The 115,343-nt window shown below is 29.1% G+C and carries 98 protein-coding genes (2 of these 98 running past the window's edge); 56 read left to right on the top strand and 42 right to left on the bottom strand.

The genetic code is table 11. From position 1 onward, the window contains the following. From BTO07_RS06450 to BTO07_RS06425, 6 genes are all read right to left on the bottom strand, one after another. A protein-coding gene (locus BTO07_RS06450) for an SOS response-associated peptidase (protein ID WP_087520451.1) crosses the window boundary here: on the bottom strand, positions 1–707 show its 5' portion. The gene continues 4 nt to the left of window position 1, outside the view; only the first 707 of its 711 coding nucleotides appear in the window; the start codon lies at positions 705–707; its stop codon lies off the left edge, out of view. A gap of 228 nt (positions 708–935) precedes the next feature. After that, positions 936–2,129: a primase-helicase family protein gene (locus tag BTO07_RS06445; protein ID WP_087520450.1), complete on the bottom strand. Its 1,194-nt coding sequence runs from the start codon at positions 2,127–2,129 to the stop codon at positions 936–938. Between the two features lie 2 nt (positions 2,130–2,131). Further along, positions 2,132–2,458, bottom strand: a complete 327-nt coding sequence (locus BTO07_RS06440; RefSeq protein ID WP_087520449.1) for a hypothetical protein — start codon at positions 2,456–2,458, stop codon at positions 2,132–2,134. Between the two features lies 1 nt (position 2,459). Further along, on the bottom strand, positions 2,460–2,753 hold the full coding sequence (locus tag BTO07_RS06435; RefSeq protein WP_087520448.1) for a helix-turn-helix domain-containing protein: 294 nt from the start codon (positions 2,751–2,753) through the stop codon (positions 2,460–2,462). A gap of 226 nt (positions 2,754–2,979) precedes the next feature. Next, on the bottom strand, positions 2,980–3,849 hold the full coding sequence (locus BTO07_RS06430) for a hypothetical protein (protein ID WP_087520447.1): 870 nt from the start codon (positions 3,847–3,849) through the stop codon (positions 2,980–2,982). 7 nt (positions 3,850–3,856) lie between these two features. After that, on the bottom strand, positions 3,857–5,101 hold the full coding sequence (locus tag BTO07_RS06425) for a tyrosine-type recombinase/integrase (protein WP_087520446.1): 1,245 nt from the start codon (positions 5,099–5,101) through the stop codon (positions 3,857–3,859). A 789-nt stretch (positions 5,102–5,890) separates the two neighbouring features. Here BTO07_RS06425 and BTO07_RS06420 point away from each other — a divergent pair. From BTO07_RS06420 to BTO07_RS06385, 8 genes are all read left to right on the top strand, one after another. Next, positions 5,891–8,587, top strand: a complete 2,697-nt coding sequence (locus BTO07_RS06420) for a hybrid sensor histidine kinase/response regulator transcription factor (protein WP_087520445.1) — start codon at positions 5,891–5,893, stop codon at positions 8,585–8,587. Positions 8,588–8,823: 236 nt separating this feature from the next. Continuing rightward, complete coding sequence (locus BTO07_RS06415) at positions 8,824–10,152, top strand: sugar porter family MFS transporter (protein WP_087520444.1); 1,329 nt, start codon at positions 8,824–8,826, stop codon at positions 10,150–10,152. Positions 10,153–10,154: 2 nt separating this feature from the next. Continuing rightward, positions 10,155–11,747 (top strand): glycoside hydrolase family 32 protein, encoded by a 1,593-nt coding sequence (locus BTO07_RS06410; protein WP_087520443.1) that lies wholly within the window; start codon positions 10,155–10,157, stop codon positions 11,745–11,747. A 14-nt stretch (positions 11,748–11,761) separates the two neighbouring features. Then, a complete protein-coding gene (locus tag BTO07_RS06405) occupies positions 11,762–14,923 on the top strand; it encodes a SusC/RagA family TonB-linked outer membrane protein (protein WP_087520442.1) in 3,162 nt (1,053 codons plus the stop codon). 11 nt (positions 14,924–14,934) lie between these two features. Further along, positions 14,935–16,680 carry a RagB/SusD family nutrient uptake outer membrane protein gene (locus BTO07_RS06400; RefSeq protein ID WP_087520441.1) on the top strand — a complete coding sequence of 582 codons (1,746 nt, stop codon included), beginning with the start codon at positions 14,935–14,937 and terminating at the stop codon, positions 16,678–16,680. Between the two features lie 101 nt (positions 16,681–16,781). Continuing rightward, complete coding sequence (locus BTO07_RS06395) at positions 16,782–17,669, top strand: carbohydrate kinase family protein (RefSeq protein ID WP_087520440.1); 888 nt, start codon at positions 16,782–16,784, stop codon at positions 17,667–17,669. 539 nt (positions 17,670–18,208) lie between these two features. After that, entirely contained in the window at positions 18,209–18,682 is a 474-nt protein-coding gene (locus tag BTO07_RS06390) for an Hsp20/alpha crystallin family protein (RefSeq protein ID WP_087520439.1), read from the top strand. 123 nt (positions 18,683–18,805) lie between these two features. Further along, the gene (locus BTO07_RS06385; protein ID WP_087520438.1) at positions 18,806–21,460 is read left to right on the top strand and encodes a cation-translocating P-type ATPase; all 2,655 of its coding nucleotides are present in this window, start codon (positions 18,806–18,808) and stop codon (positions 21,458–21,460) included. Between the two features lie 24 nt (positions 21,461–21,484). Here BTO07_RS06385 and BTO07_RS06380 read toward each other — a convergent pair whose 3' ends face one another. Beyond that, the gene (locus BTO07_RS06380; RefSeq protein WP_087522571.1) at positions 21,485–23,785 is read right to left on the bottom strand and encodes a glycosyltransferase; all 2,301 of its coding nucleotides are present in this window, start codon (positions 23,783–23,785) and stop codon (positions 21,485–21,487) included. Beyond that, on the bottom strand, positions 23,763–24,824 hold the full coding sequence (locus tag BTO07_RS06375; protein ID WP_087520437.1) for a pesticidal protein Cry7Aa: 1,062 nt from the start codon (positions 24,822–24,824) through the stop codon (positions 23,763–23,765). The genes BTO07_RS06380 and BTO07_RS06375 overlap by 23 nt, the downstream gene beginning before the upstream one ends. Before the next feature lie 203 nt (positions 24,825–25,027). Between BTO07_RS06375 and BTO07_RS06370 the strand changes: the two genes are divergently transcribed. After that, on the top strand, positions 25,028–26,971 hold the full coding sequence (locus BTO07_RS06370) for an erythromycin esterase family protein (RefSeq protein WP_087520436.1): 1,944 nt from the start codon (positions 25,028–25,030) through the stop codon (positions 26,969–26,971). A gap of 8 nt (positions 26,972–26,979) precedes the next feature. Here BTO07_RS06370 and BTO07_RS06365 read toward each other — a convergent pair whose 3' ends face one another. The 4 genes from BTO07_RS06365 to BTO07_RS06350 all read right to left on the bottom strand — a co-directional run bounded on the left by BTO07_RS06365 (position 26,980) and on the right by BTO07_RS06350 (position 31,723). After that, a complete protein-coding gene (locus BTO07_RS06365; RefSeq protein ID WP_087520435.1) occupies positions 26,980–27,612 on the bottom strand; it encodes a phosphoribosyltransferase in 633 nt (210 codons plus the stop codon). Between the two features lie 6 nt (positions 27,613–27,618). Further along, a complete protein-coding gene (locus tag BTO07_RS06360) occupies positions 27,619–28,272 on the bottom strand; it encodes a dienelactone hydrolase family protein (protein ID WP_087520434.1) in 654 nt (217 codons plus the stop codon). A 124-nt stretch (positions 28,273–28,396) separates the two neighbouring features. Continuing rightward, positions 28,397–29,422: a S1C family serine protease gene (locus BTO07_RS06355; protein ID WP_087520433.1), complete on the bottom strand. Its 1,026-nt coding sequence runs from the start codon at positions 29,420–29,422 to the stop codon at positions 28,397–28,399. 1,632 nt (positions 29,423–31,054) lie between these two features. Further along, positions 31,055–31,723, bottom strand: coding sequence for a BON domain-containing protein (locus tag BTO07_RS06350; RefSeq protein WP_087520432.1), 669 nt, complete (start codon positions 31,721–31,723; stop codon positions 31,055–31,057). 264 nt (positions 31,724–31,987) lie between these two features. On the opposite strand from BTO07_RS06350, the gene BTO07_RS06345 reads away from it, so the two are divergent. Then, the gene (locus tag BTO07_RS06345) at positions 31,988–32,395 is read left to right on the top strand and encodes a hypothetical protein (RefSeq protein ID WP_087520431.1); all 408 of its coding nucleotides are present in this window, start codon (positions 31,988–31,990) and stop codon (positions 32,393–32,395) included. 38 nt (positions 32,396–32,433) lie between these two features. Here BTO07_RS06345 and BTO07_RS06340 read toward each other — a convergent pair whose 3' ends face one another. Together BTO07_RS06340 and BTO07_RS06335 are read right to left on the bottom strand one after the other, a co-directional pair. Next, positions 32,434–34,158 (bottom strand): sensor histidine kinase, encoded by a 1,725-nt coding sequence (locus BTO07_RS06340; protein ID WP_087520430.1) that lies wholly within the window; start codon positions 34,156–34,158, stop codon positions 32,434–32,436. Further along, the gene (locus BTO07_RS06335; protein WP_087520429.1) at positions 34,148–37,135 is read right to left on the bottom strand and encodes a CheR family methyltransferase; all 2,988 of its coding nucleotides are present in this window, start codon (positions 37,133–37,135) and stop codon (positions 34,148–34,150) included. Before BTO07_RS06335 ends, BTO07_RS06340 begins: the two co-directional genes overlap by 11 nt. A 281-nt stretch (positions 37,136–37,416) precedes the next feature. Between BTO07_RS06335 and BTO07_RS06330 the strand changes: the two genes are divergently transcribed. Further along, positions 37,417–37,809 (top strand): hypothetical protein, encoded by a 393-nt coding sequence (locus BTO07_RS06330; protein WP_198342517.1) that lies wholly within the window; start codon positions 37,417–37,419, stop codon positions 37,807–37,809. Positions 37,810–37,857: 48 nt separating this feature from the next. Further along, positions 37,858–38,346, top strand: coding sequence for a hypothetical protein (locus BTO07_RS06325; protein WP_087520428.1), 489 nt, complete (start codon positions 37,858–37,860; stop codon positions 38,344–38,346). Positions 38,347–38,453: 107 nt separating this feature from the next. Here BTO07_RS06325 and BTO07_RS06320 read toward each other — a convergent pair whose 3' ends face one another. After that, positions 38,454–39,332: a sugar phosphate nucleotidyltransferase gene (locus BTO07_RS06320; RefSeq protein ID WP_087520427.1), complete on the bottom strand. Its 879-nt coding sequence runs from the start codon at positions 39,330–39,332 to the stop codon at positions 38,454–38,456. Positions 39,333–39,393: 61 nt separating this feature from the next. Between BTO07_RS06320 and BTO07_RS06315 the strand changes: the two genes are divergently transcribed. Continuing rightward, entirely contained in the window at positions 39,394–39,996 is a 603-nt protein-coding gene (locus tag BTO07_RS06315; RefSeq protein WP_087520426.1) for an alpha-ketoglutarate-dependent dioxygenase AlkB family protein, read from the top strand. Positions 39,997–39,998: 2 nt separating this feature from the next. Here the strand turns inward: BTO07_RS06315 and BTO07_RS06310 are convergent, their stop codons facing one another. From BTO07_RS06310 to BTO07_RS06300, 3 genes are all read right to left on the bottom strand, one after another. Further along, positions 39,999–40,706 (bottom strand): LytR/AlgR family response regulator transcription factor, encoded by a 708-nt coding sequence (locus tag BTO07_RS06310; RefSeq protein ID WP_087520425.1) that lies wholly within the window; start codon positions 40,704–40,706, stop codon positions 39,999–40,001. A 3-nt stretch (positions 40,707–40,709) separates the two neighbouring features. Next, positions 40,710–41,741, bottom strand: coding sequence for a sensor histidine kinase (locus BTO07_RS06305; protein WP_157663297.1), 1,032 nt, complete (start codon positions 41,739–41,741; stop codon positions 40,710–40,712). 156 nt (positions 41,742–41,897) lie between these two features. Next, complete coding sequence (locus tag BTO07_RS06300; RefSeq protein ID WP_087520423.1) at positions 41,898–42,908, bottom strand: Kelch repeat-containing protein; 1,011 nt, start codon at positions 42,906–42,908, stop codon at positions 41,898–41,900. Between the two features lie 244 nt (positions 42,909–43,152). On the opposite strand from BTO07_RS06300, the gene BTO07_RS06295 reads away from it, so the two are divergent. From BTO07_RS06295 to BTO07_RS06265, 7 genes are all read left to right on the top strand, one after another. After that, positions 43,153–44,472 carry a DUF4270 family protein gene (locus BTO07_RS06295; protein WP_087520422.1) on the top strand — a complete coding sequence of 440 codons (1,320 nt, stop codon included), beginning with the start codon at positions 43,153–43,155 and terminating at the stop codon, positions 44,470–44,472. A gap of 1 nt (position 44,473) precedes the next feature. Continuing rightward, positions 44,474–45,718: a hypothetical protein gene (locus tag BTO07_RS06290; protein WP_087520421.1), complete on the top strand. Its 1,245-nt coding sequence runs from the start codon at positions 44,474–44,476 to the stop codon at positions 45,716–45,718. A 45-nt stretch (positions 45,719–45,763) separates the two neighbouring features. Then, a complete protein-coding gene (rluF, locus tag BTO07_RS06285; protein ID WP_087520420.1) occupies positions 45,764–46,651 on the top strand; it encodes a 23S rRNA pseudouridine(2604) synthase RluF in 888 nt (295 codons plus the stop codon). Positions 46,652–46,840: 189 nt separating this feature from the next. Beyond that, the gene (gene tgt / locus BTO07_RS06280) at positions 46,841–47,971 is read left to right on the top strand and encodes a tRNA guanosine(34) transglycosylase Tgt (protein WP_087520419.1); all 1,131 of its coding nucleotides are present in this window, start codon (positions 46,841–46,843) and stop codon (positions 47,969–47,971) included. Between the two features lie 97 nt (positions 47,972–48,068). Continuing rightward, positions 48,069–49,160 (top strand): LptF/LptG family permease, encoded by a 1,092-nt coding sequence (locus tag BTO07_RS06275; protein ID WP_232457099.1) that lies wholly within the window; start codon positions 48,069–48,071, stop codon positions 49,158–49,160. After that, a complete protein-coding gene (locus BTO07_RS06270; protein ID WP_087520418.1) occupies positions 49,147–50,061 on the top strand; it encodes a DMT family transporter in 915 nt (304 codons plus the stop codon). The genes BTO07_RS06275 and BTO07_RS06270 overlap by 14 nt, the downstream gene beginning before the upstream one ends. Positions 50,062–50,135: 74 nt before the next feature. Continuing rightward, on the top strand, positions 50,136–51,089 hold the full coding sequence (locus BTO07_RS06265; RefSeq protein WP_087520417.1) for an acetyl-CoA carboxylase carboxyltransferase subunit alpha: 954 nt from the start codon (positions 50,136–50,138) through the stop codon (positions 51,087–51,089). A 73-nt stretch (positions 51,090–51,162) separates the two neighbouring features. On the opposite strand, the gene BTO07_RS06260 is transcribed toward BTO07_RS06265, so the two are convergent. Further along, positions 51,163–52,191, bottom strand: a complete 1,029-nt coding sequence (locus tag BTO07_RS06260; protein WP_087520416.1) for a TlpA family protein disulfide reductase — start codon at positions 52,189–52,191, stop codon at positions 51,163–51,165. Positions 52,192–52,307: 116 nt separating this feature from the next. Here BTO07_RS06260 and hutH point away from each other — a divergent pair, with 116 nt between their 5' ends. Beyond that, positions 52,308–53,816, top strand: coding sequence for a histidine ammonia-lyase (gene hutH / locus BTO07_RS06255; protein WP_087520415.1), 1,509 nt, complete (start codon positions 52,308–52,310; stop codon positions 53,814–53,816). 199 nt (positions 53,817–54,015) lie between these two features. Here hutH and BTO07_RS06250 read toward each other — a convergent pair whose 3' ends face one another. The 6 genes from BTO07_RS06250 to BTO07_RS06225 all read right to left on the bottom strand — a co-directional run bounded on the left by BTO07_RS06250 (position 54,016) and on the right by BTO07_RS06225 (position 62,315). Beyond that, complete coding sequence (locus BTO07_RS06250) at positions 54,016–55,542, bottom strand: formylglycine-generating enzyme family protein (protein ID WP_087520414.1); 1,527 nt, start codon at positions 55,540–55,542, stop codon at positions 54,016–54,018. Between the two features lie 27 nt (positions 55,543–55,569). Further along, on the bottom strand, positions 55,570–57,405 hold the full coding sequence (locus tag BTO07_RS06245; RefSeq protein ID WP_087520413.1) for a hypothetical protein: 1,836 nt from the start codon (positions 57,403–57,405) through the stop codon (positions 55,570–55,572). 199 nt (positions 57,406–57,604) lie between these two features. Beyond that, on the bottom strand, positions 57,605–58,285 hold the full coding sequence (locus BTO07_RS06240) for an NAD(P)H-binding protein (protein WP_087520412.1): 681 nt from the start codon (positions 58,283–58,285) through the stop codon (positions 57,605–57,607). A 444-nt stretch (positions 58,286–58,729) separates the two neighbouring features. Beyond that, positions 58,730–59,050: an EthD family reductase gene (locus tag BTO07_RS06235; protein ID WP_232457098.1), complete on the bottom strand. Its 321-nt coding sequence runs from the start codon at positions 59,048–59,050 to the stop codon at positions 58,730–58,732. Positions 59,051–59,310: 260 nt separating this feature from the next. Next, entirely contained in the window at positions 59,311–61,155 is a 1,845-nt protein-coding gene (locus BTO07_RS06230; RefSeq protein ID WP_087520411.1) for a PLP-dependent transferase, read from the bottom strand. Positions 61,156–61,385: 230 nt separating this feature from the next. Further along, entirely contained in the window at positions 61,386–62,315 is a 930-nt protein-coding gene (locus BTO07_RS06225; protein ID WP_087520410.1) for a DUF2911 domain-containing protein, read from the bottom strand. A gap of 110 nt (positions 62,316–62,425) precedes the next feature. On the opposite strand from BTO07_RS06225, the gene BTO07_RS06220 reads away from it, so the two are divergent. Both BTO07_RS06220 and BTO07_RS06215 read left to right on the top strand, forming a co-directional pair. After that, on the top strand, positions 62,426–63,094 hold the full coding sequence (locus BTO07_RS06220) for an MIP/aquaporin family protein (protein ID WP_087520409.1): 669 nt from the start codon (positions 62,426–62,428) through the stop codon (positions 63,092–63,094). A gap of 49 nt (positions 63,095–63,143) precedes the next feature. Continuing rightward, entirely contained in the window at positions 63,144–63,908 is a 765-nt protein-coding gene (locus BTO07_RS06215) for an NAD(P)H-binding protein (protein ID WP_087520408.1), read from the top strand. Positions 63,909–64,228: 320 nt separating this feature from the next. Here the strand turns inward: BTO07_RS06215 and gldG are convergent, their stop codons facing one another. The 5 genes from gldG to BTO07_RS06190 all read right to left on the bottom strand — a co-directional run bounded on the left by gldG (position 64,229) and on the right by BTO07_RS06190 (position 68,366). Further along, positions 64,229–65,869 carry a gliding motility-associated ABC transporter substrate-binding protein GldG gene (gene gldG, locus BTO07_RS06210; RefSeq protein WP_087520407.1) on the bottom strand — a complete coding sequence of 547 codons (1,641 nt, stop codon included), beginning with the start codon at positions 65,867–65,869 and terminating at the stop codon, positions 64,229–64,231. Further along, positions 65,862–66,578, bottom strand: a complete 717-nt coding sequence (gene gldF / locus BTO07_RS06205; RefSeq protein ID WP_087520406.1) for a gliding motility-associated ABC transporter permease subunit GldF — start codon at positions 66,576–66,578, stop codon at positions 65,862–65,864. The genes gldG and gldF overlap by 8 nt, the downstream gene beginning before the upstream one ends. Positions 66,579–66,657: 79 nt before the next feature. After that, complete coding sequence (locus BTO07_RS06200) at positions 66,658–67,185, bottom strand: GNAT family N-acetyltransferase (protein ID WP_087520405.1); 528 nt, start codon at positions 67,183–67,185, stop codon at positions 66,658–66,660. A 17-nt stretch (positions 67,186–67,202) separates the two neighbouring features. After that, entirely contained in the window at positions 67,203–67,499 is a 297-nt protein-coding gene (locus tag BTO07_RS06195; RefSeq protein ID WP_087520404.1) for a putative quinol monooxygenase, read from the bottom strand. A gap of 6 nt (positions 67,500–67,505) precedes the next feature. Then, positions 67,506–68,366, bottom strand: a complete 861-nt coding sequence (locus BTO07_RS06190; RefSeq protein WP_087520403.1) for an SAM hydrolase/SAM-dependent halogenase family protein — start codon at positions 68,364–68,366, stop codon at positions 67,506–67,508. 128 nt (positions 68,367–68,494) lie between these two features. Here BTO07_RS06190 and BTO07_RS06185 point away from each other — a divergent pair, with 128 nt between their 5' ends. The 6 genes from BTO07_RS06185 (at position 68,495) to BTO07_RS06160 (ending at position 72,983) form a co-directional block, all read left to right on the top strand. Beyond that, positions 68,495–69,448 (top strand): PhoH family protein, encoded by a 954-nt coding sequence (locus BTO07_RS06185; RefSeq protein WP_087520402.1) that lies wholly within the window; start codon positions 68,495–68,497, stop codon positions 69,446–69,448. Positions 69,449–69,461: 13 nt separating this feature from the next. Next, positions 69,462–69,863, top strand: a complete 402-nt coding sequence (locus BTO07_RS06180) for a hypothetical protein (protein ID WP_087520401.1) — start codon at positions 69,462–69,464, stop codon at positions 69,861–69,863. 36 nt (positions 69,864–69,899) lie between these two features. Further along, complete coding sequence (locus tag BTO07_RS06175) at positions 69,900–70,847, top strand: phosphoribosylaminoimidazolesuccinocarboxamide synthase (protein WP_087520400.1); 948 nt, start codon at positions 69,900–69,902, stop codon at positions 70,845–70,847. A gap of 10 nt (positions 70,848–70,857) precedes the next feature. Then, positions 70,858–72,045 (top strand): enoyl-ACP reductase FabV, encoded by a 1,188-nt coding sequence (gene fabV, locus BTO07_RS06170; protein ID WP_087520399.1) that lies wholly within the window; start codon positions 70,858–70,860, stop codon positions 72,043–72,045. Between the two features lie 94 nt (positions 72,046–72,139). Continuing rightward, positions 72,140–72,619, top strand: coding sequence for a hypothetical protein (locus BTO07_RS06165; protein WP_087520398.1), 480 nt, complete (start codon positions 72,140–72,142; stop codon positions 72,617–72,619). Next, on the top strand, positions 72,612–72,983 hold the full coding sequence (locus tag BTO07_RS06160; protein WP_087520397.1) for a glyoxalase: 372 nt from the start codon (positions 72,612–72,614) through the stop codon (positions 72,981–72,983). The genes BTO07_RS06165 and BTO07_RS06160 overlap by 8 nt, the downstream gene beginning before the upstream one ends. A gap of 57 nt (positions 72,984–73,040) precedes the next feature. On the opposite strand, the gene BTO07_RS06155 is transcribed toward BTO07_RS06160, so the two are convergent. Then, positions 73,041–73,838: a TerC family protein gene (locus tag BTO07_RS06155; RefSeq protein WP_087520396.1), complete on the bottom strand. Its 798-nt coding sequence runs from the start codon at positions 73,836–73,838 to the stop codon at positions 73,041–73,043. Between the two features lie 78 nt (positions 73,839–73,916). Then, entirely contained in the window at positions 73,917–74,696 is a 780-nt protein-coding gene (locus BTO07_RS06150) for a sulfite exporter TauE/SafE family protein (RefSeq protein WP_087520395.1), read from the bottom strand. 152 nt (positions 74,697–74,848) lie between these two features. Between BTO07_RS06150 and BTO07_RS06145 the strand changes: the two genes are divergently transcribed. The 8 genes from BTO07_RS06145 (at position 74,849) to acs (ending at position 84,244) form a co-directional block, all read left to right on the top strand. Beyond that, the gene (locus BTO07_RS06145; RefSeq protein ID WP_087520394.1) at positions 74,849–75,268 is read left to right on the top strand and encodes a transposase-like zinc-binding domain-containing protein; all 420 of its coding nucleotides are present in this window, start codon (positions 74,849–74,851) and stop codon (positions 75,266–75,268) included. A 109-nt stretch (positions 75,269–75,377) separates the two neighbouring features. Continuing rightward, positions 75,378–76,598, top strand: a complete 1,221-nt coding sequence (locus tag BTO07_RS06140; protein WP_232457097.1) for a hypothetical protein — start codon at positions 75,378–75,380, stop codon at positions 76,596–76,598. A gap of 16 nt (positions 76,599–76,614) precedes the next feature. After that, the gene (locus tag BTO07_RS06135) at positions 76,615–76,872 is read left to right on the top strand and encodes a DUF4212 domain-containing protein (RefSeq protein WP_087520393.1); all 258 of its coding nucleotides are present in this window, start codon (positions 76,615–76,617) and stop codon (positions 76,870–76,872) included. A gap of 34 nt (positions 76,873–76,906) precedes the next feature. Continuing rightward, complete coding sequence (locus tag BTO07_RS06130) at positions 76,907–78,598, top strand: sodium:solute symporter family protein (RefSeq protein WP_087520392.1); 1,692 nt, start codon at positions 76,907–76,909, stop codon at positions 78,596–78,598. A 284-nt stretch (positions 78,599–78,882) separates the two neighbouring features. After that, positions 78,883–81,570 (top strand): ATP-binding protein, encoded by a 2,688-nt coding sequence (locus tag BTO07_RS06120; protein WP_087520390.1) that lies wholly within the window; start codon positions 78,883–78,885, stop codon positions 81,568–81,570. A gap of 19 nt (positions 81,571–81,589) precedes the next feature. After that, positions 81,590–81,952 (top strand): response regulator, encoded by a 363-nt coding sequence (locus BTO07_RS06115; RefSeq protein WP_087520389.1) that lies wholly within the window; start codon positions 81,590–81,592, stop codon positions 81,950–81,952. Positions 81,953–81,999: 47 nt separating this feature from the next. Next, positions 82,000–82,218: a hypothetical protein gene (locus BTO07_RS06110; protein ID WP_087520388.1), complete on the top strand. Its 219-nt coding sequence runs from the start codon at positions 82,000–82,002 to the stop codon at positions 82,216–82,218. 118 nt (positions 82,219–82,336) lie between these two features. After that, entirely contained in the window at positions 82,337–84,244 is a 1,908-nt protein-coding gene (acs, locus tag BTO07_RS06105) for an acetate--CoA ligase (RefSeq protein WP_087520387.1), read from the top strand. A 183-nt stretch (positions 84,245–84,427) separates the two neighbouring features. Here the strand turns inward: acs and BTO07_RS06100 are convergent, their stop codons facing one another. Then, entirely contained in the window at positions 84,428–85,093 is a 666-nt protein-coding gene (locus tag BTO07_RS06100; protein ID WP_087522567.1) for a 3'-5' exonuclease, read from the bottom strand. Between the two features lies 1 nt (position 85,094). Further along, a complete protein-coding gene (locus BTO07_RS06095) occupies positions 85,095–86,987 on the bottom strand; it encodes a DUF294 nucleotidyltransferase-like domain-containing protein (RefSeq protein WP_087520386.1) in 1,893 nt (630 codons plus the stop codon). Positions 86,988–87,200: 213 nt separating this feature from the next. Here BTO07_RS06095 and BTO07_RS06090 point away from each other — a divergent pair, with 213 nt between their 5' ends. From BTO07_RS06090 to BTO07_RS06075, 4 genes are all read left to right on the top strand, one after another. Next, complete coding sequence (locus tag BTO07_RS06090; protein ID WP_087520385.1) at positions 87,201–88,967, top strand: ABC transporter ATP-binding protein; 1,767 nt, start codon at positions 87,201–87,203, stop codon at positions 88,965–88,967. Between the two features lie 187 nt (positions 88,968–89,154). Continuing rightward, positions 89,155–89,922, top strand: a complete 768-nt coding sequence (locus tag BTO07_RS06085) for a DUF6503 family protein (protein WP_087520384.1) — start codon at positions 89,155–89,157, stop codon at positions 89,920–89,922. Between the two features lie 497 nt (positions 89,923–90,419). Continuing rightward, positions 90,420–91,211, top strand: coding sequence for a DUF6973 domain-containing protein (locus BTO07_RS06080; protein ID WP_087520383.1), 792 nt, complete (start codon positions 90,420–90,422; stop codon positions 91,209–91,211). Further along, complete coding sequence (locus tag BTO07_RS06075) at positions 91,201–91,692, top strand: hypothetical protein (RefSeq protein ID WP_087520382.1); 492 nt, start codon at positions 91,201–91,203, stop codon at positions 91,690–91,692. Before BTO07_RS06080 ends, BTO07_RS06075 begins: the two co-directional genes overlap by 11 nt. On the opposite strand, the gene BTO07_RS17295 is transcribed toward BTO07_RS06075, so the two are convergent. After that, complete coding sequence (locus BTO07_RS17295) at positions 91,684–91,854, bottom strand: hypothetical protein (RefSeq protein WP_232457096.1); 171 nt, start codon at positions 91,852–91,854, stop codon at positions 91,684–91,686. The genes BTO07_RS06075 and BTO07_RS17295 overlap by 9 nt on opposite strands. Positions 91,855–91,943: 89 nt before the next feature. Between BTO07_RS17295 and BTO07_RS06070 the strand changes: the two genes are divergently transcribed. Beyond that, entirely contained in the window at positions 91,944–92,492 is a 549-nt protein-coding gene (locus BTO07_RS06070) for a DUF6503 family protein (RefSeq protein WP_198342516.1), read from the top strand. On the opposite strand, the gene BTO07_RS06065 is transcribed toward BTO07_RS06070, so the two are convergent. The 7 genes from BTO07_RS06065 to BTO07_RS06035 are packed head-to-tail and all read right to left on the bottom strand — an operon-like array spanning position 92,489 to position 99,080. Then, positions 92,489–93,154, bottom strand: coding sequence for a 3'-5' exonuclease (locus BTO07_RS06065; RefSeq protein ID WP_087520381.1), 666 nt, complete (start codon positions 93,152–93,154; stop codon positions 92,489–92,491). The genes BTO07_RS06070 and BTO07_RS06065 overlap by 4 nt on opposite strands. A 2-nt stretch (positions 93,155–93,156) precedes the next feature. Beyond that, positions 93,157–95,073, bottom strand: a complete 1,917-nt coding sequence (locus BTO07_RS06060; RefSeq protein ID WP_087520380.1) for a DUF294 nucleotidyltransferase-like domain-containing protein — start codon at positions 95,071–95,073, stop codon at positions 93,157–93,159. 23 nt (positions 95,074–95,096) lie between these two features. Beyond that, on the bottom strand, positions 95,097–95,870 hold the full coding sequence (locus BTO07_RS06055) for a hypothetical protein (protein WP_087520379.1): 774 nt from the start codon (positions 95,868–95,870) through the stop codon (positions 95,097–95,099). Further along, positions 95,867–96,412, bottom strand: coding sequence for an NUDIX hydrolase (locus tag BTO07_RS06050; RefSeq protein ID WP_087520378.1), 546 nt, complete (start codon positions 96,410–96,412; stop codon positions 95,867–95,869). Before BTO07_RS06050 ends, BTO07_RS06055 begins: the two co-directional genes overlap by 4 nt. Beyond that, on the bottom strand, positions 96,413–97,570 hold the full coding sequence (locus tag BTO07_RS06045; RefSeq protein WP_087520377.1) for an aminotransferase class V-fold PLP-dependent enzyme: 1,158 nt from the start codon (positions 97,568–97,570) through the stop codon (positions 96,413–96,415). It lies immediately after the preceding gene. A 3-nt stretch (positions 97,571–97,573) separates the two neighbouring features. Next, a complete protein-coding gene (locus tag BTO07_RS06040) occupies positions 97,574–97,999 on the bottom strand; it encodes a hypothetical protein (protein ID WP_087520376.1) in 426 nt (141 codons plus the stop codon). Next, the gene (locus BTO07_RS06035; RefSeq protein WP_087520375.1) at positions 97,992–99,080 is read right to left on the bottom strand and encodes a M42 family metallopeptidase; all 1,089 of its coding nucleotides are present in this window, start codon (positions 99,078–99,080) and stop codon (positions 97,992–97,994) included. Before BTO07_RS06035 ends, BTO07_RS06040 begins: the two co-directional genes overlap by 8 nt. A gap of 129 nt (positions 99,081–99,209) precedes the next feature. On the opposite strand from BTO07_RS06035, the gene BTO07_RS06030 reads away from it, so the two are divergent. The 14 genes from BTO07_RS06030 to BTO07_RS05960 form a co-directional block, all read left to right on the top strand. Beyond that, positions 99,210–100,097: an ABC transporter ATP-binding protein gene (locus tag BTO07_RS06030; RefSeq protein ID WP_087522566.1), complete on the top strand. Its 888-nt coding sequence runs from the start codon at positions 99,210–99,212 to the stop codon at positions 100,095–100,097. A 48-nt stretch (positions 100,098–100,145) separates the two neighbouring features. Continuing rightward, complete coding sequence (locus BTO07_RS06025) at positions 100,146–103,796, top strand: M1 family aminopeptidase (protein ID WP_087520374.1); 3,651 nt, start codon at positions 100,146–100,148, stop codon at positions 103,794–103,796. Positions 103,797–103,799: 3 nt separating this feature from the next. Next, positions 103,800–104,447, top strand: coding sequence for a lysoplasmalogenase (locus tag BTO07_RS06020; protein WP_087520373.1), 648 nt, complete (start codon positions 103,800–103,802; stop codon positions 104,445–104,447). A 1,275-nt stretch (positions 104,448–105,722) separates the two neighbouring features. Next, a complete protein-coding gene (locus BTO07_RS06010) occupies positions 105,723–106,811 on the top strand; it encodes an esterase-like activity of phytase family protein (RefSeq protein ID WP_087520372.1) in 1,089 nt (362 codons plus the stop codon). Continuing rightward, on the top strand, positions 106,812–107,333 hold the full coding sequence (locus tag BTO07_RS06005) for a DUF6913 domain-containing protein (protein ID WP_087520371.1): 522 nt from the start codon (positions 106,812–106,814) through the stop codon (positions 107,331–107,333). A gap of 98 nt (positions 107,334–107,431) precedes the next feature. Continuing rightward, positions 107,432–108,310, top strand: a complete 879-nt coding sequence (gene dapA / locus BTO07_RS06000; RefSeq protein ID WP_087520370.1) for a 4-hydroxy-tetrahydrodipicolinate synthase — start codon at positions 107,432–107,434, stop codon at positions 108,308–108,310. A 5-nt stretch (positions 108,311–108,315) separates the two neighbouring features. Next, positions 108,316–108,825, top strand: coding sequence for a ferritin (locus tag BTO07_RS05995; protein WP_087520369.1), 510 nt, complete (start codon positions 108,316–108,318; stop codon positions 108,823–108,825). Positions 108,826–108,948: 123 nt separating this feature from the next. After that, entirely contained in the window at positions 108,949–109,809 is an 861-nt protein-coding gene (locus BTO07_RS05990; protein ID WP_087520368.1) for an outer membrane protein assembly factor BamD, read from the top strand. 9 nt (positions 109,810–109,818) lie between these two features. Continuing rightward, the gene (locus BTO07_RS05985; RefSeq protein ID WP_087520367.1) at positions 109,819–110,139 is read left to right on the top strand and encodes a DNA-directed RNA polymerase subunit omega; all 321 of its coding nucleotides are present in this window, start codon (positions 109,819–109,821) and stop codon (positions 110,137–110,139) included. After that, positions 110,139–111,353 (top strand): bifunctional phosphopantothenoylcysteine decarboxylase/phosphopantothenate--cysteine ligase CoaBC, encoded by a 1,215-nt coding sequence (gene coaBC, locus BTO07_RS05980; RefSeq protein WP_087520366.1) that lies wholly within the window; start codon positions 110,139–110,141, stop codon positions 111,351–111,353. Before BTO07_RS05985 ends, coaBC begins: the two co-directional genes overlap by 1 nt. 40 nt (positions 111,354–111,393) lie before the next feature. Then, complete coding sequence (locus BTO07_RS05975) at positions 111,394–112,236, top strand: type IX secretion system protein PorD (protein ID WP_232457095.1); 843 nt, start codon at positions 111,394–111,396, stop codon at positions 112,234–112,236. Positions 112,237–112,308: 72 nt separating this feature from the next. Beyond that, complete coding sequence (gene recN, locus BTO07_RS05970) at positions 112,309–113,961, top strand: DNA repair protein RecN (protein WP_087520364.1); 1,653 nt, start codon at positions 112,309–112,311, stop codon at positions 113,959–113,961. Positions 113,962–114,144: 183 nt separating this feature from the next. Further along, complete coding sequence (locus BTO07_RS05965) at positions 114,145–114,591, top strand: hypothetical protein (protein WP_087520363.1); 447 nt, start codon at positions 114,145–114,147, stop codon at positions 114,589–114,591. Further along, positions 114,588–115,343: the 5' portion of a glycosyltransferase gene (locus tag BTO07_RS05960; RefSeq protein WP_087520362.1), read on the top strand. It continues 207 nt past the right edge of the window; the window shows 756 of its 963 coding nt (coding positions 1–756); it begins with the start codon at positions 114,588–114,590; its stop codon lies off the right edge, out of view. The genes BTO07_RS05965 and BTO07_RS05960 overlap by 4 nt, the downstream gene beginning before the upstream one ends.

Genomic DNA, 115,343 nt, shown 5'->3' with positions numbered 1-115,343 from the left:
AACAACGTGTTTAATTCTGGGTAATAATAAGGTTTTAAAATATCTATAGTATTACTATCTATTCTACTATTGGTTACTTTTTTAGATACAGTATAAGCCTCAAATTCTTTAGTGGTAAAACCTGTATTTATAATTTCGTTAATACTGCTTTTAGAAAAGGATGGATTTAACCATTTTTTTTCAAATGATTTATCTAATATTATTGGCATTCGTTCTTTAGAATTATGAATTTCAGCCATAAAAGGATTTGCTTTTTTAGTAATAATAGAACAAGAAAAAGTACCGTTATTATGTTGATTATAGATACCTGCAAAAACAAAAGGTTCTTGGTCTTTAAGTCGGATATAATGAGGGTATTTGTTCTTACCAATATGTTTACTTTCAAAAAAACCATCAGCCAAAATCAAACACCTTCTATTTGCAATTGGTTCTTTCCAAAGATTACTAGTAAACAAAGTTTCACTTTTAGCATTTAAAGTATTGAATCGCTTTTTAAAACTATCTGAGTTTTCTAGGTTTTCTGGAAGTAATCCCCATTTTGAAGATTTGATTACATAATTTTCTTGTTGAGGTATTATATAAACAGGACGATTGTCAAATCCATTTAAATGATAGTTAGGTTCATAAACAACATCATTTTTGAATTCTGCATCAAAAAAATCTTCTAGTTTTCTAGCTGATTTAGTATTGGAAATATGATAACACATTTATTCTTTTATATGTAATTACTAACAAACCAAATTTAAGAAATTAAATCTTATAGATTTTTGTTGTGTTGTTGATTTCTGATTAAAAAAGCAGCAAACATAATAGCTTGCAAAGAAAACAAACATTCAACAACCTATCAACAGTCTAATTTATTTAACTGTTGATAGGTTGTTGAACTCTTGTTACTCATCTAAACTCCTTTATTCACTATTATTAACTGCAATACATCAACAGTCAACACTATCTTCAATAAAATCCTTTTTTACAAACTCGAAGTACCTTCCTTTTTTAGTTTCAGAATCTACTATACTTTTTTGATTTATACTTAATGAAAGAAAATATCTTTGATAGCTTCCATTAATTGGTTCTAAATCATAATCAACTTTTAAACTATTTGACACCTTAAATCTTGTTGTTCTAATACTCCCTTTTATTAGTTTATCTAATAAGTCGGTAGCTGTATATTTCAAAACATCAACTTCATAAGTAATAAAATCTTCAATTAAAATCTCTTTAATTTCTTGGCTCAAATAAGTTTTATTTCCTTTGATTACTTTATCTAATGCAGGAGTGTAAATCTGCTGCTTTGTAAACCACATTCTTGTTGTTCTTTTGGTTTTAATTTTCCGTGTGTTTAGAAAATATAAAAACTGTGCAATTTCATTATGTAACTTTTTAAGCATATCAACATCTTCTTTTCCGAAAGAATTCACTTTAATTACCCAATACCTTATTTCTTTTTCATCAATCTGAATAAAGTTCTCTTCATTATTGGAACATAAAATGAATTTTCCAAAGAAGTTTGTTTCAATTTTATCTTTTCCTTTAGATTCAGTTTTATAAGTATTCGCAGTAGAAAGATTTTTTATTCGCTCACTGTCTTCTCTTCGATCTAAAAGTACTTCATCTATAGAAATAATTAATTTTGAAGCCCAGTCACTGTTAAAACGACTTCTAAAATCTTCATTTTTATTGATTGTCATATTCCCTTGAAACATCTGTTTTAACCAATTTAAAAAAGATGTTTTTCCAGTATTTCTAGAATCACTAACCAAACATAAAATAGGTAATATTTGAGTTGGTTTCGTCCAAAGTATGGTTAGGTAGTCTAAGCCTAACTCATACTGTTCTCCAAAAATATGTCTTAAAAACTCTTCCGTTTTAGGGAACTCTCCTTCTGTTAATTGATGTTCTATCTTTTCATACTCATTATAAAAAGAATTAATTTCTTGTTTATAATTTTGATGATCTGGAATTGTTACAAACCCATCATACTTTTTTATGGTTTGTAGAAAATCCTTCCCTTTGTCTGTAATAATTTCTCCTTTAGACCATTTTCTTAAAGTCTTAACACTATCTCCACTTAAAAGTGGCACATTACATACCTTGTAGTAATCTGTAGCAATTCTTAGATAACTCATAATTAAGATGCTTTACCTATTTCACCTTTAATAAAAGCCCAATTTTCGCCTTCTCTCCAATTTAATTTGAGAATAACCCCTGTGAGGTTTTTGTCAATATTAAATAATCTGTCAATTTCATTTTGAATTAAAACCCAATCAAATCGTGGATTTTGATTAATTAAAGTCATAACATTCTCTACTTCTGCAATTAAATTTTCGTAATTCCTTCGTAAAGTAACGTCTGTAATTGTATTAATTTTCAAATTCTCTAACTCAACTAAAACTCTTTCTAGAAGAACTATTGCTTTGTTGTTTAAAGCATTATTATGTAAGTTATAATCTTTCATATTATCTTCTGTATTTTAAAGATTTAACTTCTTTTAGAGTGTTCTCTAAATTTTCTAAATTGATTACAATTCTTCTACCAATCTTTGATGCTTGGATTTTTCCATTCTTGACGTAATTTCGAATGGTAAGTTCGGTAACATTAAGCATTTTTGCAGCTTCTTTTACTGTTACATTCTTTTTTTGAGGATTTAATTTTCTATTTATTATTTCCTGTAATGGATTAATTCTTCTCGCTATGGATAGATCAATCATTTCTGCCAACTCCTCACGAGTTGTAACTATAACTTTGTTCATTTTTGTATGATATATTGTATTAATATTTAAAACATATCATATTCAGTAATTACTAATATCCGGATTGAATATCTATGTTTGCTTATACAAAGAAATGATAAAACTCATTGATGTTATAGAACGTGGGGAAGACACGGGGTGCCTGTGGGTGGTTTTAACTTATTGATAGGTAGTGTTTTGTGTTGTTTTTGTTTAGGGTGGATATAGTTGTTTTGGAGAAGTGAATTTATAATTTGTGTAATTCTGAGGATAAATATTCTGTAAACATTGTAAAAGAATATTGATTAACTTTTTCTATAAGTTCTTCCATTAATTCTTTTTTTTCTTTTGATGTTTTTGTATAATAATTGTAGCCTTTGTGTAATTTTTCATAGTCAGTATCCTTCTTTTTAACTAAATCTTTATTGGAAAAACATTCATTTGTTATCTTTAATATTAAAGTTATTTCATATGTAGATAATTTTTTTGTTTTAGTTCTTTCATGACTAAGCATATAATGAATTAAAATAAATTTTTCATCTTTTGAAAACGGATTAATAGGTGTTATTGATTTATTTTCTTTTTTAGGTGTATTTATAGTTTCTAGTTCTTTTTTAGGTTTTAAGTATGGCTTTGAGTATTCTACCAAATATTCTGCATTCTCTTTTTTCTTTACTTTAAAAACTTTAGAGACATCTTTATTGTCCAATGCTATCTCAATTTCATCAATATCTGTTCTTATTCTTTTTTCAAAATCATTAGCAATTGACAGTTTTGCTAAAGCTTCTATAAAGTTTGGATACTCCAAAATCGCAGGAGAATTTCTTGATAAGTTTTTTTTAAACCTTGCTAATACATTTTTATTAATTGTATTCTTTACCGCGTTTTTATTGTAGTTATTATACCTAAACCAGAAATCATCAGAACATACTGTTAATAAACGATCTTTAGAGTACTGAGCTTCTTGAAGTTTATATAATTTACTAAGATATTTATCTATGATAATTGGAAATGTTTCTTCTGACTCAAAATTATTTTTCAAAAATTTGATAAAATCTTTTTTTAGTATAAGGAATTCTTTGTTGTAAATTTCTAAAACTTTTTCTCCGTAGTTCATTTTTTAATTATTTAAAAACGCTATTCATAAATTCACTTTTATCTTTTGTGCTAGGTTTGTAGTACTTATTGAATACTTCAAGACTTTTATGTCCTGTTATGGACATAATTACTTTATCTGGTACTTTTTCGTTTTTCATTATGGTTATGAAGCTCCTGCGCGCTGTGTGACTTGAAATTCTTTTAAAAAATGGTTTGAATTCTTCTTTCACTTCGCTACCAATTTTATAGGTTTTTTTAATATCATCTTTGAACTCTGCTTCTTCAAAGACTAATTTAATGTATTCATTAAATTTTTGAGTAGATATTCTAGGTAAGTTGTAATTATATTTTTCTAGAATAGCTTTTGAGATTGGATTTAATGGAATTTTAAGTTGCTTATTTGAGTCCTTAACATCAGAAACGCAAATCTCATTATCAATAACGTCTTCTTTTTTAATACTTCCGTAATTACTAATCCTTAATCCAGTAGTGCATCCAATAATAAACAAGTCACGCACTCTTTCCAAACTAGGTTTATTTGATAAGTCTAAATCTGCAATTAGTTTCACTTGTTCAATCGATAGAGCTAATTCATCTGTTGCAAATCCTTGCGGAGATTTAAAGCCTTTAAATTTATCATTATAAGTGTGTTTGTTTTCTATAGCCCAATTTAAGAAAGTTTTAAAAAGACCTATATTTCTCCTCAGTGTATTTGCGGAATGTTTTTTTGTTTGAATACAATAATTTAATATTTTTTGATAAAAGGCTTGGTCTATTTTCGAAAAGTGAATTGTAGTTTTAGTGTCTTTTTGAAATTCTTCTAACAGTTTTTTGTTGTATTCATATCTTTTTATAGTGCTATCTGAATTTCGTTGGTCGCTAAAATCTAGTTTTTTACCGTCAATAAAAATTTGGTACACTTCAAAAAATAAATTCGAAGCTGGTTTTACTTTTTTAAAATGAGTATCAAACTCTGTTTTTAAAGTTTCGCTGTCCAGTATTTCTTGTGTAATCTTTAATCTATTAGAAAGTTCTGTGTAGAAATGTTCGTATCTGTCCAATTGCATTTTAATAGCTCTAGCCTCTATACTTTCGCTAGAACGTCCAGTAAGTTTTTTTGGTTGCCTATTTTCAAAATTCCAACTACTAGGTAGAATTGATTCTCCTGTAGAATAAACAAATTTTTTCCTTTCTTGTTTGATGTATGTTGAGAATACAATTAATGTTTCCTTATCTGATTTAGGCTTTCTCAAGTTAAATGTAAAATTCATACGAGTTGACAGTTGCGTTGACAGTAAAGGTACATTTTATTGTAATTACGCTACTATATTAAGTGATAAAATAACCTCTAATTTTGGTTAAAGTATTGATAATTAGTGTATTTATGTATTGTGAGTAATAATTAGTTCGAATCCCTCTTTCTCCGCTGACAAAGTTGTCAATTGACACTTTAAAAGTCAAAACCCTTTAAACATTACGTTTAAAGGGTTTTTTGTTTTTGGTATACATTCAAAATACACATTGTATATCAAAGTTCAGTTACAGATCAAGTTATAAACTTGTTGGGTTTTAGAATTAAGTAAAAATGTTGGTTAGTTTAAATAGGAAGAAATCTATATTTATATACCTCTAAAATGTGTTCTAAAAGATTTTAGAATAATATAGAGAATGTTCTAGTGTATTAAAAGGCGAATATCTTTTACCTATTTTAGTAATCGAAAAAGGAATGCTTATTTAAAGGAAATAGCTAATTTATGTGTTATTAATAAAAATTCAACTTTCTATCTAGCTCTTCATACCATTGCTACCGCAGTAAAATTCACTAATAGTGTTCTGGTTGAGTTTGTTAATACAATGCTAGGACATAAGTTACTTATAATACCCCATCATTAAGCTAAAATTTTAGATAAAAAAAATGGTGAGGATATTCAATAACTAAAAAAAAGAATCGCAAACTCTTAAATCAAAATACTTTCCTGATATTTACCTTTATTAAAGAAGTATTTTTTTCTTTAAAGATTATTACAAAATATAATATGTTGAAATCGAGTAAAACTATCATGATTAAAATATTAACTTTTTTAAGTTTCCTTTTCTTAATATCATGTAATAATGATAAAGATGAAGTAAAGTACAAAATTGGTTTTTCTCAATGTATCAGTAAAGATGATTGGCGAAAAGCTATGGATCATGAAATGAATATCGAGGCTTCCTTATATTCAGAAATTGATTTTAAAATTTTTCAGGCAAATGAAGATATAGAACTTCAGAAATCTCACATTAGATCTATGATTAAAAATAGATTTGATGTGATTATAATTTCTCCATTAAGACCTGAGCCATTAGTGTCTTTAGTAGAAGAAGCTCATGACAAAGGAATACCTGTTATTATTGTAGATAGAAAGATTAATTCACAAAAATTTACAGCTTATGTAGGTGCTAATAACCTTGATGTTGGTAGAAATGCTGCAAATTACATTGCTTCTTTACATGAAAACAAAATAAATATTTTAGAGATAAAAGGAAGTGATAACTCTTCTCCTGTTATTGAAAGAGAATTGGGTTTTGATCAAATTGTAGATACTAAAGATAATATTTCTATTGTCTATAAAATTAAAGATGAAGATATACATGAAAGAGTAGCTCAAATTCTAGATTCGTTAAATGTAAAGCCAATAGATTATATATATGCGTTTAATGATGCAATAGCCTATGATACATGGAAAATTGCTAAAGGAAAAGGGCTAGAAAAACAAATAAAATTTATTGGTGTTGATGGCTTAAATGGAGATAATAATGGAATTCAATTAGTGAAAAAAGGGGTGCTTACTGCAAGTATTTTATATCCAACTGGTGGTGATCAGGCTATTAAAATTGCAATAAAAATTTTAAAAAATAAAGAAATTTCTAAAAACAATATTCTATCAACTACTGTAATTGATTATAGAAATGCTGATATAATGAAAAATCAGTATGATAGAATTAATAAGCATCAAAAAGATATAGAAAATCAACAAGATAAAATTAAGCAGCAAGAAGAAACTTATACAACACAAAGTAATACTTTAAAATTACTTTTAGCATTATTAATTCTTAGTATTTTATTAGCTACTTTTAGTATATATTCTGGATATAGTTTAAAAAAGAAAAAAAGAGAATTAGAAATCCAAAACGATAAAATTACAGTTCAAAGAAATCAAATTAAAAAAATTAACGAAGCAAAGACTAATTTTTTCACAGGTTTATCCCATGAGTTTAAAACGCCAATAACATTAATATTATCTTCTGTAGACTCACTTTCAAATAATAAAACAATAAGAGATAGTAAATTATTAAGAGAGGTTGGTTTAATTTTTAATAACTCTAAACGATTATTAAGGTTAATAAATCAATTAATAGATTTTAGAAAGATAGAAGATAAAAAATTTATTCTAAAAGCCTCAAAAACCAATCTATATCAATTTTCAAATTCTATTTATAAAGATTTTGAAAGAGAAGCACAAAAGAGAAATATAAATTTTCACTTAACAACTAACAATGAATATTTAGATGTCTATTTAGATAGAAATTTAATGGATAAAGTGTATTTTAATTTACTTTCAAATTCGTTTAAATTTACACCAAACAATGGTACAATTAGCATCACTATAACGGATAATATTGAAAGTAATTTTGTTAAAATTTATTTTAAAGATTCTGGTATTGGAATTCCTGAAAATGAAATAAACAATGTGTTTAAGGCTTTTTATCAAGGGTCAAATAATAATAAATCTAGTTCAGGTATAGGGCTACATCTATCAAAAGAGTTTATAGAATTACATAAAGGAACCATAAATGTAGGTTCTGATAAAATTACCGAGTTTGTGATTAAATTATATAAAGATAATGTTCATTTGAGTTCAGATGAAATTGTTTTTGAGCCCGAAATTATAGATAGTCCTATCTTAAACTTTAATACAGATTATGAGGATGATGCTTTTACTTTAAAAAGCGGATTAAGTAAAGAAAACAGAGACACAATTTTGATAATAGAAGACAATCAAGATTTAATTAAATATTTAAAAAATAAATTAAGTTTAGAATATAATGTAAATACAAGTGATGGTAATGGAGCATTAGATAAAGCGTTTGATTTAATACCAGATATAATTATTTGTGATGTTAATTTACCAGAGAAAAATGGATTTGAAATATGTGATATTTTAAAAAAAGATATAAGAACATCTCACATTCCTTGTATTATTTTAACGGCATATGATAGCAAAGAGTCTTATATAAAAGGTTTAGAATCTGGTGCGGACTTATTTTTAACTAAGCCTTTTAGTTTTGCGATTTTGTATAGATCTGTTAAAAATTTATTATATAATAGAGAAAAACTTCGTAAACATTATATTAAGAATATATATAAAACAGAACCTACAGAAAAAAATAATTTATTTGAGCAAGATTTTATTGATGAAATGAATAAACATATTTATGAAAATTTAGATGATTCTAGTTTTTCAGTGGAACAATTAGCAGTAAAATTAAAAATATCAAGAATTCAATTATATAGAAAAATTAAAGCAATTTTAAATATTAGTATAAGTGATTATATTCAAAATATTCGATTAGAAAAAGCAAAATCATTATTAAAAGAATCTACACTTTCTATTTCAGAAATTGCTTACTCTGTTGGTTTCTCTTCACCTAGTTATTTTTCATCAACTTTTAAAAATAAATTTAAATTATCTCCAAAATCTTATAGAGGAAATTAGATTATTCTAATAAAAGAGTGAACTCATTAACCTTTTTATGCAAGTAATTTAACTTATAATGTAACAAAATTAACATTTATTAAATTTTATATTCATTCTAGTTGTTTTTAGTTTAGGTCTAAATAGCTATAAGTGAGTTAATTGTGTTTTGTTTTCTTTTTTATTTAGAGATGTAACAATCCTTACAATAAACAAGTAGTTGTTTCAATAGTTTTATAGTAGATAAATTGAACACAATGAATAACAAAATTTTAATCTGGTCTATTACAGCTGCACTTGCAGGTTTCTTATTTGGATTTGATACAGTAGTAATATCTGGGGCAGATAAAAAATTACAACTTTTATGGGGGTCTTCAGATGCTTTTCACGGAAGTGTAGTTATGGCAATGGCACTTTGGGGTACTGTAATAGGTGCTCTATTTGGAGGAATACCAACAAACAAATTAGGAAGAAAGAATACATTAATTATAATAGGTATACTTTATACTGTTTCAGCAATTGGTTCTGCACTGGCTAACGATCCTTATACTTTTGCTTTATTTAGATTTATTGGAGGAGTTGGTGTAGGTGCATCTACAATTGCAGCACCTGCATATATTTCTGAAATAGCACCAGCAAAAGATAGAGGAAGATTAGTTGCTCTTTATCAGTTTAATATTGTTTTTGGAATATTGATAGCATTTTTATCCAATTATCTACTAAATGGTATTGGGGAAAATGCATGGCGTTGGATGATAGGTATTGAAGCTCTTCCTGCTGTAATATATACGTTACTAGTTTTAACGGTTCCTAAAAGTCCGAGATGGTTGCTTTCTAAATTTAGAAAAGAAGAGGCTAAAAAAGTTTTAAAAATTATTAATCCAGATCAAGATATTGATGCTTTAATTTTAGATTTATCTAATAATGATGAGGAAGCTTTAAAACATGAAAACATTTTCTTAAAAAAATATAGAATTCCGTTAACTCTAGCTTTTCTAATAGCAATGTTTAACCAATTATCTGGTATTAATGCGCTGTTATACTATGCTCCTAGAATTTTTGAAGAAGCAGGTTTAGGAGAAAATACTGCTCTTTTGAGTAGTATTGGTATTGGAGTAACTAATTTAGTATTTACACTTTTAGGGGTCTTTTTAATAGACAAATTAGGTAGAAAAACTTTAATGTATTTTGGTTCTATAGGTTATATAATTTCTTTAAGTCTTGTTGCTTGTGCCTTCTTTTTTGGATGGTCAGGGATGGCTGTACCAATTTTCTTATTTATGTTTATTGGAGCTCATGCTATTGGGCAAGGTGCTGTAATTTGGGTATTTATCTCAGAAATTTTCCCAAATCACTTAAGAGCATCAGGGCAATCTTTTGGGAGTTCAACACATTGGTTTTTAGCGGCATTAATACCAGCTTTAATCCCCTCGTTATTCGCTACTATAGGAGCTGGTTTTGTCTTCCTATTTTTTGCAGTAATGATGATGTTACAATTGTTATTTGTAGTTTTTATGATGCCAGAAACTAAAGGTATTTCTCTTGAAGAATTAAGTGAAAAATTAATAAAAAAAAGTATTAAATAAATATGAAAAAATTTGAATTAGTATTAATTGTGATCTTGTTAAGTTTTGGCTGTAAAGATATAGCCAAAACTGACAAGAAATCTAAATTGTCAAAAGAGCAAGACAGTACTTTAGTGTTAGAAAAATATCGTCCTAACTTTCATTTTACTCCCAAAAAAGCATGGATGAATGACCCTAATGGAATGTTCTATTATAATGGTTACTATCATTTATACTTTCAATACCACCCAAATAGCAATGTTTGGGGACCAATGCATTGGGGACACGCTATTAGTACAGATATGATTTCTTGGATAGAGCAGCCAATAGCCATTTATCCAGATAAATTAGGTACTATTTTTTCAGGAAGTGCAGTGGTCGATATTAGTAACAGTTCTGGTTTTGGAGAAGTTAGTAATGCAATACCTATTGTAGCTATGTATACAAATCATTTAGATAATGGAGATGGAAAAGTAACGCAAACACAAAGTATTGCTTTTAGTAATGATGAAGGAAAAACCTATACTAAATATGAGGGTAATCCAGTAATAAAAAATCCAAATATAAAAGATTTTAGAGACCCAAAAATTACTTGGGATGAAGATAGACATAAATGGATTATGTCTCTAGCAGCTGGAGATAAAATTATGTTTTACGATTCTAAAAATTTTAAAAACTGGAACTTACTTTCAGAATTTAAAAAAAATAAAAATTCTAAAGATGGAGTTTGGGAATGTCCAGATTTATTTAAACTACCAATTAAAGGTACAGAAGAATTTAAATGGGTATTATTTGTAAGTGTTGGAACTGGTGGTCCAAATGGTGGAAGTGCAACACAATATTTTATTGGAGATTTTGATGGTACAAATTTTAAAATTGATAAAGAATTTGAAAAAAGCTTAAAAGAAAATCATAATTACTGGTTAGATTTTGGTAAAGATAATTATGCGGGTGTTTCTTGGTCTAACGCAAGAACAAAAGATGGTGCTAAATTAATGATTGGCTGGATGTCTAATTGGGATTATGCAGTAAAAGTACCAACAGAAACATGGAGAAGTGCAATGACAATTCCTAGAAAAGTAGAACTTAAAAAAGATGATAATGGTTATCGATTAATTTCTAACCCAGTACAAGATTTAAATAAATATAGAGGCACCAAATTTAAAAAAGAAAATATTTCTGTAAACGGAAACACAAAAATTATTGGTTCAGAATCTATTGATTTAGCTAGTTCTGAAATAAAGTTTAATATAAACAATTTAGATGATAAAAGCTTCACTTTTATACTGTCTAACAAAGTAAATGACTCACTTTTATTTGGCTATGATCATGCTAAGAATTCTTTTTTTATTGATCGTAAAAAATCTGGACAAATAAATTTTTCAGAAAAATTTGCAGGTAAAATTTCTTATGCTGCTAGAACATCATCTAATAAAAATTTATCAGGAACAATATTAATAGATAAAACCTCTATAGAATTATTTTTTGATGAAGGAGAAACTGTTATGACAGAAATATTTTTTCCAAACCAACCCTATTCAACCTTTTCTATAGAAACTAATAATCAAGAATTAATTCTTGATAATATAGAAGTAAATAAATTAAATATTAACTAAATCAAATTTAAATTATGAAATGTAAATTACTTTTTTTACTAACAACATTTGCTCTTTTCAGCATATCCGCCAAAGCTCAAGTAAAAGGCGTTGTTACTGATAAAGATGGAGATATACCATTACCAGGAGTATCTATCAGAGTGTCTGGTACACAAACGGGAACAACAACCGATTTTGATGGAAATTATACTGTAGCCAATGCAAAAGGTGAAGACACATTGGTTTTTAGTTATTTGGGTTACAAAACCGAAACCATAAAAATAAATGGTAGAAGTGTTATAAATGTTGTATTAACAGCAGAAGCAAGTCAACTAGATGAAATAATAATAACAGGTTACTCTAAAGAGAAAAAAGTAGATGTAACTGGCGCAATATCTGTTGTAGAAATGGCTCCTATTAAAGGAGTAGGTTTAAGTACAGGTAGTGCCGTACAAAGTTTACAAGGCCAGGTAGCTGGTTTATTTATTGAGAAAAACGGAGACCCAACAGGTACAAGTAACAATATACTAATTAGAGGAGCAACTACCCTTGGTAACAACAACCCATTGTTTGTTATTGATGGTGTGCCAACACTAAGGCAAGAAGTTTTTGCAAGTTTAAACCCAAGTACAATAGAATCTGTTCAAATTCTTAAAGATGCTTCTGCATCTTCACTTTATGGAGCTCGTGCAGGAAATGGTGTGGTGGTTGTATCTACAAAAAACAGCTCAAAAGCCGGAGGTGCAGAAAAATTTAAAATTAGTATAAATTCAAACGTTTCAGTTTTATCAGAAAAAAAACAACGTTATAAAATGCTAAATGCATTGCAAAGAGGTGAAGCATTATGGCAAGCATCTGTTAATGATGGTGCAGACCCTAATGGTGGTTATGGTGAAATATATAATTTTGATTGGAATGGTGATATTAATAATCCTGTTTTAAACAGTGTTACTGTTAAACCTTTTGTTGGAGGAGATACAAGTGTACCAGTTGGAGATACTGATTGGCAAGATGAAACTTACCAAACTGGATATTTATACAATAATGAAATTTCATTTTCTGGAGGTACAGATAATTCATTTCACTTAATAAATATAGGTCATTTAAGTAATACAGGTATATTAAAAAATACCGGTTACGAAAGAATTACAGCAAAATTAAACTCTAATTTTAATTTATTTGATAATAGATTAAGAGTTGGTGTAAATTCACAAATGTCTACTTCAGATGAAACTTTAGCTTCTAGAGATGTTGGTAGTGCATATACAACCAGTTTAGCTATATCATTAGCACCAACAATTCCTGTATATGATGCAAACGGAGAATTTGCTGGTCCTTTGGGTTCTGGTTATTCAGACAGAAATAATCCTGTTTTAATGCAACAACTTAATAGTTGGGACAATACTAATAGAACCACTTTTTTTGGAAATATTTATGGAGAGTTTGATATCGCAAAAAATCTAACATATAGAACTAGCTTAGGTATAGACTATAATGTAGTGGACAGAAGAGATATTGAAAGAAAAGTTAACAATGGTTTTATAACAAGAGCTACAAATAGATTAATACAAGGTAATCAAAAGTTTACAAGTTTAGTATTTACAAACACCTTAAATTATAATGTAGAATTAGCCGAAAAGCATAAAATTGGAGTGCTTTTAGGAGCAGAATCGATTAAAGACGATCAAGATAGTTCTATTGCTCAAGCAGACGGATTTGCAGTAGAAACAGAATCTTTCTTTCAGTTAGATGCAGCTACAGGTGCAAAAACAAACTTAGGATCTTCTACTGGTAGTAGATTGTTGTCTCAATTTGCTAAGGTAAATTATGGCTTCGAAGATAAGTATTTAGCTTCTATAACTGTACGTAGAGACGGTTCATCAAGATTTGGAGCAGATAATAGATATGGTATTTTCCCTGCAGCAACTGTAGGATGGAGAATTAGTAATGAAGATTTTTGGAAAGAAAATGAAATTGTAAATTCTTTAAAATTTAGAGCGGGTTATGGTGAAGTTGGTAACCAATCTATCGGAGATTTAGCACGTTTTGGTTTATTTCAATCTAATTACGGGCAAAATCAATTACAAGCTACTGGAGACACTTTTTTCTTTAATACGTTTTACAATGTTGGTACCGCTTATGATTTAAACGGGAATAACACAGGTAATTTACCATCTGGTTTTGTATCAATTCAAGCATCAAACCCAGCTTTAAAATGGGAAACTACAAAAGAATTTAATTTTGGTGTAGACTTTTCTTTATTAAACAATAAAGTAATTGGTACTTTCGATTATTTTACTAGAGAAACTAGTGATATTTTAACAACACCACCAATTGCTTCTGTTGTAGGAGAAGGACAACAAAGAGTATTAAATGGAGCAACAACAGAAACTAACGGTTGGGAATTAGCTTTAGCATACGCTAATACTTTTGAAAACGGATTAAAATTAACAGTTTCTACTAATTTCGGAGCATTTAAAGATAAAATTACGGCATTACCAGATGAGGTTATATCTTCTTACCCTGGTACTTTAGATAATTCAATTATTGGGCATTCTCAATTTTCAATTTTCGGATATAAAACAGATGGTTTATTTCAAAGTCAAGCAGATATAGATGCAAGCCCTACTCAAGTTGGAGCTAGACCTGGAGGACTAAAATTTCAAGATTTAGATGGTAATGGTAGTATAGGTGTAGAAGATAGAGATTTTATTGGTACAACTTTACCAGATTTAGAATATGGAATTAGAGTAAACTTAGAATATAAAAACTTCGACTTTTCTGTATTCGGTTCTGGTGTGGCAGGTAGAATAGGTTTAGACCCATATATATACTGGAATAATTTTGTACAAGGAAGAGAAAATGCTGGTTTAGGTGTTTTAAACGCATGGACTCCAACCAATACGGGTTCAAATATTCCAGCGGCATCACTTGTAAATAACGATACAAGAACCTCTGATTATCTTTACAGAAAGAATTCTTATTTCAAAGTAAGAAACATGTCATTTGGATATTCTTTACCAGAAGAAATTGTAAATAAATTCGCAGGTATGTCAAGTTTAAGATTTTACGTTCAAGGAGAAAATTTATTTTGGTTTACACCTAAAGACTATATAGGATCAGATCCTGAAAGAACAAATGTAGATAACATTCCTGTTCCAACAACATTATCACTTGGTCTTAACATTAACTTTTAAAAAATATTAAAATGAAGAATATAAAATTATTATTAGCTGGAATCTTTGCTACATTTTTAATAGCAGGATGTTCTGATGATTTCTTAGAATATGAGCCAGAAGGTGTATTATCTAATGAAAACGTAGCAACAGCAGAAAATGCAGAAGCATTAGTTGTTGCAGCATATGCAGGAATAGCAAATGATGACATGGTAGGTCCACTTACTAACATGTGGGTTTATGGAAGTGTTAGATCTGATGATGCCTACAAAGGTGGTGGTGGTAGAGGTGATGTTGATATTGTAGATAGATATGAACAATACAACTTAACAATTGCAGACGATCCTTTAGATTGGATGGGACCAAGAACTTGGACTAATTATTATAAAGCAATCTCGAGAGCTAATTTTGCTTTAAAAGTAATTAATGATATACCAGATGCAGAATATTCAAACAAAGCTATAAGACAAGGAGAACTTCGTTTTTTAAGAGCGCACTCTCATTTTATGCTTAAACTATTGTTTAAAAAAATTCCATATATCACAGAAGATTTAACGCAAGATGAAATTATTAAAGTTTCTAATGATGTAGATAATGATGCTTTATGGAACACAATTGCAGATGATTTTAAATTTGCTTATGATAACTTACCTCAATCTCAAGATCAAGTTGGTAGAGCAGACAAAAACGCAGCAGCAGCATATTTAGCAAAACTACGTTTATACCAAGCTTATGAGCAAAATGATAATCATGCAGTTACAAATATAAACATGTCTAAATTACAAGAAGTTGTCGATTATGTAAGTGATGTAACTAGTTCATTAGAAGTGGATTATGGTAACAACTTTTTAGATGGTTTTGATAATGGTTCAGAATCTATTTGGGCTGCACAATTTTCTATTAATGACGGTACAACTGTTAGTAGAGTAAGTTTTGTAACTGGATTAAATTCGCCTCATGGAACTGGTTTATATGGTTGTTGTGGTTTTCATTTGGCTAGTCAAAACATGGTAAATGCATTTAAAACTAATGCTTTAGGACTTCCTATGTTAGATACTTTTAATAATAGTAATATTTTTGACGTTGTAGATGCAAATGGAGAAACTGCTTTAGCTGCAGGAATTACTTTAGACCCAAGAATAGACCATACAGTTGGTATTCCTGGGCGTCCTTTTAAATATAGAAATACGGTAAATACTTCTGGCGATATGATTTACAACTTTAGTTGGGCGAGAGATCCTGGAGTCTATGGTTATTTTGGGAATATGAAAGAACAACAAGCTCCGGATTGTGGTTGTTATGTAAAAGAAGGCCCATTTGTTGGAACATCAAAAAATGTAGATTTTATCAGATATGCAGATGTACTTTTATTTAAAGCAGAAGCTTTAATTCAAATGAATCAAGTAGATGCAGGGTTAGCCATAATTAACCAAGTTAGAAGAAGAGCAGCAGCTAGTACGCAAAGACAAATAGATGCAGGAGCAACAGATGTATATAATGTTGGAGAATATCCAATGGGTTTATCTAAATCTGAAGCTTTTAAAGCTTTAATGTTCGAAAGACGTTTAGAGTTTGGTATGGAAGGTCCAAGATTTTTTGACTTAGTAAGATGGGGTATGGCAGAACAAGTTCTAAACGCATATTTAGCAGTTGAAAAAACAAGAAAAGATTTTTTAACAAATGCTAATTTTACTGCGGGTAGAGATGAGTATTATCCAATACCTCAAAGAGAGATTGATTTTACGGGAGGTTTATATAATCAAAACCCGGGTTACTAATAAAGCTGTTTTTTTGTGAATTTAAAAATAGTTTTGAAAGAGGTTAACATTTGTTAATCTCTTTCTTTTTTTAATTAATACAGATAAAAAAAAATTAAAAGATGTCTAAAATAGTATGTTTTGGTGAAGTATTGTGGGATGTTTTTCCTACACATAAAAAAATTGGAGGAGCTCCATTAAACGTAGCCAGTAGAATAAGTTCATTCAACCATAAGGTTGCAATGGTAAGTGCAATAGGTGAAGATGAATATGGTAAAAAATTAATTGAGTATTTAAATCAAAATAAAGTCAATACAGAAAATATTCAAATTAAAAAAGAATTCCAAACAGGTAAGGTAAATGTAATGCTCAATGAAAAAGGTTCTGCGTCTTATGATATAAAATATCCAAGGGCTTGGGATAAAATAAGATTTACAGAAGGAGCAAGAAATTTAGTTCTAAATGCTGATGCCTTTGTTTTTGGAAGTCTTGTTGCAAGAGATGAAACGTCTAGAAATACATTGTATCAATTAATTGAATTTGCAAAATATAAAATCTTCGATTTAAACTTAAGACAACCATATTACACAGTAGAAGTACTATCATATTTAATGGAAAAAGCTGACTTCATTAAGTTTAATGATGATGAGTTGTATGAAGTTTGTAAAACACTGGGCTCAAAATATAATTCCTTAGAGCAGAACATAAAATTTATTGCAGAAAAAACAAATACCAAACACGTTTGTGTTACAAAAGGTCCACATGGAGCTGTTTTATTATACAATGGTAAATTATTTTATAATAGTGGTTTTCAAATAAAGGTAATAGATACAGTAGGCGCTGGCGATTCTTTCTTAGGCTCATTAACAAGTCAATTATTAAATGAAGTTGCCCCTCAAAAAGCAATAGATTTTGCTTGTGCAGTTGGTGCATTAGTAGCACAAAGTGAAGGAGCAAACCCTAAAATTACAATAGAAAATATTAATGATTTTATTAATCCATTGAATTAAATATTTTGTGAGATGTAAAAAAAAGATAAAACCAAAAGGATAAAAAAACTCAAAGTACTTTTCCATTAATACGTACTGCAGAATCAATTTTAGAGAAGTATAAGAAGCTCCAGGTTTTATTAGATAAACAAATTTTATTACAGTGCTATGCAATCAAAAAAGGAATGGCTAATTAAAGGAAATAGCAACTATTTTTGATGTCAATAAAAACCTAACCTTTCGTTTATCGCGTTTTACATTTACAACTATAAGAACGATTTCGAATGGTATTTCAATTGAAAGTATAAGCTAAATATTAGAGCATAAAAATCGTAGTACCACTCAATCTTGTGCTAAATTTTCGTATAAAATAGTAATATTAAGAAATAAACGTACTAGTGTTAAAAAAAACGGACAATCAACATATAAATTTAAAAACACTAAATAGAAAAAAAATATGTTGACTTTTCTATGTGCCTATTGACCTAGGTCATTTCATAAATTACATTATGGTGATAAATTCGTAATAGATAAATTGTTTAATCATAAATTATAAAATTATGTCACTAGTAAAATTTAAAAACAGAAAAAGACCATTTAGAGATTTAATAACAAGAGATTATTTTGATTCCGATGATTTTTCAGGAAATCGATTATGGAATAATGGTCAGTCGTTATTAGAAAATTTTTGGAATGGAAAATCAGAAGAGCCTGCTTTAAACATTAAAGAGGAAGATGATAAATTTGAAATAGAACTTGCAGCTCCTGGTTTTTCAAAGAAAGATTTTGAAGTAACCGTAGATGATGGTTATCTTAATATTTCTGCAGAAAAGTCAGACTCTAAGAAAGAAAAAGAGGATAATTTCACAAGAAAGGAATTCAGCTACAACTCATTTTCGAGATCACTACTATTACCAGAAAATATTAAGGAAGAGGAAATTACGGCTAGTTACCACGATGGAATTCTTAGTTTTGATCTTGCTAAAAAAGAAGAAACTAAAAAGGAAGAACCAAAGAAAATAGAAATAGCTTAGTACAACTAGTTTCTAATATAGCTTTTTTGTTCTTCAAACTGAATCACCCTTTAACCTAAGTAATAGTTTTATTATTTAGGTTAAAGGGTGGTTTAATAATCACCTTTTTTATACGTTACAAAGATGATACATCATTACTTCTCAATTTCTTTTCAGAATGTAGCCAAAAACTTTGAAACAAATATCAATAAAGGTATAAGCTCAAAAGAAGCATCAAAACGCCTTCTTTATTACAAACAAAATGAAATTTTAAAAAAGGAGAAGCAAAGTAAATGGAAAATTTTAGCCAATCAATTTATTGATCCAATTATCTATATTCTGGCTATTGCAACCTTACTTGCATTTCTATTTCAAAATTGGTTAGAGGGGTTTGCAATTCTTATTGTTATTGTTATTACAACAGCAATAGGTTTTTTTATGGAGTTGCAAGCAAGACAATCTCTAGAAGCACTTAGAAAAATGAGTCTAAGCCATCTACTCTCTCAAGTAATTAGAGATGGTAAGATTATAGAAGTGAAAACAACAATGTTGGTTCCTGGAGATATCATTATTCTTAAAAGAGGTGATGTTGTACCAGCAGATGCTCGTTTAATTTCCGTAGAAAACTTAATGATAAAAGAAGCTTCTTTAACAGGAGAAAGTATTCCTGTGGAAAAACAGATAAATGAGTTGACGGATATTAACACTCCCATAGTTTCTCAAATCAATATGATTTTTAAAGGTACTACTGTTTTTTCTGGAAGAGGAAAAGGCATTGTGGTAGCAACGGGAATGAATACTCAACTAGGTAAAATTCAGCAAATGGCTATGAATGCTAAAGAAGAACATACGCCTCTTGAAAAAAAATTAAATCGATTAAGTGGGCGTCTTATTTGGTTAACATTCTTTTTTACCATATTTATTGTGATTTCTGGTATTATTAGAGGAAATGATATTTTGCTAATGTTTCAAACAGGAATTGCATTAGCTGTGGCAACAATACCTGAAGGTTTACCAATTGTAGCTACTATTGCTCTTGCTCACGGAATGGTTCTACTATCAAAAAAGAAGGTGATTATCAAAAAATTAGGAGATGTAGAAACTTTGGGAGCAACCAATATTATTTGCACAGATAAAACAGGAACACTTACTGAAGATGATATGAAAGTACAAACTCTTGTGCTTGGAACGCAATTGATAGAAAACGTACATTCTAATGAATTCCATTTTTTACCAAAATTAAAGCAAAGAAAAGATTTTGATACACTAGTTCTAACGGGCATACTTTGTAATGATGTGCAATTATCGTTACAAGAAAGATATGGAGATACTATAGATTTGTCTTTATTAGATTTTGCAGAGCGAAATGGATTCGATTTGAAATCTATCAGAAATAACAACCCAGAAATTTTAAAAATACCTTTTAATACCAAAAGTAAGATGATGATAACCGCAAATTCTAATACAGATGGTTATAGTGTTTATATGAAAGGTGCTTTTGAAAATGTTGTTACGCAATGTAATATGATTTTAAAAAATGGGGAATCTAAACTTTTTGATACCAAAGAAGAATGGATTCATAAAGTCAATAACTTGGCTTCTAAAGGTTTTAGAACATTAGCTTTTGCATATAAAAAAACAACATCAAAACCAGAAAAGAAAGACCTGTTAGAACATTTTACTTTTATAGGTGTTGTTGGTTTTATTGATCCTGCAAGAAAAGATGTAAAGCCAATAATAGAAAGTTATAAAAAAGCTGGAATAAAGGTGATAATGGTAACTGGAGATCATCCAGGAACTGCAAAAAAAATAGCTACAGATATAGGGTTATTAACCGAAAATAGTTCTGAAGGGAACGTTTTCTTAGGGAATTCCTTTCAAGATATTGATACGCTTACTAAAAATGAAAAAGAACAATTTCTAAATGCTTCTGTTTTTGCAAGAGTTACTCCAGAGCAAAAAATAGCCATTATAACATTCTTTCAGAAAAATAACAATATTGTAGGGATGATAGGAGACGGTATTAACGATATTCCTGCATTAAAGAAAGCAAATGTAGGTATTGCTATGGGAATTAGAGGTACTGATGCTGCAAGAGAAGCAGCAGATATTATCCTTTTAGATGATAGATTTATTGCAACTGAATTGGCTATAAAACAAGGAAGAGTAATTTTTCAAAATATTCGTCAGTTTGTTGTGTATCTTTTATCGAGTAATTTTGCCGAAATACTTTCTGTAGGTGTTGCTGCAATCTTAAACTTACCATCTCCTTTGTTGCCTTTACAAATTCTATTTTTAAATGTTATAACGGATATATTTCCAGCATTAGCTTTAGGATTAGGTAAAGGAGAGGAAGATATAATGCAATTACCTCCAAAAAATGCTCGAGAGCCAATAATGACAAAGCAACATTGGCGAACAACAATAATTTATGGAATAAGTATAAGTTTAGCAGTTTTGGGTATTACCGTATATTCTTATTTTGTATTACATCTTTCTGCAAATCAAATAAATAATATGGGGTTTTATACACTTATTTCTTCTCAGCTACTCAATGTTTTTAATATGCCTGCACGTCATTTATCATTTTTTAAAAATGAAGTTACTACCAATATCTGGATTTGGGTAGCTATTATTTTATGTATATTTTTAACATATTTAGCTTATATCATACCTGTTATATCTAAAGCACTTTCGTTAATGTCTTTATCTTCAGGTCAATTTTTAACAATCCTAATATTTTCTATGAGCTCACTAGTTTTAGCTCAAATAATTAAACGTTTTGGCGGTACACTGTAAGTTTAAAACTATCCGTTTTTCAAATTAATTCTGGGCAATTTTTCTATATTTTTCATCTCTTTTATTTCCCAACAATTGAAGTACAACTTGTTTTTGTCTTTTGATGATTTCTCGTTGTTCTGAAATACTATTTTGTTCCATCACTAAACGAGCAGTGAGATAGCACACAGTAGATTCTGCACCTTGATTGAGATTAACGTGCGTTTTTTCTAAACCATCATAGCATCCACCAGTAATTGGATTGTACATAATTTGACTCAATTGGTTTTTACCTAAGAACCAGCTAAAAGCTATTTCCATTTTAGATCTATAATCATCTCTTTGAAACGTTTTGTAAAAAATATTCAATGTTTGTATTGTATAAGAAACATCAATAGGTTGTTCACCAAACTGATTAGGTTCTATTTCTTTTTGATACCAGCCATTGTTTGAAATAGCCTTAAAATTTCCGTTAATAAATATTTTGGATAATAAAAAATCAAAGGACTCTATAGCTACATTTTTATATTTCTTTTTTCCTGTTAAAAGATAGGTGTACAACATTGCTTCAGGAAGGATACTATTCGCATAAGTCATATAATTTTCAAACCACTTCCAATCCTTTATGGCGTTTATATCGTAATTGGTTATTAAGTTCTTCGCTAGTTTTTCAATAATAGATATTACATATTTGTCCTTAGTTCCTACATAATAAAAATACAGGCCTTTTATAGCAAAACCAATAGCTCTTGGAGATAGTAAGTTAGGAACCCATTGAGAGCATTTGAGTAAGCAAATTGTTGCTTTATTGATAATTGATTTAGGAAGATCCTCTTTTAAAGAAATAACATATCCCAGTGCCCAAACTGCTCGTGCATTTGAATCTTCTAGATTTACATAAGAATTCTGAATATGTTCGTGATTGTTTTCATCTATATAATTAGTGAAATTACCTGATTCTTGTTGGCAGCGTTCTATAAAATTTAAATAAACATTCAAATAAAGCAAATCTTCCTTATTCTTATAAAGTTGATAATTCATACTCATAGCAATTAGAGCACGAGCATTATCATCAAGTGTATATCCAGAAGTAATATCTGGTTTATTTATTTTGCTAAACTGAATGATACCTAGTGTTGTAGTTAACCTCTTAATATGATCTAAGTTTATATATGGATACTTAAATTGAACTTCTTCTAGTTTATCGATATGTTTTTTATATGAATTTAAGTGTTTTACGGCAATGTTTTCCCAAGAAGACTCTCTTGTTTTCTGAAAAGCATTTATAGCCATAGAGTTTCTTAAATCATCATTAGAGAGTATTTTTTCTACAGCTTCAGCGAGTTGTTTCGAATTTTCGATATCTATTAAGATACCAGAATCTGAAGTTAGTACTTCTCTTGTATGAGGAATGGAAGTTGCTACCATAGGACAAGCACAACTCATTGCATACGTAAAAGTGCCACTAACAGCTTGATTTGGGTCTTTTGAAGTAAAAAGATAAATATCTGTAGCTTTTAAGTATTCAAGTAGTTCGTTAATTTCTAAATAACGATCTATAAAGAGAACATGGTTATCTAATTTATTAGATACGACCAAACATTTAAGATAATCTCTATAATTATCAATGTTATTCTCAATAGTATTTGGATGCGTTTTACCTATAATTAAATAGAGAAGGTTAGGAGTATGTTTAATTATTTCAGGCAATGCATTTATCGCAGTTTCAATACATTTTCCAGGTCCTAAAAGACCAAAAGTTGATAATAATGTACGGTTTTCTAAATTAAATTTCTTTTTTATATCTCTAGGTTCTGCATAGTTTACAATATGAGTTCCATGTGGAATATAAGTTATCATATTTTCTTGAATCAAATAATCTTCAATCAAAATATTTTGAGATTTTTTGGTCATTACAAAAATAGAATCTACATATGAAGAAAGCACTTGCACAAAAGATTTTATATCTAAGTCAGGATTTGGAATAACACTATGAAAGGTAAGAACAACAGGTTTTTTAATGGTTTCTAAAAAATAGAGAAGGTAACTTCCATATTTTCCTCCAAACAAACCAAATTCATGTTGAATATGAACTAATTTAATTAAAGGGTCCTTGTTAATTTCTTCCGCAACTTTACTATATTCACTCTTCTCTTTTGGATTCAAATTAAAATGTCCATTATTAGATTTTGGATTGCTGGTTAAATCACATAATAAAGGTTCTATACTATCATTAAAACCCTTTGAAATAGCAGTAACAAGATCTGTAGTAAAAGTAGCAATACCACATTCAGTAGGAGGAATTGTAGATAGGAATACTATCTTAGATTTTGTTTTTTCTTTCATCTTTATTTTTTTTAAGTTCATTTAAAAGAGTATTAATATTTACAGAAGCTACTGCCACACTGCTATCTGCAGCACCATAATAGATATATAGTTCTTCATCAAAAACAGCTGTTCCTGTTGGAAAAACAACATCATCTACATATCCTTCTTTTTCGTAAGATTCGGTTGGCGAAAACAATGGTTCTTTTAATCTAGCAATTATTTTTTTTGGATTTTTAAGATCTAAAAGAGCTGCACAAGCATGATAAGTATATTCTTTATGAGTCAATTGTGCGGAGTGATAAATAAGTAACCAACCATCTTTTGTTTCAATTGGTGGGCATCCTGCACCGATATGCCCATTTTCAAATTTGTATTTTGGAATAAGTACAATATGTTTTTGAAGATTTGATATATAATCTTTCCAAAATTCATGAGTAAGTTCTGATGGAGAATTGAAATACAAAATTTGAATTGAAGGATATAATCGGTGTAAGACTGCAAATTTTCCTTTTATTTTTTTTGGAAAAAACACAATGTTTTTGTCCCATACATATATTTTACTCTTCATTAGTTTTGCCAATCTATATCTATTAAATAGATTGTAAAACATTAAGTGCATAAGACTAATTTTCTTAAAATTTTTCTTAATCAACTCAGAATATTCTTCAAAAGTAAACTTAGGTGTAATGATTTTTACGCGTTCAAATTTTTTCAAGTCTTTTGATGTTGCATACGCACCAAATACATTAATACCATCATAAGCAGCATAAGACAAATAATAAGTATCTTCAATTTTAGTGATTCGAGGATCTTCAACTCCCTGGAATTCTTCTGGAGTTTCAGGATAAAATATTGGCTCTTTAGCTCGTTCAATAATTTTTAAAGGACCCTCTAATTTACAATATCCAATCGTAGAAAAATTACCTTCTCTAACAGCGCGATAAAACATATGAACCGTTTTTCCTTCTTGCATAATAGCAGGATTAAAAACTCCCAAATTCTCAAAACTATTTATTGTTTTTTCTATAATAACACCGTGTTTGGTAACCAATTCCATTTTTCACTTTTTGTTAAATTTAAATTATGCAGTAAGGAACCACAATGACTTGTGTCATTCTGTAATTTCATAAACTGTACTAAATTTATATTTCTTAGTAATGGAGCTGATAAAATAAAATGATTAAAAAAGATAAACAAACAGCGTAATGCTTTTCTAAACATTAAAGGTTTTATCGCTTAGAATATTTAAAAAAAAAGATCATGAAAAAAATAAGCATCAAAGAACAGTTAGAAGACAAGGGAATAAGTAATGAATTACTTTTAGAGGCTTTTCAAGACATACCTGAAGCATTTTTTTTATCAGAAATACTTCATCCTTATTTTTATGAAGATATAAGAATTGAAAAATCATTAGAAAAAACAGAACCAAGAGTTATTGTAGTTGCCCGAATGTTAGAGCAATTAAAGATAAAAAAGCAAGATAAAATTCTAATAACAGGTGTAGACTCTATTTATATTTTAGTGGTGCTTTCAAAAATTTATAAAGAAGTTTATACTATTGAAACGAATGAAACGTATGCAAATTGGACGTTGGAAGTCTTAAAATCGATAGATATTGACAATGTATTTATAAAAACAGGAAATCCAGAAATTGGATGGGAAGAAAAAGGGCCATTCGATGCCATTTTAATTGCTACAGAATTTAAAGAAATAACAAAAACCATAAAAGAGCAACTAAAATTAGGGGCTAAATTATTAGCTCCTGTAGGTCCAGATTGGTCTCATGTAATTCTAGAAATTATAATAAGAATATCTGAAAACGAATATGCTAAAAAAGCAGTAAAGGATAGTTATTTTATACCAAACCCCAAAATACTACCTAAAATAGGAACTGAAACATATTCAGAAAAAGAATGTGTCGATGAAATAGGAATTAATTCTCTTCCCTTTAAAACCATTAAAAAATTTCCTATCGATGGATTGTTGGAAAGAATTGGTGATGCTAAAGTAGTTTTATTGGGAGAAGCTTCTCATGGAACCTCGGAGTTTTATTTAACGAGACAAGAAATTACAAAAGCACTTATAGAAAAAAAAGGATTTAATTTTGTTTGTGCTGAAGCAGATTGGTCTGATGCTGAACAAATTAATAATTACACAAGAAATCAATACAAATCACAAGACTGGATGCCTTTTGCACGTTTTCCACAATGGATGTGGAAAAATAAAGAAGTACTTAATTTTGTTGAGTGGCTAAAAAAACACAATTCCAAGCATAATAATACCATAGGTTTTTATGGTTTAGATTTATATGGATTAGAAAACTCAATAGATTTAGTTATTAAATATCTTACAGATATTGATACAGAGTTAGCAGAATTAGCAAAATCAAAATATGCGTGTATTACACCTTATATGTCAAACCCTGCAGTTTATGGTAGGTTGGTAGCTAATAATAAAATAGCAGGTTGTGAGAAAGAAATTCTTGATATGTTATTTGACTTGTTAAAAAACAAAAACAAATTGAATCATTCTCAAGAGTATTTTTATGCTTATCAAAATGCAACGGTTGTAATTGATGCAGAACGTTATTATAGAGCAATGTATTATGGTAGTGCAGAGTCTTGGAATTTACGAGATTTTCATATGTTTTATACCTTAAAATCATTGTTGTCTTATTTTGGTAAAGATTCTAAAGCCGTTGTTTGGGCACATAATTCTCATATTGGTAATGCCTTAGCAACTGAAATGTACGCTAGAGGTGAAATAAATATTGGACATTTGTGTAAAGAACATTTTGGAACTAAGTCTTATCATATTGGTTTTGGTACTCATACCGGTACTGTTGCAGCAGCCAGAAATTGGGGAGAATCTATGGAGAAAATTAATGTGAATGAGTCTATAGAGAATAGTTATGAAAATCTTTGTCACAAAACTAATGTACCTAATTTTACACTGCCCTTGCGAGAAGAAAATTCAGAAAAAAAATTGAGAGATTTATTAAGTACTCCAAAATTTCAACGTGCTATTGGAGTCGTTTATAAACCAGAAACAGAATTGATGAGTCATTATTTTAAAGCAGTATTACCATCTCAGTTTGATGAATATATTTGGTTTAATAAAACAAAAGCGATTACACCATTAAAAACTAAAACAGCACCAACAAAGCTTACAGACATTCACCCATTTGGATTATTTGATAAATAGATAAACAATTAATTTACAGTTTCCTTATTTAATAAGATTTTAACCTCTGCATCATCAACTTGGTCAAAATTCTGATAAAACTGACCAACAGCTCTAAAATTAACAGGAGTGTTAAGGCAAATAACATCATCTATAAAAGGTGTGTTTCGTAGCTTTTGTATTGCACTTTGAGAAGCCACAGGAATTGCCACTAAAATTTTTTCTGGTTTTTCTTTATGAAGCATCTCTATGGTAGATAAAATGGTATTACCTGTTGCAATTCCATCATCAACAATAATTAATATTTTGTCTTTTAATTTAAGAGGAGTTCTGTTGCTATAATATTCTTGATACCTTTTAGTAAGCAGTGTTCTAATTCTTTTAATTTCTTCTTCTATATAATTCTTCCCAACTTCTGTTGCGGCATCACTTAAAACCTTACTCTTTAATGTTACGGCACCAATTGCATATTCTTTATGAAGTGGATGCCCAATTTTTTTAGAGAGCACAACTTCTAAAGGTAAATGCAACTTTTTGGCAATAATGTAGCCTAAAGGAACTCCTCCTCTTGGTATCGCAAGAATTATAGCATTTTGGCCTCTATAAGCCTCTAATTTGCTAGCCAATAGATTACCTGCTTCAATTCTATCTTTAAATATCATTTTTAATTATTTTAAGTATTTATCAAACCAATTACAAGTTAATTTAGCTACATCTTCTAACTTTCCTGGTTCTGGAAATAAATGTGTTGCACCTGCAATAGTTTCAATTTTTTTGATTCCTTTTAATTGGCTAAAAGCATTTTTATTTAATTCTATGACAACATTATCATTGCCACCAACAATTAAAAGTGTTGGTGTCTTTATTTTATTTAAAATAGATTGTGCTAAATCTGGTCTTCCTCCTCTAGATACGATTGCTTTTATTTTATTACCTAATAATGTTGCTGCAATAAGAGCCGAAGCAGCACCTGTACTTGCACCAAAAAAGCCAATAGGTAGATTCTGTATTTCTTTTTGTTTGTCAACCCATTTAGTTACTATAACTAATCTCTGAGCAAGTAAATCTAAGTTAAACCTGTTTTCATATATTGAATCTTCCTTTTCAGTTAATAGATCGAACAATATTGATGAATAACCTTCTTGTAGAAGCAAGTCTGCAACATAATTATTTCGTCGACTTAATCGACTACTACCACTTCCGTGAGAAAAAATGATAAGCCCTTTTTTACGTTCCGCAATTCGTAAACGCCCTTTTAGTATAATCTCTTTTGTAGGTATATTTATTGCTTGGTAGTTTATAGTTTCAAATGTAGTTTGCATATTTTATTTATTTGAAATGTTATCGTTATAAACAAAAATAGATATAGATACTATTTATCAAAATGACCTAAGTCACTATTTTTATATAAACTAGATTTAATAAATTAGGTTATTTTAAGTAAATCTATTCCCTTTCAAATTCGAGAGAAAGTATGTTACCATTTCTTAAAATAGTTATTGGAATTAAATCTCTTTTACCATACTCTTCTAACTTTTTCTTTATTTTACTTCGGAAATCAAATGTATTAAAACCGATTCCTGCAAAATCTAATATAATATCCCCTCCAATTACGATGTCTGTACCGTCAATAGTGGCATCAATAGTACCAGAACGAAGACCTATTTTATTAGCGACACCTTTAGAGGATAAGTTAAGAATTAATAAACCTGATTCTTTTGGAACATTAAGTGCTTTGGCTATATTTCCACTAACGATTACAAATTTCATACCTGTCCAAATAGTAGGTTTTTCCATCATTAGCTTTTTAGCTGTATTTGATGATATTGCGAAACCAATTCCACTAAATCCACCTGATAAAGTGTACATACTATTAGTTATGCCAACGACTTCTCCTTTCATATTAAACATTGGTCCTCCTGAACTACCATGATTTATAGCTGCATCAGTTTGAAGAAATTCGATGTTATTAAAATCATCACTTAAACCCTTATGAATATGTCTTCCACTTAATATTCCTTTTGTTATGGATTGTTTAAGACCATATGGTGCACCAAGAATAAAAATATCATCGCCTATTCTAAGCTTATCAGAATTTCCAATTTTAGCTACTTTTGCACCTTTTAAAATAAAATCGCCCTTAATTTTTATCAAAGCGATATCAGCTAAAGGATTATTGGATATTACTTCTGCATCATAAACAGCTCCATTTAAAAACTCAACTTTAACCAATTCTGCAGCTTGTACAATATGAGAAGCTGTCCAAATAACTCCTTTTTCGGAAATTAAAACACCAGATCCTTGTAAAGATTTAGCTACTAATGTTAGGTTGTTTTTTGTGGCTTTGGGAGCAACACTTAAAACATTTATGACAACGACAGAAGATTTGACATTTTCATAGCAGTCTGCTAATTTTTGTGCAGTGCCAATAAATGTTATAAAAAAATAAAAAACAAAGAGTATTTCTTTCATGATATGTAGTTATTCTTAATATAAGTAGTTTAAAACAGAAACGGGAAGCCAAGGCTTCCCGTTTCTTATGATGAGATTAATTTCATTTAAACCATTAATTCAATGTGTTTAAACATTCTATTACTAGAATCTAAAACAAATGAATCTTTGACGAAAATTATGTCAATCCCTTCACAACGATCTTACTTAGCTTACAGTAAATAAAGATCAGTACTTTAATTGTTTTTTTTAAGAAAACCCGAACACCAGAATGTTCAGGTTTTCTAAAAGGTATTGTATCGCTTTTTTGCCTGTTACATTATTTATCTATAATCTTATTACTAAGTTATTACAAAATAAGTAAGGTTAAAAAGAGTTTAGATACCTATAAGATTTTGCTATATTACTACATCAAAATCTATATTTATCTTTTTCAAAGAACGCTTTTGTTACTAATTATACAGCTAAGATACATTGGTATTTCAGGTTCTAAAATGACCTATGTCAATTGAGTGTTTTTTATTTAAATATTTAATTAAAACAGAAACGAGAAGCCAAGGCTTCCCGTTTCTTATGATGAGATTAATTTCATTTCAACCATTAATTCAATATGTTTAAACATTCTATTGCTAGAATCTAAAACAAATGAATCTTTGATAAAAATTTATATCAATCCCTTCACAACGATCCTACTCACTTTACAGTAAATAGAGATCTGTACTTTAATTATATTTTAAAAGAAAACCAGAACACCAGAATGTTCTGGCTTTCTAAAAGGTATTGTATCACCTTTTTGCCGATTACATCATTTATGCATACACTTATTTCTAAGTTAACACAAAAACAAGTAAGGTTAAAAAGAGTTTAGATACCCTTAAGATTTTGCTATATTGCTACATCAAAATCTATATTTATATTTTTTTCAAAGAACGCTTTTGTTACTAATTATACAGCTAAGATACAATGGTATTTCAGGTTCTAAAATGACCTATGTCAATTGAGTGTTTTTTATTTAAATATTTAATTAAAACAGAAACGAGAAGCCAAGGCTTCCCGTTTCTTATGATGAGATTAATTTCATTTCAACCATTAATTCAATATGTTTAAACATTCTATTGCTAGAATCTAAAACAAATGAATCTTTGATAAAAATTTATATCAATCCCTTCACAACGATCCTACTCACTTTACAGTAAATAGAGATCTGTACTTTAATTATATTTTAAAAGAAAACCAGAACACCAGAATGTTCTGGCTTTCTAAAAGGTATTGTATCTCTTTTTTGCCAATTACATCATTTATGCATACACTTATTTCTAAGTTAACACAAAAACAAGTATGGTTAAAAAGAGTTTAGACACCCTTAAGATTTTTCTATATTGCTACATCAAAATCTATATTTATATTTTTTCAAAGAACGCTTTTGTTACTAATTATACAGCTAAGATACAATGGTATTTCAGGTTCTAAAATGACCTAGATCAATTGAGTGTTTTTTATTTAAATATTTAATTAAAACAGCAAATAAAGTTTTGGTTATATTATTTTTTTGAGAGTATTCACTATAACTGTTTTTTTATTAAAATGATAACCCTGACTTTAATTAATAAAATCAGGGTTATTATTATAAAATTGTACTTAGTAATAATAATGCTACGCATATTCTGTACTATACTGTACTTTAAGTTCGTTTTTAACATCGTAAACTCCAGGAGCATTATATGCAGCTGTTTCTGCATCTTCTTTTTCTTTAATAGAATGTACTTTTCCTCGTAATGTTACTGTGTGGCCATGAGTTTCAAGAGTAATAGCATTAGAATCTAGCATTGCCATTCTATGAAAAGCTTTTTTAATTCTGTCTTTTACTTCTTTAGGTTCAATATTGTTTTCTAATTTAATAGAATTACTTACACCTTTTACACCCAATAAATTTTTAATTGTATTTTTTGCAGCATTTTTTTGATACATCCATTGTACTTCACCAGATAGGTAAACCCAACCGTTTTCTACTTTTATGGTAATATCATCTTCAGGAACAGAAGAATTCCATTCAAAAGCATTTACAACAGCTTTTGCAATTTCTTTATCTGTTTTTTTGTAATTTACTCCGTAAATAACTTTAATGTCTTCAGCTACTGCCTTTACACCATCAACACTTTTTACTGCTTTTTCTGCAGCTAATTTTTTAGCGTAATTATTAACAACACCACTTAGGGTTACTACTCCGTTTTCAACAATAACTCCAATTTGAGTTTCATCGATATTAGGTTGCCATGCTAATTCATCTAGTACATCTTCTTTAATTTCTGCATCTGTTTTCATAATTTATATAATTTTAATTTAACAATTATTAATGTTTTTCAAATGTATATTAACTGTAAGTTGTTGAAAATGATCAGTATCAGTTGATGTGTTTTTTAACATTTTATTTTTTATTCATTTTGGTCATTAAGTTTATTGTCTTAATGACCTACATCATTTTGTTTTGTATTAATAATTGAAACCTTTGTGTTTCTAATTATCTGTTCTTTTTTGATTAGAATAATAAGATTTTCATTGCTAATAAAAATCAATAAATTTAAAGATATGAATACAGAAGTTTTAAATCCAAAATCAGCATTATTATTAGAAGCAGGACTTAATGTTTTACATTTTGAAAGTCAAGAATGGTTAGGAACCATAGATTTTTGGAAAGATGAGATTAAATTTTTCGATATTTTACTTAAGAAAAAAGAGCCTCAAGAAGATCATCAAAAAGATTTTAGAAAAATTTTGGAAGATTTAGAAGGTATACATGTCAATCTCTTTAAATATATGGAGAATGATATTATTGCACATGAAAAAATATTATCTAGGCTGCAAAAAAATGAAAAAGGAGTATCCGATTCAATTTATAGAGAAAACCATCGTAAGCTCATGGTTAGAATGGATTCTTTTAAAAATGAATTTCTAAAGTTTAAGAAAATTGTCTTTAAATTTGTAAAAAATTTATGATGATTTTCCTTTAAGTTGAAGAGATTATAAATGAAGTCTTAAGTTTTTTGTGGTAATGAAATGTAAAACTTAGAACCTTCTCCTAATTTACTTTCATAAGAAATTTCTCCATTCAATAAATCAACATAATGTTTTACAATACTTAAACCAAGCCCAGTTCCTTGAATATTAGCAGCGTTCTTTGCTCTAAAGAACTTGCTGAATAGATGTTTTTGGTCTTCTTTAGGAATACCAATTCCTTTATCTATAAAACCAATAGAGACAATATTATCCTTTACAGTTGTAGTAACTAATATATCCGTGTCAGAATACTTTATGGCATTCGTAATTAGGTTCATAAATACATTTTTTAAGATTTTTCTATCCAAAACAACCATAGAGTCTCCTTTGTATTCAAAATGTATGAGTTGTTTTTCTTTTAAAGACCATTCTAGTTCTTTTAGTATTTCTTGAGTTAATATCTTTAAATTAAAAGAATCTTTATTTGTCTTTACAATTCCTCGTTCTAATTTATCCATTGATAGAAAATCTTCGAGTATTTCTGTAAGTTGTTTTACGGAAGATTTAATACGATTTATATGTCGTGGTTGTTTATTGTATTGTTGGAGGTTATTATATTTGTTTAATAAGATAGCAGATGACATTACGCTGGTTAATGGTGTGCGAAACTCATGAGATGCCATAGAAACAAATGCCGTTTTCATTTCGTTTACCATTTTTTCGTTATGTAAAGCTTCAGTCAACTTGAGTGTTCTTTGCTCTACTATATCTTCAAGATCTTGTGTGTATTGTTCTTTAATGTTCTCTATTTTTTTTCGTTCGGTAATGTCTTCACCTGCCATTAAAGTACTTGTAAGTTTTCCTTTATCGTCTAACAAACCGACATTTGTCCACGATATAATTTGTGTTTTACCAACAGTATTTATCAATTTACTTTCAAAGTTAGAAGGGATTGATGTGCTATCTTTTTTATAATTTAAAAAGGTTTCTTCAGTAGAATTAGTATCAAAATCCCTTAAAAAAACCTCAAACAAATTTTCCCCAATTATATCTTGAACTTTTCCACCTATTAAATGACATCCTTTTTGGTTAATCATTTGCACCTGATTATCTGTATCTAATAAAAGAAAAATAATAGGAGCTAAATCTAAATATTGCTGTATTATTTCTTTTTCTTTTTTTAAAATCTTATGTCTAAGTATTATGGCTTCAGCTTCTTTGGTACTAGTTATATCTTGAAATGAAATTCTACATAAATAATCTGATTGATTTTTATCTAATGTTATAATACCTTGAAGTGATGCTGTGAAAAAAGTGTTGCTTTTATGTCTCATTTCAAGCTCAAAATGTTCAAGATTACCTGTTTTAAAAGCATCCTGTAATTTTAGGAATAATTTTTGAGATTCACCATTTTCCATATAAGCAGAAAGAGGTTTGCCTTTAATTAATGCGCGTTCAACACCTAGAAGATCACAGGCTGTAAGATTAATGTTTACAATTACTCCTTTTTTATCTAATACTAAGTAACCTATAGGAGCAAAATCAAACAAATCTGTATATTGATCTTTTACCTCTTCAAGACGATGTTGGGTTTCACGTAACTCTTCATTTTGCATTTCCAGTTCTATCTGGTGTACTTCAAGTTCGTGCAGTAAAACCTTGGCATTATCCAAAGTAACATCTTTAAGCAAATCTAGATTTTTATCAACCTTAGTTTCTGCTCTTCTTCTTAATTTATCATTTATGGAATTTTTAGCTGCCATTCATTTTTTTATTGATGTCTTTTAATTTTTTTTCTGCTTGATACAACTCAGTAATATCAGTTGATGTACAAGCAATTCCAGTAATTTCTGAATCGATAATAATTGGTCTTATTGTAAGGTTGTTATATTGAGTTTTTCCTCCAATCTCTAGGGAAACAATATCCCTGTATGCTTTTTTTGTTTTTAGTACTTTATTTTTTAAAATTTCTAATTTTTTTGCATCTTCTTTAGAAAAGAAATCTCGATCTGTTTTACCAACCAATAGTTGCGATTGAAACGCTACACCTTTCTGCAGCATACTTGTGTAAATAAGGTCTTGGTTTTGAGTATATACTGTTGTTTGTGTTAATTCTAAGAGATGTTCGTAGTTGTCATTAATTTCATTTAATTCTACAGCAAGCGATTTTTCTTTAGTTATATCAACAAAAGTAATAACAACACCTTCAATAACATTTAGAGATGTGCGATATGGCATTATTTGCATTTGGTACCAAATACCATCATTACTTTTTACCGCTGCCTGAAAAGGAACAAGCTTTTCTAATACTTTATTAGCGTCTTCAATTATTCCTTCATAAATAAGGTTAGATGATAAGTCTTGTACAGGCCTTCCTACATCACTTTGTATAAGGTTTATAATTTTAGACATTGGTGGTGTAAATCGTTTAATATTTAAATTGGCATCCAGAAAAATAGTGCCAATTTCTGTACTGGCAAGCAAGTTATTCATATCATCATAAGCTTGTGCTAGTTCATCAATTTTACCTTGTAGTTCTGTATTAACCGTTACAATTTCTTCATTTACACTCTGTAGTTCCTCTTTAGAGGTTTCTAGCTCTTCATTAGTGCTCTGCAACTCTTCATTACTAGATTGTAACTCTTCATTAGAAGACTTTAACTCTTCATTTGAAACTTCTAATTGCTCTATTGTAGATCTTAAAAATTCTTTTGTGGCAATTAATTCTTGCTCTAAAGCTTGTAATTCTGAGGTGTCGTCTGTATGGTTTATTTGTACATTTTTATTATCGGTAGCAGGTATGTCTTTATCTTCAAAAGTAAGCATAAAATAATCTTCATTAGGTAAGAGATGTTTTAAAGGTCTTAAACACAAATCTATTATTTGATGATTACCATTTGTTTTTACATTAATGTTTTTTCTAATTTCTATGGCGTTACTTTTCCTTATTTTAGAGATTATTGCACGCAGGTCGGTTTTAAGTCCTTCTCTTGCCATATCTACAATATTAAGCCTTGCTTCTCCAGGTGAAGGTTGCAAGTATTTACCTGTATTTCCAGTAAAATAAACTGCTTCGCCTTTTAAATTAATAATTGCGCTAGCAGGTGCGTAATTGTCTAAAAGTAACTGCTCTGTAATTTTAGACAGATTGCTAAATTGTTCTCGTTTAGGTAGGGTAACATTGGTAGTAGTAGCTTTAAAATTTGTAGGTTCTCTAAATAAATAGCCAATATCTGGTATTTTGTCTTTAGTTACTTTTTTATGTTTGAAAAGTTTGTTTTTTCTATCGATTACTTCATATAAATCGGCATATTCCCCAAGAGATTCCGAACTTCCTAAAAACAATATTCCTTCTGGGTTTAAAGCATAATGGAATATGGCAAACACTTTTTTTTGTGCTTCAATATTTAAATAGATAAGTAAGTTTCTGCAGCTTACCATATCTTGTTTTGAGAAAGGAGGGTCTTTGATTAAGTTATGCTCAGAGAATATAACTTTATCTCTAATTTCTTTATTAATTCTGTAGGTATTAGCTTCACTTTTAAAATAACGCTGCAAACGTTCTGGTGTTACATCTGTAAAAATAGTTTCTGGGTAAACACCTTGCCTTGCAATATTTATTGCACGTTCATCTAAATCAGAAGCAAAAATTTGCAACTTTATTGATTTTGTCTGCTTGTTAATAGCTTCATCAAAAAGTATGGCTAAGGAGTATGCTTCCTCACCTGTAGAGCATCCTGCAACCCAAATACGAATGGTATCTCCTTCTTTTTTTTTGCTAACTATTTGTGAAATAATAGTGTTCTCAATTATATTGTAAGCTTCATTATCTCTAAAAAAACTGGTAACACCAATTAGTAATTCATCAAATAACTTTTTAATTTCTTCTTTATTTTTTTGAAGGTATTTTAAATAGTTTTCTAATTTATTTATTTGGTTTAATGCCATTCGCTTTTCTATTCTGCGTATAACAGTACTGTTTTTATAATCTCCAAAATTACATCCAGTTTCATTACGCAGTAAGATAAAGACTTTTTCAAGCAGGTCATTAATTGATGATGCTATTGTTGGTTTTCTTCCTGTGTTAAGCGTTCTGTTTTTAGCGTACTTAATAAGTACATCTGGTATTTTATTAACTTCAAGAACAAAATCTTCTACTCCAGCATAAATTGCACTTCTTGGCATTCCATCATATTTAGCTGTAATTGGATTTTGAACAATAGTAAGCCCTCCTAAGCCTTTAATGTCTTTTAGCCCAAGTGTACCTTCTGTACCAGTTCCTGATAAAATAATTCCAATGGCTTTTTCCTGTTGATCTTCTGCAAGAGATTTAAAGAAAAAATCTATTGGTTTTCTAAACCCTCTAGCAGCAGATGGATCCATAAGGTGTAATATACCCTTAAAAATAGCCATATCTTTATTAGGAGGAATTATATAAACATTGTTGGGTAAAACGAGTGTATGATCTTTAGCTTCTTGCACTTGCATATCTGTATGGCTTTCTAAAAGATGTACCATAAGGCTTTTATGTGTTGGGTCTAAATGTTGTACGATAACAAAAGCCATACCCATATTTTTTGGTGCCGAAGAGAAGAATTCCTTAAAAGTTTCTAAGCCACCTGCAGATGCACCCATACCCACTACAAGAAAAGGATTGTTTTTATTGTTTGATACAGTCTTTTTTTTTGTAGAAACTGGTTTTGTAATTTCTTCTGTAGTAGCTATTTTCTTTTTTGCCATAGAAATGGTATTGTTATTTAAAAGGTGATTTTTACTAATAGAATAAAGATAATTAATATATAAATAAATTAGGGTTTTTTTTACTTATTAAATATTTAAAAAAGCTTCTTTTATGTAATCAACCACCAAAATGACCTTAATCATTTTGTTTTCTTTCTAGGTATACTTCCTTTGTATATAAATATATTTGATGATGAAATGAGGTGTCGTAATTAGATAAACACCTATCTAAATGATTATTAATGAATTTCGTTTAATCATTTGATAACAAATAAAACCAGATGAAAAAGAGAAAATACCTTCTAATAATTATACTATTTACATCTATGTTTATGATAGAAAGTTGTGGACCTGTAGTTTTTTCTTCTAGATTAGAAATACCCCCACCACCTTGGTTTTATCCAAATAGAATTGAAACTGTTAGATATGTTTATTTTCCTGAGCATAATATTTATTACGACTTATCACTTCGAAGTTATATTTATTTAAAAAATAAGGCTTGGTTAACAGTTAAAGTGTTGCCCTCACAATATAGGTCTATCGACCTTAAACGAAGCAGGTTTGTACGCATAAAAAATTATAGAGGAGATAATATTACTAATTATCACCAAGGAGATAATACAAAGAGAAGAGGAACAAGTTTACAAACTAGTAGAAGAAGTAAAAGGAATTAAAAAGCTTAAATAAAAATGTAGTAATTATTAAATTTAAAAAATATTAAAATGAAAAAAATAATAAATTTGTTAGTCATCTTGATTATTATAAGTTGTAACAGCCCTAAAAAAGAACAACAGCAAGGAGAAAATAATCAACAAGAAAAAGATAAAACGATTGTTAAACCCAAAGAAAAGTGGGATGTGCATAAAGAATATGACGAATTTGGGAATCTCATAAAGTATGATTCTATTTATTTGTGGTCGTATTCAAATGTAAAAGGAGATTCTCTACGAGTAAATTTAGACAGCATTATGAATTCTTTTAAAGTGCATTTTGATGAAAATTCACCATTTAAATGGAATGAAGACTTCTCTTTTTTCCCTAAAAAAGATTCCCTTTTTATGAGTGATTTTTTTAAAGAAGACTACTTTTTAAGAAACTGGAAAACGCAACACGCTGAGTTAGAAAAAATGATTAAAAGAATGGATGCTGAACGAAATGCCTTTTTAAAGAAGTATCATCCAGGATTATTGCAGTCAAGAGATAACAATTAATCGATAACAACCAAATTAAATTAAACGTTATTAAAACCGATTTTTATTGAAACTTTTGAAAGTAACTATAATGGATATATAAAATAGATCGCTAAAAAAATAACTACTTAAATAGAATTCCAATCTAATATTGAATAGTATTTTTTTAAGTATGCTTTTACAATTACAATATCATCTTTAGAAGATAAATCTGAAACGTGTTCAGAAAGTGGAATTCCAACAACTTTATTATTGGTTTCACTAATATAATTTAAAAGAGAAGTTTGCATTTCCTTTTCATTTCTAATAGGATGTACAGGACAATTTTTTAAAAAAGGATAAAACTCTTTTCCATCAAACTTAAAAATATTCATACTAACTCTTAGCTTTCCATCTCTATCATAAAAATTAGGAACATCATTTTCTGAAGGTTTTTCAAGAATATTGATAAGCTCGTTTTCCTCATTTAATTTTGTTAATGCAAACTTAGAAATTCGTTCTAAAGGAAATTCTAAAGCATCTCTATTATAACTGATAAAAGCATTTTTATGTTCAGTCTCTCTTAGTAATTTGAGTGCTTTTGTTGAATATAAATTATCGCTATTACAAACCGTATAAAATTGATTATTCAATTCTGTAAATTGTTCAACAGCTTGTAAAAGTGCATCTGCTGTTCCAAAAGGTTTTTCTCTTTCTTTTGGAATATATTGAATCGGAAAAGAAATATTTAATCCGTGAAAATCATTGTCTCTTTCTTTATTTCCGTAGAATTCTTTAAACAACCCACCTTTTTCATTGATAACAATATAGATGTTTTTGTAACCCGCTTTTTTAGCATTGTACAAAAGATAATCTAAAACGGGTCTTCCTGTATTATCTAAACTAATTAAACTTTTACTTCTGTTATTTGCTTGTGCAGTTTCATCAGAATTTATAGTTTTTGAGGTTGCTGGTTTTTTCATTCTAGAAGAAGCTCCACCTGCTAATATTATTAAGTTATCATGCATACAATATTATTTTAAAGGTATTAAAAGTAATCATTTCAAGTTTAATTTGTACTTTTATTTTATGGATTTATTCTCTACAGAAACAATAAAAAATATTTTACCTTTTGATGGAATTACAAATTATCATGGAATAATTTTGAATAAAAATCAATGTAGTTTTTATTATCAAAAATTGATGGAATCTATTCAGTTTAAAAATGATGAAGCTATTATTTTTGGTAAAAAGATAATTACCAAAAGGAAAGTTGCTTGGTATGGAGAGTCAGCATATTCTTATACCTATTCTAAAGTAACAAAAACCGCAAATATTTTCACAAAAGAATTGTTAGAATTAAAAGAAATAGTAGAAAAGGAAAGTGGAGAAACCTTTAACTCTTGTTTACTAAACTTATATCATTCTGGAGAAGAAGGGATGGCGTATCATTCTGATGGAGAAAAAATGTTAAAGAAAGATGGAGCAATTGGCTCATTATCTTTGGGTGCAGAACGTAAGTTTTCTTTTAAGCATAAGGAGAATAAACAAAGAATAGATATTGTTTTAGAAAACGGTAGTTTATTGGTGATGAGAGAAGGAACACAAACCAATTGGTTACACAGATTACCACCCACTAAAAAAGTAAGATCACCAAGAATTAATTTAACTTTTAGAAGTATAGAATTGTAAAACTAGTTATCTATTCTTTTGATAAAATCATCTCTATAATTTAAACCTATCGGAATCCAATTATCATCAATAATAATTCTATTTCTTTGAACAGAATAGATGTGTTTTAAAGAAACGATATAAGATTTATGCACACGTATAAAGTTTAATTTTCCTAATTTTTTTTCAAAATTCTTAAGACTACTTAAGGTTAAAATTGGTTTTTCTTTATGCGTATGAATTTTAATATAATCTTTTAAAGACTCTATATATTTTATATCTGCTAGGTTTATTTTTAAATTCTCATATTCAGATTTTACAAAAATAAATTGAGGACTCGCTTTTTGATCTACAATAGGAGTTTCTTCTTCAATTTTTAATTTTAATAAATTTTGTGCTCTTGTAGCAGCTTTTAAAAACCGATGAAAAGGAATTGGTTTTACCAGGTAATCTATCGCATTTAAATTAAAACCTTCTACAGCGTAATGTGAGTATGCTGTTGTAAAAATAAACATTGGTTTATTATCTAAAGATTTTATAAAATCGATTCCAGAAAAATCTGGCATTTCTATATCTGTAAAAATTAAATCAATTTTTTGTTCTTGTAAAATAGTCGTTGCTTCAAAACCGCTAGAGCAAGCACCTACCAATTCTAAAAACGGAACTTTAGATATAAAATCTTCTAATAATTCTAATGCTAGAGGCTCATCATCAATAATTATACATTTCATAACCTATTTTTTTAATTTGATTTTTAAATTGACTTCAAATGATTTTTTATCACTTGTAATTTCTAAATTGTGAGAATTCGGGTATAATAAATTCAGTCTGTTTTGTATGTTTTCTAAACCGATACCAGAATTTCTTTTGATGGCGTTTTGTAAGGAAGAAACATTATAAACCTCTAAATGTAATTCATTATTAGTCGTAGATATTTTTATCTGAATATCTGTTTTTCCTTTATAATCAGTTCCATATTTAAAGGCATTTTCAATAAAAGAAATAAGTAATAAAGGCTCTATTTTATAATTTAAATCTCCGTGAACATTTATTTTTACGCCACTAGAATCTTTTAATCGTAACAACTGTAAAGAGATATAGTTTTTTATATATTCTATCTCTTTCTCTAAGGAAATATACTCTTCATTTGCTTCGTAAATCATATAGCGCATTAACTCAGAAAGTGTAACGATAGCAACAGTAGTATCATCAGATTTTTTATTTGCTAAAGAATAAATACTATTCAATGTATTGAATAAAAAATGCGGATTTAATTGAGCTTTTAAAAAAGATAATTCAGAGTTTATTTTTTGAGAAGCAGCAATTGTTCTTTCTTTTTCAGATCGATACCATTCTGAAACTAATTTAACACAAGTACTTAAAGCAAAGAATAATAGCAGTAAAATAGGAGGGTTTAAATTGATGTTGTTTTCCCTAAATTGTTTAGGATTGTTTAACATTTCATCTAATAAACGAGGTCTTATTTTAGGTTTTAATACTGTTTCTAATATAAAAATAAAAATGAAGATTAAAGCTAAAGAAATAACGATATAAAGAATGATTTTTTTATTCAGTAAAAACTTAGGAATTAGAAAAGCATAATTCAAATAAAAGACAGCAATAAAAATGATATTTAAAAAGTAAAACTCATTATGAATTGTATTAAACCTAAAATTTGACTGAATAGCAGTAATTGCTAAAAAGAATGCCCACATTACAATATGAACAATAATGGTTGTGTTTGATTTTTTTAAAAGAGTACTCAAATTATTCATTATTAGAAAGGACAAAATTAGATAGTAAGCCTCTTAAAAGACTCCCAAAAGACTGTTGTAATTTTCATAAAAAAAATAGGTTAAAAATTAAAATGCATTTCTGTAAATTAATTTTTAACCTGTAAATATTATTAACTATTTGTAACGTTAATCATCTTCATTCTCTAATTCATCTGGTCTAAATTCCCAAACATCATCAAAATAATAACTACCACTTCTTCCCATTAAAACAAAAGCTTTATCAGTAAAAGTAAAAGCAGATGCATTTTGTCTTGCAGAACCTTCAAATGCAGGTAATTCATCCCAAGTATCTGTAGATGGATCATAAGACCAACTTTCTGTTGTAATAGAACCAGCAATTCCTGTTGTTACGTAACCCATTCCGTTTAAAGAAAATGCAACTCCACTACTTAGCTGTATCTCAAAATCATCATCATCGTCGTCATCATCATCTAAATCGGTTAACCTTGTCCAGCTAGAACCATTAAAAGAATAAAAATCTTCTTCGTAACCACCATTATGAATACCTAAACCAATATAGGCAACGTCATCAATAGTGAAAACAGAAGCATTTTGGCGTTTTTCTCCACCAAAACCTACAGATTGTTCCCAAGTATTGGTTGCAACATCGTATTTCCAAAAATCTTTTTGTTCACTACCATCATAACCCGTTCCAATATATCCATCATTACCAATAGAAAAACCGATGGCACCATATCTTGCAGTTCCACCAAAATCGGCTTTTTGTTCCCAAGAATCCGTTGTTGGGTCATATTCCCAGAAATCATTTAATTCATTATCTCCATCATAACCAGTTCCTAAATAACCTTTTCCGTTTATAGAAAAACCAACGGCACTACTTCTTGCAACTCCAGGAAAAGAAGCTTTTTGTACCCAGTAATCTCCATCAGAATTATATTCCCAAGTATCAGCTAAATAATCATCACCATCATAACCAGTAACTAAATATCCTTTTGTACCAATGGTAAAACTTACAGAGTTTGCTCTTGAATTTCCATCAAAAGTTGAGCTTTCAACCCAGTTTCCATATTCATCGTCATCATCGTCATCACTAGTACAACTAGCAAAGAATAGAGACATTATTAATGTTGCTAAAAAGAGAATTTTGCTCTTTTGTATAAAATTTGTTTTTCTCATTAGATAAAGTTTATTTTCATAATTATTCAGCAAACCTAAAAGCTATTAAATAGATAATACAACGAAATAGACAAACGAGCTTATTTTATAGATGAACATGTAAACCAAATGTTAATTTTCTTAAAAGGTGTTAATTATTGGGTTTAAAGGTGTTTTTCGATGATAAGTCTATAAAAAAGCACTGTTTATATATTTTATGATTTTTGATGATAATTACTCTAATATTTTTGCTTGAAAAAGTAAAATGAGGTATTTAATTATTGGTTTTATAAGTTTTGTTTTTCTAGCATCTTGTACTACAGACGATACAACTTATGAAGTTGGAAGTGATTTTATAGATAATAATATTCAAGTGAGAGTTATAGATACTTTCTCTATTAAAACAGGTACTATTAAGTTAGATTCTTTATTAACATCAAGTACAAATAGAATTCTATTAGGAAGTGTAATCGATGAGAACTTTGGTCATTTATCATCAAAATCTTATTTGCAATTAATTACATCTAGTTTTACAATAGACTCAGACGCTGTGTATGATTCTATTGGTATGATTTTAAATTATGACAATTACTATTATGGAGATACTACTAAAATACAAACCTATAAACTTCATAGAATAACCGAAACTTTTGAGCCAGAAGAAGGAACTGATTTTTACAATACATCTTCATTAGAATACAGTACTGGTGTTTTAGGAGAAATATCATTTACACCAAAACCAAATAAGGCAACAGATTCTCTTTTTATTAAAATGGATGATGTTTTAGGTGAAGATATATTCAATAAAATTGTAGACAATGATATTAATACTTCAGATGATTTTTTACAGTATTTTAAAGGATTAGCTATTGTTGCAGATACTTCAGAAAGCAACCATGTTTTAGGTTTTAATACACAAACAACTGCAAGTGCATCTGGTAACTCTAGCATGAGATTGTACTATACAATAGAAGATGATGATAGTGAAGACAATAGTTATTATGTAGATTTTGTAATTTCTAGTGCTGCACAACAATTTAATGAAATTGATACAGATTTATCTAATACTACTTTAGGTGATTTTGTAGACGGAGAAGAAATTAAATTAAGTGAAACAACAGACAATTTAATATTTACCCAAGCAGGAACAGGAATTTCAATGAGAATAGAAATTCCGTCAATAAAAAAGCTTTCAGAGCTATCCGAAAATTCAACAACTTTAAGTGCAACGTTAACTTTTAATCCTTTAAAAGGAAGTTATAATGATGATAATCCTTTACCAGAATCATTGATTGTTTATGTTATAGATCATAAAAATAGAATTATAAACCAACTGAGTGATATTGATGGTAATACTGTGTACGCATTGTTAAATGAAGATACTGATGAGTTTGATGATAACACATATTACACAGTAGATTTAAGTGGGTTTGTAGAAGAAATTTTATATACAGAAACCAACCTAAATTATGCATTAATGGTTCAATATTCAGACTTTAGTAACAGGGTAAATACGTTGGTTATTGAAAATGATGCAACTACAAATAACGAAGTGAAATTATCAGTAAAACATTTAAACTATTAAGATGAAAAAGAAAATAATATTAATAGTATTAGTCGCTTCAATAAACGGTTTATTTGCGCAGAGTAACACAAACACACCTTATTCTTTATTTGGTTTAGGAGTAGAGAATAAAACTTCAACAGGTGGTTTAACAGGTTTAGGAAACACAGGTATAGCGCAATCAAATCCATTTGAAATTAACATATTGAATCCTGCTAGTTTAGGAAACATTGTGCAAAAATCTTTTCTGTATGAATTTGGATTAAACGGAACCTATTCAACATTAAAAACCAGTAATTCAAGTGAAACTACTAATAATGGTAATATTTCACATATTGCAATTGCTTTTCCTTTAAGTAAAGATTGGGGTATGAGTATTGGTTTGCTTCCTTACACAAAAACAGGATATAATATTGATATAGAAAATGCAATTGAAGGTTCTACGGATACATACATTACAAGAATAACAGGTTCTGGTGGATTAAATAAATTCTATTTATCGACAGGTTTTAAAGTCGCTAAAAATTTATCTCTTGGTGTAGATGTTTCTTTTTTGTTTGGTTTAATAGAACAAGAAAGTCTAATTTATACAGGTTCGCTGGTTTCTATAAGCGATCAGAATCATTATGGAGGCGTAAAGTTAAAAACAGGTCTTCAGTATAAATTACCAACATTTAAAAAAGTAGAAACTACTATTGGAGCTACATTAGAATTGCCAACATCGTTAAGTGGAAACCAAACAAGATCATCTTATAAAACAACTTCAGATGGAGCACAAATAACAATAGAAGAAGAAGTAAAAAATGATTTAGATAATTTTGATCTTCCGTTTTCTTACGGAGTTGGTATTACAACAGTAATAGATAAACAAATTACAACTAGTTTAGATTATAGAAAATTACTTTGGGGAGAAACTGACCAACAACTAAGTAACGAACAATATGCAAATCAATCTATTTATGCTTTTGGAGTAGAATATGTATCTTCAAAAAATAAATTTAATTATTGGTCTAATATAAAATATAGAGTAGGAGTCAACTATAATACAGGTTTTTTAAAAATATCTAACCAACAGATAGACAGTTATTTTGTGTCATTTGGTTTAGGTTTACCAATGAAAAAATATAGTAATGATAATTTTAACATCTCTTATTCTTATGGTAGAGAAGGTACTCTCGAAAACAAATTAATTGAAGAAAATTTTCATAAAATCACTCTAAATTTAAATTTCGTAGGTAAATGGTTCAATAAAAAGAAAATAGATTAAATAAGATTATAATCTTATACTTACTTTTGCAGAAAATATTTCTCATTGGACAATACAAATCAAAAATCTACAAACCTTAATAAATATATAAGTTCTTCAGGTGTATGCTCTCGTAGAGAAGCAGAAAAATATATTAAAGAAGGCAGAATTACTATAAATGGTAAACCAACTCAATTAGGTAATAGAGTTGGTAAAAAAGATGTTGTAAAGTTCGATGGTCGTCTTGTAACACCAAAAGACGTAACACTATACATTGCTTTAAATAAGCCAGTTGGCATTGTTTCTACAACAGACGATAGAGAACCAAACAATATTGTGCAGCATGTAAATTACCCAGAAAGACTGTTTCCAATTGGACGTTTAGACAAACCATCAGAAGGATTAATTTTCTTAACAAACGATGGCGATATTGTCAATAAAATTCTACGTGCAGGAAATAATCACGAAAAAGAATACATTGTTTCTGTAGATAAATCTATTACAGACGATTTTATCGAAAGTATGGGAAGTGGAATTCCTATTTTGGGAACCATGACTAAAAAATGTTTGGTAGAAAAAATAAGCGATAAAATCTTTAAAATCGTTCTTACACAAGGTTTAAACCGTCAAATTCGTAGAATGTGCGAATACTTAGATTACGAAGTAACTAAGTTAAAACGTACAAGAATTATGAACGTAGAGCTTGGTTATTTACAATCAGGTGATTGGCGAGAATTAACAGATGAAGAAATGAAAGAAATTAATACCATGATTTCTAGTTCATCAAAAACCGAAGAAGCATCTGTAGTTAAAGAGAAGCCAAAACAAGCAAAACCAAAGAGAAAACAAGCACCTACTAAAAACGATTTCAATAAAAAAAGTGCCTCTTTTAGAAAATCATCACCAAAAACTAAAAGAAACGCTATAGCTTCATCCAAAAAGAAACGTTGGTAATATTTTTTGGGCGTTCCCTTTCAGGTCAGGCTTTACGTTGCAATCTTTTTTATTCCAAAAAATAAAAAAGGATTTCCACTTCAATCCTTAACGCACATTTTAGCCAGCAAAACCATTAAAATATTTTTTGGTTTTATATAACAGTTCATTTTATTTTTCAATTCTTAAATAATAGTATCTTTGCCACCAATGAAATTCGACTTAAAAATTACCGACCCAAAAAGCAAGGCAAGAGCAGGATCAATAACTACAGATCATGGAGTTATTGAAACCCCAATTTTTATGCCCGTGGGAACTGTTGGAACCGTAAAAGGAGTGCATCAAACAGAGCTAAAAGACGAAATAAAACCAGATATTATTTTAGGAAATACATATCATTTATTTTTACGTCCAGGTTTAAAAATTCTAGAAAAAGCGGGTGGTTTACACAAGTTTATGAATTGGGATAGTAACGTTCTTACAGATTCTGGAGGTTACCAAGTATATTCTTTATCAGGAAGAAGAAAAATTAACGAAGAAGGTGTAAAGTTTAAAAGTCATATAGATGGTTCTATGCATCATTTTACGCCAGAAAACGTAATGGAAACTCAGCGCACAATTGGTGCTGATATTATTATGGCTTTTGATGAATGTACACCTTATCCTTGTGATTACAATTATGCAAAGCGTTCTATGCACATGACACATAGATGGCTAGATAGATGTATAACTCATTTAGATAAAGTACCCTTTAAATATGGTTTTGAGCAAACATTTATGCCAATTGTACAAGGAAGTACATATAAAGATTTACGAAGACAATCTGCAGAATATATAGCAAATTCTGGTCAACAAGCAAATGCAATTGGAGGTCTTTCAGTTGGTGAGCCAGCAGAAGAAATGTATGCAATGACAGAAGTTGTTACAGAAATTTTACCAGAAGACAAGCCACGTTATTTAATGGGAGTTGGTACGCCAATTAACATTTTAGAAAACATTGCATTGGGTATAGATATGTTCGATTGTGTAATGCCAACAAGAAATGCAAGAAACGGAATGTTGTTTACTGCACATGGTTCTATCAACATTAAAAATAAAAAATGGGAAGATGATTTTTCTCCAATTGACGATATGGATATTACTTGGGTAGATACTATGTACTCAAAAGCATATTTACGTCATTTATTTGCAGCGAAAGAAATGTTAGGAAAACAAATTGCCTCTATTCATAACCTTGGTTTTTACGTTTGGTTAACAAGAGAAGCAAGAAAACATATTTTAGCTGGAGATTTTAGAGAATGGAAAGATAAAATGGTAAAACAAATGGATAAAAGACTTTAAAAGTAGGCTGTTTTTCAGTAGCAGTAAACAGTGAAAAAAGTAAGATTACACAGTTTACAGTTACACAATTAAACATTTACACAATTACACAACATAAGTGAAGATAATTGATTGGTACATATTAAAACGATTTTTGGTAACTTTTTTGTTTACCCTATTAATCTTGATTCCTATTGCCATTGCTATAGATATATCAGAGAAAATAGATAATTTTCTGGAGCATGTAGATTTAGGGTTTTATCAAATTGTAGATGAATATTACAAGAATTTCATTATCTATTATGCCAATACTTTTATGCCTTTGGCATTATTTATTGCTGTAATTTTATTTACATCTAAACTTTCTAACAATACAGAAATTATTGCAATTACAAATGCAAAAGTTTCTTTTACACGATTTTTGTATCCTTATTTTATAGGAGCTACTTTAATAACAATTATTTCTTTAGGGATGAACCATTTTGTGGTGCCTATGAGTAGTAAGGAAAGAAAGCAGTTTGAAAAAGAATACATTAGTAGCGCTAGACAAAAAAATGAATTAAAAAGAGTTACCGATTTTAGTTTACAATTAACAGATAGTACTTACATTTTTATAAGAAGTTTTAATACAGAAACGAAATCTGGTTATGATTTTACGTCAGAACTTTATGATGGCATACAATTAAAATCAAAACTAGTTGCTAACAGAATAAGTTATAACGACAAAGACTCTACATTTAAGCTTTCTACTTGGAAACTACGAAAAATTTATAAGGATAGAGATAGTATCTTTTCTGGAACAAAAATCGATACCGTTTTTAGCTTTACACCTAGAGATTTAATATATAAATCTGCGTTAGCACAAGAAATGCCTTCAGGTGAGTTAAGTGAATTTATAGAGATCTCTAAAAAGAGAGGTATTAAAAACTTAAATGCCTATTTGGTAGAACTTCATAAAAGAACAAGTTTACCAGTAGCTTCTTATATCTTAACAATTATTGCAGTTGCTTTAGGTTTTAGAAAAAGAAGAGGAGGTACAGGAGTTAATTTAGCCATTGGTATTGGTATCATGTTTGTCTATGTTTTCTTAATGAAAATATCAGAAGTTTTAGGAGCAGTTGCAGGTGTAAACTCTCTATTATATGTATGGATGCCAAACCTGTTTTTTGGTTGTCTGGCTATTTATTTATACTTAAATGCAAGAAAGTAAACTCAAAAATTATTTACTATTACATTTAATCGTTTTTATTTGGGGGTTTACTGCTATTTTAGGCGCCTTAATAAGTTTAGATGCTGTTCCATTAGTTTGGTACAGAATGTCTTTAGCTGTTATTTTTATAGTACTGTATTTTATTATAAAAAAGAAATCATTTAAAGTTGATGCCAGAGGAATTCTTAAGTTTTTTGTTACTGGAGTAATCATTGCACTACATTGGATTTTCTTTTTTAAAGCGATAAAAGTCTCTAACGTTTCAGTTGCTTTAGTCACGATGAGTACAGGAGCTTTTTTTGTATCCTTAATAGAACCTATTTTTTTTAGAAGAAGAATTAAACCTTTAGAGATTATATTGGGTTTAATTGTGATTTTTGGTTTGTATATAATTTTTAATTTTGAAAGTCAATATAAATTAGGAATTATCTATGCGTTAATTTCATCATTCTTAAGTGCTTTATTTTCAGTTTTTAATGGTCTTTTTATTAAGAAATATTCTGGAGGTGTAATATCACTTTATCAGTTGTTTTTTGGAGTCCTTTTTATCTCAATTTACCTGCTGTTTACCAATGGTTTTACGATATCATTCTTTGAAGTTGTAAAGTTAGATTGGTTATATCTTGTTATTTTAAGTAGTGTTTGTACAGCTTATGCTTTTATTGCTTCTGTTAATGTGATGAAATATATATCGCCATATACAGTAATGTTAACCATAAATTTAGAACCTATTTATGCCATTATTTTGGCGTTGTTTATTTTTGGAGAGAAAGAAAAAATGAATCCAGAATTTTATTTTGGCGCTTTTATAGTATTGTTTGTCGTTTTACTAAACGGTATTATTAAGAATAAAACGCTTATAAAAAATAAAATTAAAGAAAAAACTGTTAGAAAAAAGTAACTTATTTCTTAATAAAACAACTAATTTTATAGTATGTTTGTTCTTACAAACAACGAAAACCAAATTACTACAATATGGAATATTTAGATTTTGAAATGCCTATTAAAGAGCTTTTAGATCAATTAGATAAGTGCCAGATTATTGGTAAAGAGAGTGAAGTAGATGTAAGCGCTACTTGTAAGAAAATTGAGAAAAAATTAGCAAAAGCTAGAAAGGATATATATAAAAACTTAACGCCTTGGCAAAGAGTTCAATTATCTAGACACCCTAATAGACCTTATACATTAGATTATATTAAAGCACTTTGTGGAGATACTTTTATGGAGCTTCATGGAGACAGAAATGTAAAAGATGATAAAGCCATGATTGGTGGTTTAGGTAAAATTGGTGATCAATCTTTTATGTTTATAGGTCAGCAAAAAGGATATAATACCAAAACACGCCAGTACAGAAACTTTGGAATGGCAAATCCTGAAGGCTATAGAAAAGCTTTACGTTTAATGAAAATGGCAGAGAAATTTAAAATTCCTGTTGTTACTTTATTAGATACTCCAGGTGCATATCCAGGTTTAGAGGCTGAAGAGCGTGGACAAGGTGAAGCAATTGCTAGAAACATTTTAGAAATGACTCGCTTAAAAACACCAATTATAACAATTGTTATTGGTGAAGGAGCTTCTGGTGGTGCTGTAGGTATTGGAGTAGGAGATAGAGTTTATATGATGGAAAATACTTGGTATACCGTTATTTCTCCAGAATCTTGTTCTTCTATTTTATGGAGAAGTTGGGAGTATAAAGAACAAGCTGCTGCTGCGTTAAAATTAACAGGTACAGATATGAAGAGGTTAAAGTTAATTGACGGAATTATACAAGAACCAGTTGGTGGAGCACATACAGACAGACAAGGAGCTTTTAAAGCTGTTGAAGCGCAAATTGTTGCTGCTTTTGATGAGTTAAAAGATTTAAATGATGTAGATCTTGTTTCTCAAAGAATGGATAAATATGCTGCTATGGGAGTTTATAAAGAATAAGTTTCTGTTTATATTATAAAAAAAAAGCGAAATCTAAATTTAGATTTCGCTTTTTTTTATGAGGTTATTTTTATTAAATCTTTAAAGAATTAAATAACGTTTTTAATCTTGGATCAGAAGGTCTTGGTGCATTTGAATCTACAATATTTCCTTGTGGATCAATTAAAATAAACCTTGGAATACCAGTAATTTGATATGCTTGTTGAAGTGCATAATCTTGTCCAGCCCATAATTGAACTCCACCCATTTGTTTTTCCTTCACAAAATCTCTCCATTTTTTTTCTGCTGCTTCCCAAGAACCACCACTTCTTCTAGATTCATCTGTAGAAATACTAACAAATTCAATGTTTTTATTATGGTATTCTTTTTCTAATTTCTGTAAAGAAGGTATCTCTCTAATACAAGGTCCACACCAAGTTGCCCAAACATCTATATACACATATTTTCCTTTAAAAGAATCTAAAGATTTCTTACCACCTTTAAAATCAACATAGTTTTCAAATTTAGGAGAAGGTTTTCCTTTCCCCATCATTTTACTTGTTTTATATGTTTTTTCAAAATAATCAAACATTTGTAAATTTTGCTTAGTAGCCATGTCAACTAAAGAACTATCTAAGTCATTATAAGAATTTAAAATACTATCATATTCTTTTTTTAATAAACTCATTTTTGCTGTAAAAGCTTCTTTCTCTAAAGCCAAAATATCAGCAGGGTTTCCTATTTTTTTACTTTTATCTAATTGAGCAACAATAAATTTAGTGTTTGCAGACCCAGCACCTGAATACTCAAAACTAGTCATAAATTTATCTGCATCACCTTTAATAGAAATGTCAAAACCATTTTTTAAATATATTGGAGCTCTTTTTTCTCTACTTGTTTGAAAAGTATAGATATCTACTTTAGGAACTTCTAAAGTATCTTTAAAAGAACCATCTTCTTTAATAGAAATAGTTTTAATAACACCAGTTCTTCCAGATATAGTAATTATAGAATCTTTGTTATTTTCTAGTTTTCCAGATAAAGAAATGTAATCTTTAGAATGTTCTTTTGTACATGATGCTATTACGAATAAAGCAAAAATGGCAAGACTTAATTTTTTCATTGTTTGTATTCTTAAATTTAATTACAAATATATCATTTATAGGTAAATAAAAATAGTTAAATCACTTGTATATACAGAACTGAATTCGCACATTTGAAGACCAATTAAATTAAGATATGAGTACATTTCATTATATAGATTCACTTCCATTAGATTTATCTAAAATTCAAGAAATTATTTCTTCTGATATAAAATTAGCACTTTCTGATGCTTCAATTCAAAGAATCGAAAAATGCAGATTATACTTAGATGAAAAAACGAAATCGATTTCGAAACCTATTTATGGTATTAATACTGGTTTTGGCGCTTTATATAATGTAAAAATTAATGATCATAATTTACAGAAACTTCAAGAGAATCTAGTAATGAGTCATGCTTGTGGTGCAGGTGATGAGGTTTCTAGTGAAATTGTAAAGCTAATGCTATTATTCAAAGTAAAATCTTTGAGTTATGGGCATTCAGGAGTGCAGTTAGCAACTGTAAATAGATTGATTGAATTTTACAATAATGATATTATTCCTGTAATTTATGAGCAAGGTTCCTTAGGTGCTTCTGGAGATTTATCTCCACTTGCACACATGTCTCTACCTTTAATTGGGTTGGGAGAAGTATATTATAAAGGAGAAAAAATAGCAACAGAAAAATTATTAGAAATTTTCTCTTGGGATAAAATAAACTTGCAATCTAAAGAAGGTTTGGCGTTGTTAAACGGAACACAGTTTATGTCTTCTTACGGAATTTACTGTTTGTTGAAATCTCATAAATTATCTTATTTAGCAGACGTAATTGGTACTGTTTCTTTAGAAGGTTTTGATGGAAGAGTAGAACCTTTTAATGAGTTAATTCATTTTGCGAGACCTCATAATGGTCAAATTAAAACAGCACAAAGAATTAAAGATTTATTAGATGATAGTGCGTTGATTTCTCAAGAAAAACAACACGTGCAAGATCCTTATTCTTTTAGATGTATGCCTCAAGTTCACGGAGCAACAAAAGATACGATTCGTTTTGTAACAAAGACATTTTTAACGGAAATTAATTCGGTAACAGACAATCCTAATATTTTTGTAGATGAAGATGAAATTATTTCTGGTGGAAATTTTCACGGACAACCATTGGCTTTAGGATTAGATTTTTTAGCAATTGCAATTTCAGAATTAGGAAATATTTCAGAAAGAAGAACTTATCAGTTAGTCTCTGGACACAGACATTTACCTCCTTTTTTAGTTGCAAACCCAGGTTTAAATTCGGGTTTTATGATTCCTCAATATACAGCAGCAAGTATTGTAAGTCAGAATAAACAATACGCAACTCCTGCAAGTGTAGATTCTATTGAATCTAGTAACGGACAAGAAGATCATGTTTCTATGGGAGCAAATGCAGCTACAAAATGTAAAAAAGTAGTAGATAATTTACAAACTATTTTAAGTATCGAATTGTTTACTGGTTCGCAAGCTTTAAGTTTTGCAAACGGAAAAAGTTCTCCATTTATCGAAAGTATTGTTAACTCGTTTAGACAAGATGTTTCTATTGTAGAAGAAGATAGAGTTTTACATTATGATATTAAAAACGCTTCTAATTTTATTACTTCTTTAGTAATTGATTCTGATGAATTGTTTGGTTAAACTTGCTTAACGTTACTCTTGCTAAGATCTTGTTTTAATAAAACGAATCAGTAGTAACTGATTTAAAATCAAGTATTTGTAGCTAAATTTTATTAAAAAAAATAAATAAGAAAAATACATGTTGACCAAAAAAGCCTAAACTTTTATTTAGGCTTTTTTTAATTACAATTTATGTGTGAATTTACCTTTTTAAGGTTTTCTAATTTACATCTCTAACCAAGCGAATTCCTAATTTCTTATCTTCTTTATTCTCTCCAACACCAATAATACTTAAATCAAAAACCTTACGTTTACCTAATGATTTTTCTTCGTTATTTACTTTATAGGATTCGGTATAATCATCGCCAGAACTAAAGCGTCTTTTTAAAGTATTAAAAGCACCACCAACAGCATTTGTAGTTGTATATTCAGATAAATTACCCCAAACATCGTACAAGCCTAATTCGTTAGGTTCTTTTAAACCCACTTTTTGACGTCTTTCATTACTGTTTTTCTTATACCAAGCGTATTTGTCTATATTGTCTGCTTTCTCCTCATTAATTCCTCTCTTTTCATCCGTAGTTTTTCTACCTCCAGTTGCAAACCAAAACCATTCTTCTTTGGTTGGTAATCTGTATTTTTTTCCTGATAATTCATTTAATTTTTTGATAAAATTATCAACAAAACTTCTTGTTGAAAATGTTATAGGGCAGGTTTTACATGTAGAAACCTTTAATCTATTGGTTTCTATTATAGACCAATAATCGAGTTGTGTTATTTCGTATTTACTTACATACAAATCTTTAATTGATTCTAACACGGTATTCCCTTCTGGATCTATAGATTCAGAAACAGTTAAGGAACCTTTTACCAAAACCATGTTTTCTTCAATGTTTTTTATACCTTTTTCTTGAGTTTTTATGGATGCTGCTTCTAATTTATTTTTTTCAATAACAGGTTTTAATTTGGTTAAAACTGTTTTGCTATTAATTCCTAGAGCATTTAATTCATTAAATTTAGTGTAAGCAAGTTCGTATTTCTCTTCAGCTAATAAAGACCATGCTTTTGTAATTAAGGTGTTGTTTTCTATAAAAGGACGAATCTCTTTTTTAATTTCATAGACCTGTTTTAGTTTTTCTAAAGGAACTTCATCTTCAAAGTTTTTTAAATACGAACTACTTAAGTTATCTATTTTTTCATTGGATGCTAACCACTCATCAATAGAGTTTTTATTTCCCCTTTTAATCAGATTAGTAGCTTGTTTAAAGCTCTCAAAATTCATTGTATCTGCAATCTTTTTTACATGCTTTACAAAAATCTCATTCTTTAACATACTGTTATCAAACTTTAGATTTTGTTTTTTGTATTGTTCCTTTGTAATGGCTATTATTAATTTATACTTGGCATCTTTATCACCTGAACTCGCTTTATTAATCAGTTTTTCTATATCTAAATCAGTTTTTTCATCAAAAGCACCAACTAAATCTGTGCCTACAGATTGTTGCAAAATTTTATATAAAGAAATGCGTTGATGATTACGAGACATAATTTCTAAATACATTACCAACCCATTTGTTTCGCCACCAAGCAAAGATTTTACTTCTTCTAAATGATTAATTGTTTTAACGTAGTTTTTAGCACGATATGCTTCTTCGGCATAACTATATTCTATTTTTGCTAAAGAACTTTGCGCTGATACTGAAAAAGTAATGAGTAAAAAAAAGCTAATTAGGGTGAATAATTTCATCTGAAAATTGTAGTTTTTGGTTAATATTTAAAATCCTTTTTTTATTTTTTTTGATGTGGAGTCTTTCTTCTTTTCTACTTTAATTGTTTTTTCCCACAAATCTTTTTTCTTCTTTTTTGGTGCTACTTTCTTTTTAGCTAATATAGAGTCTTTCTTTTTTTCTAAGGTAATTGATTTTCCCCAGAAATCATTTTCACTAGCAATTAACACTTTTTTTGTACTCTTTATTGGTTTCTTAGTAGAAACTATTTTTTTCTTTTCTTTACTATCTTCAGAAATTGATTTTCCCCAAAAACCTTTTTTTTCTGAAGAATTGGTCGTTGTAATATTATCTCTTTTTGAAATTATAAAATCTTTTGCAGCGTTTATCAATTTTATTTTCACTCCGTTTTCAGCAAAACCTTTAATTAACTGTTCTAGTTTTTTACTTGCTATACTATAATTGGTAAAAGCACCAATAATGCGCACATCATAACTACCATACTTTGTCAGCTTTTGTTTAAAACTGTTTTCAGAAGGCCAAGTTCCATCAGAATATCTAGAGATTTCAATTAAATCGGTAATCTTTATTTCTGGTAAATCTTCTTTTAACTTTTCTTCATTGGCTAACATTGCAAAGAAAAAAACTGAATTTGACGATTCATTTGTTAAAAAATTAGGGTATTTATATGCAGGCATTCTAGTTAAAGTAAGTTTTCTATTTCTTACTAGTTTTGCAATAAATTTACGCTTTGCAGCTTCTCTTTTTCTTTTTTCAGCTGCAATTGCTGCAAGTCTTGCTTCTTCAGCTCTTTTTCTTTGAGCGTTTTCCATAAGGCCACCAATAATATTAGCGGCAGCACCAACAATTGCAGTTTTATCTGTGTAACCTTGCGAAGCCATCGCTATTGCATAAGTACCTTTCATAATTCCTGCAGCCATTAAATCTCCTTGTGCAGCCTTATCAAATTTAGACATAGCACCTTTACTATAAGCTTCCATCTTTGCGTGAAACTTTTTATTAGATTCAATACGAGCTAATTGCGCTTTGTATTTTTTATTATTTTCTTCAATTTCTTTATTCTTCTTCTCTTGTTTTAAACGAGCTTGTTTTTGTTGATATGTTTCTGTTCTAGTTTGATTACTCGATTTTTGATTTGTCTTATATTTTTGAGTGTAACTCTGTGAGTTGTTATTGTTTTGATTTTGGTTGGAAATGTTTTTAGAACTTGAGTTGGAGTTGTTGGATGGAGTTCTATTAGAAGAATTGGAACTAGTTTTACCAAAAGAAAGAGATATCTTTTTTGTTTTTTTCTTGTTGGTAACTTCTTCTATTTCTTTTTTTAAGTTTTCAACAGCATCTTTAGCATATTTAATAGATTGATCTTTGTAACTAGAAGAGTTATTATAGCTAGGTTTTCTTTCGTTTAAACGAGCGCTTTCTTCTAAATATTTAAGTTGTTGTTGCTTGTATTGTAGAGAACTTTTAAGAGCTCTTAATGTATTTTGTCTATCGCCTTCGTAATTAGAATTGTCATCTACATAAAGTCCTTCCTTATGTTTTTGCGATTCTTTATAGCTACTATCATACTTACTCCTATAACTATTGGCTTGTTCATTTACTTGTTCAATCTTGTTATTTATATCTTCAATTTGCTTTTTAAACTGTGCAAACATCTTTTCTCTAGTACATTGACAACGTACATAAGCTGTCTGTTTTTTCATTTCACACCAAGTTATGTACTTTCCATCTGGAGATGCATAGTTTTCATTTTTTCCACGAAGTTCGCTACAATTTGGGTAATTAGGTTCTTGTATTTTTTGCGCAAAACTATTTGTAGGTAGTATAAATACTAATATAAAAAGAAGCAATAAGTGTTTCATTTGTAAAAAAAAATAGAATCAAATATAATAAATAAATTTTTCTATTAAAAAATGTAATTTCTTATTGGCTTAGAGTTCATGCTTTTAAAAAGAACTATAATCATTTGAGTTTTCTAGGTAATTAAAATTATAAAAGGAAATTACAATAACAGAATTACTTCTTTAGTAATTGATTCTGATGAATTGTTTGGGTAAAGTTTTATTTAAGTATTGAATAAAATTCGTTCCATTGTAGTATTTCGTATGCTTCACCTTTATTAAAAATATTCTTTGCCATTGCTTGCCCAAGAATATTTACAGGAATGCCACGATATTTTTTTAGTCCACCAATTAAAAGCGGTTTAAGAAGTGGCCAAACTTTTAAAGTAATTGCTTGAGAAATTCCATATCTGTTAGTTGGTGTTAAAATCATTGAAGGTTGAAAGATACTTAATCGTTCAAAATTTAATTCTTTTAACGCTTCTACTAATTCGCCTTTTGTTTTTAAATAAAAAGATTTTGATTTAGGACTTACACCAACAGAAGCTAATAATTCAAAATGGGTAATGCCTGCTTTTTTACATGCTATTGCAAAATCTAGTACAGCTGTTTTATCAATCTTTATAAAATCTTCTTTACTTACTTTTGAAGGTTCACCAACTCCTAAAGTACAAATAGCAGTTGTATGATTCTCTAAGTATTTCGAGTAAGAATTGGTGTCGCTTATACTTATTTTGTATTGATTTACAAAATCAACATTTATATTGGTAATTGGGTTTCTACCAAGCAATGTTAGTTGCTTAATGTTCTTTAATTTAAGTAAAGTATTTACAGTTTCTGTACCAACAGCACCACTTGCTCCTAACATTACAATAGATTGTTGATTGGGTTTTAAAGACATGGTTTTTTTGAAATTATTTTATAGTAAAATTAGTTAATGTTTAGCCCCGTTTTTAATATATAATCTTGTTTTATTTCTTTCTCCAATTTTTTCTGAAATAGAAAAAATTAGGTTTAAAATAGTTGGTGTAATTTCATAAGAAAACTTCTATGTAATAGTATCATTTGATACTATTACAGATAACATCTTTTTTTTCTTAATTATAAAGTTTTAAGTTTTTTTTAAAGTTAGCATCTTAAAATATAGTTAGTTGTGTAATTAAGATATATGTTTCTATCCTAGAAGAAGATTGAGTTTTACATTATGAAATTAAAAATACCTTTAATTTATTACTTCTTTAGCAATTGATTGTGATGAATTGTTTGAGTAGATTCGCTAATGGTAAGTATAAAAGGCGTTCTAAAGTCTTTCATACAATGTTATGGTTAGGTTTATTTCATTTTACTACATTACCTCACTTACTTGAATAATAGGTTCAATATTTGTAAAATTAGGTAGATCACCCATTATTTTTTCTGCATTTGGACCGAAAGCTTTTCCAAAATCTTCTACAGAATCAAAATACATATTTCCCATTCCGGCATATGGTGCAGTTGATCCAGGTGTAGCTCCACCTAATCCTTTTTCAACAGTTGCCCCTTTAAGAGAGTCTCCTAATAATTTACGAACCATTGGTAAATGGGTGTTACAATAATAATCCATGTCAAATGTTTTATCTTCTCCATTTGGATACAATACACTCACTTTAGTCATACCTTTTTTCATAATTAACGGGTTTAGTTTTCATACTCATTAGGCTTTTCTGATAACGCCCCGTTTTTATCGTGGTAACTGGACTCCACAAAATGTTGTGTTTTTATTAAGCATAACAGTTTACTGATATAACTTATTTTCAATGACTTATATCAGAAGTAACGAAGTTACTTTTTTTAAAGGACAAAAGCCATAGGTATAAATACTTGTTTAAAACAAAAAAAACATCAAGCTTTCACTTGAGATTTTAAATATTTTTAAGAATCATTCCACTAAATATTTCTGACAAAGTCTAAAAATACTTTTTGATGAAGTTTAAGATTCATATTAGGCGAAAGTGCAACACGAGCAATATAATCTTTGTCACCTTCTTTTGTGGTTCCTTGTGTAGATGTTGCAGGTATTGTCCAATAACATCCGTTTAACTGACCATAACTTACACAGTATTTACTTTCATCAGGAATTTCTGTAATCATTAAATTAATTAATTTATGATTTAAATCCCTCTTATACGCTTCTTTTTCTTCATCTGTATTTCCTTTAGTTGGTAAGTCTAATGAAAAAACAGAAGGTGTAAATCCTTGTTGTGCCAATTCTTCTGACACAAAATTGATTTTAGCTTCTGGTAAAGTCTCTTTAATAAAGTTTACAAATTTACGAGTGTTTGTATACGCGTCATAAATTCTTTGATTCATAGATGGCAACTGTTGGGCTAATATTTCATATTGAAACGCTGTAGCTTCATTGTCACAAAGAGTTAAGTGTGTTTCAATTTTGTCTATTAGTGCAACCGTTTTTGTGTTTCCGATACAATAACCAGAAGTACATTTTCCGCCACTAGGAAACTTTGATCCACTAGCAAATGAAATTGTTCTAACTGTTGAGAGAATTTCACCTTCTCCTAAAAAATGAACATTAGGACAAAAAGTTTGGTCTAAAACAAAAACAGGATCAATAGCAATTTCACCAGTTAACGTTTTACGTTCTTTACTTAAAACAGCCTTTAATTGGATCAAGTTTGGAACTTCAACTCTTGGGTTTGTAGGTATTTCAGCAATTATATAAGGTACAGCATCTTCACTCGCTATTTTAGTTAAAACGGTGTCTATACTTTTAAGCATATCATTATCACCATCAACATGTAAATCTACAATTTCAACATTATTAATGCACGCAGCAACTCGTCTAGCTTGGTCATTTGTACCTCCATAACAATTTGGTGGAACAATAATTTTAATAGCTTTTCCTTTATGATTTTCTAATGCATTGTGAACGAGTCCCATTAAAATTGCATACTGAATAGAAAGTCCACTAGAAGCAACGAGTGGTTTTGTATTTGCTCCTGTAATTTCTTTAATAGCGTTTAAAACAAGCGTTTTATTTGTTTCTACATTATCTTTTTGATGATAAGCAGTAGATTGTTCTGCAATCATTTTTAATGCAATGAGAGAATGTGCAGGTATCATTGCAATTGTTTCTCTTCTTCTTACGTGCTGAATGTCTGATATATAATTTTCGTTTTGTGCTCCATTTACTATTAATATACTTCCAAGATGAGCGTGAAGGTTGATTGAGAAATCAATGTTTTTTGAGAGATCAAAATTAGAAAAATCTTCATTCTGTGCAATTAAAATAGTACTCCCATTAAATTTAGAAATGGATGTATTTTCTACAACTTTCTTTAAGTCAAATTTATAACCATAAATATTTTTTAATATTTCAACATTAAAAAAATCAGGTAATTCACCTGTATAAATTATTTGTGTATTCTTTTTCTTTAATAAGTTTTTTCTTAAGATTGCTAAAATGGGAATAGCTTTAGATGAAAAACTAATTACATTTTGTGATTTTACGCTATTTAATTTTCCAATTAACCATTCTAATAAACAAGATAAAGGATGACCTAATCGAATGTAATCATAAGCAGTTGGTAATTCATTTAATGCAGATAATTTAGAATTATTGTTATTAAATAAGATTTCAAACTGTTCTAAAAATTCAGTTTTAGCTAAATTTTCATTATAAATATCTAGTCGATGCGTTGTTAGATTTAGCCAATCAGTTGGCATATTCTCTAAGACTTCTTTAATATAGTTTCGTATTTTATTGTTTTGCATAATTTAGATCTTTAAACAGGCTGTTAATATACGTTAATTAGACTTTTTAAGCTTTATAGTACGTTTTGTTACATTATGTTTTACCCATTCTAATATAACGTTTGTTTTAAATATTTGTCTAGTAGGTTACTAAAAGATGTTTTGTATCGATAGTAAAGTTCTTTTCTTAGAGCAAAAAAAATCTCAAGCTTTCACTTGAGATTTTAAATATTTTAAAAAAGAAAAACCAATTATTTAGCTCCCCATTCTTTTAAAGATGCTTTGTTCATTTTTACATAACCAGCATTTCCAGCTTTTTCAGCTAAAGCTAAAGATTGTTTTGCAGCTGCAATTGCAGATTCAGTTTTTCCAGCTTTTGCATGAATTAAAGATTGCTGACGTAAGTACCAAAATTTTGGATCTTCTTTTGTCAATTCGATAGCTTTGTCAATCCAAGTTACTGCTTGGTTTACATCTTTATTTGCAGTTTTATAATAAACAGCAGCATCATAATATGCACCAGCATTTGGTTCCCCTTTCATTACTTCAGTAATAGAAGCCATTACATTTTTATCTGTAGGAACATCAAATTGCATACCAACATAAACATCTTCCCAAAGTAAACCTAGAACTCCAGAATTATTTGTTAAATCATCAAAAGTAATTGTAAAAGTTTCAACATCCATTGGCATTTTAATAACCTTGGCAGAAGCTTTAGCAACCACTTTCGTTTCATCCCATTCTTTAGGATTTCCCCAATTGCTTGAGTCTGAATATAGCATAATATCCCAAGATTCTTTATTAGGTATACTGTAAACAGCATAAGTACCTGCAGCTATATTTTTTCCATCGATAGCAACATCTGTACTAAATGTAATTTTTGTGTTCGCATTAGCACCAGTTCTCCAAGTTTTTCCATAGGGCACTAAATCACCAAAAATAGTTCTACCTTTCATTCCTGGTCTAGAATATTCTACAGTTACATCTGTTAAACCTACTTTTTGTATTAAAGTTGAAGAAGGACTTGGAGCTGGAGCAGAAATTTTAGTAGGAGCTTTCACTTCCTTTTTTACTTCTTTTTCTATAACTTTCTCCTTAATCTCTTTATTTTTACAACTTGTAAAATTTAAAAGTGCAAATACTGATAATATACTTAAAAATTTGATTGAATTTTTTCTCATAATTGGTTCGTTTTGATTTGTGATGTTAAATTTACGATTTCAAAAAACGAGAAATGTTAACAAAAACTTAAAATAAGGGATTGTATCTTTGCAACTATTTTTTAAGAACTATGAAGAAATATATATCTGAATTTATTGGAACATTCTCTATGATTTTCTGCGGAACAGGAGCAATGACAATCAACGAAGTTACTGGAGGAGAAGTAACACATGTAGGAATCGCAATTACTTGGGGATTAATCGTTATGGCAATGATTTATGCTTTTGGCGAAACTTCAGGAGCGCATTTTAATCCTGCAGTCTCTATTGCTTTTGCGTATGCTAAAAAGTTTTCTTGGAAAGAAGTTCCTAAATATATAATCGCTCAAATTTTGGGCGCTTTTGCAGCAAGTTTAATTCTTTGGTTTCTGTTTCCTGCAAGTGAAACTTTAGGAGCAACAATACCGACAGTAGATGTCTGGCGCGCTTTTGTATTAGAGTTATTACTAACTTTTTTCTTAATGGTCGTTATTATAAATGTATCTACAGGAAGTAAAGAAATTGGTGTCGTTGCAGGTATTGCAGTTGGCGCAGTGGTTTTGTTAGAAGCTATGTTTGCAGGTCCAATTACAAACGCTTCTATGAATCCTGCACGATCTATTGCACCAGCGATTGTTTCTGGTAATTTGCAACATTTATGGATGTATATTACAGCGCCAATTTTAGGAGCATTGTTAGCGGTAGTTTCATGTAAATTAGTAAAAGACGATAATTGTTGTGCAGAAGGTTCACAATGTTAATGTAAAATTATTTTTATTGATAAAATTCACCCATTTTTAAATTCAATTTATGAAGAGAGTTAGTGTTTTAGGTTGTGGTTGGTTAGGAAAACCTTTAGCAATTTCTTTGTTAAATGAAGGGTATTCTGTAAAAGGTTCTACCACTAGAGAAGAAAAATTAGAGACTTTAGAAATGAATAATATAGAACCTTATATTGTTGATATTTCTGATTTTGAAGAGTTTGATGGTTTCTTAAATTCTGATATTCTAATCATTGCAATTACGTCTAAAGATGTTGATGGTTTTGAAAATTTAATTTCTCAAATAGAAAATTCTGATGTTCGAAAAGTAATATTTATAAGTTCTACTTCTGTTTATGGAAGACTAAATAAAGTAATGACTGAAGAAGATGCCGTTTTAAAAACGCCTTTAACAGAAATTGAAGAATTATTTAGACAGAACAATTTCTTCGAAACGACAATAATTCGTTTTGCTGGTTTATTTGGTGATGATAGACAACCTTCTAGCTGGTTTAAAAACGGACGAAAAATACCACAGCCAAAAGGTTTTGTTAATATGATTCATAAAGATGATTGTATCGAAATTATTCATACAATTATCGATCAAAATTGTTGGGATCAAACTTTTAATGCGTGTTCTAATCATCATCCAACAAGAAGAGAATTTTATACAATTGCAAAATTAAGTAACGATTTTGAGCTTCCTGAATTTGAAAATAATGAAGTGTATGAATGGAAAATTATCAGTTCTAAAAAACTACAGGATGTTTTAGATTATACTTTTATTCATGATGATTTGTTGAAGATTGGTTAGTTAGAAAGTTTTAAAGTTTTAAAGTTGAAAGTTGGAAAGGTTCAGTTGTTCAAAATTGAAAGTTTTATCATTCTGACGAAGTATAAGGAAGAATCTCTTCTAAGATAATCATTTTATTATGAGATTTCTCAATCGCTTAAAAAAGCTCATTTCGAAATGACAGTACGTTTGTTATATTGAATTTTTCAAGGTTTTGAGATTGTAGAAGGAACAACGTTTGAAGAGTCTGTCAGTTCGAGTGCTTTTCGATTTTAAGAGAAAATTGTATCGAGAACTTTTATTTCTGCTTACTGCAACTGAAAACTGAATACTTTCAAAATTTAACTATATCTCCTTTTTCTCAAATACTTAAAGATAAATCCAAAAGCAAACAAAATCAGCAACGGTAAAACAATATTTAAAAACTGCCAAAAAGTACGTTCTTTAAAAGCCTTTTGTTTGTCCAAAGTTCTAATCTGTAATGTTTTGTTTCTTAGCTGAATTAAGCCAGTATCATCTAATAAATAATCAATCGTATTTATTAGAAAGTCTTTATTTCCAAATTGTTGATTTGTCCATTTGTCTCTATTCAAATCAAAAGGTTCTTTCTTTAAAATTTGATTTTTTCCAATATCACCATCAGAAATTACCACCATTTTATTGTTGGTAGCGTTTTCTTTAAAAAGTGGAGTTTCAAAAGGTTTTACCCTGTTTTTATAAGCTGAATTAAAATCGCCTTCTAACAAAACAGCAAACAATTGGTTTCCGCCTTTATAATCATTTTCAATAACTTCATCAGCAATAGATTGTAACCCAATAATAGTAGGAGTTCCTACTTTTTGCGTCAATAAAGAACTGACCAATAAAGGTGTTTTTTTAATATTATTTGTTAAAGTATCAATCTGATTTGCAAACTGCAATCTTACAGGAGAAACGTTTTTTGTAATTACATGATTAGGATTTCCACCAACCAAAGGATGATAAAACCATTCTAAGTTTTTAAACTGCGTTTGATTGCCAACTTTACCTGTTGCAACAGGAATTTGAGCAGCATATAAATCTTTAATTAAAGTGGTATTGATTCTTATTCCGTAAGAAAATAACAAATCTGTTAAATTTAAATCTCTTGGATATGCTAACATTTTTCCGCCAGAAAATAAACTGTCTTGGTCTGCTTGCACATTATCTAGCATCCACAAAGTTTTTCCTCCGTTAGCAATATATTGGTCTAATGTAAACTTTTCTTTTGCTGTAAATTTTTGAGTTGGTTTCGCAATAATTGCTAAATCTAAAGAAGTTAAATCTTGTAAAGTTTGCTGTGGATTTGTCGCTACAGAATCTAACGTAAATTTGGCTAAACTGTATTTTTTTGCAACTTCACTTAAAAAACTATATTGATAAATATCTTGTAATTCTCCGTTTCCAGTAATAACAGCAATACTTTTTCGTTCTTTTTGAGTGATGGAATGAATCGCATTCGAAAAACTATATTCTAAATTTTCAATTGCTTTTTGCAGTTGTTCATCTTGCGATGCAACAATTGCAGTAGGTAATAAAGAAACAATAGTAAAATTATTACCATAAGAAACTTCTGCCCAAGGAAAAATGATAGCTTCAGACAATTTACCATCTTCTTCAACAGTTAATTGACTTGGTAGCATTCCTCTTTTAATCAAATCTTCTCGTTGATTATCTGGCGCTTCAAAATTGATTTTTATGTTTGAATTTTCTGCTGCTAATTCTTCTAAATACTGACGTGTTTCTGCTTGTAGTCTTTTAAATTCTGAAGGAAAATCGCCTTCTAAATAAACCGTTATAAAAAGAAAATTATCAACATTAGAAATAATGTTTTTTGTGGTTTCAGAAAGCGTGTAACGATTATCCGAAGTTAAATCTAAACGTGTGTAAAAAGATTGGTTGATGATATTTAGAATAATCAAACCAATAATTAGAATTGCTATATTTTTTATTTTTTTATTCATTGTCTAAACGCATTTTAGTGATGAATAAAAAGAATACAGTTACACTTAAAAAGTAAATAATATCTCTGGTATCAATTACGCCTCTAGAAATACTTCTAAAATGTTCGTTAATTCCCATTTTTTTGATGGTTAATTCATTTCCAAGAGAAGTAGAAATGGCATCAAATCCATAATACAAAAAGAAGGTGATAAAAACGCCTAATATAAAAGCCACAATCTGATTTTTAGAAAGTGTTGAGGTAAATAACCCAATTGCTGTATAGGTAGAAGCTAAAAATAGTAAACCAATATAGGATCCAATTGTACTTCCAAAATCGATGTTTCCAACAGGGTTTCCTAATTGATAAACAGTGTACACATAAGTCAAAGTTGGTATTAAAGCAACGACAACTAATAGGAGTGATGCCCAGAATTTACCTAATACAATTTGCCAATCAGAAATTGGTTTTGTTTTTAAGAGTTCTATAGTTCCGCTGCTAAATTCATCAGCAAAACTTTTCATGGTAATGGCAGGTATCAAAAATAAAAATACCCAAGGAGCTAAAAAGAAAAATGAATTTAAATCTGCAAAACCAGCATTTAAAATATTAAACTCGTCTTTAAATACCCATAAAAACAAACCGTTAATTAACAAGAAAACTCCAATAACTAAATAAGCTATCGGACTTGCAAAAAATGAATTGAATTCTTTTTTTAAAATTGCAAACATTGTTTAACGATTGTTTTTTTTTTGAACAAACTCAGACTAACAGATTACTTCTTAATTATCAGTCTGAGCTTGTAAAAGATTAAGCCTTTAATCTATAACTGATATTGTTTTCGAAACCTTCATCTTTTATTTCAGGTTCAAAAACAAATTTTTGTTTCTCTAATAACGCAATAGAAGCAGTATTATTTTTATGTGTAAAAGCTTCAATGGTTTTTAATTCCATTTGATTAAATCCGTATTCTAAAACTACGTCAAAAGCTTCACTCATAAAACCTTTTTGCTGGTAACTAGGGTCTATTTCATACCCAAGTTCTGCATAATCTTCTTCATCTTCAAAATTACGTAAACCAATAGTACCAACTAATTGATGATTGCTTTTAGATTCTAATACCCAAAAAACCCCTTTATTAGCTGAAGTTAGTTTAGAAATACGATCGATAAAAGCTCTTGCTTCAGAAAGATTTCTTGGTGTTTTTCTGTCAATAAATTCATTAACTTCTTTGTTGGTTCTTAAACCAAAAATTGATTTTGCATCGTTTAAATTTAATGCTCTTAATGTTAATCTTTCTGTTTCTAGAACAGGAAAAGGAGTGAAATCGAAATCCATTTTTATTTATCTAATTTTTATTGTAAACTTACTTTTTTATCAACGCTCCATGCAAGAGGTTTATCGTTGAAGAATATTTTTGTTTTTGCCCAAACATCTTTAAAAAGGTCTGAGTTTCTATAGTTTTCTAAATCTTGTTCTTTTTCCCAATAAGAATAGGTAAAAAATATTTCTGGGTTTGTTTTGTCTTGATATAATTCTAATAAATTACATCCTTTAGATGCTCTAATAAATGTTTTTTTTTCTTCAAACATTGATAAAAAATCTTGAATGTGTTTTTCGTGAAAACTCATTTTTACAATTCGAATAAACATAATATCTTAAGTTAAAGGAGTGTAATCTGGTTTAGAATCGTTGATGAAATCAATAGTAATAGAATCTCTATATCCTAAACCTAATAAGGTAGATGCGCCACCTACTGAATCTAAATTACTTCTATAAATAGCAATCTCTAAATAACCAGCAGAATTAAACAACGCTAATTTATCTCCATCATATTGTATGCTGTCATGAGCACTATCGCCAGCAACTTCATTGTATTTTGTAAATATTTTAGAGAAAGAATAACGTCTTGCATTTGCTTTAAAACGACGTCCTTTTCCAATTTCTTGAAACATTTTTTTGCTGATATTACTAATTACATTTCCATAATTATCAATATAAACGACACCGCCAACAATTTGGTTTTGGGCTTGACTTACTTTTGGCTGAATTTCAATCATCTTTTTATATGTTTGAATTTCTTTACCAATTACTGTTAAATTACCACCTCTAGCTATAAAACAAGCAACTTGTACAAATACATCTAATACAGGGAAACTACTTTCTACTCTATCATGAATGTTTATTTCAACAATTTTGGTAGGTATAATTTCTGATGCAATCATTGAGATGATTCCATTATCAGGACAAACAAAGAAATGATTGTCTAGTTCTATTGCAATATGTTTATTGTCTTTGCTTAATTCTGAGTCTACACCAACAATGTGAATGGTTTTATCAGGAAAGCTTTTGTAAGAGTTTTTTAAGATATAAGCAGTTTCTGTAATGTTAAAAGGAGATATTTCATGAGTAATATCTACAATTTTAGCATCAGAAAGCTCTGAGTAAATAGCTCCTTTTACAGCGCCAACAAAGTGGTCTTTCGTTCCAAAATCTGTTGTTAAAGTGATTAAAGACATTAAAATATTGCTGTTAATTAAATGTGTAAAAGTTGTTAACTATTTAACGCAAATCTAAGCATTTTAGTAAATTTATTCGCTATTTTTAGTTGAAATATAATTGTAATCAATTAATAAAAATTAATCATTTGAACGAACGCATTATAGAGCTTACAGAAATTAGCCCAAAAGACTTTTTTGGAGCACAAAACAGTACTATTGAGCAAATAAAAAAATATTTTCCGAAAATTAAGATCGTTGCTCGTGGATCTAAATTGAAAGTTTATGGAGATCCAGAAATTTTAGATGAATTTGAAACTCGTTTAGAACGCTTAATAAAGTATTATAATAAGTACAATAACTTAGATGAAAATAGCATAGAACAAATTTTAACTTCTAACGGAAATGATGAAAAGACTGCTGCAACGATAAACGCAAAAGAAGTTTTAGTTCATGGAGTAAGTGGAAGGTTGATAAAACCACAAACTGCTAACCAACGTAAAATGGTTACTTTAATGGGGAAGAATGATATGTTGTTTGCAGTTGGTCCTGCAGGAACAGGGAAAACCTATACAGCTGTTGCTTTGGCAGTAAAAGCATTGAAAGAAAAAGAGGTTCGAAAAATTATTTTAACAAGACCAGCTGTAGAATCTGGAGAAAACTTAGGGTTTTTACCTGGAGATTTAAAAGAAAAATTAGATCCTTATATGCAACCTTTATATGACGCTTTGCGTGATATGATTCCGCATGAAAAATTAGAGTCTTTTATTGAAAAAGGAGTTATTCAAATTGCACCTTTGGCATTTATGCGTGGTAGAACTTTAGACAATGCATTTGTAATATTAGATGAAGCACAGAACACAACCCATAATCAAATGAAGATGTTTTTAACAAGAATGGGAAAAAGTGCCAAATTTATAATTACTGGAGATCCTGGTCAGATTGATTTACCTAGAAAACAAATTTCAGGACTTAAAGAATCTTTATTAGCTTTAAAAGATATTAGTGGAATTGCACAAGTGTATTTAGATGATAAAGATGTTGTAAGACACAAATTAGTTCGTAAAATTATTACAGCGTATAAAAGTATTGAAACAGAATAAGTTTTTCTGATTTATGGAATATAGAAATGATTTTATTGAAAGAGAAATACAGAAAATAACGCTTTTTTTAAGGAATTTTATTGCTAAAATAACAGGAGAAGGTAATGTTAGTTATTCTTTACAGTCTTTTGATAAAGAGTTAAAAGGGAAATTAGATTTCGGTTTTTATGAAATACTAGCGTTAAATGAAGAGGATTTAAAAAAGAAAATTAATGGAGTTGATGTCTTAATTTTAGAAGAATTATTAAAAGTTTTTTATAAAATTGATATAGAAGAAATAGGTTCTTTAGAATCTAATAATTTAAAAAGAGTTTCGTTAATTATAATTGATGAAATCGAAAATAAATCGCTTGTTTTTTCTTTTGAAAGGCAGCAGATAAAAAACTACTTCAAATCTGAAAAAAAAAGAAATTGAAAGCTTATTTTTGCGCCCACAAGAACACAACAAAAAATGAATACAATTAACGACACGAACTTACAGTTTCCTAACCAGAAGTCTGTTTATATAGGTAAAGTAAGAGAAGTTTACAATATTAATGATGACATTTTGGTCATGATTGCAACAGATAGATTGTCTGCTTTCGACGTTGTTTTACCACGTCAAATTCCTTTTAAAGGTCAGATTTTGAATCAAATTGCAACAAAAATGATGAATGATACAGCAGATATTGTTCCTAATTGGTTAGTTGCTAATCCTGATGAGAATGTTGCAGTGGGTCATTTATGTGAACCATTTAAAGTAGAAATGGTAATTCGTGGTTACTTATCTGGTCATGCGGCAAGAGAATATAAATTAGGAAAAAGAATTTTGTGTGGCGTTGAAATGGCTGAAGGATTAAAAGAGAATGATAAATTTCCTTCTCCTATAATTACACCATCAACAAAAGCAGATAATGGAGATCATGATGAAGATATTTCTCGTGAAGCGATTCTTGCTCAAGGAATTGTTTCTGAAGAAGATTACATCGTTTTAGAAAATTATACAAACGCTTTATTTAAAAGAGGAACTGAGATTGCAGCAAAAAGAGGATTGATTTTAGTAGATACTAAATATGAATTCGGAAAAACGAAAGAGGGTAAGATTGTGTTGATTGATGAAATTCACACACCAGATTCTTCTCGTTACTTTTATGCTGAAGGATATCAAGAAAGACAAGATAAAGGAGAAACTCAAAAACAATTATCGAAAGAGTTTGTACGTCAGTGGTTAATTGAAAATAATTTTCAAGGAAAAGACGGACAACAAATTCCAGAAATGAACGATGAAAAAGTTCTTGAAATTTCTAATAGATATATAGAATTATACGAACAAATTACTGGCGAAACTTTTGTAAAAGCTTCCACAGAAAATGTTTTAAACAGAATTGAAAAGAATGTAAATTCTTTTTTAGCAAACTAAACTAACTACAATGATTATAGAACCAAGAACAAGAGGATTTATCTGTTTAACATCGCATCCAACAGGTTGTGAGCAAAACGTGATAAATCAAATAGAACATGTAAAATCAAAAGGAAAAATTGATGGAGCAAAAAAAGTATTAGTAATCGGGTCATCTACAGGTTTTGGATTGGCATCAAGAATTACAAGTGCTTTTGGTTCGGATGCTGCTACAATTGGAGTTTTCTTTGATAAACCAGCAACAGAAGGAAGACCAGGTTCACCAGGTTTTTACAATACTGCAGCTTTTGAAAAACATGCAAATGCAGCAGGTTTGTACGCAAAAAGTATAAACGGAGATGCATTTTCTAATGAAATAAAAGAACAAGTTGTAAACTTAATTAAAGAAGACTTGGGTCAGATTGATTTGGTAATTTACAGTTTAGCCTCGCCAGTAAGAACAGATCCTACAACAGGAAAAAGATATAAATCTGTTTTAAAACCAGTTGGTGGAGAATTTTCTAACAAAACTGTAGATTTTCATACAGGTACAGTTTCAGATATTTCTATAAAACCTGCAGAAGGAGAAGATGTAGAAAATACGATTAAAGTAATGGGTGGTGAAGATTGGAAAATGTGGATGGACGCATTACAATCTGAAAACTTATTAGCCGAAGGAGCTACAACAGTTGCGTATTCTTACATTGGCCCAGAAGTTACAAAGCCAGTTTATAGAAACGGAACAATTGGTGCTGCGAAAGATCATTTAGAAGCAACAGCTTTTACAATTACTGACGATTTAAAATCATTAGGAGGAAAAGCATATGTTTCTGTAAATAAAGCATTAGTTACACAAGCAAGTTCTGCAATTCCTGTAATTCCTTTATATATTTCTTTATTGTATAAAGTGATGAAAGCAAAAGGGATTCATGAAGGTTGTATAGAACAAATTCAACGTTTGTATAGCGAACGTTTATTTGGAGGAGATTTAGCTTTAGATGAAAAAGGAAGAATTAGAGTTGACGATTGGGAAATGAGAGAAGATGTACAAGCTGAGGTTAATGCACTTTGGGAAACAGCAACAACAGAAAACTTATCAGAAATTGGAGATTTAGAAGGATATAGCAACGATTTTTATAACCTTTTTGGTTTTAAAGTTGAAGGTGTAGATTATGATGCTGATGTAAATGAGGTTGTGAACGTACCAAGTATTCAATAAAAATTAGTCTCTTTTAAAAGAGAATTAAAATATAAACCTCACAGATTCTATTTTGTGAGGTTTTTCTTTTTTATCTTGTAAAAAAATATCCTTGATGAAGGCAGTTACCGTAAAACAATTAAAAGACGAACTCTCTCATAAATCTGCAAATGAGTTAAAAGAACTGTGTTTGCATTTATCTAAATTTAAGAAAGAAAATAAAGAATTGTTGACGTATTTATTGTATGAATCTCATGATGAAGAACAGTATATACAAAGTGTAAAAGACCAAATGGATGTGCTTTTTTCTGAAATAAATACCAAGAGTTATTTTTATATTAGAAAGAGTGTTCGTAAGATTTTAACACTTACAAAAAAGTTTATCAGATATTCTAAAAAGAAGGAAACAGAAGTAGCTTTGTTGCTTTATTTCTGTGCAAAGCTTAAAAACTTTAAACCATCAATTAAAAAAAGCCCAAGGTTAACAAATACTTTTGATAGACAGATTGTTTTAGTTAAAAAAGCAATTGCAACATTACACGAAGATTTACAATATGATTATCAATTAGAACTGAATGAATTATTAGATGAATAAAAAAGAAAGACCAATTATAGCAGATTTAGTAAACGAAGGAACTACAGAAATGGAAAGGTTTCAAAACAATACATTAAGGCCTATTATAAAAATGCAACATACTTTGTTAATTGCATTTTTAAAAAACCATCTTCTAAAAAGGAAAGTAGATTTTTCTGTTATACCAGATAAGAAAAAGAGAAGTAATATTTCTTCTTTTTTTAAAACAGATAATAACTTTAAAAATATTGTGTTAGGTTTTATTGTTGGTCATTTTTCTATGGATGAATTTGCATTCTATTCAGAAAATTCATCAGAAATAAATAGAAGGATTCTACAAATTACTTCTCAAAGAATTAAAGATAGTATTGCTGAGATATCATAAAAAAGTCGCTGTAAATTAATACAGCGACTTTTTTTATAAGAGTATTTTACGAGTAATTTATTTACCTTGTTCTATTAATAATTTCTTTTGATATCTTCCTTGTACAACATCAACAATAACTAAAACAGCTAATACAAAATAGAAAGTAGTTTTACTCATTGGTACAATTTCTTCGCCGAAAATTTTAATGTGTGCTAAATGTCCACCTTCAGTAACTAACATTATTCCAACAATAAAAAGAATAAATAAACCTAATACTTCGTACATTCTATTTTTTGATAAGAAAGTAGATATTTTATCAGCCATAATAAGCATTAATAAACCACTAATTACAATAGCAATTGCCATTACTATAAAAGCAGTTGTAGAACTCTCTATCTCGCTCGTAAGACCAATTGCAGCTAAAATTGAATCAAAAGAAAAAACTAAATTCATTATAACAATACTAGTAATAACTGCATTTGAAGATTTGGTATTTCGATCTTTAGACATTTCAGAAACATCAAGTCCTTTTGTAGAAATCATGTGCCAAATTTCTTTTATAGCTGTGTAAATTATAAAGCCACCACCTAATAAAACAATGATACTATGTCCGTTAAAAGCAAAATGAACAATGTCTGTTATGCCTCCGGATAGAAAAGAAAAAGGTTCTTGAAAGAATTCTATTATAGAAACAAGTACTAATAACAAAACAATTCTTAATACAATTGCTATTAAGATTCCTGTTTTTCTAACTTTTTTCTGATCAGCTTCTGGTGCTTTTTTAGATTCTAAAGAAATATAAAGTAAGTTATCAAATCCTAATACGGCTTGTAATAAGATTAACATAAATAATGTGAAAAGAATTCCTAACATAGTTTTTTGTTTGCTTAATTAATTCAATTTTTTTTCGACTTCAAAGATATTTAAAGATATTTAATGATTTTGTATTTTTTAGAATAAATACTTCCATAAGATTCTAAGACTTACAAAGGCAATCAAAATAGCCGTTGCTTTTTTTAGTTGAATAGGAGTAAATAGATTATTACTCATTCTACTTCCAATTTGTCCTCCAATAAAAACAGTAACTAGTAAAATTGAAGTCAAATTCCAATCAATTACAAAATCAGGGTTCGAATATTGACCAATTAACCCAGCAATAGAATTCACCAAAATAAAAACACTTGCAGTTGCAGCTATTTTTTTTGGAGTATCCCAACCTGTAAGATGTAGAAAAGGAGCTAAAAATACGCCTCCACCTATGCCAACCATTCCAGAAATAAACCCAATAACTCCACCATAACCAGCATTTTTTATAGGATTTAAGTTGATGTTTTTTTCATCCGAAGAAACAATTCGTTTAGAAATCCACATAGTAACTGCTGCAAATAAGAGTGTAAAACCTAATAATATAAAAAAGAAATGTTGACTTATTTTTAGGTAACCACCTAAGTAAGCTAAAGGAATGCTAAATAAAATAAGAGGAATAGCTTTTTTCCAATCGATTCTTTTCTGTTGATAAAATAAAAATACGTTTCCAGAGACAACAACAATATTACAGAGTAAAGCCGTTGCTCTAATTTGAGTAAATAGGATTCCTGTTAGTGCTAAAATTGCTAAATAACTAGACCCTCCACCAAAACCAACTGATGAGTATAAAATAGCAACAATGAAGAATAAAAGAACAATATGCCAATTGTAAAATAAAGATTCTATTATAATATCGTAAGTCATGAAATACAAATGTAATTTATAAATTGAATTTTTATAAGTTTTTTTAACAAGTATAATAAATTATCAATGGTGTTAAAGGTTTGTTGCTGTTTATTAGGTGATTATGAAAAATAAATTTGCTAAATTGATATATTTATGCTAATTTTATATATATGAAAATAAATTTATGTCCAAACTGTAATTCTGATAGGTATATTAAAAGTGGAATTATCAAAAATAGACAACGTTATAAGTGTAAAGATTGCTCTTATTTTTTTACAGTTAATAAGTTAGGGAAAAAGATTGACGATTATTATGTCAATAAGGCGCTGCAACTATATTTAGAAGGATTAACTTATAGGGAGATTGAGCGTATTTTAGGTGTGTCTCATGTAAGTGTATTAAACTGGGTAAAGAAGTATAATATTAAGAGGCCTTATAATGGAAATTATCACTCTACGTATAAAATATTAAATGCTGATGAGCTGTCTAACTATTTTAAAAATCCTAAAAATTTAGCAGGAGCAGGTTTAGTGGTAACAGAGCTAGGTGATAAGTTTATGCTTATAAAATGGGAACGTTTTAAAGAGTAAGTATATTTATTTACCAAATTAGTATATTGTTTTTTTTTATAGTAGTAATTAGTTAGAATTTAGTAGAGCACACAAAACTATTTTTAACTAACCTTAAACTTAAAAAAAAATGAACAAAATGACTAAAACATTGCTGCTAGGAGTCTTTTTCCTATCCCTACAAGTAATGTATTCACAAGGTTCTCCTGACTATAAAGGAGGCCTTAAAATAAAATTTGATGAAGATGGTAAAAAGTATCTTCGTTTAATTTCTTGGGCACAAGTACAAGCAACGTATAATAATGATGCGGCTGCAACTTCAAGTAAAACAAGTTTTAATTTAAGAAGAGCAAGAGTTTTAATGTTCTCTCAGATTACTGATAAATTTTTAATTTTAACTCATTTCGGTTTAAATAGTTTGAATTCTGGGACACTTTCACCTACAGGTAAAGGAACAGGGTCTCAAATTTTCTTACATGATGCTTGGGCACAATACAGTTTAGGTAAAGATCATGCTATTGGTGCAGGATTACATTATTTTAATGGTATTTCTAGATTAAATAATCAAAGTACTTTAAATATGATGACGTTAGATAATAATCGTCAATCTTGGGCAACTATTGGCTTATCAGATCAATTTGCAAGACATATTGGTGTTTTTATGAAAGGTAAGTTTGGGAAATTTCAATATAGAGTTGCAATAAATGATGCTATTGTAAATGGTTTAGATGCAAGAGTACCTTCTGCAAATGGTGAAGCTGTTTATGGAGGAGCAAATTTGTTAGGAACTAAAGATTCTGGAAAAACGTTTGCAGGATATTTCGAATTTAATTTATTAGATCAAGAATCAAACTTTTTACCATTTAAGGTAGGAACTTATCTTGGAGGAAAAAAAGTATTTAATATAGGAGCTGGTTTTTTCATGCATCCAAAAGGTACTGTCAAAATGAAGGGTGGTAATTTAGTGAGTGAGGATGTCTCAATCTTTGCTATTGATGCCTTCTATGACGCATCTTTAGGAGATGATGGAAGCGCTATAACTGCTTACACAACATATCAATCTAATAATTATGGAGAAAACTATTTATATAGTGCTTATGGTACTGGTAATATGGTTTATACTCATGTAGGTTATGTTTTTGCAGGTGATAAAACAAAAACTAGATTTCAACCTTATGCTTCTTATGGTAGTAATAGTTATGATGCTACTTCTAATAATAGAAATATTTTGGGTTTAGGTGTTAATGCGTATATGAGTGGTCATAATTCTAAATTAACATTAGAATATAAAAACCAAGATTATGGCACTTCTACAAGCAGTGTAACCTTACAAGCAATGATTTATCTATAATAAAAACTATAAAATTATGTCGCATAAAACACAAATGAAAAAGTATTGGAGAGAAAATTTAAAATATTTAGCGATTCTGCTGTCTATTTGGTTTTTAGTTTCTTTTGTTTTTGGAATTCTATTAGTAGAACAATTAAACACCATAAAATTAGGAGGGTTTAAATTAGGCTTCTGGTTTGCTCAACAAGGTTCTTTGTATGTATTTGTAGTGCTCATATTTGTTTATATGAAGCTAATGAATAAGCTAGATAAGAAATACGGAGTAGACGAATAAACTAACTAACAAAATATAAAAAAATAGAAATAACATGGGAATATTAACTTGGACGTGGATTTTAGTCGGAATATCATTTGCATTATATATAGGTATTGCAATATGGGCTAGAGCAGGATCGTCAAAAGAATTTTATGTAGCAGGTGGTGGTGTACCGCCGATTATTAATGGTATGGCTACAGCTGCAGATTGGATGTCTGCTGCATCATTTATCTCCTTAGCAGGTATTGTGTCTTTTGGAGGATATGATGGATCTGTTTATTTAATGGGATGGACAGGTGGATATGTACTTTTAGCATTATTACTAGCGCCATATTTAAGAAAATTCGGAAAATTTACAGTGCCAGATTTTATAGGAGATAGATATTACTCAAATGTTGCACGTATTGTTGCAGTAATCGCAGCGCTAATTGTTTCGTTTACATATGTTGCAGGACAAATGAGAGGAGTAGGTATTGTTTTTTCTAGATACTTAGAAGTAGATATTAATACAGGTGTTTATATCGGTATGGCAATTGTATTGTTTTACGCTGTACTTGGTGGTATGAAAGGTATTACGTATACACAAGTAGCTCAATATTGTGTACTTATTTTTGCTTTTATGGTACCAGCTATATTTATTTCAATTCAGATGACTGGTAACCCAATACCCCAAATTGGTATGGGAGGTGCAGGAGAAGATGGCATTTATTTATTAGATAAATTAGATGGGTTGCATCGAGAACTTGGTTTTCATGAATATACTTCTGGAGGTAAATCGATGATAGATGTATTTGCAATTACGTTAGCTTTAATGGCTGGTACAGCTGGCTTACCTCACGTTATTGTAAGATTTTTTACAGTACCAAATGTAAGAGATGCACGTAAATCTGCAGGTTGGGCATTATTATTTATCGCTATTTTATACACAACGGTTCCTGCTGTAGCAGTTTTTGCTAGAGTTAATTTAATTGAAACTGTTAGTGAGAAAAAGTATGAAGAAATGCCAGAATGGTTTGGGAACTGGGAAAAAACAGGTCTTTTAAATTTTGAGGATAAAAATAAAGATGGTGTAATTCAATATTTAGCAGATACTAAGAATAATGAGTTAACTATTGATAGAGATATTATGGTATTGGCAAATCCAGAAATAGCAAGATTACCGAATTGGGTTATTGCTCTTGTTGGTGCTGGTGGTTTAGCGGCAGCTTTATCTACGGCAGCAGGATTGCTTTTGGTAATTGCATCCTCAGTTTCTCATGATTTATTAAAGAAAATATTTGTACCAGAAATTAGTGAAAAAGGAGAACTTTTAGCAGCACGTCTAAGTGCGGCAGTTGCAGTATGTGTAGCGGGATATTTTGGAATAAATCCACCAGGGTTTGTCGCCGCCGTGGTTGCATTAGCTTTTGGTTTAGCTGCAGCCTCATTTTTTCCAGCAATTGTTTTAGGTATTTTTGATAAAAGAATGAATAAAGAAGGTGCAATTTCAGGTATGGTTGTTGGATTGGCTTTAATGTTTTTCTATATGGCTAAATTTAAATTGGGTTGGTTAGGTGATAAGCCACCAGCAAGCGAATGGTGGTTTGGTATTTCGCCAGAAGGATTTGGAACAGTTGCAATGTTTGTAAACTTTGTGATTTCTGTTGTCGTTTCTAGAATGACACCTGCTCCACCAGAAGATGTTCAAGATTTAGTAGAAAATATTAGAATTCCATCTGGAGCTGGAGAAGCTACAGATCATTAAAAAAGTGGATGAAAAAGTAAAAGTTAATTAGGTTAATAGTTAAAAACAGTATCATTTTATTATGATGCTGTTTTTTTTATTACATTTATAATTAGAAATGAAAAAAAGACACGAACAAAAATTAGTTGTACTTTCTTTTGTATTACTATTAATTTTCAATATTCCATTCATATTAATTTTTAATTTGGATGGCGCTGTTTTTGGAATTCCAACGTTATATTTTTCAATATTTTCAATTTGGCTTGTTTCAATTTTAATCTCTTACACTGTTCTAAAAAAACATTATGAGTAATTACTTCTTGTTTTTTATTATTATTTCTTATTTATCTATTCTTTTTTTTATTGCTTATAAAGCAGAGAAAAATTCTAAGAGTAAATGGGTAAATAATCCATATATGTATACATTATCTCTAGCAGTTTACTGTTCTGCTTGGACATATTATGGTAGTGTAGGTATCGCTGCAAATTCTGGTATTAGTTTTTTACCCATTTATCTGGGGCCAGTGATTGCATCTCCCTTATGGATTGTTGTTCTAAGAAAAATAATTAAAATATCTAAACAACAAAAAATTTCTTCAATAGCAGATTTTATTTCTCTCAGATATGGAAATCATCGATTTCTTGGTGCATTAGTAAGTATCATTTGTTTTCTAGGAATTGTGCCTTATATCGCATTACAATTAAAAGCTGTTTCAGAAACTTTTGAGATTATGACTGATGACACCAGTTATGTATCTACCAATATTTTAGATGATTCTACTTTTTATATAGCAGTAATATTGGCAATTTTTGCTACTTTTTTTGGTACACAAAAAACGGATGCATCAGAGAAACATAGAGGTATTGTTACATCTGTAGCCTTTGAATCAATATTAAAGCTAGTATTTTTCTTAATAATTGGTGTTTATGTAACGTATGTTTTGTTTGATGGAACGGAAGATATTTATACTAAAATTTCTAAAGTTAAAGACTTTGAACAGTTAACAACAATCGGTAGTTTTGAGAAGGCTTTAAATTGGATGTTTATGATTATGTTATCATTTATAGCTATTTTCTTATTACCAAGACAGTTTCAAGTTTCAGTTATTGAAAACAATCGAGAGAAACATTTAAAAAAGGCAATTTGGCTATTTCCATTATATCTTTTATTATTCAATATTTTTGTTATTTATATTGCTTGGGCAGGTAAATTAACCTTTGGAGATACTGTAAATGCGGAGTATTATACTTTATTATTACCATTACAAAACGGAAATGTTTTTTTAGCATTATTAGTTTTTTTAGGTGGTTTTTCTGCTGCAATATCTATGGTGGTAATTTCTACGCTTGCACTCTCTACCATGATTAGTAATAACTTAATTATTCCCTATGGATTTTTAGAGAAATTTATAAAAAATCATCCTGAAAAAAACGCGAAGTATATTCTTACAATAAGAAGATTATCAATTTTCTTGATTATTATTTTAGCGTATCTTTTTTATATTAATTTTTCTATTGAGTTATCTCTTTATTCAATCGGTTTAATCTCTTTTGTGATCATAGCACAATTAGCACCTTCTTTTTTTATTGGTCTTTATTGGAATAGAGGTTCTTCTAAAGCAGCAATTACAGGAATAATTATCGGGTTTCTAATAACAGCCTATACACTGATTCTGCCTTTTACAATAGAAGCTTTTACGGGTTCTTCCTCTTTTACTGATAACGGAATTTTCAATTTATCATTCACAAAACCTTATGCTTTATTTGGTATTGATTTTTTAAGTCCTCCTGCGCACGCTTTTTTCTGGAGTTTATTAATAAATACTGTCATCTATTTAGTGCTTTCCTTACTTTTTAAAGGAAATTATAGAGAACGTAATTACGCGGAAATGTATGTTGATAGTAAAAACTATGCTACTTTACAAGATGGAGCGTTGGTTTGGAAAGGAGAAGCTTATGTTGCTGATATCAAAAATATTTTAATTAAGTTTTTAGGAGAAAAAAGAGCCCAAAGAGCTTTAAGTATCTTTTTTACGAAATATAAACTTCCTCAAAATACACAGCTTGCAGACGCAAGATTAATTAATTTTTCAGAGAAACTCCTAACAGGAAGTATTGGTAGTGCATCAGCAAAAATATTGATTGATAATGTTGTAAAAGAAGAGGAAATAAGTTTGGTTGAGGTTTTAAAGATTTTAGAAGAATCTAAAGAAACAATTGCCAACAATAAATTACTAAAAGAAAAATCTGACGAATTATTTACGCTAACAGATCAGTTAAAAGAGGCAAATCAAAACTTAATTAAAAAAGATCTACAAAAAGATGAGTTTTTAGACACAGTTGCTCACGAATTGAAAACACCAATAACAGGAATACGTGCTGCTACAGAATTAATTTTAGATGATGAAAGCATGGAAGCTGAAATTAAGACTCAGTTTCTAAAAAATATATTGCAAGATTCAGATAGGTTATCAAGGTTAATTCATAATATTTTAGATTTTGAAAAATTATCAACCGGAAGAGATCATCTAGATTTATATGAAAACGATATTCGTAAAACAATTGAGAAGGCAATTAATAGTATTAAACAAATCGCTCATAAAAAAGGAGTGGAATTAATTTTTTCAGAGGAAGAAAACATCTTGTTTAAGTATGATGAAGATCGTATTTTACAGGTGTTAACCAATTTATTATCGAATGCAATTAAATTCTGTCCGCTTCAAAATGGAATTATAAAAATCAGTTTTAAAAAGACAGATTCTTATCATTGTGTCTTTGTAGAAGATAATGGTAAAGGCATCATTGAGGAAGATATTGAATATATTTTTGATAAGTTTTTTCAGTCAATTAATCAAAATACAATTAAACCTCAAGGTAGTGGATTGGGGTTAGCGATAAGCAAACAGATCATAGAAATGCATAAAGGAAAAATTTGGATAGAAAAAACAAATAAAAAAGGCACAATTTTTGGTTTTAAACTACCTTTTAACTAAATTGTACACTTAAAGCATGATGAGAAAGATTTTAATTGTTGATGATGAGCCAAATATTGTAATGACCTTAGAATATGCCTTTAAAAAGAAAGGTCTAGAGGTGCTGATTGCAAGAGATGGAAATGAAGCTTTACAGATTTTAGAACATCAAAAACCAGATGTTATTTTGTTAGATATTATGATGCCAAATGTTGATGGTTATCAAACGTTAAAACATATAAGGAGCAACGATAGTTTAAAACATATTAAAGTTGCTTTTTTAACAGCAAAGAATAGAACATCAGATATAGAAAAAGGGTTGGAGTTAGGTGCAGATAAGTATTTAATAAAACCATTTTCTATTAAAAAAATAGTTTCAGAGATATTTGAACTAATTGATTAAATAGTTTTGTGTGCAAACAAACCTTGTTTAATTAAAGTTTAAAAAAAATGAAATTTCAAGTAAATCCTTTAATTTCAGATATTTTTATAAGTATCTACATTGTTGGTACATTGTATTTTCGAATTAAAATTCAAAATGAATTACCAATTACTCCTTTATTTTCTATGTTAATAGGGCTTTCTTTTGTGGCCTTTATTTGGTTTTTAATAAAAGCCAAAGTTCTAAATCCAAATTGGTTTGGTTTGTTTAATCTAGGCAAATCATAAAATATAAATTACCAGAACTTTATAAAGAAAGTAAAGAAAAATCAGCTCGATTTTTGAAAAATACAATCAGAAAAATAGATTGGTTAAAAAGAAGAAATAATAATATAAAAAAATAATTATGAGTAATTATCACATAAAGCATTTAGAGGAATATTATAAAGTGTACAGAAAATCAGTAAGAGAACCAGAAACTTTTTGGGAAGAAATTGCTGAAGAGCATTTTGTATGGAGAAAAAAATGGGATAAAGTTTTAGAATGGGATTTTAAAAAACCAGAAGTAAAGTGGTTTGAAGGTGCAAAACTTAATATTACAGAGAATTGTATAGATAGACATTTAACTACAAAAGGAGATAAAACTGCCATTTTATTTGAACCTAATGATCCCAATGAAGCTGCAGAACATATTACATATAATCAATTACATCAAAGGGTAAATCAATTTGCAAACGTATTAAAAGAAAACGGAGTTAAAAAAGGAGATAGAGTCTGTATCTATGTACCAATGATTCCAGAATTAGCGATTGCAACATTGGCTTGTGCTAGAATTGGAGCAATACATTCAGTTGTTTTTGCTGGTTTTTCATCAACAGCACTTGCAACAAGAATTAATGATTCTGATTGTAAAATGGTGATTACTTCTGATGGTTCTTATAGAGGGAAAAAGTCAATAGATTTAAAAGGAATTGTAGATGAAGCTTTAGAAAGTTGCCCTGGTGTAGAAAATGTTTTGGTTGCTAAAAGAATTAATTCTGATATTTTTATGAAAGAAGGACGTGACCAATGGTTACAACCTTTATTAGATAACGCTTCTACAGAATGTGTGGCAGAAATTATGGATGCAGAAGATCCTTTATTTATTTTGTACACTTCAGGTTCTACAGGGAAGCCAAAAGGAATGGTACATACAACTGCTGGTTATATGGTTTATACAGCTTACACATTTAAAAATGCATTTCAATATAGAGATAATGAAGTGTATTGGTGTACTGCAGATATTGGTTGGATTACGGGTCATTCTTATATCGTTTATGGTCCTTTAGCAAATGGAGCAACGACTGTTCTGTTTGAAGGAGTGCCAAGTTATCCAGATTTTGGACGCTTTTGGGAGATTGTAGAAAAGCATAAAGTAAATCAATTTTATACTGCGCCAACAGCAATTAGAGCTTTGGCTAAACACGGAACAGAATTGGTTGATAAATACGATTTATCATCATTAAAAGTTTTGGGTTCTGTAGGAGAACCAATTAATGAGGAAGCGTGGCACTGGTATAATGACAATGTTGGGAAAAAGAAAAGTCCGATTATTGATACTTGGTGGCAAACAGAAACAGGAGGAATGATGATTACGCCAATTCCTTATGTTACACCAACAAAACCAACGTATGCAACGTTACCTTTTATTGGAGTTCAACCAGCATTAATGGATGAAAACGGAAAAGAAATAAAAGACAATCAAGTAGATGGAAGATTGTGTATAAAATTCCCTTGGCCTAGTATGGCAAGAACTATTTGGGGAAATCACGAACGTTACAAAGAAACCTATTTTTCTGCATATGAAGGTATGTATTTTACTGGAGATGGAGCTTTAAGAGATGAGGTTGGTTATTACAGAATTACAGGTAGAGTAGATGATGTAATTATTGTTTCTGGTCATAATTTAGGAACTGCACCAATTGAAGATGCAATAAATGAGCATCCTGCAGTTGTAGAATCTGCTATTGTTGGTTTCCCTCATGATATTAAAGGAAGTGCATTATATGGTTATGTAATATTAAAAGATACAGGAGAAAGTAGAGATCAAAATAACTTAAGAAAAGAGATCAATCAGATTATTACAGAACACATTGGCCCAATTGCAAAATTAGATAAAATTCATTTTTCAGAAGGATTACCAAAAACTCGTTCAGGAAAAATTATGAGACGTATTTTACGTAAAATTGCTTGTAATGAATTAGATAATTTAGGAGATACAAGTACACTTTTAAACCCAGAAGTTGTACAAGATATTATTGATAAAAGATTGTAATAGAATATTTTTTAGCGCGTGTTTTTGTGAAAAACAAAAACCGCGCTATTCACTATATCTTTTTGCTGAAAACGCAAAAAGGATGCCGTTTCTATCGCTCACGCAAGCCAGTTTAGAAACCAATTAATAGTTAAAATTATAGACCTGTCAAGTTATTAAAAGCTTGACAAGGTCTTTTTTATTTTACAAAAGGCCTCTTCTGTTATTATTTTTTAGAAGTTGGCTTATAGATAAATCTGTATTTTGTTTTTTGAGAATACTTAATAGTTTTACCAATAATAATGCAGTAATAAAAGCATCACCAGAAGCAGTATGTCTGTCATGTTGTGGGATGTTAAATTTTATTGATAATTCATCTAAACTGAAGTGTTTTTTAGAAGTATCTAATTTTGTTTTCTTATATAAATGTCCTGTATCTAATACTTTGTTTTTTAATTTTGGTAAGTTTAAACGTTTTAAAGCTTGATTTATCATAGCGATATCAAAAGCAGCATGATGTGCCACTAAAACTGAATTTTTAATATGTGCTAAAAATTGAATTATAGCTTCTTCTTCAGTTGCTTTTTTATAAGTTCCTGCTTTTAATAAACCATGAATTTTTACGGTTTCAGCATTAAATAAATCTTGTTTTAAATAACATTCTAAACTATCAGCAACTTTTAACGTATTTCCAATAACTGTGATCGTTCCTATAGATAATATTCGATCTTGTTTTGTGTCTAAACCTGTTGTTTCTGTGTCAAAAACTACAAAGCGTATGTTTTCTAAAGAGGTGTCTTGTTTTTCTTTAAAACATTCAATATACGATTTCCAGAAAGTAGGATATGTCTTTTTCTTAAACCAATTCATATTATGAAAAATGTGAAAGTTTAAATCTTGTTTCAATTAAATCCTGTACATCTTTTACGGCTTTAAAGCAGCTTTTTAATTCTAAACGATTTGCTTTACTTAAAGTTTCTAAATCAATAAATCTACCAGAATCGTTATGTAATAAACCTTGTTGGGTTCTATAACGAAGTAAGTTTTTAAAAGCCTTGCTACAAGCAATGTAGATTTCTTTATTTTGTGGCTCTAGTTCCGAAAGTTTATCATAACGGACAATTGTGTTTTTAGGTGTATTTATATTTTTCGACAGCATTAATAAACGAGCAGCATCAACCAAAGGCATCATTGCACGTGCTTTTATATCAAATTGATCTTTATGTTTACCATCACGTTCTACCAAAAATTGTCTAAAGAAACTTAAAGGTGGTGGATTCTTTAAGGCATTTATCCCTAAGAAATTTAAAAATATTTCATGAGATTTTATGGTTTCAAAAATACCATTTGTTAAAGTTTCTACTAAGTTTTTATCACCATAAACAAATTCAAAATCAAAGAAAATAGTACATAACATTAAATTATCTTGATCAGGAGTTACAATCCAAGATTTAAATTGTTGATTCCATTGACTTGCAGATAAACACCATTTTGGATTACTAGCCATCATATTTGCAGGGCATAATTCAAAACCAACAATTTCTAAACCTGCATTTATTTTTTTTGAAAGCGTTAAAAAATAATGTTGCGTGTTTTTGTATTCACTTTCTAAAACATCATTAAAAACCAATGCATTATCTTGGTCTGTAAGTAGTAATTGCTCTTCTCTACCTTGGCTTCCAATTGCTAACCAAGCAAAAGAAGTTGGAGCAGGAGTAGACATTTCAGCCAAAGCCAAATCAATAATATGTCTTGTAATACTATCGTTAATACTAGATATTATTTTAGTTATAAATGTAATTGGTATTTGTTGTTCTAAGTAGCGATTTAATATTTTTTGAGCACGTTGTCTAATGTGTTGTAATTGTTTAAAAGTAGTTGCGCGCTTTATTTCTTTCACTAAAGCAGAAGCGTTGTTTTCACGAATTACTACAATATCATGCTCAGACAAAAGACCTGTGAGTTCAGAGTTTGGTGTTCCGTCTTTTGTGATACATAAATGTGTAATTCCATGTTGAATCATTGCTATTTGTGCTTCAGCAATCGTAATATTTTCAGGATACGTAATTACAGGAAATGACATAATTTTAGAAACAGGTTCTTCAATAGAAACTAAACCCGTTGCAATTTTTGTACGTAAATCTTTATCAGTTATGATACCAATTGGCTTCAGTTTTTCGGTAATAATAATAGAACCTACACGTTTATTGGTCATTATTAAAGCGGCGGCTTTAATACTCGTTTCTATTGAACATTGTATTGGGTTTTTAGAATAATCTGCAGATTGTTCTTCAGAAAATTCTTGAATGCTTTCTATAGGCGCTACATCACCTAATTTATTAGATTCTATATATCTAGTGTTTGAAACAAAACTGGACAATAAATACGTGCTAGCTTCAGCATTTGTGGCAATGTATTCTTCAAATAACTCAGAAGTAATACTATATACAATGCTTTCTTCTATTGCTTTTGCGCTTAATTTATAAGTATCCTTACGCATTAAAGCACGCAATCCAAAAATATCACCTTCATCACATTTATCAACCAAAGCATTTGTTTTTTCTTGAAACAAACCAATAGCACCATCTTTAACAATATAGAATTGGTTTTCAACAGGGTTACCTGTAATAAATAAATCGGCATCCTTTTCTAAATATACTACATTTATTGCCTTGCAAATCGATAATAATTGTTCTTTAGACAGCATACTAAAAGGTGGAAAGTTTTTTAGGAAATCGTAGATGCGTTCTGGTATTGTGTTCATATCCACTAAAATAAGGAAAAAGGTTACAAAGTTTTAGAGTTAAATGATATTTTGTGCTAAATAGATATAGTTTTATCCTTAATAAAAATAAATTAGTGTTTATTAGCTTTCAGAAATGCAGTTTGACTTATTTTTGTTAAAATGTCATATTCTTTTTTATGGCATATAAATTGACAAATACAAATCACTTACATTTGACATTCAATATTATATATGCAGCATTTAAAAGAATCAACAAAAAATAAAACCAAACCAAAAGTTACCTTAAAACAAGCTTTTAAAACTATTATTTGGCCAAGAAGAAATATCGTTTTTATAGGTTTAGTACTTATAATTATTCGCAGTTTAGCTGGTTTTGTTTTGCCTTTACAGAGTAAAGTATTGTTAGATGAGGTTGTGCCTAATAAAGATTATAGTCAATTATATACTTTAATATTTATTGTTATTTGTGCCATTTTAGTACAAGCAATTACTTCTTTTTTATTAACGAAAGTCTTAAGTATTCAAGCACAATATTTAATATCAGAATTAAGAGCGCAAGTACAAAAGAAAGTTTTGTCGTTACCTATTAGTTTCTTTGATAACACAAAATCTGGTGCTTTGGTTTCTAGAATTATGACTGATGTTGAAGGCGTAAGAAACCTAATTGGTACAGGTTTAGTCCAATTAATTGGTGGTTCATTTACAGCAATTGTAACCTTGGTTATTTTGATAAAAATGAATGTTTGGATGACACTCTTCACCTTTGTTCCTTTATCAATTTTCGGAATTATTGCATTAAAATCTTTCAAATTCATTCGCCCGATTTTTAGAGCAAGAGGAAAAATTAATGCAGAAGTAAAAGGACGTTTGACGGAAACTTTAGGAGGAATTCGTGTCATTAAAGCTTTTAATGCCGAAGATCAAGAAAGTGAAGTTTTTGAAAAAGGAGTTGCTGATATTTTTAAGAATGTTAAAAAAAGTATGACTGCAACTGCAATAATGACAAGTTCTTCAACCTTTTTAATAGGTTTAGCAACAACTGGAGTTATGGGAATTGGTGGTTATTATATGATTCAAGGTACAATGACTTTTGGTGATTTATTTAAATTTACAACGCTACTAGCGTTTATGGTTGCGCCAATTGTACAAATGAGCAATATTGGAAGTCAATTAACCGAAGCTTTGGCAGGTTTAGACAGAACCGAAGAGTTAATGAATATGCCTGCAGAAGAAGATGATGAAAATAGAAATATCGTTTTAGAAGATCTTAAAGGAGAAATTATTTTTGATGATGTGTCTTTCGCTTACGAAGAAGGAAAAGAAGTCTTGAATAACATCAATTTTAAAGTTCCATCTGGTTCTGTAACCGCTTTGGTTGGGAGTTCTGGTTCTGGGAAATCTACAATTGCAGGTTTGTCTGCAACATTTTTAAATCCAAAATCGGGTACAATTACTGTTGATAATCAAGATATGTCTAAAGTAAAACTATCTAGTTATAGAAAGTATTTGGGTGTTGTTTTACAAGATGAATTTTTGTTCGAAGGAACTATTAGAGCTAATATTTTATTTCCAAGACCAAATGCAACTGAACAAGAATTACAAAATGCGGTAAAAGCTGCGTATGTAAACGAATTTACGGATCGTTTTGATGATGGTTTAGATACTTTAATCGGAGAAAGAGGAGTGAAGCTTTCTGGTGGTCAGCGTCAGCGTTTGGCAATTGCAAGAGCAATTTTGGCAGATCCAAAAATCATTATTTTAGATGAAGCAACTTCTAGTTTAGATACCGAAAGCGAGTCTTTAATTCAGAAAAGTTTATCAGAATTAGTAAAAGACAGAACTACTATAGTAATTGCACATAGATTGAGTACTATTAAGCAAGCAGATCAAATTTTAGTCATAGAATCTGGTAGCATTGCAGAAAGAGGAACGCATGATGAATTGATCGCTGTAAAAGGAAGGTATTATGATTTGTACACGTATCAATCAAAAATTTAACGTTTAGATTTTATTTTTTTTGGCGTTTTAACGGGCTTTCCACTATATCTTTTTGCTGAAAAAGCAAAAAGGATGCCGTTTCAATCCCTAACGCGCTTACTCAACTTTTTAAAAAAAGAAGAATTTTGTAATTATCAATTTTAAAAACCGACTTTAAGAATTATTAAAAATCAATATTTATCAACTTATGAAAAAAGTAATTTTATTATTAATTATTGTGATTTCAGTTTCTTGTAAAAATGAAGCTAAAAAAGATGTTAAAAAAGAAGTTATTGTAGAAGTAAAAAAAGAAAATTTCCCAAACGAATTAGGAAAGGTTTTTGAAAAACACGGAGGAATAAAAGCGTGGAGAAATGCCAAAGTTTTATCTTTTAATAAAGGAGAAGAAGTACATACTTCAGATTTGCATTCACGTAAAATTGTAATTAATTCTCCAAAGTATTCTTTAGGTTTTGATGGTAAAGAAGTTTGGTTAGATGAAGAAACGAAAGGAGATTATAAAGGAAATCCTAGTTTTTATTACAATTTATATTTCTATTTTTATGCAATGCCATTTGTTTTAGCAGATGACGGAATTAGCTACAGCAAAGTAGATGATTTAATTTTTGAAGGAACAAATTATCCTGGTTATAAAATTTCTTACGCTTCAGATAAAGGAACTTCTCCAGACGATAATTATATTGTTTATTATAATCCTAAAACGTATCAAATGGAATGGTTGGGATATACAGTTACGTTTAGATCTAAAAAGCCAAGTGAAAAGTATAAGTTGATAAAATACAATAAATGGGAAAACGTAAATGGATTTGTTTTGCCTAAAGAAATTACGTGGTATAATAAAGATGAAAAAGGGATTCCTACAGAACCTGCAAGACCTGCTACAGAGTTTACATTGCCTTTAATAAGTCAGGGTAAATTAGCAGATTCATTTTTTGAGAAACCTATTGTTGAGTAAGTAGTTTTTTAGTAGATGGTAAAAATAGTTAGTACAATTTAGTTTTTTGTATAAAAAAAGGTGTTTTTCCCCTATTCTTATAATCTAAATATTAGTTAAATTTGAAAAAAAAATAAAACTATGAATTTAACACACACACACACACACACACACACACACATCTTAGGTTTTTTAAATATCTATTAATTTTCTTATTTATTTTATCTTCTTGTTCTGAACAAGATAGTATTACAAGTTTAAATGAAAAGCCTTTAGTAGAAGCTACCACAATAAACTACAAAGGATTAATAGTAAAAAACCGTTTTGCTCTTGATGAAAAAGAAATAGTTTTAGACGAGTCTGAAAGTTTCCTAAAAGTTTTAAAGAGTAAAAGAAAAAAAATTGGGAATTACCAATCTAAAACAGATAATTTAGATTACGAATTTGAACAGGCTTTAGAATCTGCAGAACAGGTTTTACCTTTTTTCCCTTATGAAGAAAACGGAGTAAATTTAGAGATGATTCAATACGATTTTCCAGAATTATCTCAAACAGAAATTGAAGATCAAATCGATTTAATTGATGAGTATTATGCTAGGGCTTTAAATAACACAATTGTAAATCATATGGAAGGAGTTCTAGATCTTGATGATTTTGTTTATTATAATCCTCCTAATAATAATCCTCCCGTTATTCCAACTCATAATTCAGAAAATTTACCAAACGAAGAAAAAAAAGACTGTATTTTAAGGCTTGGAGATATTAATTGGATAGATTTCAAACAACTGTATTCAATGTATTTTGCAGACAAGGGTGCAACAAATTCATCTAGAAGTAAATATGACCACTTAGACCCAAATAATACTAAAAGAGACGATTATAGGCATACTGTTTGGAATGCTTTACTTTCTAGATATTATTGGACAACATCTTCTAAACTTAAAAAGTTTAATTTTGCAAAGAAAATAGCAGATTTAAATGAAAGATGTGCCACTAATGAAGTAGGTACTTTGTATATGGACTATCATAATAACGAAGTTGGTAGGCAATTATACCAAGATAAAACTACATTTAAAAAATTTTTATGGATGAAAACGGGTTTAAATGAACCATCTGCAAATGAACTAAAAGATTTTGCTTATGATTTAATTGAAGATCATGCCGTTTTTATTGATATGAATAATCTTTTTCCAACACAAGGTATTACTGAACCTCAAGAACTTGCTTATTTAAAAATAATTAGAGCAGATAAAACAAAACCAGTTTATTTATCAGAAGAAATAAATAAAAACCCCTATTATGGAAACTAAAAAAATAAAATACTTTATATATTTAATTATTTTATGTGTAAGCTATTCTTGTATTCCTTCAATTGGCAATATTGATGAAGCAGAAGAAAGTGGTTATGAGTTAATAATTAGAAATTATTCTGAAAAAGATTATACTGGTTTTATATTTTATAATGGTGTTATAAATGATAATAATAAATTTGTGATTATAGATTCTATAGAATATGAAAATTTTATAATACCAAATAAAAATATTGGAGATAATGTGTCAGGAAATGGAGAAAAATCTTCTATAATTAGACCATTTATGACTAGTCATCCAAAATTAACAAAGTTTAATACATGGGCACCACCAAGTTTTGAAAAAATTAACGAAATTTCTCCTGAAGCAAAAGTTAGTTTAAAATTTTTATTACATGAAAACAATAAAAGTATTGTAAAAACACCAAATGGTATTGGTACAGTATATATTGATATTTTAGAAGATGGTAGTTTAAGATAAATTCTCAATAATCTTATCATAAACACTAACATAATAATCATGAAACCTTGAAAGCAACACGTTTTCGAGGTTTTTTGTGTTTTTAAGAATATCTAAATCAAATAATTTAATGTCAGTAACTTCTTCTTTTTGAATTTTTAATGATGAAACAGGAACTTTCAATTCTGCAATAAAAACATGGAGGAATAAAGGCGTGGAGAAATGCCAAAGTTTTATCTTTCAATAAAGGAGAAGAAATCCATACTTCAGACTTGAATTCGCGTAAAATTGTAATTAACACGCCAAAATATTCTTTAGGTTTCGACGGAAAAGAAGTTTGGTTAGATGAAGATATCAAAGGAACTTATAAAGGAAACCCTAGTTTTTATTATAACTTATATTTCTATTTTTATGCAATGCCTTTTGTGTTGTCAGATGATGGAATTACTTATAGTAAAGTAGATGATTTAATTTTTGAAGGAACAAATTATCCTGATTATAAAATTTCTTACGCTTCAGATAAAGGAACTTCTCCAGACGATAATTATATCATTTATTATAATCCTAAAACCTATCAAATGGAATGGTTAGCCTATACAGTTACGTTTAGATCTAAAAAACCAAGTGATAAATTTAAAATGATTAGATATCATAAATGGGAAAATGTAAACGGATTGATGTTACCCAAAGAAATTACTTGGTATAACAAAGATGAAAACGGAGTGCCAACAGAACCTGCAAAACCTGCAATAGAATTTACGCTGCCATTAATTAGTCAAGGTCAATTAGATGACTCATTTTATGAAAAGCCTAAAAATTAATCAAGCAGTAAATCTTTAAGTTTTAAATCGTCGTTTTTATTTAAACGAGACAGTATTTTTAAGAAAGCAATCGCTGTAATATATGCATCACCACTTGCTGTATGACGATCGCTTTTAGAAATATTTAATTCATCACACAAATTATCGAGAGAGTAGTGTTTATCTTTTTCTTGATAAACTGTGTGTTTAGATTTTTTATAAAGAGTACCAGTATCAAGCGTTTTGTTTTGTAATTTGGGTAAATTGTTTCTTTTTAAAATTTCGTTCATCATATCTATATCAAAACCGACATGATGACCAACTAAAACTGCATCTTGAATATAGTTTAAGAAAAGTTTTAAAGCAGTTAGTTCCGTTATTTTTTCAATTCTCCCTTCTTTTAAAATCCCATGAATAGGTACCGTTTCTGCAGTAAACACTTTTTGTAAAACATACACCTCAAAAACATCATTTACATTAATTGCATTATCAATTAAAGAAATGGCTCCGATAGAAAGTACCCTGTCATCTCTACGCGAAAAACCAGTGGTTTCTGTATCAAAAACAATAAACCTAGTTTCTTTAATTGGGAGTTCTTTATTTTGTAAAATACTTGCTTCATACTCCAAATAATAGGAAGGTAATACGGGTTTTTCTTTTTTACTAAACCAATTCAACTTCATTGTTATCGAATATTTTTTAAATTAAATCTATTAGAAAGTAATTCTTGAATTTCCCTGATTGGTTTAAAACAGCGTTTTAATTTTAACTTTTCTTCTTTTGTTAAAGACTCTAATAAAATAATTTTACCAGAATCGTTATTTAAAATCCCCTGCTTAGTTTTAAATTTTAGTAAAGCTTTAAAAGCATATGCACAAGATTGGTATAGCTCTTTATTTTGAGGTTCTAATTCTGCTAATTTTTCGAAACGTTGTGATGTATTATTAATTTCTGATACATTTTTTGATAATATTAAAAGCCTTGCAGCATTGATTAATGGCATTAAAGCTCTTTTTTTGATATTAAAAGAATCTTTTCTATCTCCATTATTCTCTACTAAAAACTGTTTAAAGAAACCTAAAGGAGAAGGGCTTGCAATTGCTTCTTTTCCTAAAAAAGTATAGATTAAAGTTCTTTCATTTAGTGTTTCAAAAATACTTTTACTCAATTCTTTTGCTAAGTTAACTTCACCATAAACAGTGTTGTAATCAAAGAAAATCGAAGATAATAAAATTGCTTTATCATCAACATTAATAATCCAGTCGTTAAACTTGTTTTTCCATTCAGACAAAGACATACACCATTCAGGATTGCTAGCCATCATTTCTGCAGGACAATATTCATATCCAACTTTATGAAGTGACTTTGTAATATGACTTGCTAGTTTTAAAAAATATTTTTTGGTTTTTAAATAATCTGCTGCATCAGTATCTTCAAAAATTAAAGCATTGTCTTGATCGGTGTATAAAAGCTGTTCCTTTCTTCCTTGACTACCTATAGCTAACCAAGAGAATTTTACAGGTGGAGGAGAATCCATCTTTTTTAAAGAAAGCTCAATAATTCTGATTGTTACACTATCATTTATTTCTGAAATAATTTTAGAAATATGTGATAATGGAATATTCTGTTCTAAATATGATTTTAAAAGTAGGTTCGCTTTATTTCTGATTTTACGAATTTCCTTCGTTTTTTTTGCTCTCTTAATTTCTTTTAAAATAACGGTAGGGTTATTTCCAAGAGAGGCTAAAACATCATGATTTGTTAAAATTCCAATTAATTTAGAATTGCTTGTTCCATCCGTTGTAATACATAAATGCCCTACTTTATGTTTTATCATTTGTAGTTGAGCATCTAAAATAGTAAGGTTTTTAGACTGTGTAATTACAGGCGTAGACATAATTTCTTGCACGGATGTATCTATAGAAAAAAGGCCTGTTGCTATTTTATTTTTAAGATCACTATTTGTAATAATTCCTATAGGATAACATGCGTCATTAACGACTATTATACAACCAATTTTTCGATTGCTCATTTTTATGGCAGCTTCCTTAACAGTCCATTTTACGGTACAACTTAGTGGTTTTTTTGTGTATTTAACAGAGTTTAAATTAGAATCAACTAAATTATTTTTTTCAATATAATCTGTAAATACATTGCTACTTTGCTCATTTGTATAAGGGTCAAAAGATTTTGAGGCAAAAGAAGTTATAAGGTATTTATTAATTTTCAAGTTTTTTTCTGATACTGCTTCAAAAACTTCTATCGGAATTCCAAAAACAATAGATTCTTCATTTGCAGTTGCATCTAATAAATAATTTTCTTTACTAATTAATGGTCTTAAACCAAAAATATCTCCACCATCACAAATATCAATAAGAGTTTTATCGTTTTCAGATTTTTTACTTAAACTAATACCACCATTTCTTACAATGTAGAAATATTTATGAATTTTGTCATTCTGATTAAAAAGTACTTTTCCTTTTTCTAAATAGATGACTTTTACTTCCGTAGAAATTTCTAATATTTTCTTGTTAGTTAATAAATTAAAAGGAGGGTAGTTCTTTAAGAAATCGGAAACACGTTCTGCAATACTATTTTTCATCTTTTTCTGTTTGTTGATAAATTTTATTCAGTTTTACTTACAGGAGTTTTTTCTAAATCATAAACTGAAGTAGATATATCTATACGAAACCATTCTTTAAACATTTTGTATGTTCGTTTTTGTGGCCATTCCTTTTTATTGGTGTGCCAGCCATCTAATTCCATCATAAAATATCTATCGAATTTCTTTTTTAAATAAGCCTCAATATCTTCATAATTACTGTTGTTAATTAAATAAATATTAATTTCATTAAAAGTTGATTCATCAAATTTAGAATCTGGATAAATAGTGTCGTGCCAATTTATAAAAGGATGTAAGGGTTTTAAAGAAATTGCAGATCTATTTATAAAGTTCTCTTCAAAATCATCATTATTAGATTCTGGTTCTGATGTTCCCATCAGCATATCTATCATATAGTTTTCTTCTTTTTCTGTAACTACCTTTAGTTTTAAAACGCCATTAACTTCTTCAATTTCAAAATCAATAATAAAATTAGTAAATTCTTTAAATTTTGACACCTTATGAGTAATCATCTTTTTTATTAAAGGATAATTAATATCACTATCTTTTGCTATCGATATTATTTCTTTAAACTCATTTTCACCTAAAAGGTATTTTATATTTCCATAATTCCAAGCGTCTATAGCAATATCAAAAACCTCTTCTTGATATTCAAAATCAATAAAATTATTTGTAAAAGGTAAAATGAATTTATCTAAAAGGATAGCATATTTTTCTTCGGTATTTTGACTAGCATTGCTGCCTTCAAATAAATTTAAAATTTTTCCTTTTTTCATTTTGATGTAATTTTTATAATTTCATTGTAAACCGAAACATAATAATCATGAAACCTTGGAAGCAAAACGTTTTCAAGGTTTTTTGTATTTATTAAGGTTGATAACTTAAGTAATTTAATGTCATCAACTTCTTCTTTTTGCATTGTTAATTTTGATAAAGGAACTTTTAATTCAGCTATAAAAACATGGTGATGTTCGTTATCTTGAATTCCATTTGCATGAGAAACTTGATGAATTCTTGTCCCAATTTTGATGAGGTCTCTATCTTCTATTTGTAAGCCAATTTCTTCAAAAACTTCTCTTTTTGCTGATGTTAAAATTTCTTCACCTGCACCAACATGTCCTGCAACAGAAATATCCCACAAACCAGGAAATACTTTTTTAGTCAGTGCTCTTTTTTGTAATACTATTTTTTCATCCGAAGTAAACAACCAAATATGAACAGTTGCATGAAACCAACCATTTTTATGAGCTTCAGATTTTAAAGCCGTTTTTCCTGTTGATTTTCCTTCGGGAGTTAAAATATCAATTAGTTCATCCATTTATAAACAAGATAAAATGCAGTTTGTTAATTTAGTAAAATCCTCTTTGGTATTGTATAAATGACAAGAAAGACGAATGTAATTTCCTCTAAAAGAAATAAAAATATTTTCTTGTTGTAGTTTCGATTTCAATTCTTCAATATCTAATTTCTCAGGTAATTCAACGCCAAATAAATGATGTGTTCTAAAGTTATCGTCTTCAATAAAACAACCATTTTGTTTTAATATTTTAACAGCATCAGAAGTAGTTTCTTTACAATACTCTTGAATTGCTTTTGGACTCCAGATTAAAACTTGCTTTAAAGCCTCAATTTGCATTTTTATGTAAATAAAACTTGCATGTTCACCCGTAGAATATCTATTTGCTAAAGGTTTGTATTTAGATTCGTAAGAAGTTAAATGGCTCATGTTTTCGCTATTTAAACGATTAGACCAATTTTCTTCTAATGGATTTCCATTGTCAAAATATTCGCCAAAATAGCCATAACCACAACCATAAGACCCAAATAACCATTTATAACCTGCGCAAATTAGAGCATCAGGTTGAATTTCTTTCACCGAAAAAGGTAATGCTCCAACAGACTGACTTCCATCAATAATTAATAAAGCATTGTTTATTTTTACTTTTTTGCTAATTGCTTTTAAATCAAATAAAGTTCCGTTTGCCCAATGAATATTTCCTATAGTTACAACTGCTGTTTTATCAGAAATTGAATTTATTATTGCTTCATTCCAATTTTTACCTCTATTTTTTCTTTCTTTAGGCATTGAAACAACCGTAATTTTTGCATCAAATTTATTTGCTAGTTTTTCCCAAACATAATAATTACTAGGAAACTGTTCGTCAACTAAAAGAATTTCATCTCCTTTTTTTAAGGTGATATTATTAGCTGCTGTTGCCAATCCATAAGAAGCAGAAGGAATATTTGCAATTCTATTAAAGTCATCTGCATCAATAAGTTTAGCAAACAATTTTTTGACTTCTTTTACAGGCTCAAAATAATGGTCTCCTGTAATTTTATAGGGATGACTTTTCTCTAAAACACCATCAATTCCTGCTTGTTCAACAGCTTTAAAAGAAGGTGATTGACTAGCAATATTTAAATACGTTATTTCTTCAGGAATACTGAAAAGGTGTTTTTGATTGGTGAGTTTCATAATTTAAGGGATTGTAATCATTCCTGTAAGTAAAAAATTGCCTTCTGTTTTATCAAACATATAAATTATATTATGACTCTCATTACCATAATTTTCTTCAAAGCCATAATTAATTCTAATCATTAAATCATCTTGATAAACTGAATACTCTTTTTTGTCTAAAAGATCTTTGTTGTAAAATTTATTTTTATAATTTTTAAATATATAGATACTTGAACTTAGGCTTTCAGTTTCATTCGGAACGCAATCAACACATTTAATTGAGTCAAATGAATTTTTAATTAAATAATCAATATTATTTTTATCTAAATTGATTTTAAATTTTTCCCAATGAACATTTTTTTCAAAATGATTGGGTTTATTATTGCATGAAATAAATGCAATTAATAAACCCAAAAATGTTATATTTTTTATAAAAATTTTACTCAAAGTAAGAAAAAGTTTCTCCGTCTTTAATATTTAAAAGTGTTTCATAAATCATTTTAATCACATTTTCAACATCCTCTTTATGAACCATTTCTACAGTTGTGTGCATGTATCTTAATGGAAGAGAAATTAATGCAGAAGCAACACCACCATTACTGTATGCAAATGCATCAGTATCTGTACCTGTTGCTCTAGAAAGTGCAGAACGTTGAAAAGGAATCTTTTTTGCTTCGGCAGTTTCTGTAATTAAATCACGTAATTTTTGTTGCACAGCAGGAGCGTAAGCTATAACAGGACCTTTACCCATTTCTAAATGTCCAGCAGATTTTTTCTCAATCATTGGAGTAGTTGTATCATGCGTAACATCAGTAACAATAGCAACATTTGGTTGAATTGTATGTGTAATCATTTCTGCTCCACGTAAACCAATTTCTTCTTGTACAGAATTTGTAATGTACAATCCAAAAGGCAATTCTTTTTTATTCTCTTTTAGTAAACGAGCAACTTCAGCAATCATAAAACCACCCATTCTGTTGTCTAAAGCTCTACAAACAAATTTGTCTCCATTTAAAATATGAAATTCATCTGGATACGTAATTACACAACCAACATGAACACCTAAATCTTCAACTTCTTTTTTTGTAGCACAACCTGTATCAATAAAAATATTGTCTGGTTTTGGCGCTTCTTCATTCGCTTTATTTCTAGTGTGAATTGCTGGCCATCCAAAAACACCTTTTACAATTCCGTTTTTAGTATGAATATTTACAATTTTACTCGGTGCAATTTGATGATCAGAACCTCCATTTCTAATCACGTAAATCAATCCATTATCAGAAATATAATTAACATACCAAGAAATTTCATCAGCATGCCCTTCAATAACAACCTTGTATTTTGCATCTGGATTTATAACACCAACTGCAGAACCATAAGTGTCAGTAATAAAAGTATCTACATAAGGTTTTAGATAATCCATCCAAATTTTCTGACCTTCCCATTCATAACCAGTTGGAGCAGCATTATTTAAGTATTTTTCTAAAAATGTAAGTGATTTTTTATTTAAAATTGATTTTTTCGCCATAATATCTTTTCAGTTTGTGTAAAAATAAAACGAATTTTTATGATTTGCCTTAAAATAATCACAAAAAAGTGTAACAAAACTTCTTACTTTAGCACTAATATCAAAAGTAAAATCACTAAAACCAAGAATATGAAGTTAGTAATTGAAAATTTAACCAAGACTTATAAAAACGGAGTAAAAGCTATAGACAATTTAAGTATCGAAATTGGTACAGGAATGTTTGGTTTATTAGGTCCTAATGGAGCGGGAAAATCATCTCTGATGAGAACAATTGCAACTTTGCAAAGTCCTGATTCTGGTTCAATTACTTTTGGAGATATTAATGTTTTAGAAGATAATATGTCTTTGAGAAAGGTTCTTGGGTATTTGCCTCAATCTTTTGGAGTGTATCCAAAAATGTCTGCGGAAGATTTGTTAGATTATTTTGCTACTTTAAAAGGTATTTCTAATAAATCAGAAAGAAAAGCAATTGTAAATGAGGTTTTAGAAATTACTAATCTATTTGATGTAAGACGCAAGCATGTTGCAGGTTATTCTGGAGGAATGAAGCAGCGTTTTGGTATTGCACAATTACTTTTAAATAATCCAAAATTAATTATAGTTGATGAGCCAACTGCAGGTTTAGATCCTGCAGAACGTCATCGTTTTTTAAATGTTTTACGTGAAGTTGGTACAAATACAACTGTTATTTTTTCGACACATATTGTAGAAGATGTAAAAGAATTATGTAATGAAATGGCAATTTTAAATGGAGGTAGAATATTAAAGCATACAACTCCACAAGAAGCAACTAAAGAAATTGCAAATACAATTTGGACTAAAATTATCACTAGAGATGATTTAGAAGAAAATGAAAAAAACTTCAATATTTTATCATCGAACTACAATCAAGATAATACGTTAAATATAAGAGTGCATTCTGCAGAAAAACCTGCGGATGATTTTATTGCTGCAACTCCGCAATTAGATGATGTATATTTTATCGCTTTAAAACAAGATGAACCTGTTACCGCATAAACAGCACGATTAAACAATTTAACAGTTCAACTTTTACACATTTAAATTATGTTTTCAACTATTTTCAAACAAGAATTAAAATACTGGTTTAATAAACCTGCATTTTATATTTATATAGGTATTTTCTTAATATTGGCTTTCTTTTTATCAGCAGCTTCAGCTGGTTTATTCGATTCAGTAACAGCCACAACTGGTTCTTCTAGAATTGTAAATTCACCAATAGGAGTTTCTGGTTTATTTAATGCATTAACCATTTTTATATTCTTCTTATTTCCTTCAATTGTTGGGGTTTCAATATTTAGAGATTTTAAAAGTGAAATGCATACGATCTTGTATTCCTATCCTTTTACCAAAGCAAATTACTTATTTGCTAAGTTTTTTAGTTCAATTGTAATTGTATCTATTATTGTTTTTTCAATTGCTTTGGGAATGGTCGTTGGTTTTCGTATTCCTGGTACAAACCCAGATATTGTAGGTCCATTTAATGTAGTTACCTATTTACAAACGTATTTTGTATTTATTTTACCAAATGTTTTATTGTTTGGTGCTATTGTTTTTGCTGTTGTTGCTTTTACAAGAAATATTGCAGCAGGTTTTATAACGGTAATTATTTTAATGTTTGGTCAAGGGGTTTTAGAAAGCTTGCTTTCTGACCCAGAGCATAGAGGTTTAGCGGCAATTTTAGATCCTTTTGGTTCAGCTGCTTCTAGTTACTATACAAAGTATTGGACGCCTTCTGAACAAAATGAATTACAAATTCCATTAAAAGAAATGATTGTATACAACCGTTTATTATGGTTGGTAATTTCAACGGTTATTTTTGGATTCGTGTTCAAGTTCTTTAAATTTAGCCAGAATGCAATTTCTATTTCTTTTAGTAAACCTAAAGCAGAGAGAGTTACAAAAACCAACTTTAGCGGAATTACAAGAATTTCTTTACCTAAAGTATCTTATGATTATTCTTTTCTTCAAAATTTAAAAACAACTTGGAAATTATCGAATCTCGATTTTAAATACATCTTTAAAAGTTGGGCATTTATTTCAATTGTATTAGTCGGACTTGTATTAATCGTTGTTACGTTATCTGAAGTAGGAGACATTTTTGGAACACCAACATTACCAATTACTTGGAAAATGTTAAACCTTAGTGGCGTTTTCTTTGCTTCTATAAACATTTGTACATTTTTATATGCGGGTATGTTAGTGCATAGAGCAAAAATTGCCAAAATAAATCATTTGGTTGATGCAACTCCGATTCCTAACTGGACGTTGTTGTTATCTAAATTAATTGCTTTAATAAAAATGCAATTGGTTTTATTGGCAGTAATTATAGTTTCTGGTATGGTTTTTCAAATGTATAAAGGCTATTATAATTTTGAAATTGGTCATTATCTTTTTGAACTTTATTGTTTAAATTTCTTAAGTCTTCTTGTTTGGGCTTTATTATCAATATTTGTTCAAACCTTAATAGGGAACCCTTATTTGGGATTATTTGTATTGCTTGTAATTTCTATTGGAATGCCATTTTTATCATTGGCAGGAATAGAGCAATCTATATTTAAATATGGTCAAGGTCCACGTTTTAACTATTCTGATATGAATGGTTATGGAATTTTAGAACCTTTTTTATGGTATAAATTATATTGGATTTTATGTGGGGTGGTACTATTATTTGTCTCTTTTCTGTTTTGGGTTCGTGGAATACCGAATTCGTTTATAGAGAGAATTTCAATTGCTAAAACACGATTTAAAGGGTTTGCAGCTATAGGATTTGGAGTTTTCTTAATTGCATTTTTAGGTTTAGGATATTCAATTTATCAAGAAACAGGAGCAAAAGCAAAAAGAACATCTTCTAAAGAAGCAGAATTGCAAAGTGTTAATTGGGAGAAGACGTATAAAAAATATGAAGGGTATGCACAACCAAGAATTATTTCCGTAAAAACAGATGTAAATATTTTTCCGAAAGAAAGATTATTTGATGCTTCTGCAACTTTTGTAATGGTGAATAAAACAAATAAAGCGATTGATACGTTGTTTTTAAACCATAATTCTTTAGAAAGTACTTTTGAGTTTAATAAGCCAAATACCTTGGTTTTAGAAGATACAATTCAGCATTTTGATATGTATCATTTTAAAGATAAAATTTTACCAGGAGATACTTTGCAGCTTTCTTTATCTGTAAAAAGCAAGAAAAATACAACGTACAGAAAAAAATCTCCAGTAAGAGAAAACGGGACATTTATCAATAATTTTTCTATGTTTCCTTCTTTAGGATATTCTTCTCAGGCAGAATTAACAGATAATAAAACACGTAAAAAATACGATTTACCAAAAAATGATTTACGTCCAAAACCATCAGATTCAACAGCTTTAGGAGATACTTATATTTCTAAAGATTCAGATTGGATCGATTTTGAAGCTACAGTTTCTACATCTAAAGATCAAATTGCAATTGCTCCAGGGTATTTGCAAAATGAATGGATAGAAAATGATAGAAAATATTTCCATTATAAAATGGATAGTAAAATTTTGAATTTCTATGCTTTTAATTCAGCTAGATATAAAGTAAAAAAAGAAAACTGGAAAGGAATCAGTTTAGAAATTTATTATCATAAAGGACATGAGTTTAATTTAGATAGAATGATGAAAGGGATGAAAGCATCTTTAGATTATAATTCTAAAAACTTTAGCCCTTATCAACATAAACAATTAAGAATTGTAGAGTTTCCAAGAACAGGAGGAAGCTTTGCGCAATCTTTTCCAAATACAATTCCTTTTTCAGAAGGTGTTGGGTTTATTGCTGATGTAGATGATAAAAATGATGATGGAGTAGATTATCCGTTTGCAATTACTGTGCATGAAGTTGCGCATCAATGGTGGGCGCATCAAGTTATTGGAGCAGATGTTTTAGGTGCGACAATGTTGTCTGAAAGTTTATCTGAATACGTTTCTTTAAAAGTATTAGAACATCAAAAAGGAAAAGAGAAAATTCGTACTTTTTTAAAGAAAGCATTAGATGATTATTTGATGCAAAGAACGATGGAAAGAAAGCGTGAAAATGCATTGATGTATAATGATGGACAAGGATATATTCGTTATCAAAAAGGATCTTTAGTCTTTTATGCTTTGAGTGATTATATAGGTGAAGAAAAACTAAATGGAGCTTTAAAGAAATATGTTGAAAAAGTGAAGTTTCAAGAAGCTCCTTATACAACTTCTATAGAAATGGTTGATTATATTAGAGAAGCAACTCCAGATTCGTTACAATATGTAATTAAGGACATGTTTGAAACGATTACTTTATATAGAAATAGAATATTAGACGCAAAATCTACTGAATTAGAAAACGGAAAATATGAAGTAGAAATAGAGTTTGAAGTTTCTAAATACAGAAATGATGAAAAAGGAAAACGTTATTACGGTGAGCAAGTAGGCGATACATTGACTTATAAAACTGATAAAATGAAGAAACCAATTTTATCTGTGCCTTTAGCAGATTATATAGATATTGGAATTTTCACAGAAGAAGAGGTTGATGGAGAAAAGAAAGAAAAAGAGCTTTATTTGAAGAAGTATAAGATTACGAAGATTAACAATAAGATTAAAATTATAGTTGATAAGAAGCCTGTTGAAGTAGGAGTAGATCCGTATAACAAGTTAATTGACACGCAATCTGAAGATAACAGAAGAAAATTATAATTTATGAAAAAGCAGACCAAAGTATTTTCGGTACTATTTCTAATTATAGTTGTTTTACATATTTTTGGGCTTTTGTATAATGAAACATTAGGTGCTTTAACAAAACCATTTATAACAATTCTTTTAGCAGTTGTTTATTTATCCGCAGTTAAAAAACCTAGTTTCTGGTACATCTCAGCATTATTCTTTTCTTTTTGGGGTGATACCTTTTTACTTTTTAAAGACCAATTCTTCTTATTTGGGTTGGTTTCTTTTCTAATGGCTCACATTTTATATATAAAAATTTCATCGGGTTATTTGAGAAAAATAGGTTTTACCAAAATAATTACAGCTTCAATTCCATTTGTACTTGTTTTTGGAAGTATCGTTCTTTTAATTAAAGACAATTTAGGAGATATGTTAATTCCTGTGATAATTTATGGAATCATAATTTCTGCTTTTGGTACGCTAACTTTATTGAATTATTTACAACAAAAAACTACAGAAAATTTATGGTTGTTTTTAGGAGCTTTAATTTTTATAATATCAGATAGTTTCTTAGCTGTTAATAAATTTCATGAAGCAAGAGAAATGTATGGTGTAACTATAATGGTCACTTATATTGTAGCTCAATATTTAATATGTAAAGCAATGATTATTAAAGATTCTTAGAAGAAAAGATATTGAAATAAAAAAGCAGTTACTAAAAGTAACTGCTTTTTTTTGTTCTAAATAAATAGATATAGTTTTTTATTCTTTTGATCAATTATTAGTTTAATTAGGGGGAGCCAATAATTAGGGGGATGATAAAAAAATAATTTACGTCATATGTATTGATCTAGGGGAAAATAGTAACTATAATAATATAATTACACTACAATAATATAAATAAAAAGGATACAAAACAACTAAAATCGTAAAAAATATTCTTTATTTTATTAAATCATTATATTTTGATTTTATCCTTTGATAAAGAAAATTGAAATGATTTATTTTTTGTGTGTAAATATGCTAGTTTTTGAATTGAATACTAGCTTGTTAATTCGTGTTCAATAATAAATGTAAAACTTATGGAGTTTTAAATGAATTTTAATTTTTAAAATATTAGTGAGTTTGTTGATTATATAAATGATGAGAAGTTTATAATAAACAGTGTCATTAAATTTCTAATATGTAAACTTATAGAAAGAATATTTTATAAATAAAAAAAGCAGTTACAAGAAGTAACCGCTTTTTTATTCTAAATGAATAGATATATTTTTTTATTTTTCAATCAATTATTAGATATTTTAGGGGGCTCCAATAATCAGGGGGATGATTTCAAAAAAAATTATTTCATATGTATTGATTTAGGGGAAAACAATAATTACTTTTAAAATGTTTAATTGTAATTACACTACAATATTAAAGATATATATTCTAATACGCAAATAAATGTCAAAAAAAATAATAATTTTTTTTCAATCATTTTTCCTATTAAAGGATTTTTTTTCTTTAAAAATATAAGACGATTGCTCCTGCAATAAATATTATAAAAGCGCTTGTAAAAAGAAGTCCACTATCATTATTATGTTCAATGCCTAATTTTGTTAAATGATCAAAAATTGCTCCACTGATTAATTCTACAGTTAATCAAGCGCCCATCCATGTTGTTCTAGGGATAAGAATTAATATTGAAGCAGTTAACTCTAATACTCCAGTTCCTGTTCTCCTAAAAGCTTCATTCTCTCCTGCTAGTTTTGTAAAAAGACCAATACTTTCTTTAGCTCAATAAAATTATAAAATAATATTTGAAGCATAATTATTACTGTAATTATTTTTAAAATGAATAATGTTTTTTTGTTCATCTCAGTGGATTTAAAATTTTTGACGAAGTATTTATTTTCAACTTACATAAATCATTATATTTGGTAACTCTGTTAAATATTAATCCTATAAAAGATAGTAATGAAAAATATTTTATATGTTCTTCTAGTGTTCTTTATTTTTTATTCTTGCACTAAAAAGAAGGAAGTAGAACTTGTTTTTTTAGACGAATATGTAGTGAAAGATTCACTAGAAATAAACAATTCTTTTATTGGTGGACTTTCAGGTATAGATTATGCAAACGGATTCTTTTATTTTGTAGTTGATGATTCTAAGAGTCCAAGATTTGTAAAAGCAAAAATTGATATTCAACAGAACAAAATTAAATCTGTAGATTTTAAGAATGTTTTTTATTTAAATGACACTACAACTGCTTTTTACAATGAAAATTTTTTAGATTTAGAATCAATCTTCATAGATAAGGAAACTCAAGAAGTTAATTTTGTTAGTGAAGGATCCATCCTTAAAGGTAAAAGTCCATCAGTTTTTGCAACCGACTCTTTGGGTAATTTTGTATGCAGTTATACTATTCCAGATTATTTTATTCCAAATAAAATTGTGAAATTAAAGCATAATGGAGCTTTTGAAGGTTCTTCTAATAGTATAAATGGACAAGGTTTTTGGGTAGCAATGGAATCGCCTTTAATAGTTGATGGAGATGAACCTACTTTTAAGAAAGCATCTTCACCAATTAGAATTACTTATTTCGATAAGGAATCTAAGAAGGCAACAAAGCAATTTGCATATCAATTAGAACATATTACCAAACCTTCAAAAGGCAATATCAATTTAAATGGCTTAACATCTATTTTAGAATATAAAGAAAATCATTTCTTTATTATTGAAAGAACTTATCAAAGTGGGTATGGAGCTTTGGGGAATATCATAAGAATTTTTGAGGCAACTGCTGATGAAACAACAACCAATGTTTTAGATATTGAATCATTAAAAGAAACAGTTTTTACTCCGCTTAAAAAAAGATTAGTATTCAACTTTGAAGATGTAAGAGGTGAGCTAACAGAAGGAATAGTTGATAATATTGAAGGAATTTCATTTGGCCCAAAATTGGCAAACGGAAATGAATCTTTAGTTTTGGTTTCTGATGATAATTTTCAACTTTATGGAAAACAGTTAAATCAGTTTATTTTATTAGAAATTGTAAATAAGTAGATGAATTTATCTAATTTAAAAGAATCTCGATTAAGAAAGAAGTTTGATAAAATAGTATCAAAACTTCAAGAAAATAGAATTGTCTCTCAAAAAGAGATTATTACTGTTGGTATACTTACAACTGAAGCTGTTTCATCAAAAACAGACCTACAATCAGAAATTGAAGCTGTCTTAGGTTTAAAGAATTCTAAAATATATTCCTTTAAGAAATTTGATAAATCAGACGAAGTCTCTTTTAAACATTTTTCAGAAAAAGATATAAATTGGAAAGGGAAATTTATAGAACCAACCTTTCAGAGCTTTTTAGAACAACCATTTGATTTATTGATAGGTTATTTTAATCAGCATCATTTGTATTTAGAAAAAGCTATTTTAGACTCTAATGCAGGTTTTAAAGCAGGTTTTTCAGAAGTAAACTCAAAGTTATATGAGCTTGAAATTTCTACAGAATTAGAAAATGTTCAGCAATTTTCTTCAGAACTAAAAAAGTACCTTCAAATTCTGAAGAAACTAAAAAATTAAACTTTAATAATAAAGTTGTTTATTCTTACTAAGAATAGCTTTTTTTATAATTAAATCCGTCTTAAAATCGTAATTTTACAGCTTTAAAATACTATAGAATGCAAAAATTTATTGGAACTGGAGTTGCGTTAATTACGCCTTTTAAAGAAGATTTAAGTGTAGATTTTGATGCGCTTATAAAATTGGTGAATTACAATATTGATAACGGAACAGATTATTTAGTTATCAATGGTACAACTGGCGAAAGCGGAACGATTACTAAAGAAGAAAAACAAGAGATTATAAATGTTATTATTAAAACTAATAATAAGCGTTTACCTTTAGTTTTAGGAGTTGGTGGTAATAATACAGCTTTAGTTATAGAAGAATTAAAAACTAGAAATTTTACTGGTATAGATGGTATTCTTTCTGTTGCACCTTATTATAGTAAGCCAACACAAGAAGGGTTTTATCAGCATTTTAAAGCAATTGCAGAAGCTACAGATTTGCCAATTATTTTATACAATGTTCCTGGTAGAACAGCAAAAAATATGGAACCAGCTACAACTTTACGTTTAGCAAATGATTTCGATAATATTGTAGCTGTTAAAGAAGCAGGTAACAACAAGCAACAGTATTATACTTTATTAAAAGATAAACCAGCAGGTTTTTTAATAATTTCTGGTGATGATGATTTAGCATTAGGAGTAGCCTTAGCTGGTGGTTCTGGAGTGATTTCTGTAATTGGACAAGCGTTTCCAAAACAGTTTTCTACGATGATAAACCACGGTTTACAAGGAAATAATAAAGAAGGTTATGATATTCATTATAAAATGATGGATATTATAGATTATATTTTCGAAGAGAATAATCCTGCAGGAATAAAAACAGTTTTACAAGAATTAGGTATTTGTAAAGATGATGTACGTTTGCCTTTGGTAAAATCTAGTACAGAACTTTCAGTTAAAATAGCTAAATTTGTAGCGAACTTTAAATAAGAAATATGTTATCACCAATTATTCAAGACGCATTAAATAAACAAGTAGTTATTGAGGCAGAATCTTCTCAAGTATATTTAGCAATGGCTTCTTGGGCTGAAACACAGGGTTTTGAAGGTGTTTCGCAATTTATGTATGCGCATTCAGACGAAGAAAGAATGCACATGTTAAAATTAGTGAAGTTTATAAATGAAAGAGGAGGGCATGCAATTATTTCTGCTTTATCAGCACCACCAGTTTCTTTTGGTTCTTTTAAAGAAATGTTTCAAGAATTATTTAATCATGAAGTTGCTGTTTCTGCATCTATAAACGATTTGGTTGATATTTCTCTACAAGAAAAAGATTATGCTACTCATAATTTCTTGCAATGGTATGTTTCAGAGCAAATAGAAGAAGAAGCATTAGCTAGAAATATTTTAGATAAGATTAGTTTAATAGGCGATGATAAAAGTGGTTTTTACCTTTTTGATAACGATATTAAACAATTAATTACTCCAGATAATACGCAACAATAATATTAACATACTTTTAGTATCAACTTATCGCTTTTTTTACGTTTTTTGTAGACAATTACACTACACAATTTACTGTGTAAAAAAACGTTTTATTAATCCATATTTAATCACTAATTTTGCACGATGCAAAAAATTAAAAATTTAGCGTATTTACTGATGTTCTCACTTGTCTTATTTTCATGTGGCGAATATCAAAAAGTATTAAACAAAGGTACATCTGAAGACCAGTATAAAATGGCTACTAAAATGTACGAGAGTAAGAATTACGGAAAAGCTTTGCGTTTGTTCGAGAAAATTACACCTACGTATAGAGGTAAGCCACAAATGGAGCGTATTCAGTTTATGGTAGCTCAATCAAATTTTAACGAGAAAAACTATAGTATTTCTGGTTATTATTTTGATCGATTTGCAAAGAATTATCCTAAAAGTTCAAAGAAAGAAGAGGCAGCTTTTTTATCTGCTTATAGTTATAAATTAGCTTCACCACGATTTAGTTTAGATCCAACTGATACAAATAAAGCATTAGAAGCTTTTCAAGGTTTTATAAACGAGTATCCAGATTCAGATAAAATAGAGGAAGCAAATACCCATTATAAAGAGTTAAGATATAAGCTTCAGAAAAAATATTTCGAAATTGCTAAGACTTATTACAGAACAGCAGATTACGATTTAAGAAATTATAAAGCTGCAATTCAGGCTTTCGATAATTTATTGTCAGACTATTTAGGGTCTGAATTTAAAGAAGAAGCATTGTATTATAGATTAAAAGCGGCACATGATTTTGTTCTAAAAAGTACATTTAGAAGAAAGCCAGAACGTATAAAAGATGCGATTTCTGCTTATGAAAAACTAAAAAGAAATTATCCTGAATCTAAATTCATGGATGAGGCTAATAATATGTTAGTTACCTTAAATGACGAAAACAAAAAGTCAGAGGATTTAATAGCTAAACAAAAAGAATTTAAAGATTCACAAAAGAAATAATAACTAATTATGGATTATAAAGACACAAAGGCACCTTTAAGTACTATTACTTATAATAAGAATGAATTAGAAGCTCCTACACAAAATATTTACGAGGCTATTTCAATTATTGCCAAAAGAGCAAATCAAATTAACGGAGACTTAAAGAAAGAGTTGGTTGATAAATTAGAAGAGTTTGCTACTTATAACGATAGTTTAGAAGAAGTTTTTGAAAATAAAGAGCAAATTGAAGTTTCTAAATTTTACGAAAAATTACCAAAACCAACGGCGATTGCTGTTGAAGAATGGTTAAATGGTAAAGTTTATTTTAGAACTCCAGAAACTGAATAATGTCTATTTTAAGTGGTAAAAAAGTTCTTTTAGGAATTACTGCTGGAATTGCTGCATACAAAACGGCTAGTTTAGTTCGTTTATTTATAAAATTAGGCGCAGAAGTCAAAGTAGTTATGACTCCTGCGTCTAAAGATTTTATAACACCTCTTACACTTTCCACACTTTCTAAGAATCCTGTTCATTCAACTTTTTATGATAAAGAAGATGAAGAAAATGAAATGTGGAATAGTCATGTAGATTTAGGTCTTTGGGCAGATTATATCGTAATTGCTCCTGCAACTGCAAATACAATGTCTAAAATGGCAAATGGAATTTGCGATAACTTGTTATTAGCGGTCTATTTATCTGCACAATGTCCAATATATTTTGCTCCAGCAATGGATTTAGATATGTATATACATCCTTCTACAAAAAACAGTTTAGATACATTAAAATCTTTTGGAAATACAATTATTCCTGCAACTTCTGGTGAGTTAGCAAGTGGTTTAGTTGGTGAAGGAAGAATGGCAGAACCTGAAGATATTGTGTCATTTATAGAAAATGACATTTTATCAAAATTGCCTTTAAAAGGGAAAAAAGTTTTACTTACAGCTGGTCCAACTTATGAAGCAATAGATCCTGTTCGTTTTATAGGAAATCATTCTTCTGGTAAAATGGGGTTTGCAATCGCAAATGCTGCTGCCAATTTAGGAGCAGAAGTATATTTAATTTCGGGTCCAAGTAATCAGCAAATAAAACATTCTTTAGTACATAGAATTGATGTTGTTTCTGCAGATGAAATGTACAATGCTGCACACCTATATTATAAGGATGTTGATATTGCAATTCTTTCTGCTGCTGTAGCAGATTATAAACCAAAAAATATTGCAACTCAGAAAATAAAAAAGAAGGATTCTACGTTAGAGATTGAGTTGACACCAACAAAAGATATTTTAGCTTCTTTAGGAGAAATTAAAAAAAATCAGTTTTTAGTTGGTTTTGCACTAGAAACAAATAATGAGCTAGAAAATGCAAAAAGCAAACTTAAACACAAGAATTTAGATGCAATTGTTTTAAATTCTTTACAAGATAAAGGAGCTGGTTTTGCAACAGACACAAATAAAATCACTATTATTGATAAGGATTTAAATGAGAAATCTTTTGAATTAAAATCTAAAGTTGAAGTAGCTAAAGATATTATAAACGAAATTGTAAAAACTATAAATGCGTAAACTTGTATTCCTTTCTCTGTTAATGTTTTCAATCTCTGTGATGAAATCACAAGAATTGAATTGCTTGGTTACTGTAAATTATAATCAAGTTCAAGGTTCAAATACACAAGTTTTTAAGACATTAGAGAATTCTTTGTCAGAGTTTGTGAATCAAACAAAATGGACAAATAAAGAAGTAAAAGCAGAAGAAAGAATAGATTGTGCTTTTACAATCATTATTTCATCAAGAGACGCAAATACTTTTAAAGCAACCTTACAAGTGCAATCTACAAGACCAGTTTTTGGTTCTACGTATGCGTCACCAATATTAAACTTAAAAGACAACGATTTTAACTTTAAGTATAATGAGTTCGATCCGTTAATTTATAACAAAAACTCATTTGATAGTAATTTAATTTCGACGATTGTTTTTTATGCGAATATTGTTTTAGGCGCAGATGCTGATACTTTTAAAAATAAAGGAGGAGAAGTATATTTAAAAGAAGCTCAGAATGTAATGTTGCAAGCACAACAAAGTGGATTAGCATCATGGCAAAATGTGGTTGGTAAACAAAATCGTTTTTTATTGATTGATAATTTTTTATCACCAAAATTATCAGCTTACAGAAATACTACATATAATTATCACAGAAACGGATTGGATAAATTAGTTACTGACAAAAATATAGCAAAACAAACTATTGAAGATGCTGTAATTTCTTTAGAAAGTATTTATAATAAAACGGTTGGTAATTATTTAATTAGAACCTTTTTTGATGCAAAATCAGATGAAATAGTAAATTTATATTCTGATGGACCAGCAACCAGAAATCAAAATAAATTGATAGAAGTTGTTAGAAAATTATCTCCGAACAACAATTCTAAGTGGAAAGATATTAAGTAAAACATTAATTGTTCTTTATCCTTTATTCTTGATACAATTTTCACTAATTTTATTTTCTAAAATTCAGAGAATTTGTTAACACAACTTTCCATTAATAACTACGCGTTAATCAATAAGTTATCTATTGATTTTTCTTCAGGTTTATCTATTATTACAGGTGAAACAGGTGCAGGGAAATCGATACTTTTAGGTGCTTTAGGATTAGTTTTAGGTAACAGAGCAGATTTGTCGTCATTAAAAGACACATCTAATAAATGTATTGTTGAAGCAAAAGTTGCTATTTCAAATTATAGTTTAGAAGACTTTTTTAATGAAGTCGATTTAGATTATGAACATGAAACAATAATAAGAAGAGAGATTTTACCATCAGGAAAATCACGAGCATTTGTAAATGATACTCCTGTTACGTTAGCAGTTTTAAATCAATTAAGAACAAGGTTAATTGATGTTCATTCACAACATCAAACAATGCAGTTGTCTGATAATCTTTTTCAATTCTCTATTTTAGATGCATTGGCAAAAAATCATGCAAGAATAGCTTCTTACAAAAGAGGTTTTGTGCAGTTGAATAAACTAAGAAGGGAACTTTCTCAATTAGAAGCCAAACAACTAGAAGCAAATCAGCAATACGATTATAACTTACATTTATTTAAAGAATTAGAAGAAGCTAAAGTTAAGATTGATGAACAAGAAGTTTTAGAAGAAAAGTTAGAAAAATTAAATAATATAGAAGATATTAAAGACAATTTATCTGAAGCTTTATCCCTTACGGTTAATGACGAAATCGGAATTCAGAATTTACTAAATACTTTAGAAAATAGACTGACTAAAATTTCATCGTTTTCTAAAGAATATCAAGAAATTTCAGAGCGAGTTACTTCGGTAAAAATTGAAATTGATGATATTGTTGCTGAGTTAGAAAATGCAAATGAAAATGTAGATTTCAATCCCAATGAAGCAGAAGAAATTAATGATAGATTGCAATTGTTGTATAATTTACAGAAAAAACATACTGTAAATTCAAATGAAGAATTACTAGCAGTTTTCGAAGATTTATCAGAAAAAGTGGGAGTTGTAGAATCTGCAGGTGAGGTTATCAATAAAAAACAAGAAGAGATAGATTCAGTTTCTGTAAAGTTAGATAAAGTAGCAGGTTTAATATCGAAAGCAAGAACAAGTTCAATTCCGAAATTAACAAAAGAATTACAAGTTTTATTAACTGATCTAGGAATGGAAAACGCACGTTTTTCAATCACTATAAAACCAACTAAAAACTATTTTGCTAACGGAAAAGACGAATTAGAATTGTTGTTTTCTGCAAATAAAGGAGGGAACTTTGGAGAGTTGAAAAAAGTGGCTTCAGGAGGAGAATTATCTAGAATTATGCTTTCTGTTAAAAAAGTATTATCAGAAAACACACAATTACCAACCATCATTTTCGATGAAATAGACACAGGAGTTTCCGGTGAAGTTTCAAATAAAATTGCAGCTATTATGCAGCAAATGAGTAATAATATGCAAGTAATTGCAATTACGCATTTACCTCAAATTGCAGCAAAAGGAAGCAATCATTACAAAGTATATAAAAAAGAAATAAACGGAGTAACCACAACCAATTTAAAGCAATTAACTACAGAAGAAAGAATTGTAGAGATTGCAGAAATGTTAAGTGGTAAAGATATTTCAGATTCTGCACTTACACACGCAAAAGAATTATTGAATTAGATTTTTTTTAAGCTATTCCTGCTTTCGCTACTCGCTTTTTTCGTACCTCAAAAGAGCTCAGACATACCGCTCAATCAGGGCTAAACTTGTTTGCCAGCTTTTATTTATTTTAATAAATAAATCTGTTTAGGTTTGCATTTTTTCTTTGATGTCATTTTTGTAGATTCGTTTAATATATTTAATATGGGAATATTTAAAAAAATTGATACCGTTTTAGCTTCTTTAGGAAATTTAAAAGCTATGAAAAGAACTCATGTAGATACATTTACTGAGGATAAAATTGAAAATGTTTCTGGAGAGAAATATGGGGTTTCTAAATTAGGTTTTATTTACGTCGAGTTTCAAGAATTAGGTGGGTTCTATTTTCTAAATACAACTGTAATAAGTGCTTCTGATTTTAAAACAAATAAAGGTTCAATTTTAGAATTTAATTCGGATGCTGAAGAGTTAATTTTAAAATCTGATGATTATATGTTAGAATCAGACTTTTCAAATGTTTCAAATAGATGGATTACAAAAATAAATTACTCGGTTTCAGAAGAAGAATTGAAACAGATTTATAATAAGGAATTTAACTCTGTATGTTTTAAAGTTAAAAAATATAAAATTGAATTTAATATAAACATTTGAAACTAAATTTCTCCATAATAATTCCAGTTTACAATCGTCCACAAGAGATTGATGAGTTGTTAGAAAGTCTTACAAAACAAGATTTTTCTGATAGTTTTGATGTTTTGATTATTGAAGACGGTTCAGAAGATTCTTCAGAGAAGATTGTTGAGAAATATACAAATCAACTTGATGTAAAATATTTTTTTAAAGAAAACAGTGGAGCAGGAGCAAGTCGTAATTTCGGAATGCAAAAAGCTTCAGGAAATTATTTTATCATTCTAGATTCAGATGTTATTGTTCCAACTCAATATTTATCCGAAGTAAAAAAAGCTTTAGAAACTAATTTCACTGACGCATTTGGTGGTCCAGATGCAGCACATTCAAGTTTTACAGCATTACAGAAAGCTATTAATTATTCTATGACTTCTGTTTTAACAACAGGAGGAATTCGTGGGAAAAAACAAGCGGTTGGTAAATTTCAACCAAGAAGTTTCAATTTAGGGCTGTCAAAAGAAGCTTTTGATAAAACACAAGGTTTTTCAAAAATGAAAAACGGAGAAGATATCGATTTAACTTTTCGTCTTTGGGAAAATAGATTTGATACGCAATTGATAGCAAAAGCATTTGTATATCATAAACGTAGAAGTTCTATAAAGCAGTTTTTTAAACAAACTTTTGGTTTTGGTACAGCAAGACCAATTCTGAATAAAAAGTACCCTGAGACTGCAAAACCAACATATTGGTTTCCTTCTTTATTTATTATAGGAATA

It is taken from the genome of Polaribacter sp. SA4-12, from assembly GCF_002163675.1.
GTDB lineage: Bacteria > Bacteroidota > Bacteroidia > Flavobacteriales > Flavobacteriaceae > Polaribacter.
This window is presented reverse-complemented; position numbering and strand designations above follow the sequence as displayed.

Excerpts from the sequence above, each read along its gene's own strand:
- BTO07_RS06445 (WP_087520450.1), bottom strand. The coding sequence starts at position 2,129 with ATGAGTTATCTAAGAATTGCTACAGATTACTACAAGGTATGTAATGTG.
- BTO07_RS06440 (WP_087520449.1), bottom strand. The coding sequence starts at position 2,458 with ATGAAAGATTATAACTTACATAATAATGCTTTAAACAACAAAGCAATA.
- BTO07_RS06435 (WP_087520448.1), bottom strand. The coding sequence starts at position 2,753 with ATGAACAAAGTTATAGTTACAACTCGTGAGGAGTTGGCAGAAATGATT.
- BTO07_RS06430 (WP_087520447.1), bottom strand. The coding sequence starts at position 3,849 with ATGAACTACGGAGAAAAAGTTTTAGAAATTTACAACAAAGAATTCCTT.
- BTO07_RS06425 (WP_087520446.1), bottom strand. The coding sequence starts at position 5,101 with ATGAATTTTACATTTAACTTGAGAAAGCCTAAATCAGATAAGGAAACA.
- BTO07_RS06420 (WP_087520445.1), top strand. The coding sequence starts at position 5,891 with ATGATTAAAATATTAACTTTTTTAAGTTTCCTTTTCTTAATATCATGT.
- BTO07_RS06415 (WP_087520444.1), top strand. The coding sequence starts at position 8,824 with ATGAATAACAAAATTTTAATCTGGTCTATTACAGCTGCACTTGCAGGT.
- BTO07_RS06410 (WP_087520443.1), top strand. The coding sequence starts at position 10,155 with ATGAAAAAATTTGAATTAGTATTAATTGTGATCTTGTTAAGTTTTGGC.
- BTO07_RS06405 (WP_087520442.1), top strand. The coding sequence starts at position 11,762 with ATGAAATGTAAATTACTTTTTTTACTAACAACATTTGCTCTTTTCAGC.
- BTO07_RS06400 (WP_087520441.1), top strand. The coding sequence starts at position 14,935 with ATGAAGAATATAAAATTATTATTAGCTGGAATCTTTGCTACATTTTTA.
- BTO07_RS06395 (WP_087520440.1), top strand. The coding sequence starts at position 16,782 with ATGTCTAAAATAGTATGTTTTGGTGAAGTATTGTGGGATGTTTTTCCT.
- BTO07_RS06390 (WP_087520439.1), top strand. The coding sequence starts at position 18,209 with ATGTCACTAGTAAAATTTAAAAACAGAAAAAGACCATTTAGAGATTTA.
- BTO07_RS06385 (WP_087520438.1), top strand. The coding sequence starts at position 18,806 with ATGATACATCATTACTTCTCAATTTCTTTTCAGAATGTAGCCAAAAAC.
- BTO07_RS06380 (WP_087522571.1), bottom strand. The coding sequence starts at position 23,785 with ATGAAAGAAAAAACAAAATCTAAGATAGTATTCCTATCTACAATTCCT.
- BTO07_RS06375 (WP_087520437.1), bottom strand. The coding sequence starts at position 24,824 with ATGGAATTGGTTACCAAACACGGTGTTATTATAGAAAAAACAATAAAT.
- BTO07_RS06370 (WP_087520436.1), top strand. The coding sequence starts at position 25,028 with ATGAAAAAAATAAGCATCAAAGAACAGTTAGAAGACAAGGGAATAAGT.
- BTO07_RS06365 (WP_087520435.1), bottom strand. The coding sequence starts at position 27,612 with ATGATATTTAAAGATAGAATTGAAGCAGGTAATCTATTGGCTAGCAAA.
- BTO07_RS06360 (WP_087520434.1), bottom strand. The coding sequence starts at position 28,272 with ATGCAAACTACATTTGAAACTATAAACTACCAAGCAATAAATATACCT.
- BTO07_RS06355 (WP_087520433.1), bottom strand. The coding sequence starts at position 29,422 with ATGAAAGAAATACTCTTTGTTTTTTATTTTTTTATAACATTTATTGGC.
- BTO07_RS06350 (WP_087520432.1), bottom strand. The coding sequence starts at position 31,723 with ATGAAAACAGATGCAGAAATTAAAGAAGATGTACTAGATGAATTAGCA.
- BTO07_RS06345 (WP_087520431.1), top strand. The coding sequence starts at position 31,988 with ATGAATACAGAAGTTTTAAATCCAAAATCAGCATTATTATTAGAAGCA.
- BTO07_RS06340 (WP_087520430.1), bottom strand. The coding sequence starts at position 34,158 with ATGGCAGCTAAAAATTCCATAAATGATAAATTAAGAAGAAGAGCAGAA.
- BTO07_RS06335 (WP_087520429.1), bottom strand. The coding sequence starts at position 37,135 with ATGGCAAAAAAGAAAATAGCTACTACAGAAGAAATTACAAAACCAGTT.
- BTO07_RS06330 (WP_198342517.1), top strand. The coding sequence starts at position 37,417 with ATGAAAAAGAGAAAATACCTTCTAATAATTATACTATTTACATCTATG.
- BTO07_RS06325 (WP_087520428.1), top strand. The coding sequence starts at position 37,858 with ATGAAAAAAATAATAAATTTGTTAGTCATCTTGATTATTATAAGTTGT.
- BTO07_RS06320 (WP_087520427.1), bottom strand. The coding sequence starts at position 39,332 with ATGCATGATAACTTAATAATATTAGCAGGTGGAGCTTCTTCTAGAATG.
- BTO07_RS06315 (WP_087520426.1), top strand. The coding sequence starts at position 39,394 with ATGGATTTATTCTCTACAGAAACAATAAAAAATATTTTACCTTTTGAT.
- BTO07_RS06310 (WP_087520425.1), bottom strand. The coding sequence starts at position 40,706 with ATGAAATGTATAATTATTGATGATGAGCCTCTAGCATTAGAATTATTA.
- BTO07_RS06300 (WP_087520423.1), bottom strand. The coding sequence starts at position 42,908 with ATGAGAAAAACAAATTTTATACAAAAGAGCAAAATTCTCTTTTTAGCA.
- BTO07_RS06295 (WP_087520422.1), top strand. The coding sequence starts at position 43,153 with ATGAGGTATTTAATTATTGGTTTTATAAGTTTTGTTTTTCTAGCATCT.
- BTO07_RS06290 (WP_087520421.1), top strand. The coding sequence starts at position 44,474 with ATGAAAAAGAAAATAATATTAATAGTATTAGTCGCTTCAATAAACGGT.
- tgt (WP_087520419.1), top strand. The coding sequence starts at position 46,841 with ATGAAATTCGACTTAAAAATTACCGACCCAAAAAGCAAGGCAAGAGCA.
- BTO07_RS06270 (WP_087520418.1), top strand. The coding sequence starts at position 49,147 with ATGCAAGAAAGTAAACTCAAAAATTATTTACTATTACATTTAATCGTT.
- BTO07_RS06265 (WP_087520417.1), top strand. The coding sequence starts at position 50,136 with ATGGAATATTTAGATTTTGAAATGCCTATTAAAGAGCTTTTAGATCAA.
- BTO07_RS06260 (WP_087520416.1), bottom strand. The coding sequence starts at position 52,191 with ATGAAAAAATTAAGTCTTGCCATTTTTGCTTTATTCGTAATAGCATCA.
- hutH (WP_087520415.1), top strand. The coding sequence starts at position 52,308 with ATGAGTACATTTCATTATATAGATTCACTTCCATTAGATTTATCTAAA.
- BTO07_RS06250 (WP_087520414.1), bottom strand. The coding sequence starts at position 55,542 with ATGAAATTATTCACCCTAATTAGCTTTTTTTTACTCATTACTTTTTCA.
- BTO07_RS06245 (WP_087520413.1), bottom strand. The coding sequence starts at position 57,405 with ATGAAACACTTATTGCTTCTTTTTATATTAGTATTTATACTACCTACA.
- BTO07_RS06240 (WP_087520412.1), bottom strand. The coding sequence starts at position 58,285 with ATGTCTTTAAAACCCAATCAACAATCTATTGTAATGTTAGGAGCAAGT.
- BTO07_RS06235 (WP_232457098.1), bottom strand. The coding sequence starts at position 59,050 with ATGAAAAAAGGTATGACTAAAGTGAGTGTATTGTATCCAAATGGAGAA.
- BTO07_RS06230 (WP_087520411.1), bottom strand. The coding sequence starts at position 61,155 with ATGCAAAACAATAAAATACGAAACTATATTAAAGAAGTCTTAGAGAAT.
- BTO07_RS06225 (WP_087520410.1), bottom strand. The coding sequence starts at position 62,315 with ATGAGAAAAAATTCAATCAAATTTTTAAGTATATTATCAGTATTTGCA.
- BTO07_RS06220 (WP_087520409.1), top strand. The coding sequence starts at position 62,426 with ATGAAGAAATATATATCTGAATTTATTGGAACATTCTCTATGATTTTC.
- BTO07_RS06215 (WP_087520408.1), top strand. The coding sequence starts at position 63,144 with ATGAAGAGAGTTAGTGTTTTAGGTTGTGGTTGGTTAGGAAAACCTTTA.
- gldG (WP_087520407.1), bottom strand. The coding sequence starts at position 65,869 with ATGAATAAAAAAATAAAAAATATAGCAATTCTAATTATTGGTTTGATT.
- gldF (WP_087520406.1), bottom strand. The coding sequence starts at position 66,578 with ATGTTTGCAATTTTAAAAAAAGAATTCAATTCATTTTTTGCAAGTCCG.
- BTO07_RS06200 (WP_087520405.1), bottom strand. The coding sequence starts at position 67,185 with ATGGATTTCGATTTCACTCCTTTTCCTGTTCTAGAAACAGAAAGATTA.
- BTO07_RS06195 (WP_087520404.1), bottom strand. The coding sequence starts at position 67,499 with ATGTTTATTCGAATTGTAAAAATGAGTTTTCACGAAAAACACATTCAA.
- BTO07_RS06190 (WP_087520403.1), bottom strand. The coding sequence starts at position 68,366 with ATGTCTTTAATCACTTTAACAACAGATTTTGGAACGAAAGACCACTTT.
- BTO07_RS06180 (WP_087520401.1), top strand. The coding sequence starts at position 69,462 with ATGGAATATAGAAATGATTTTATTGAAAGAGAAATACAGAAAATAACG.
- BTO07_RS06175 (WP_087520400.1), top strand. The coding sequence starts at position 69,900 with ATGAATACAATTAACGACACGAACTTACAGTTTCCTAACCAGAAGTCT.
- fabV (WP_087520399.1), top strand. The coding sequence starts at position 70,858 with ATGATTATAGAACCAAGAACAAGAGGATTTATCTGTTTAACATCGCAT.
- BTO07_RS06165 (WP_087520398.1), top strand. The coding sequence starts at position 72,140 with ATGAAGGCAGTTACCGTAAAACAATTAAAAGACGAACTCTCTCATAAA.
- BTO07_RS06160 (WP_087520397.1), top strand. The coding sequence starts at position 72,612 with ATGAATAAAAAAGAAAGACCAATTATAGCAGATTTAGTAAACGAAGGA.
- BTO07_RS06155 (WP_087520396.1), bottom strand. The coding sequence starts at position 73,838 with ATGTTAGGAATTCTTTTCACATTATTTATGTTAATCTTATTACAAGCC.
- BTO07_RS06150 (WP_087520395.1), bottom strand. The coding sequence starts at position 74,696 with ATGACTTACGATATTATAATAGAATCTTTATTTTACAATTGGCATATT.
- BTO07_RS06145 (WP_087520394.1), top strand. The coding sequence starts at position 74,849 with ATGAAAATAAATTTATGTCCAAACTGTAATTCTGATAGGTATATTAAA.
- BTO07_RS06140 (WP_232457097.1), top strand. The coding sequence starts at position 75,378 with ATGAACAAAATGACTAAAACATTGCTGCTAGGAGTCTTTTTCCTATCC.
- BTO07_RS06135 (WP_087520393.1), top strand. The coding sequence starts at position 76,615 with ATGTCGCATAAAACACAAATGAAAAAGTATTGGAGAGAAAATTTAAAA.
- BTO07_RS06130 (WP_087520392.1), top strand. The coding sequence starts at position 76,907 with ATGGGAATATTAACTTGGACGTGGATTTTAGTCGGAATATCATTTGCA.
- BTO07_RS06120 (WP_087520390.1), top strand. The coding sequence starts at position 78,883 with ATGAGTAATTACTTCTTGTTTTTTATTATTATTTCTTATTTATCTATT.
- BTO07_RS06115 (WP_087520389.1), top strand. The coding sequence starts at position 81,590 with ATGAGAAAGATTTTAATTGTTGATGATGAGCCAAATATTGTAATGACC.
- BTO07_RS06110 (WP_087520388.1), top strand. The coding sequence starts at position 82,000 with ATGAAATTTCAAGTAAATCCTTTAATTTCAGATATTTTTATAAGTATC.
- acs (WP_087520387.1), top strand. The coding sequence starts at position 82,337 with ATGAGTAATTATCACATAAAGCATTTAGAGGAATATTATAAAGTGTAC.
- BTO07_RS06100 (WP_087522567.1), bottom strand. The coding sequence starts at position 85,093 with ATGAATTGGTTTAAGAAAAAGACATATCCTACTTTCTGGAAATCGTAT.
- BTO07_RS06095 (WP_087520386.1), bottom strand. The coding sequence starts at position 86,987 with ATGAACACAATACCAGAACGCATCTACGATTTCCTAAAAAACTTTCCA.
- BTO07_RS06090 (WP_087520385.1), top strand. The coding sequence starts at position 87,201 with ATGCAGCATTTAAAAGAATCAACAAAAAATAAAACCAAACCAAAAGTT.
- BTO07_RS06085 (WP_087520384.1), top strand. The coding sequence starts at position 89,155 with ATGAAAAAAGTAATTTTATTATTAATTATTGTGATTTCAGTTTCTTGT.
- BTO07_RS06080 (WP_087520383.1), top strand. The coding sequence starts at position 90,420 with ATGATTCAATACGATTTTCCAGAATTATCTCAAACAGAAATTGAAGAT.
- BTO07_RS06075 (WP_087520382.1), top strand. The coding sequence starts at position 91,201 with ATGGAAACTAAAAAAATAAAATACTTTATATATTTAATTATTTTATGT.
- BTO07_RS06065 (WP_087520381.1), bottom strand. The coding sequence starts at position 93,154 with ATGAAGTTGAATTGGTTTAGTAAAAAAGAAAAACCCGTATTACCTTCC.
- BTO07_RS06060 (WP_087520380.1), bottom strand. The coding sequence starts at position 95,073 with ATGAAAAATAGTATTGCAGAACGTGTTTCCGATTTCTTAAAGAACTAC.
- BTO07_RS06055 (WP_087520379.1), bottom strand. The coding sequence starts at position 95,870 with ATGAAAAAAGGAAAAATTTTAAATTTATTTGAAGGCAGCAATGCTAGT.
- BTO07_RS06050 (WP_087520378.1), bottom strand. The coding sequence starts at position 96,412 with ATGGATGAACTAATTGATATTTTAACTCCCGAAGGAAAATCAACAGGA.
- BTO07_RS06045 (WP_087520377.1), bottom strand. The coding sequence starts at position 97,570 with ATGAAACTCACCAATCAAAAACACCTTTTCAGTATTCCTGAAGAAATA.
- BTO07_RS06035 (WP_087520375.1), bottom strand. The coding sequence starts at position 99,080 with ATGGCGAAAAAATCAATTTTAAATAAAAAATCACTTACATTTTTAGAA.
- BTO07_RS06030 (WP_087522566.1), top strand. The coding sequence starts at position 99,210 with ATGAAGTTAGTAATTGAAAATTTAACCAAGACTTATAAAAACGGAGTA.
- BTO07_RS06025 (WP_087520374.1), top strand. The coding sequence starts at position 100,146 with ATGTTTTCAACTATTTTCAAACAAGAATTAAAATACTGGTTTAATAAA.
- BTO07_RS06020 (WP_087520373.1), top strand. The coding sequence starts at position 103,800 with ATGAAAAAGCAGACCAAAGTATTTTCGGTACTATTTCTAATTATAGTT.
- BTO07_RS06010 (WP_087520372.1), top strand. The coding sequence starts at position 105,723 with ATGAAAAATATTTTATATGTTCTTCTAGTGTTCTTTATTTTTTATTCT.
- BTO07_RS06005 (WP_087520371.1), top strand. The coding sequence starts at position 106,812 with ATGAATTTATCTAATTTAAAAGAATCTCGATTAAGAAAGAAGTTTGAT.
- dapA (WP_087520370.1), top strand. The coding sequence starts at position 107,432 with ATGCAAAAATTTATTGGAACTGGAGTTGCGTTAATTACGCCTTTTAAA.
- BTO07_RS05995 (WP_087520369.1), top strand. The coding sequence starts at position 108,316 with ATGTTATCACCAATTATTCAAGACGCATTAAATAAACAAGTAGTTATT.
- BTO07_RS05990 (WP_087520368.1), top strand. The coding sequence starts at position 108,949 with ATGCAAAAAATTAAAAATTTAGCGTATTTACTGATGTTCTCACTTGTC.
- BTO07_RS05985 (WP_087520367.1), top strand. The coding sequence starts at position 109,819 with ATGGATTATAAAGACACAAAGGCACCTTTAAGTACTATTACTTATAAT.
- coaBC (WP_087520366.1), top strand. The coding sequence starts at position 110,139 with ATGTCTATTTTAAGTGGTAAAAAAGTTCTTTTAGGAATTACTGCTGGA.
- BTO07_RS05975 (WP_232457095.1), top strand. The coding sequence starts at position 111,394 with ATGAAATCACAAGAATTGAATTGCTTGGTTACTGTAAATTATAATCAA.
- BTO07_RS05965 (WP_087520363.1), top strand. The coding sequence starts at position 114,145 with ATGGGAATATTTAAAAAAATTGATACCGTTTTAGCTTCTTTAGGAAAT.